The following is a 112,645-nucleotide window of genomic DNA, read 5'->3' as shown; positions in this document are numbered from 1 at the left end:
GACACCACGATGCCGCCCACACTCGCCACGATCACCGCGCACAGACCGGCCATGACGAACTGACTGCCGAACCGCCCGCGCCACTCGGTCCACGCTTCCCGCCGATCGGCTCGGGGCGGCCGCGGTCGCTCGAGCCACGGGGACCGATGGATGGGCTGTTCGACGAGGGCGTACGAGATGAGGGCGAGCGCGAGCGTGGCGGCGAGCAGCACGGCCTGGGGTGCGGGGAGCGTCTCCGGCAGCACGATGGGGAGGAGCACGATGACCGGGAAGTGCCACAGGTAGAGGGCGTACGAGATGTTCCCGATGCCCACGCTCAGCGGGTTGGTCAGTACGACGAGCGAGCGTGACGCGCCGCCCATCCCCCCGGCGATCACGAGCGCCGCTCCGAGCGTCGGGGCGAGCGCCCACGGGCCGGGGAACGCGGAGTCGGCCGTGAGGAGGAGACATGACGCCACGATGACGCCCACTCCGACCCAGCCGGCCAGGCCCCGAACGACAGTCGGCACCCGCACCAGCGCCGGGGCGGCCGCCGCGATCACGGCCCCGAGCGCGAGCTCCCACACCCGCGCTCCCGTGGAGAAGTACGCGACCTCGGCGGACGCTGACGTCTGCAGCAACGCGACCGTGAAGGACCCGGCCACGACGACGCCGGCGAGCACCCCGACGGCGATCCGACCGCGCCTCGCGGAGCGGGCCGCGAGGAGCGAGAGCAGAAGGAGCAGGAGCGCCGGCCAGACGAGCGTGAACTGCTCCTCGACCGAAAGCGACCAGAAGTGCTGGAGCGGCGAGACCGCACCCCCGGCGGAGAAGTAGTCGGTACCGGTCGCGGTGAAGCGCCAGTTGCTCACGACGAGGGCGGACGCGATGGCATCGCCGAGCACCGATTCGGCGCGCGGGCGGTTGAGCAGCAGGAAGGATGCAGCCGTCGTGACGGCGAGCACGAGCACCGCCGCGGGAAGGAGCCGTCGCACGCGTCGCCCGTAGAAACGGGTGAGGGAGACCCGTCCGGTGCGGGCGTGGTCGCGCAGGATCATCTCGGTGATGAGGAACCCGGAGAGCACGAAGAACACGTCGACGCCCACGTAGCCGCCGGCCGGGACACCGAGCGTATGGCTGAGAACCACGGCGATCACAGCGATCGATCGCAGCCCTTGGAGATCGCGGCGGAAGACCGTCGTCGGCTGCTGGTCCTGCGTCACACGATCCTCTCCGACCGTGCTCGACTGCAGGGCCTTCGACACCCTATCGGCGGGAGGAGTCGGGTCGATGGCCACGGAGCGGCGCGAGCCACCCCACATCAGGGGGCGGGGAATCGGCTCTGTCGTTCGGCCGTTCGCGGGCGGAGAATGACGCCATGGACTGGACACTCGAAGTCGTCGTCGTCCCCGTGAGCGACCTGGCCCGTTCGATCGCGTTCTACCGCGACCAGGTGGGCTTGGATCACCCCTCACAACTCGTGACCGCGTCCCGGAACTCTCCCTCCTCCATCCGCCGAACCACAGCCGACGTGAATGAGTCCGTCGGGATGACGGCCACCTCGATGAGATCGGAGTCGGCGAGACGGTCATCAGAACTGCATGCGCTCACAACCGTCCACCCCCCGTCGTCGAGTTCATCCCTGTAGCCCGCCGAAAGTCCGAGGCGCGGCGATGCGTCCTGGATCAGGACCGTCGCGTCGTCCGGGAACGATGGCCGAGCATCCTCGAGCGTCTCACCGAGGAGATCGCGAGGCGACGTGTGCGCCGCGTCGGTTGCGAAGCATGATGAGAAAAGCAGGACGCATGCGACGGCGAAACCCGCGGCTGCACCACGCACGTACGGTCTCACGCGCAGTGGATTCGCGAAGCGCCCGGATTGAAGGCATACAGATAACCACTCGTCTGCGTGTTTACGAGGACTCCGTCGACGTACGTGACCTTCTGAGCTTTGTACTTCCAGTAATGGCCCACCGCCCAGGCACGCCAGACAGAGCCTCGTTTCATCACGGGCGACTGACAGGAGACAGTCGTCGACACAGATTTCGCACTACTGAAACCGAGACTCGACGCGGCGACAGAACGTGTCAATCCGAGAGAAAGACTGATCGTCCGATCTGCCGACTTTCCCCGAGAAATCGTACAGATTCCGCCGTCGGTACCGACCGAGCAGGTGGCGATCGGCTTGGCCGATCGCGCCGATGTACTGAGCCTGAGCTTGTTCGTCAACGTCGTTGCTTCCCACAGTTGCTGCGTGTGCTGTTTGTCGTCGGCGTGTGCCGTCGGCGCGATCGTGGTGGGCACAGCCACACCGATCACGACTGCAAGGAAGAATGCCGTCATTCGTTTCATGGGATTCCCTTCTGGTCGCCCACAGGGACCTCGCAGCATGGACGCGAGACGACCGTAGGAATTACAACCAGGTCGACCGACCGATTATGGATGTACTCAAACCTAACGAAATCGAACACCCGGCACAGTCGGGCATTCGACCGACATCGCCGTTCCGTCACGTGATGACCAACCCCATTGGGGACCTCTCCCCCTGAGCGGTCGACCACCCCACCGGTAGCATCGGGCGGGATGAGCGAGCGCACGACACCCCCGACCCCTCCGGCCGAGACGACAGAGGATGGGGCGCCGATCCGCTCTCACGCCGACCGCATGTACGGCCCGCCGCGCGCTGCACACCTCGCGTTCGGCGCTCCGCAGCCCCTCATCGCGTACGCGGTGCCGTTCGTCGCCGTCGCCATCGTCGCCGCCCTCATCGCCATGACCGCTCTCGCGGGAGTCCTCAGCATCGGGAACGGCGAGATCGTTCCCCTGCGGAACGACTCGGGGTCGACCCTGCTCGTCGGCGCCGGTCTGCTCGCCCTGGCCCTCGTGATCGCCCACGCGTACGGGATCACTGCGGCCACGCTTGTTCTCCTCGCCCGTTCGGACGGTCGCGCCCTGTCCGCGCGCGACGCCTGGGTCGGCGCCGCCCGCCGCCCGTGGAGCGTCGCCCTCGCCGCCGTGGTCTCGGCTGCGATCACCGTGATCGTCGCGGGTATCACGACGGTCCTTCTGCCGGTCTTCCCGCTGGCCGGTGTCGCTGCACTCCTCGTGCTCGTCGTGATCGTCATCGTGACCGCACCCCTCCTGCTCGCGTGGCCGCAGGTCGTCGCCGCACGGAAGCCGCTCGGCGCGGCCCTCGGCTGGGCCTGGCGCTCCACGCACATGATCGTGTCGCCGTCGGCGGAACCCTTCCGCAGCCCGCGCGTCGCGATCGCGTCGACCGTGCTGCTGACCGGCCTCGTGACGGCGGGGCTCACCGCCCTCGGCGGCCTCCTGCCCGTCGGGTGGTGGACGCCGGTGGTGGGAACAGCGCTCTCGCTTGTTCCGACGGCGCTGGCACAGGTGCTGCTCGCCGGCGTGACCGTGCGCGGCGTCGCGCTCCGCGAGGAGGGCGTGGCGATCGCTCCGCTCGTGTCCACCGCGGAACCGACGTCGGCAGCCGCCCGGGCGCCTCGTCATGGCGGCCCGCTGTGGGGCATCGCCGTCCTGCTCGTGCCCGCACTCCTCGCCGGCGTGCTGGTGTGGGCGAACCCCTGGCGCGTGCCGTCGTACGCGGTCACCGACGTCCCGCAGGTGTGGCCGTCGTCGCAGATCGCGCCGTGGGCCGACGGCACCGCCGTGCTCTCGCGGCTCGGCGGCGAGTCGTCGGGAGTGCGACTCTGCTCCGGCGCGACCTGCATCCCTGAAACCGAGATGCGCTCCATCCTCCCGACGGCCATCGCTCCCGCCGGGAACGGCGGGATCCTCTCCGCGAGCTGGTACCCCATCGAGGGCCCGGACGACCGCTCGGGCCGCTTCGAACTGCGGACCACCTATAGCTCGCCCGACGCCCTGCGGGAGTGGGCGCAGCCGCTCCCCTCCGGTCTGACGGACGACGAGGTCGAGGACGTGCTGTGGGACAAGCGCGGGATGCCCGGCGACGAGCGCGTCCTCGGCGGCATCGACTCGGTCTTCGAGCCCGCGGATTCCGTGTTCGCGCGGTCCAACCAGGGTCTCCTGGGCGTCGCGATCGACGCGAGCGGAGAGTTCCCGGTCATCGCCTCGGTCGCGCGTCCGCGCGAGTCGATCGATGCGGTCGTGTCGCTCGACTTCTGCTCCGACGCCGAGTGCACGGAGAGCGTGCAGACGACGATCCCCGTCATGTGGGGGTACGGCGGATCCAACTCGACCTCGATCGACGTGGCGCTCGCGCCCGACGGGCGCACGGCCGTCGTCTCCCTCGCCGACGGCGAGTCGCGGGACGACTTCGTCCCTCTCCGCGTCCTCACCGCCACCGCTGACGGCGAGTCGACGATCGAGACGCCGGACGCCGAGATTCCGGGCGATCCCTCCGACTTCGACTACGCCTACGGCACCCAGGTCGAGATCGGAGCCGACGGCCTGCCGGTCGTGCTCTACCGAGTTCCTGGGCACCCGACGTTGCGACTGTTCTCGTGCACCGATCTCTCGTGCGCGGAGGGCTCGACGACCGACATCGACCCTCCGAGCGATGTGCTGTCCTCTCCCACGCTCGCCATCGACTCCACCGGGCGGCCGCTCGTCGGCGTCATCGACGAGACGGCGAGCGTCGCCCTGCTCTCGTGCGACGACGCGGCATGCACGAGCCAGACGGTCGTTCGTCTCGTGGGCGCCGTACCGACGGACCTCGGCGCCGGTGAGGGATTCGCCCTCTCCCTCGACGCAGAGGACCGCCCCCTCCTCGCGGTCGGCGTGCAGCGCGAGGGCTCGATGAAGAAGGCGACGTGGAGCGGCACGGTGCTCGAGTGCGCCGCTCCCCGCTGCGGCGCCGACTGACGCGACGCTCGGAAACAGGGGCTGTTCTCGATCCCAGCACTCGGGTACGCTGTGGTCAGACCACAGTGGTCGGACCACAGCACCATGCCCACAGCGACAGCCGACGGAGGACGCATGAGCGACGACGCCCGCGCCTGGCAGCTCGTCCTGCGCTCGGTCGAAGCGGATCTCCTGTCGGGCGCCCTCGCTCCGGGTGACCACCTCCCCGGCGAGCGCGCCCTCGCCGCCGACCTCGGCGTCGGCCGGTCGAGCGTGCGTGAGGCGCTGCGGGTGCTGGAGGTGCTGGGTCTCGTCCGCACCGCGACGGGATCGGGGCCCTCTTCCGGCGCGATCATCGTCTCCACTCCCCGCGGAGGCATGTCGGCGCTGCTGCGCCTCCAGGTCGCGGCCTCCGGCTTCGACGTGTCCGACATCGTCGACACACGACTCGTCCTCGAGACCGCGGTCGCCGAGACCCTCGCCGGCCGGGCAGGCGTCGACCTCGGAGCGGCGGAACAGCTCCTCGACGCGATGGACGACGCGTCGCTCACCCCGGCCGAGTTCCTCGCGCTCGATGCCCGCTTCCACGTGAGCCTCGCCGAGGCGGCGGGCAACCAGGTGATCGTCGCGACGATGGCCGGGCTGCGTGACGCGATCGAGGGCTACGTCGTGGCCGGAGCCGCCGCGCTGCCATCGTGGCCCGACACGGCCGCGCGGCTCGCCGCCGAACACCGCGCCATCCTCGACGCGATCCGATCCGGCGACCCCGCCTCGGCTCGCGGCGTCGTGCACGACCACATCACGGGCTACTACGCCGAGACCGGGCTCGCCGGTCCCACAGCGGCGCCCCCTCTCCCCGCACCATCGGAAGGACCGATCGCATGACCACCAGACGCATCCCCACCTGGCACGACTTCGCGCCGCTCATGCAGTTCAAGAAGCCCGAACTCGACGCGAAGAAGCGTCGCCTCGACGCGGCCCTCACGATCGAGGACCTGCGTCGCATCGCGAAGCGACGCACACCGAAGGCCGCGTTCGACTACACCGAGGGCGCGGCGGAGGGCGAGATCAGCCTGGCCCGCGCGCGTCAGGCGTTCAGCGACATCGAGTTCCACCCGTCGATCCTGCGCGACGTGTCGCGTGTCGACACGAGCGTCGAGGTGCTGGGCGGACGCTCCGCGCTCCCCTTCGGCATCGCGCCCACCGGATTCACGCGCATGATGCAGACGGAGGGCGAGCGCGCCGGGGCCGCGGCCGCCGGCGCCGCGGGCATCCCCTTCTCCCTCTCCACGATGGGCACGACGTCGATCGAGGACGTCAAGGCGACCAACCCCCACGGGCGGAACTGGTTCCAGCTCTACATGTGGAAGGACCGCGACCGCTCCATGGCCCTCGTCGATCGGGCCGCGAAGGCGGGCTTCGACACGCTCCTCGTGACGGTCGACGTGCCCGTGGCCGGTGCGCGCCTGCGCGACAAGCGGAACGGCTTCTCGATCCCACCGCAGCTCACCCCCGCCACCGTGATCAACGCGCTGCCGCGGCCGGCGTGGTGGATCGACTTCCTCACGACGGAGGCGCTGTCGTTCGCCACTCTCGACCGCTGGTCGGGAACCGTCGCCGAGTTGCTCGACACGATGTTCGACCCCACGGTCAACTTCGACGACCTCGCGTGGATCAAGCAGCAGTGGCCGGGGAAGCTCGTCGTGAAGGGCGTGCAGAACCTCGCCGACGCGAAGCGGCTCGCCGACATGGGTGTCGACGGGATCGTGCTCTCGAACCACGGAGGGCGTCAGCTCGACCGTGCACCCATCCCGTTCCACCTGCTCCCGAAAGTCGTCGCCGAGGTGGGGAAGGACACCGAGGTCCACATCGACACGGGCATCATGAACGGGGCGGACATCGTGGCCTCGCTCGCGCTGGGCGCCCGCTTCACGCTCATCGGGCGCGCGTACCTCTACGGGCTCATGTCCGGCGGCCGCGAGGGCGTCGACCGCACGATCGCGATCCTCCAGGGTGAGATCGAGCGGACGATGCGCCTCCTCGGCGTCACGACCGTGGCCGAGCTGGAGCCCGGGCACGTGACGCAGCTCGCGCGCCTCGTGCCCCTGTCCGCCGCGGGGACGCACGCAGCGGCGCGCTGACGACCCGTCGTCCACAGGCGGCTGGAGGTCGAGGAACACACGGGGACGGTCGCGGCGGGCGGCGGCGTCGGGGGCGGCTGCGAGGATGGACGCATGACCTCGACCACGACCTCCCTCGACTCCCGCTCGGAGGCGCTCGACGCCCTGCGCGCCCTCACCGGTCGCGACGACGCGCACTTCCACGACGGGCAGCTCGAGGCCATCCTCGCCCTCGTCGACGACCACCGGCGTGCGCTCGTCGTGCAGCGCACCGGGTGGGGCAAGTCCGCGGTCTACTTCATCGCGAGCCTGCTCCTTCGCCGTCGTGGCGCCGGGCCCACGCTGCTCGTGTCGCCCCTGCTCGCCCTCATGCGCGACCAGGTGGCGGCGGCCGAACGCGCCGGCGTCCGCGCTGTGGCCATCAACTCCGCCAACCTCCACGAGTGGGACGACGTGCGCGCCCGGCTCGCCGCCGACGAGGTCGACGTGCTCCTCGTGTCCCCCGAACGGCTCAACAATCCGCGGTTCCGCGACGAACAGCTCCCGGATCTCGTCCGCCGTACGGGGCTCCTCGTGGTGGACGAGGCCCACTGCATCTCCGACTGGGGGCACGACTTCCGGCCCGACTACCGGCGTCTCGCCGAACTGATCACCACGCTGCCCGCCGGCATCCCCATCCTCGCCACCACGGCCACGGCCAATGCGCGCGTGGTCACCGACGTGGTGGAGCAGTTGGGCGGCGGCTCGGACGACTCCGCGGAATCGGGCGTGCTCACCATCCGTGGTTCGCTCGCACGCGAGTCTCTGCGCCTCGGGGTGCTCCAGCTGGGCACGTCGCGCCAGCGACTCGCGTGGCTGCTCAGCCACATCGGCGAGCTGCGGGGCAGCGGCATCGTCTACACGCTCACCGTCTCGGCGGCCGAGGACGCCGCCCGCCTCCTCCGCCAGGCCGGCCACGAGGTGCGCGCCTACACGGGCCGCACCGACCCGGATGAGCGCGAGGAGTCGGAGGGCATGCTCAAGCGCAACGAGCTCAAGGCCCTCGTCGCCACGAGCGCACTCGGCATGGGCTTCGACAAGCCCGACCTCGGCTTCGTCGTGCACCTCGGCGCTCCCTCATCCCCCGTCGCCTACTACCAGCAGGTCGGCCGCGCGGGCCGCGGATCCATCGACGCCGACGTCCTGCTTCTCCCGGGCGAGGAGGACGAGGACATCTGGAGCTACTTCGCCACGGCGTCCATGCCCGACGAGGCGCGCGCCACCGCCGTGCTCGACGCCCTGCGAGACGCGAGCGACGCCAAGCCGCTCTCGACCCCCGCGCTCGAATCCCGCGTGGACATCCGCCGCTCGCCGCTCGAACTCCTCCTCAAGGTCCTCGATGTGGACGGCGCCGTCCGCCGCGTCTCCGGCGGGTGGGTCGCCACCGGCCAGCCGTGGGTCTACGACCGCGAACGCTACGAACGCATCGCGCTCGCCCGGAAGGCCGAGCAGCAGTCGATGCTCGACTACGAGCGCACGGGCGCGTGCCGCATGGAGACACTCCAGCGCGACCTCGACGACCCGTCGGCCGCGCCGTGTGGGCGGTGCGACACGTGCACGAGCGCGTGGTACCCGGCCGCCGTCACGGAGGAGGCAACCTCCTCGGCGAGCGCGTCGCTCGACCGCGTCGGCGTCCCCATCGAGCCGCGGTCCCAGTGGCCCACGGGAGCCGAGCGCCTCGGCGCCCCGGTGAAGGGGCGGCTCTCCCCCGACGAGCGAGTTGAGGAAGGGCGAGCCCTCGCTCGCCTCACCGACCTCGGCTGGGGCGGAGTGCTCCGCACGATCTTCGCGGAGGGCGCCCCCGACGCGCCGATCGCCCCCAACGTCCTCGACGCGTGCGTCCGCGTGCTCGCGGACTGGGGCTGGCAGGAGCGTCCAGCAGCCGTCGTGAGCATCCCCTCCCGCTCACGGCCCCTCCTCGTGGAGTCACTCGCCACCGGTATCGCCTCGATCGGCAAACTCCCATACCTCGGCTCGCTCGAGTTCGCCGGCGGCGGCCCCACCGGCGGCCCGGGCGGTAACAGCGCCTACAGGCTCGCGGGGGTCTGGGATCGCTTCGCCGTGGGGCCCCAACTCGCGGAAGACCTCACTCAGCTCGGCGGCCGCCCCGTGCTGCTCGTCGACGACCGCGCCGACTCCCGCTGGACGCTCACCGTCGCCGGCCGCATCCTCCGTCGGGCCGGCGCCTCCGCCGTCCTGCCGCTCACGCTCGGCCTCGTCGGCTGAGTCGCGTGCCAGCGGGCCGGTCGTGTTCGCAGAGGGCACGTCATGCTCGCGGGCGGCCGGTCGTGTTCGCGGAGGGCCGGTCATGTTCAGTCGCGGGGCTGCGGCTTCCGCGCCGTGAAGAGCTCCTCGCGCACGCGCTTCCGCAGCACCTTGCCCACGAGGGAACGCGGCAGCGAGTCGGCCTCGACGAAACGGCGCGGCACCTTGTAGCGGGCCAGACGCGAGCGACCGAAGTCCTTCAGCGCGTCGGGGTCGAACACGGCCCCGGCGTTCAGCACGACGGCTGCGGCCACGTCCTCGCCACCCGAATCCTTCGCCAGCCCCACCACGGCGACCTCGGCGATGTCGGGGTGAGAGAGGAAGACCTCCTCCACCTCCGACGGCGACACGTTGAAGCCACCCGTGATGATGAGCTCCTTCACCCGGTCGACGACCGTCACGAAACCATCAGCCGACACCGTCACGATGTCGCCCGTGCGCAGCCACCCGTCCGCGAGGAGCGACTCGGCCGTCGCGTCCGGACGGTGCCAGTAGCCCTGGAAGACCTGCGGCCCCTTCACGAGCAGCTCCCCGGGCTCGCCCGGCTCACGCTCGACGGTCGGATCGTTCGGGTCCACCACGCGGATGAAGGTGCTCGGGAACGGGACGCCGACGGCACCCGGTCGACGGGAGTGCCCCATCGGGTTGCCGAGCGAGACGGGGGACGACTCCGTCATGCCGTAACCCTCCACGAGCAGCCCACCCGTGGCCTCCTCCCAGCGCTGCACCGTCGCGACCGGCAGGCTCATCGCTCCCGAGATCGAGAACCGCACGTGGGAGAGGTCGAGCTTCGATCGGCCGGCAGCCGAACGGGTGAGAGCGTCGTAGATCGGCGGCACGGCCGGCAGGAACGTGGGCGGGGACGTCTTCGACGCATCCGTCACGAGCCCCACGTCGAAGCGCGGGAAGAGCACGACCTTCGCGCCGATGCTCATCGCCGTGATGAGGCACACCGTGAGGCCGTAGGCGTGGAACATCGGAAGCACCGCGTAGAACGTCTCGTTCCCCTCACGGAGCCCCGGCACCCACGCGCGGCACTGCATCCCGTTCGCGCGCAGGTTGCGGTGGCTCAGGATCACGCCCTTGGGCGTGCCCGTCGTGCCGCTCGTGTATTGGAGGGCGGCCACCGAGTCGAGCGTGGGACGCACGTGACGCCGACTCAGCCGACGCGACTCCACGAGGGAGGACCACGCGAGGAAGCGTCGACGCGACGGCTTCTTCGTCATGGCCGCACGCAACTCACGCGCCTTCGGGATCGGCAGCCGGAGCGCGGCGCGCTTCGCGAACGGCAGCGCCTCCGTCATGTCCACCGCGATCACGTGCTCCACGCCGATGTCCGCCGGGAAGGCCGCGACGGTGTCGTAGACCGAGTCCCACACGATCGCGACGCGCGCGCCGTGGTCCTCGAACTGGTGGCGGAGTTCGCGATCGGTGTAGAGCGGATTGTGCTCCACCACGATCGCACCCAGGCGCAGCACGGCGTAGAACGCGACGACGTGCTGCGGACAGTTCGGCAGGACGAGGGCGACCCGGTCGCCCTCCTTCACGCCGAGCTTCCGGAGACCCTCGGCCACCCGCGACACCTGCTCGGCGAGCTCGCCGTACGTGGTCTGCGCTCCGAAGAACTCCGTCGCCACTCCCCGGCGATGACGGGCGACCGCGGCGTCGAGCATGTCGACGAGGGTCTCGGTGGGCTCGGAGATGTCGGAGGGGACGCCGTCTGCGTAAGCGCTCAGCCACGGCCTGTCGTCGATGTGGGTCACGGTTCACTCTCGGCTCGGGAGTTCCCAGATTATCCGCACGCCCCTCACCGGAACCGCATGTTGACTGAGCGCTTCAAGAGTGCTTGCTGACCGCCCGACCAGGAGGCGCGGAGGTGCCTGGCGGATAATGGGGCAATGGCGTCTGCTCGGATACGGCTGGTGGCGCGCGGCGCCCTCGCGGCCGCGGTCTCGACCTTCGTCGCGCTCCTCTCGCACGTCGCCGGCGGCGGCACCGTTCCGGCCGTCGCGGGCATCGCCGTGCCGCTCGTTCTCTCGATCGCCGTGTGTACGTTCCTCGGGCGCCTCCGCTTCAGCACCCTGGGACTCGTCCTCTCCGTGGGGGCGAGCCAACTGCTCTTCCATGTGCTCTTCGTCCTGGGGGCATCCACCGGCGTCGCCGTCGGAGGTTCCGGCGCGCACGCCCACGGCATGGCGGACAGCGTCGTGCTCCTCGGCACCGCGTCACCGCTCCACCCCCACGGCGACGGAATCACCATGTGGATCGCCCACGGCCTCGCCGCTGCCCTCACGGTGATCGCGCTTCGTCGCGGCGAGAGGACCATCGCCCACCTCCGGACCGTCGGACGAATCGCGATCACGCGCCTGCTCGGCGCCATCCGGGTGCGACCGATCGCCGCCCCGTGCACGGTCTCCATCGTCGGAGCCACCCGCGTCGTATCGCGTCGCGTGAGACTCGTCCACCTCGGCGCCCTGCCCCGCCGCGGCCCACCGCTCCGCGCCGCCGCCTGACCACGCCCCCTCGACGAGGGCGCGGCCGCGGCACTCCGCGTCCCCCTTCTCGACGCCGCACGGCGACCCCTCCGAAAGACTTCACCATGCCTCGCTCATCCCTGCTCGACTCCACCCCCTCGACCCGGCCGGGCCGGGTCCGACGACCCCGGACGCTGCTCGCCACCGCCACGGCCCTCGGCATCCTGCTCGCCGCGACCACCGCGATCGCGCCGGCCTCCGCCCACGACGAGCTCGTCTCGAGCACCCCCGCGGCGGACGCCGCCCTCGACCCCGCGCCGAGCGAGATCGTCCTCACCTACTCGGACAACATCCTCGAGGTGGGCGTCGAGGTCACCGTGACCGACGCCGACGGGGCCGAATGGGTCGCCGACACCCCCGCCGTCTCGGGCCCCACCGTGACGGTGCCACTGCAGAGCGACATGCCGGGCGGCGCGTACACGGTCGACTGGCGCGTGGTCTCGTCCGACGGACACCCCATCAGCGGCACCATCCCCTTCACCGTCACGACACCGGCGAGCCCGTCGGCGAGCCCGTCGCCCTCCGCGTCGGAGCCCGCCGTGACGACACCCACCGACTCGGTCACGTCCGCCCCATCACCCTCCGCATCGAGCGAGCCGACCGAGGCCGGCCTCTCCGGAGGACACCTCGCGATCATCGCCGGGATCATCCTCGCCGTGATCGTCATCGTGGCCGGCGTGCTGTTCGTCGTCACGCGACGCCGCAACGGCCCTGACGCGGGTGACGACGGAGCGCGACGAGACGACGACAGCCTGTAGCCGCACCCGCGCGGCGCACATCGATCGGCCGGGGGCATCGCCTCCGGCCGATCGGCGTTTCGGCGTCAGCTCAGCGCGGAATGCTCTCGCGCGGCGGCCCGAATGCCGCCCGCGTCGAGATGACGTTCACGATGCGCTCGATCGGGCCACGGCCGAGCGTGAGCCGCCACAGCGGACAGAGTACGAGCGCCGTGAGGGCGAACCAGCCCCAGGCGCAGCCGCTCGGCTCCTCCGGGAACAGCAGCGCATAGGCGACCACGTGGATCGAGTAGGTGCTGAGCGCCGTCGCCCCGATCGACTCCACGGGGAAGAGCACGGGGCGGGCTCGGCGGGCGATCAGCAGGCACACACCGATCACGAGCGCGGCGATACCCGACGACCCCACGATCTCGAACGTCGTCCCGGAGTGCGCCTCCATGCCGAGGAGGAGCGACCAGTCGGGTTCGGCGATCGCCCCGGGCACGCCGGGATAGGAGAAGGTCAGGTCGGCGGCGTCCGGGTCGGTCGTCGCGATGCCGAACCCGTAGCCGGCCACGGCGAGCGCCAGTCCCACGAGGGCGAGGCGCACGGCGACCGCGCGGGAGCCGAGGTCGAGCCGGCCGAGTCCCATCCCGAACCAGAGGAACGACATCCACGCGATCACGGGATAGCCACCCGTGACGAACAGTTCGACGAGCAGGTTGTCGTCCGCCACCCCGTACGCGCCGGCCACGGTCGCGAGGAGCAGCACGATCGGCGGCGCCACGATCGCCCACACCCCGGCGAGGACGAAGAGGGTGCGCGCCCGCAGCCCGAGCATGGGAACGGCGAGGAGGAACATGACGGCGTAGTACTCGAGGATCACGATGATGTTCGTGCCGAGCGCGGTCAGCCCCACGCCGATGAGGAAGATGAGCAGCGCGCGAACGGTGATCCGCACCCGCGCACGGGCCCGCATGTCGTCGGCGTCCTCGCGATCCGCGTAGCGCGTCCGCCCCCCGGAGAGGAGCGAGACCGAGATGCCCGCGAGCACGGCGAACAGGATCGACGAGCGGCCGTGCACGATCGCGCCCCACGTCGACGGATCCGCGAGCACGAGATCGTCGGGAGCCCCCAAGTGGGCGCCGAACATGCCCAGCACGGCGAGTCCGCGGGCGACGTCGAGCCCGAGGACGCGCGATGGGTCCGCGATCGCTCTCACGCACCCACCCTAAAGCCGTGAGGTGTCACGAAAGGTCGTTCGACCTGGGCGTCGACCGACCGATTGCGACACCTCACGGGAGGTGGAGCGTGATCAGGAGTTGGCGGACGCCACGAGCGAGTCGAGGCCGTCGGCGTCCAGGGGGCTGCCCGGGAACGACGCGATGCGCTCGAGCGGCATGGAGCCGAGCATCTTCACGGTCTCGGGATCGGAGAGCATCGAGGACATCACGCTGCCCGGAGCCGAGTCGATCGCCGACTGAAGAAGCTGGCCGCCGCGGGGGTGGTCGAGCCACTCCTGCACCGTCGAGTCCGTGCCGAGCGGGACTCGGAGGTCGTCGCCCGCGAGACCGATCGTGGCACTCCCGCGGATGTCCCGGCTCGACGCACCCACCTCCACGACGTACTCGCCGCCCTCGACGGTCCACTGGCCGACCTGCGGGTGGAAGTACGCGAGGTCGTCGTGCACGATGTCGAGCGTGACGGTCTCCGTCTCACCCGCAGCGATCTCCACGACGGTGAACGCCGACAGCGAGCGGATCGCCCGCGTCACCGCGGAACCGGGGAGCCCCGTGTAGACCTGGACGACCTCACGTCCGTCGCGCGAACCGGTGTTCGTGACCGCGACGCTCACGCGGATCCCGCCCTTGTGCTCTGCGGCCTCGACGGCGCCGTAGGAGAACGTCGTGTACGACAGCCCGTGGCCGAACGGGAACGCCACCTCGGTGCCCTTGGCGTCGAAGCCGCGGTACCCCACGAAGATGTCCTCGCCGTAGCGCACGTGACCGAACTCGCCGGGGAAGGTCAGGTGCGACGGGCTGTCCTCGAGGCGCACGGGCACGGTCTCGGTGAGGCGACCGGACGGGTTCACCGCACCGAAGAGCACGTCGGCCACGGCACCGCCGCCCGCCTGGCCGAGCAGCCAGCCCTCGACGATCGCGGGCACGCGGTCCTGCCAACCGGACGTGCGCACGACGCCGCCGTTCGACAGCACGACGACGACGTTGCGGTTCACGTCGAGCACGGCCTCGAGGAGCGCGGTCTGCTCGGCGGGGAGCTCGATGTGGCTGCGGTCGAAGCCCTCCGATTCCTCCTCCGCGGGAAGGCCGAGGAAGAGGAGTACGACGTCGGCGCCCGTCGCGACGGTGACGGCCTCGTCGCGGAGCGTGTCCGCGTCTGTCGAGGTGCCGTCCGGTGCGCCGGCGAGCGCGAAGCCCGGGGCGAAGGTCACGCGTTCGCCCGCGACCGCTCGGATCTCATCGAGCGCGTTGTCGAGCCGCGTGGGGTTGATGAGGGAGCTGCCGGCACCCTGGAATCGGGGCGTGCGCGCGAACTCGCCGACCACCGCGATGGCCCCGGAGCCCGACGCATCGAGCGGGAGGGCCTCGCCCTCGTTGCGGAGGAGGACGATGCTGCGGCCGGCGGCCTCACGGGCGAGGGCGTGGTGCGCGTCCACGTCGTAGGTCGCGTCGGGGTCGGCTCCGGCCACGATGCGGTCGACGAGCTCGACGGCGCGGCGTGCGGACGTGGTCACGTGGGCCTCGTCGAGGCGTCCGTCACCGACAGCGGCGACGAGCTCGGCGTCGGTACGGCCACCGCTCGACGGCATCTCGAGGTCGAGGCCGGCGGCGACCCCCGCGACCCGGTCGTTCACGGCGCCCCAGTCGGAGACGACGAGGCCGCCGAAGCCCCACTCGTCGCGCAGCACCGTGGTGAGCAGCCACGGGTTCTCCGACGCGTACACGCCGTTGATGCGGTTGTACGAGCACATGACCGTCCAGGGCTGCTGCTCCGTGACCACGCGCTGGAACGCGCGCAGGTAGATCTCGCGGAGGGGGCGCTCGTCCACGTCGGCGCTCACACGGAGGCGGTCGGTCTCCTGGTTGTTGGCGGCGAAGTGCTTGAGGGAGGCGCCCACGCCCTGGCTCTGGATGCCGCCGACGAGAGCCGAGCCCATCACACCGGAGACGAGCGGGTCCTCGGAGAAGTACTCGAAGTTGCGGCCGCACAGCGGCGAGCGCTTGATGTTGATGCCCGGGCCGAGGAGCACGCCGACCTTCTCCGCGCGGGCCTCCTCGCCGAGAGCCACGCCGACGCGGCGGACGAGCTCGCGGTCCCAGCTCGATCCGAGCGCGACGGCCGGCGGGAAGCACGTGGTGGGAACGCTGTCCGCGAGGCCGAGGTGGTCGCCACCCTCGCGCTGTTTGCGGACGCCATGCGGTCCATCCGTGAGCATGACCGACGGGATGCCGACGCGATCCACCGCCTTCGTCGTCCAGAAGTCGGCGCCGCTCGTGAGCGATGCCTTCTCCTCCAGTGTCAGGTCGTCGAGGCGTTCGCTGTGGCTCATGGTTCCCGTCCATTCCCGGCGGCGTCCCTGCCGTCCGTCCAAAAACCATACAACGCTCGGGTTTGGCGGACAAGGCTTCGCGGACCGTGGTCCCTGACAACTCGCTGTGGCCTAGCATCGAGACATGGCTGAGCGGGGGTCGTACGCGAAGGGCGTCGCGCGTCGGGAGGAGATCCTCACGGCGGCGCTCGACGTCTTCTCCCGCGAGGGCTACCGCGGCACCTCCCTCCGCGAGGTGGCGAAGCAGGTGGGCGTGAGCCTCCCCGGACTCATGCACTACTTCGAGTCCAAGGAGCACCTGCTCACGGCGATCCTGCAGAAGCGCGACGAGGTGGACGGCGAATCCCTCCCCTCGACGGGCGACTTCCTGGACACGCTCATCAGGATCATGCGGCACAACCGCGACGTGCCCGGCCTCGTTCAGTTGTTCATCACGCTCGCCGCCGCCGCCGAGGATCCGGCGCACCCGGCGCACCCGTTCTTCGTCGACCGCTACGCGGCCGTCCTCCCGACCCTCGCCGGGTCCATCCGGGACCGCCAGGACGCCGGAACGGCGCGCGCGGACCTCGATCCCGAGCACATCGCGCGAGTGCTGGTCGCCCTCGCGGACGGCATCCAGATCCAGTGGGCGCTCGACCGCTCGGTCGACATGGCCGGTGACATCGAGCGACTCTGGGCCCTCTTCGAGGTCTGACCCTCCGCCGCTACCCCGCGGCGTGCGGACTCCGGTCCCCTCCCGGAACCTGCAGACGACGAAAGCCCGCACGTCCGCCGAGTGGTTCTGCGGATGCGCGGGCTTTCGGAGCCGGCCCTACGGGGCGTCGGTCGGGGCGGGCGACAGGTCGTCGAGGACCGCGGCGAGCTGCTCGACCACCCAGTCGATGTCCTCCTCGGACACGACGATGGGCGGCGCGAAACGGATCGTGGACCCGTGCGTGTCCTTCACGAGCACGCCGCGCGCCATGAGCGCGACGCACACGGCGCGACCCGTCGCGAGCGCCGGATCGATGTCGACGCCGGCCCACAGACCGGCTCCGCGCACCGTGACGACGCCGCGACCGATGAGGCCCTCGAGACCCGCGTGGAGGCGGGCGCCGAGCACGCGTGCGCGCTCCTGCATCTCGCCCGTCGCGAGCATCCGCACGACCGCGAGACCCACGGCCGCCGCGAGCGGGTTGCCGCCGAACGTGGAGCCGTGCTCACCCGGGCGCAGCACACCGACGATGTCGCGGTTGCCGACGACGGCCGACACGGGGACGATGCCGCCGCCGAGCGCCTTGCCGAGTAGGTAGAGGTCGGGCTCCACACCCACGAGGTCGCACGCGAACGTGGCGCCCGTGCGGCCGAGGCCCGACTGGATCTCGTCCGCGATGAAGAGCACGTTGTGCTCCGTGGTGATGCTGCGCACGGCCGGCAGGTAGTCGGCGGGCGGCACGACGATGCCGGCCTCTCCCTGGATCGGCTCGATGAGCACCGCGACGGTGTTCTCGTCGATGGCCGCGGCGAGCGCCTCGGCATCGCCGTAGGGAACGGACCGGAAGCCGGGCGTGAACGGCCCGAAGCCCGCGCGGGCGGTCTCGTCGTCCGAGAAGCTGATGATCGTGGTGGTGCGTCCGTGGAAGTTGCCGTTCGCCACGATGATGTTCGCCTGGCCGTCGGCCACGCCCTTCACGCGGTAGCCCCACGCACGGGCGAGCTTGATGCCCGACTCCACGGCCTCCGCTCCCGTGTTCATCGGGAGGACCATGTCCTTGCCGGCGAGCGCGGCGAGCTCCGTCGCGAACGCACCGAGCTGGTCGTTGTGGAAGGCGCGGCTCGTGAGCGTGACGCGGCCGAGCTGCTCCGTGGCGGCCGCCACGAGCGTCGGGTTCGAGTGCCCGAAGTTCACGGCCGAGTAGGCGGCGAGGCAGTCGAGGTAACGGTTGCCCTCCACGTCGGTGACCCACGCGCCCTCCGCCGTCGCGGCGACGACGGGGAGCGGGTGGTAGTTGTGCGCGACGTGCTCGTCCTCGAGGGCGAGCACGGCCTCCGTGGCCGTGCCGGTGGCCGCGGCCTGGCCGACGGCGCTCATCGGCGGAGCTCCAGCGTGCAGCACTTCACGCCGCCGCCGCCGAGCAGCAGCTCGGAGAGGTCGACGCCGATCGGGTTGTAGCCGCGCTCGCGCAGCTGCTTCTCGAAGCCGACCGCGCGCTTCGCGATGACCACGTTGTAGCCGTCGGAGATGGAGTTGAGGCCGAGGATGGACGCGTCCTCCTCGCTCACGAGGATGGCGTCGGGGTAGCGCTCCTGCAGGATGGCGAGGCTCGGCGCGTCGAAAGCGCTCGGGAGGTACGCGATGTTCGCGTTCGCGTCGCCCGCGAGCGGATCGAGCACGGCGATGGCGGTGTCGAGGTGGTAGAACGACGGGTTCGTGAGCGTGAGCGACACGACCTCGCGGCCGTAGATCGAGGCGACCTCGGCGTGGCTGTTCGAGGCGCTGCGGAAGCCGGTGCCGGCGAGGATCACGTCGCCGACGAGGAGGAAGTCGCCCTCGCCCTCGTTGATCTCCTGGGGCTCGCGCACGTCGAAGTCGTTCTCGCGGAACCAGTCCATGAACGCGGGGCCCTCGGGCTGGCGCTGCGGGTAGGTGAAGCTCGCGCCGTACGCGACGTTGCCGATGACGAATCCGCCGTTGGCCGTGTAGACCATGTCGGGCAGACCGTCGATCGGGTCGATGAGGTGCACGGTGTGGCCGAGCGAGACGTACGTGTCGTAGAGCGTCTGCCACTGGGCGACGGCCTTCGCCGTGTCGGTCGGCTTGGCCGGCTCCATCCACGGGTTGATCTTGTAGACGACCGTGAAGAAGTCCGGCTTGCACATGAGGTAGGTACGCGGAGTGGCCGTGCGCTCCGGCGTCGTGGCGGTGGTCGTGGTGGTGTCGGTCATCGTGTCTCCTGGGCCGGCGCGTCGCGCCGCCGGTGCGTCGTGGCCGCGAGGCCGGTGCGTGGACGGGGGACGGCGGACCAGGTCGCTCTCTCGAACCCCGCGGAGGCGGGACGCCACTTCCAGTGTGGCACAGAGGCTCCCGGAGCCGAGGTGTGCTGGACGCACGAAATCACCGATTCGTGACGTCCGATTGCAACGAATCGCTGCCGTTGCCCGCTAGCCTGATCGGATGGACAACCTGGACCGTGGAATCATCGACCTCCTCCGCCAGAACGCCCGTGCGAGCTACGGCGACATCGGCGGGGTGGTGGGGCTCTCCGCCTCGGCCGTGAAGCGCCGAGTCGACCGCCTCGTGGCCGACGGCGTGATCCGCGGCTTTACCATCCAGGTCGACCCGACGGTCGACGGCTACAACACGGAGGCGTACGTCGAGCTCTTCTGCCGCGGCACCGTGGCGCCCGACGAACTGCTCCGCATCCTCTCCGGCGTTCCCGAGGTGGTCGACGCCGGCACCGTCACGGGCAGCGCCGACGCGATCGTCCACATGCGCGCCCGCAGCATCCCCGCCCTCGAGGACGCCCTCGAGAAGGTGCGCATCGCGCCCAACGTGGACCACACCCGCAGCGCGATCGTGCTGTCGCGGCTCATCCACCGCACGCACGACTGACGGGCAACGTTCGCCGCGCGTCGTCGTTGTGTCGAGTACACGGCCGAGGTACTTTCATTTCATTCCGATTTTCACTTCGCATCGAAAAGAGTCTGATAATGAAATTACGGCTTTATCTTCCGAAGTCTGCGGATCGATATCAAGAGGGCATTCGACGCTTGCCCGAACTGGAGCTTGTGCATGCACCGGCAGATGCATCGATCGAGGTTAGGGGGGACCGCAGGCCTCTCTGGATTCTCGAGAGTACGTCTGCATTGCCGCCGCGTCTTAGCTCAGCGATACCTTCGGGATGGATCGGACTCATAATTGGTCGAGCCATTCCACAAAATCTTCGGGAGCAGCTCGAACTCGAGGGGATCGGCTGGTGGGACTTACGTGGCGGGATTCACGTAGAGATTGGCCAAACCCTCATTCACATCGATCGAACTGCAGTGCGAGGGTCTGCGGCACCCAAATCGCAGGACAGGAAGCTGGGGCCTGCCGGTACCCGCGCGGTACAACTCATGCTCGCCCATCCATCCAGCGAGCTTTGGGGAGTTAGCGAACTCTCGGCCCAGGCAGACCTCTCGATCGGTCAGGCACACAACGTGCTTTCACTTCTCGAGCAACGCGGTTTCGTCAAAGCAATAGGCCGCGGATCGAGCAGGAGACGGCTTCTCGAGGACCGCCCTGGCATGCTCGAATGGCTCAGAGCCGGTGAAAGTCGACTCAGGATCCCCACCCCCGCCCCAACATTCCTTTACGCGCGCAACGACGTGGACCTCGCCACTAAATTCGCCGAGCGTGCCTCAGCCGCCCAAGTTCGGTATGCCGTCACGTCAACTCTTGGAGCTCGTCTTCGCGGTACCCCGGTGACCACCTCGGTCGTCACCCGCATTCGAGTCGATGCGAAAGACCCTCGATCAGTCATGGACCAGTTGGGACTCGAAAAGCTAGGCGGAGATGGGGCAGAAGGAGGCGCAAATCTCGAGTTGTGGGCTGACACGGGGCGAGTAGGCGTTCACGGCTCCTCGCGGATCAATGGCGTCATGGTCGCTCCAGAGGTCCGAATCTGGCTAGATCTTGTCCGACAAGGCGGCCGCTATGAGGACGCCTCGGACCTCCTGAAGGAAAAGATTCTTGACAGAGCCTAATGGAACCGAAATCTCGGCCTACGACCCGGACACAACCGAGCTGATAGTCGCAGAAGCGGCGGATATCCTCCGCTCGGCCGGTTTCACCAGTTCCCACATGGTGATCATCGGAGGTCTTGTCCCAACCCTCCTCGTCCCGGTGCTCGATCCAGACACAGAGCCGCATATCGGAACTGCTGATATCGACATCTGCCTAAGTCTCGCGCTCATCGACGGCCGAACGGAGGAATACGAGCGGCTGGAGACAGTACTTCGACGTCTTGACTTCGAACCAGCGGACAGTTCTTTCCGCTGGGTCCGGGCAAAGTATCCGAGAATAACTCTCGAGTTCTTCTGCCCCGCAGCCGATGGGAGACCAGCCGGACAGATGCACCGGCCCAAGGCTCTCACCAACCCGACCGGTAAACACAATCTTGGCGGCCAGCTCTCTGCCCTGGCATTGGACGCCGGTGCCCTCATGACAACCGACGTCGAGGTCGTCGCCCGGACCATAGAACTTCCCCGAGGTAAGGGGACCATCGAAATGGACCTTCGCGTGACCGGCCCTTTGGCATTCCTAGCGGCGAAGGCGGATGCCATCAGGCAGCGGGACAAGCCTAAAGATGCATACGACATCATTTGGTTACTCGAGAGTTGGCCAGGCGGCGCGGCTGGCGCAGCCCGAAGCTTCGCTGCACGGCCGGCGTACTCCGCTGAGGTGAGGGAAAGTATCAAGCAGCTAGGTGACTTGTTCGCCGATGTCGATTCGGTGGGAGCGCGTAGCTATGCCCAATTCGTCTCGCAACCAGGCGGCCAGGACCGTGCGGCACGCCAAGCCCAGGGGGCGGTCGCAGAATTCTTGAGCGCGTTACCCGAAATTCCTGGCGAGGTAGTGACGCAGTCAGCAGAGTTCCTAGAACCTGACCCACCGAGTGTGATCGAGACAAGTGAACATTGACGCGCCCCTCGGCATGGATTGGCACCGCAAGACCCCTGACGCAGCCATACGGAACACATAGGGAACGCTCACCACCGCTGCGGCTTCCCGCTGCGGGAGGGCTAGGTTCGCTGCGTAGTCCTGGAACATGACCTCCTCGACCCCGTCCCCCGGAACGGATCCGGCCGCACCCGAACCCACCGACGCCGCGGCATCCGGTGTCCGCACGTCTCGTCGTCGACGGCCCCGATCGCGCCGAAGGCGCAACATCCTGATCGGCTCGGCCCTCGTCGTCACGCTCACACTCGGCGGCGGCACTGCCTGGGCGCTCGACCGCTTCGTCATCCCCCACGTGGAGATCTCGGACGTCTCCGCGTACGAGGCCGCGCAGTCCTCGGTCAGCTCGGACTCCGGCTCCGCGAGCGAGACCAATGCCAGCACGACCGACACGAGCTACACCTCCGACGACACGTCGGTCCAGATCTCCACCGTCACGACGGGGAGCGGCGACAGCACCGTCACCTACTACGTGGCGGACGTGACCCTGACCGACGCGACGACCCTCCGGTCGGCGTTCGCGAACGACCAGTTCGGCGAGAACATCACGGAGAACACGTCGGCGATCGCCGAGGACAACGACGCGATCTTCGCCATCAACGGCGACTACTACGGGTTCCGCGACACGGGCATCGTGATCCGCAACGGTGTCGTCTACCGCGACGAGGGCGCCCGCGATGGGCTCGCCTTCTACACGGACGGCACGGTGGAGGTCTACGACGAGACCACGACGACGGCCGACGAGCTCGTCGCCGACGGCGTGTGGAACACGCTCTCCTTCGGTCCCGCGATCGTCGAGGACGGCGAGATCGTCGACGGGATCGAGGACGTCAAGGTCGACACGAACGTCGGCAACCACTCCATCCAGGGCGATCAGCCCCGCACGGCGGTCGGCGTGATCGACGACAACCATCTCGTCTTCGTCGTCGTCGACGGGCGCAGCCCTGGCTACAGCAAGGGCGTCGACCTGACCGAACTCGCGGAGATCATGCAGGGCCTCGGCGCCACCACCGCGTACAACACCGACGGCGGCGGGTCCTCGACCATGTACTTCAACGGCTCGCTCGTGAACGATCCGCTCGGCACCGGGGAGGAACGCGGCACGTCCGACATCCTCTACATCGCGGACGGGAGCTGAGCCGTGATCGTCCTCATCCCCTCGTTCCAGCCGGACCGGCGACTCGTCGGCCTCGTCGACGACCTCCTCGCCGCCGATTGCTCGCTCACGATCCTGATCGTCGACGACGGCAGTGGTCCGGACTACGCATCCGTCTTCGCGGAGGCGCGCGAGCACGGCGCCGAGCTCATCGGCACCACCTCGAACCACGGCAAGGGCCACGCCCTCAAGCTCGGCTTCCGCCACGCGCTCGTGCACCACCGCGGCGAGGACGTCGTGTGCGCCGACAGCGACGGGCAGCACCGCGTGGACGACATCCTCCGGGTCGCGGAGCGGGTCCTCGCCGAGTCGGACGTGCACTAAACGCGTCCCGCGATCGTGCTCGGCGGACGGCGCTTCGTCGGCGACGTGCCGCGACGGAGCCGCTTCGGGAACGCCGTCTCGCGCCACCTCTTCTCCGCGACGACCGGCGGCGACGTGCACGACACGCAGACGGGCCTCCGCGGCTACCCGGCCGAGCTGCTCGGCTGGCTGCTCGAGGTGCCCGGTGAGCGATTCGAGTACGAGCTCACGACGCTCGTGCGGGCGCAGGCGTCCGGACACCGCATCGTGGAGGTGCCGATCGACACGGTGTACCTCGACGAGAACGCATCGTCGCACTTTCGACCCGTCGTCGACTCGGTGCGCGTCATGCTCCCCATCGCGGCGTTCGCACTCGTGGGGCTCCTGTCGTTCGTCATCGATGTGGCTGCCCTGCAGGCGCTCGACACGCTGACCGGTTCGCTCCTCGTGGCCGTCGTGGGCGCCCGCGTGCTCAGCGCGACGATGAACTTCCTGCTCAACCGACGCCTCGTGTTCCGCGCGGGAACGGCCGGCGGGATCCGGCGTCAGGCGCTGCGCTACGGTGCGCTCGCGCTCGTGCTGCTGGGCGCGAGCTATCTCTTGATCGCGGCGCTGACGGGCCTCGGCGTGGGTCTCATTCCGGCGAAGATCGTCGCCGAGGTGACCCTCTTCGCCGTGAGCTACGCGGTGCAGCGGGGGGTCGTGTTCGCGGGCCGCCGCGGGCGGGCGACCGCGCCGGACGTCGCGACGTCGGCGCACGACCGAGCGCCGGCCCCGGCGACCACGACGGGAGGGCGACCGAGGCCGTAGCGTGGTCGCATGGCGGACAGACACGGGGTGCGGACGGAGTGGCGCGGGCGGATCGCGGACGACGAGCTGAACGCGCTGCACGCCGAGGCCTTCGGGCACGAGGTCTAGGGCGCCGACTGGGTCGCTCGACTCGAGCGGTTCAGTGTCGGGTGGGTCGTGGCGCGCGACGAGGGCGGGCTCGTGGGCTTCGTGAACGTCGCGGGCGACGGCGGCGTCCACGCCCTCCTGCTCGACACGTGCGTCGCGACGCGGGCACGGGGACGCGGTATCGGTGCGGAGCTCGTTCGCGCCGCGGTGGACGGCGCTCGCGCGGCGGGGTGCGAATGGCTTCACGTCGACTTCACCGAGGATCTCGCGCCGTTCTACCGCGATGCGTGCGGCTTCCGACCGACGGCGGCGGGGCTGCTGGCGCTCTGAGAGAGAGTCCACTGGCCGTGCGGCTGGCGAGGCCACCGAGGAGCGTCGATCGCCTGGCGGGCCCTCGGCACGGTACGAATATTGTACTGAGGGTTGTGTCACACACTTTGTATTGATACGTTGTTTGTACCAACACAGAATGTCGGCGCCGGCATCACCGCCGCCCGGATCCCCGGGCCGATCGAAGGAGAAGATCCCCATGAACGCTCAAGCGTGGATCTATGTCGTCATCGGGTACGCGCTCGTCCTGGCGGCCGCACCGTACGGCTTCGCCCGCACCGAGACCGCCCGCCGCAAGGCCGTCGACCGTCTCGCCAAACGCATCGACCTCGCCGTCCCCACCTCGCCCATCGAGGACGAACGGATCGGCCTGCGCCTCGCGGTGCGCGAACGCTACATCGCGGTGGGCGGGGGCATCGGACTGATCGTCGCGATCCTCGCCACGCTCTTCCTGCCCGGGTTCGATCAGAACAACTTCTCGCTGCTCGGCATCTTCATCCTCTCGCTCACCGGAATCGGTGTCGGGGCCGGGCTCAGCGCGCTGCGCACCACCCGCGAGCTGCCGAGCGACGTGCCACGCATCGCGCGTCTGTCCTCGCCGACGATGAGCGACTACCTCATCGGCCTCGAGTACCGCGGTGCCATCGTCACCGTGATCGCCGGCGCTCTCGTCACCGCGATCGTGATCCCTCTCGGCTTCGCCTTCGCGGAGCTCACGTGGGACCGTGCGATCCTCCCGATCGTCGTCGCGATCCTCGCGATCGGCGCCCTCATCGGCACGCTCGCCATCTCGCGGTCCATCCTCGACCGCGGTCAGCGCGCCGGCTCGGTCCTCGAGCTCGCCTGGGACGACGCCATCCGCTCGACCGCCCTGCGCGACCTCATCACCGTGCCGCTCGCGTTGGGATTCGCCGCGGCCTTCGTGCCGCTCGTGACGGTCATCACCGGTGCCCGTATCGTGCAGCCCACGACGAGTGCGGACAACCTCCTCACCCTCGTCGCCCTCGGGGCTATCGCCCTCTTCGCTCTGATCGGCGTCATCGTGGCGATCGTGGTACTCGCATCCAGCCCGCAGCGGCACTACCGGCGCCGCCTCTGGCCGACGCCCGCCGGCAACGCGGCGACCACCGCTCCGGCCCCGACCACCGCCGGAACGGAAGGGGACGTCCGATGATGCTCCTCATCGATCCCGCCTCGGCGACGGCGCCGTTCGAGCAGCTGCGCACCCAGATCGTCGATGCCGTCCGGTCCGGCGCGCTCGTCGCCGGCACGAAACTCCCCACGGTGCGCAAGCTGGCCGACGACCTGGGGCTCGCGCCCGGCACCGTCGCCCGCGCCTACCGCGAGCTGGAGCGCGACGAGGTGATCGAGACGCGCGGACGCCACGGCACCTTCGTCGCGGCGACGGGCGACCCCACCCAGCGCCAGGCCCAGGCCGCGGCCACCGCGTTCGCCGATCGGGCCCGTCAGCTGGGCCTCACCCCCGACGACGCGCTCGGCTACGCCCGCGCCGCGCTCGGCCTCCCAGCCCCCTCCTGACCCGCCCTCCCCCTCACACCCCACCCCTCGACATGCAGCTTTCGAGCGTCTTTACGCCGATGTACCGGCGGAAGGACGCTCAAAAGCTGCGTGTGGGCGAGGGGGGAAGCGTGTACGACGCAGATGGGTAGGGCAGAGTGAGGGGATGGAACGGGAGAGGGAGAGCCCCGGGCGCACGTCCACGGACGTGACCGTGCGGCGTGTCCGGGCGGGGAAGACGTTCGTGCGCGTGAACACGATCGGCACGAGCGGCGACCGCCCCTTCCTCCTCGTGCCCGGCATCGGTGTCTCGTCCGACTACTTCGAACGCCTCGCCCCCAACCTCAACCGCTTCGGCCCCGTCCACGCCGTCGACCTCCCCGGGTTCGCGGGCGTCCCTCACCCCGGGCGGGCGATGAGCATCCGGGAGTACGCCAACCTGCTCGGGCGCGTCATCGACGAGCTGGAGCTCGACGACCCCGTGATCGTCGGGCACTCGATGGGAACCCAGGTCGTCACCGACCTCGCCGCACGCCGACCCGGACTCTCGACCATCGTGCTCATCGGCCCCGTCGTGAACCCCGCCGAACGACGCGTCCTCACACAAGCGGCGCGCTTCCTCCAGGCCAGCTGGTTCGAGCCCGGCCGCGTGAAAGCGCTCGCGATCGGTGCATACGCGGTGTGCGGATTCCGGTGGTTCTCGCGGATCCTGCCGCGCATGATGCGATTCCCGATCGAGCAGGCGCTCCCCCACGTGCGCGCCCACACGCTCGTAATCCGTGGAGAGCACGACTACGTCGCCCCGCGCGACTGGGTGGAGCGCATCGGCGAGCTGCTGCCGTCCGCCCGACTCTGGGAGATCCCGGGAGCCGCCCACTCGGTGATGCACGCGCACGCCCCCGAGGTCGCGCGCCTGTGCGTCGAGCACGCGGAGCAGCCCGTGCTCGGCGACGGCGATGTGCGGCTCCGCCATTTCCCCGACGAGGACATCGAGGAGGGCACGGCCCCCAAGCCGTCGTTCTCCGACGCGGTGAAAGCACTGCGCGCGCGGTTCCGGGAGACGATCGCCGTGGCGCAGGACGATGACGCGGCGCTCGCGGCGGCGAAGACCGAGCACGCCGAGGCCATGCAGTCGGCACACGACCGGGCGGTCGCCGATCAGAACGACGCGGAGAAGAACGAGAACGACTGACGGCCACCCGTCGCACCGCGGGCTTGACCCTCACGCCGCGTGAGGGCCGATCGTGGACGCATGAGTGACTACTACGACGCCTTCGAGGTGAGCCCCGTACCCGTTCCCGGTCCCGATGCCGTCGCACCCGAACCCTTCCGCGGCATCTACGGCATGCCCGCATTCGTGACCGTCCCGACCACCGATCTGACTGCATCCGTCGACTTCTGGACGCGAGGGCTCGGATTCTTCGAGCTGTTCGCCGTGCCCGGTCGGCTCGTGCACCTGCGCCGGTGGGCGTTCCAGGACGTCCTGCTCGTTCCCTCCGAGACCGCGACCGACGCCCCTCCGGCGATGAGCGTGAGCTTCGCGTGCGTCCTGGACCAGCTCGATCCGGTCGTCGACGCCTGCCGCTCCCTCGGATCAGGAACGGTCGGCGACGCGCACGACACACCCTGGAACACGCGCGACGTGGAGGTCATCACCCCGGAGCGGACACGGGTCGTCTTCACGGCCGCGAAGCCGTTCGACCCGGCGAGCGCCGCGGCGAGGAACCTCGAGGCCATGGGCATCACCCCGTCGGACTCCGGTGCGGGGGGCAACGGTGTCGAGAACAATGGGGACCATGACTGACGAGACCGACGACGAGGAGCTGACGGTCGGCCGGGCCGCCACGCGCCTCGGTGTGACCGTGCGGGCGCTGCACCACTGGGACGAGATCGGTCTCGCGCAGCCCTCGTCGCGCTCGATCGCGGGCTACCGGCTCTACACGGGTAGCGACATCGAGCGGCTGAGCCGCATCATCGTCTATCGCGAGCTCGGCCTCGACCTCGAGGCGATCGGGAGCGTGCTGGACGACCCTGACACGGACGTCGTCGCCGCCCTCGAGGCCCAACGGGCCGGTCTCGCCGAGAGGATCGAGCACCTCTCCTCCCTGAGCGTGTCGCTCGACCGTATGATCGAGGCGCACACGCGCGGACTCCTCCTCACCGAGGACGAGCAGCGCGCGGCGCTCGGCCCCGGATGGGACCCGCAGTGGCCGGCCGAGGCACGCCGGCGCTACGGCGACACGACCCCGTGGCGCCAATACGCGGAGCGGTCGGCGTCTCGTACACCAGCGGACTGGCAGGCCGTCGCGGAGACGAACGCCGCGTTCGAGCGGGCTCTCGCGGAGGCGATGGAGGCCGGGATCGCTCCCGGCAGCCCCGAGGCGAACGCCCTCGTCGAGCGCCACCGCGAGGTGTTCTCGGCATACTTCCCCGTCTCCCGATCGATGCAGGTGGTTCTCGGCCGGATGTACGAGGCCGATCCCGCCTACGCCGCGCACTACGACGGTGTCCGGCCCGGGCTCGCCTCCTGGCTCCGTCGCGTCATCGACGCCGGTGCCCGCGCTCACGGCATCGACCCCGACACCGCGACCTGGGAGGACGACGCGACGACGGACGACCGGTCGGGATGCGGCCACGCCGCGATCGGCTAGCTCCCGGAGCGCGAGTCCCCCGCGACCTTGCCGAGAGCCTCGATGAGAGCGCTCTTCCCGTCGAGCACCACGGCGAGCATCGCGTCGGCGGCCCCGGACGCGTCTCCGAGGTTGATCGCGTCGTAGACGGCCGCATGCTCGGCCGCGTCCGACCCGAAGTCCACCTCGTCGTCGCCGTGCTCGGCCGCGCGCTGCTGCACGCTGAAGCTCACGTACATGAAGTCGGCCACGAGCCGACCGAACCGCTGCAGGAGCATGTTGTGCGACGCGCCGTACACGGCCATGTGGAACTCGACGTCGCTCGCGGCGTAGCCCGCGTGGTCGTGCGCCGACCGCCCCATCTCCGCCTGTGCCGCCTCGATGCGGTGAAGGTCGGCCATGGTCGCGCGGCCGGCGGCGAGACGCGCGGCCGCCGGCTCGAGGACCTGCCGCAGCTCCACGAGGTCGCGCATGATCGGCTCGCCCATGCCTTGCGCGTAGAACCAGCCGAGCAGGTCGCTGTCGAACGTGTTCCACAGCTCGCGGGGACGCACGCGGGTGCCCACTTTCGGCCGGATCTCGATGAGCCCCTTGGCCGAGAGAACCTTCATGGCCTCCCGCACCGACGTGCGGCTGACGCCGTACTCCTCCACGAGTCGGTCCTCGCGCGGGAGGAGTTCCCCCGGAGCGTAACGCCCGCCCACGATGGACTGTCCGATCGCGTCGATCACGCGCCCCTGCAGACCGCGCATGCGGTAGCCGGAGTTGTTCTCGTTGCTCACAGAGTCGAGGCTACCCGCCGAGGTCGGAGTGCTCACGGTCGCACCATCTCCGGACTCACGAACACGGTGTCGCCGTCGACCGTGATCTCCACATCGCGGAGATAGGGATGCACCGCGGCGAGGTCCACGTCGACGCCGAGGCCGGGTGCATCCGGCACATGGACGAGACCGTCCTGGTCGGGGACGAGGTGCGTCCTCGTGATGTCCTCTGCGAGGCGTTTGGGGTGGGCCGGGTACTCGCAGATGCGATGGTCGGCGAGGCCGGCGTATGGCTGCAGCGACGCCGACAGGGCGAGGTGCGACGTGAAGGTGTGGTTCACATACGTCACGTCGCGGAGCTCGGCGTAGTCGGCGACACGCTTCGCCGCACCGATCCCGCCGATCCGGCCCGTGTCGACCTGGACGAAGCCGACGCCCCCGTAATCGATGAGGTTGCGCGCCATCCGCACGTTGTGGGCGCCCTCTCCTCCCGCGATCCGGAGCGTGGCGGCGAGGGAGGCGAGCTGCGCGTGGGCGGCGTAGGCCTCCGCATGGAACGGCTCTTCGAGCCAGGTGGCCCGGACATCCTGTAGCGCGTCCACGCGCGCCGCCGCCGCATCGACGTCCTCCCCCCAGATCTGACCGGCGTCGACGAGCAGGATGCCGTCGGGACCGACCGCCTCCCGGGCCGCGTGGAGGTGGTCGATGTCGGCGGCCACCGTGCCCGCGCCGAATGCCCCCCACCCGAACTTCACGGCGCGGAAGCCGCGTTCGAGCGCAGACCGGCCCTGCGCGATCGTCTCGTCCGGCGTCCGCCCGAAGAGCATCGACGCATAGGGTGTCTTCGCATGCGCGGCCGTGTAGCCGAGCAGGCGCCACACGGGTTCCTCCCGGATACGACCGAGGAGATCCCAGAGCGCCATCTCGATGCCGGAGAAGGTGTGGGGCGCCTGCAGCAGGTCCATGCTGTTGCGCGCCACGAGCGCGGCGATGCGCGCGATGTCGGCCTGCCCGTCGACGTGCTCCCCGAGCACGGACGCAGACACCGGCTGGCACACGCCGTGGGACGCCGGAGCGACGAAGGCGGCGATGGATGTGAGAGGCGACGCCTCGCACTCGCCCCAGCCCACGTGATCGCCCGCCACGACCCGCACGAGCAGGGCGTCCTGGCTGCCGTCCGCCTCGTCGGTGATCTCGGGCATGCTGGCGTAGAAGAAGTCGACGGCGTCGATCCGGGGCATCATCGTCCTCTCACGGAATTTTCCTCAAACATAGTATGAAAGCGCCGAGTATGGGTATGCTCGGCTCAGATGCAGCGATGGCGATCCCATCTCGGCAGGCTCACATCAGACCAAAGGTGTTCATTCGCGAAGGAGCGAGGATGTCCATCCCGTCCAGGACCGCACTCGTCACGGGTGCCGCCAGCGGCATCGGTGCGGCGATCGCCGCCCGTCTGACGCGATCGGGCCACTCCGTGGTGCTCCTCGACATCGACGCGCAGGGCCTCGAGCGACGGATCTCCGAACTCGCCGCCGCCGGCGGCAGGGCCAGCGGCATCGTCGCCGACCTCGCCGACGTCGGACGGCCGGACGTCGCGGCCGCGCTCGTCTCCCGCATCCGGGAACACGTCTCGACCCTCGACGTGCTCGTGAACGCCGCCGGCATCGCCGAGACCGGCTCCACCGCCGACCTCGACATGGCGTCGTACCGCCGCGTGCTCGACGTGAACCTCGACGGCATGGTGGCCCTCACCGTCGCCCTCCTGCCGCTCCTCCGTGACTCGTCGTCGGCCCGCGTGCTCAACATCGGGTCGGTCCAGGGCCAGACGAGCGCGGTCGACACCCTCGCCTACGCCACGAGCAAGGGAGGCGTCCACGCCTTCACTCGCAGCCTCGCCGTCGATCTCGCGGCCGACGGGATCCTCGTGAACGCGCTCGCTCCCGGGTTCGTCGACACCCCGATGGCCCGACTCGCCGACGGGTCCACCGAGTTCGAGACCGGCTGGTTCCAGGACGTCTACGTGCGTCACGGTCGCATCCCCCTGCGCCGGCCGGCGCAGCCCGACGAGATCGCAGCGGCCGCCGAGTTCTTCGTCTCCCCGGACAACACGTACGTCACCGGTCAGGTCGTCGCGGTCGACGGTGGCCTGGGGGCGACGTTCTGATGGGGACAGCGCAGCCTTCGTCCGAATTTGATCGATCAATTCCCCGTCCACCCTCACGACCCGCCCCCACACCCGACCCTCAGACGATCATCGTCACCCTGAAAGGACACAGCACATGACCATGAGACGAGCCGCGGCCGCCATCGCCGCGACGGGCCTCGTCGTGGCCGGCCTCGCCGGCTGCGCACCCTCCTCCGAGAGCGCCGACGGCGATGTCACGCTCACGATCTGGGACAACGGACTGCTCTCGAAGAAGGCGGAGGACGGCAGTGTCGACGAGGACAACTCCTTCCTCCATCGCGTCGCCGCCGACTACGAGGACGACAACCCCGGCGTCTCGATCGACATCGTGCAGCTCTCCGGCGACATCTCGCAGGACGCCGCACAGTTCCAGGCCGCATCGATCGCGAAGAACGGCCCGGACATCCGCGTCGGCTACACGGGCGGCAACACGATCGACTACGCCGATTTCCTCCTCCCGCTCAACGACACCTTCTCCGACGAGACCGTCGCCGACCTGAGTGGATGGAACACCGTGCGGGCCGGCTACCAGGAGGACGGCGACCTGCTCGGGCTGCCCTACGGCGGCGGTTCCTACTTCTACGTCTTCTACAACAAGGCGATGGTCGAGGAGGCCGGCCTCGACCTGTCGACACCGCCCGCCACCTGGGAGGAGCTGCTCGACGACGGCCAGCAGGTGCTCGACGAGACCGACTACACGCCGTTCTGGACCACGAACCAGGAGGGCTACAGCGGCGCCTGGATCGTCGCGGCGCTCGCCGGCGGCCTGCTCGGCCCCACCGCGTTCACCGACATGTTCAACGGCGACATCCCGATCGACGACCCCGCGATGGTCGAGGCCTACGAAGCGTACGCCGACCTCTTCTCGCGCGGCCTCACGAACCCCGACGCCGGCAGCCTCGGCAACTCGGAGCTCCTCACGGGCTTCCTGCAGGGCAACGGGGCGTTCATGGTCTCGGGCTCGTGGGAGAACAGCGCGATGTTCGACGCCGTCGGCGACGACATGGGCGTGTTCCCCATCCCGATGCTCGAAGACGCGGAGTACCCGAGCACAATCGCGGGTGGCCCGAACGTGTCCCTCTCGATCACGAACTACTCGGAACACCAAGAGGAGGCGCAGGACTTCCTGAACTACCTCGCCGAGCCGTCGACGATCGACCTGTACGTGGAACTCAACCAGACGGAGGCGTCGAACTCGGCGCAAGCCGACCCGTCGGTCATCACCAACCCGTACCTGCAGTCGCAGGCCGAGCAGCTCGTGAACGTCGAAGACGTGGTCTACCCGTTCGACAACGTCATGCCGCAGCTCGTCATCGACCTCTTCTACCGGGTGAACGCCACCGTCTTCACAGGCCAGACCACCGCGGAGGACGCGGTCTCGCAGCTGCAGGACGCGTACGAGAGCGAGCAGACGCAGTAATGACCGCCCCCACCCAGCTCGCTCCGGGCGCCGCGCTCACCGCGGCGTCCGGGGCGGCACCCCCACCCCGGCGGCCCGCAGCCGGTTGGCGGCGGCGCGAGCGGATCATCGCGTCCCTCGCCGTGGCCCCGGCGCTCCTGCTCGTGCTCGCATTCATGGCGTACCCCGTGGGCTACGCCCTCTGGATCTCTCTGCATCGCTCGAACGGAGTCCGCTACGAGTGGCTCGGGCTCGGCAACTACATCGACCTCCTCGGGGACCCGCTCCTCCACCAGGTCTTCGTCACGAACCTCCTGTTCCTCGTGGCCGTCCCCCTCGTGATCTTCACGGCCGTGATCTGCGCCGTGCTGCTGCACGAGCGGATCCGCGGGTGGAAGTTCTTCCGCGTTCTCTTCTTCGTGCCGAACGTGCTGTCGACGGCGGTCGTCGGCCTCATGTTCAAGACGCTCTTCTCCTACCGCGGTCCGATCAACGCCGCGATCGTCGCCACGGGCGGACAACCCATCGACTTCTTCAGCCAGGCGGGCACGTCGATCTTCGTGATCGTCATGGCTCTCGTCTGGTCCGGTTTCGGCTACCAGACGCTCATCCTGCTGTCGGGACTCAGCTCGATCAACCCGGAGATGCTCGAGGCGGCGACGATGGACGGCGCCGGGTGGTGGAAGCGGCTCTGGTACATCACGCTGCCGAGCATCCGCGGCGTCCTCGCCCTCGTGACGATCCTCAACGTGCTCTACACGTTCACCTCTCTCTTCGGGTTCATCTTCGTGATGACGGCCGGCGGCCCGGGCTACGACACCACGACCCTCGACTACCTCATCTACACCCTCGCCTTCTCCTCGTCGAACCTCGGCCAGGGAGCGGCGCTTGCCGTGCTCGTGTTCCTCCTCATCGGTGGACTGACGCTCGTGCAGCTCAAGGTGTTCCGGCTCTCGGACGGAGAAGAATCGTGAGCGAGACCAGCTCGACCCTCTCGAAGCGGTCGCGAACGCCGATCTTCCTGGCCCTGTGCCTCGTGGCCGTGTCGATCGCGTTCCCCGTGGTCTTCATCGGGTCGTCGGCCTTCCGCAGCAAGGCCGACTACCTCCTCAACCCGTTCGGTCTGCCGGAGTCGCTCACGCTCGAGAACTTCGTCGCCCTCTGGAACAACTACGGGATCGGCCGGGCACTCGGGAACAGCCTGACCGTCATCGCCGTGGCTCTCACGCTGCAGCTGCTCATCGCCGGGCTCGCGGGCTTCGCGATGGCGAAGCTCCCCGTCCCCGGGGTGAAGTACATCCGTGCCGGCTTCGTCCTCGTCATGCTCGTGCCCGGGCAGGTGCTCATCATCCCGACGTACCTGCTCCTGTCGAACCTCGGACTCGTGGGCAGCCTCCAGGGCCTCATGCTCGTGTACATCGCGACGGGCATGCCGTTCGCGGTGTTCTTCCTCTCCGTCACGTTCCGCACTCTCGATGCGAACGTCCTGGAGGCTGCGCGCATCGACGGCGCCGGATTCTGGCGCACGTTCCTGTCGGTCGCCGTGCCGATGGGCATCCCCGGCATCGCGACACTCGCGGTGCTGCAGTTCCTCGCGATGTGGAACGAGCTCCTGTTCGCCTACATCCTCCTGCCGAACGACCAGTTGCGCCTCCTCACCCCGGCGCTCGCGCAGATCGGCGGTCGGTTCACGAGCGACCAGACCCTCGTCTCGGCCGGACTGATCATCAGCTCCCTCCCGCCGCTCATCCTGCTCGCTCTCGCCTCGCGCTACGTGATGAGCGGGCTCGGCGCGAGCCTCGGACGATGACGCCGCGTCCCGCAGAGCCGATCCTGCTCGACGGGCGTCCGCTCCTCCACCCACTCGCCTCGATCGCGGCCGCCGGCGTGGACCACCACCGCCGCATGATCGAGAGGGGTCCGGACGGCCGGGTGTGGGAGTTCGCGCTCGAGCTGCGCTCCACGGGCTCCGTCGAGCTCTCCGGTCTCGACGCCGTGCGCGCCCGCCTCGACATCGACGACGCGGCTCCGTGGCGCACCCTGTGGTTCACGTCGTCGTGGGGCGCGGAGTTCGCACCGATCGAGGGAGAGCTCGACCTCCCCCTCCGCCTCGGCGTCTCCTCCGGCCGGTCGTCACACGGCATGCACCCGTGGCTCGGACTCACGCGCGCAGGGGCCGCGATGATCGTCTCGCCGGCGTGGAGCGGGAACTGGCACATCTCCATCGACGCCCACGGCCTGCTGACGGCCGGCATCTCTCCGGACGGATTCCGGACCGTCGTCACCCCGGAGGCGCCCGTCGTGGCGCCGCCGGTGTTCGTCGCCGTCGGTTCCGATCTCGATGCCGCCGCCGCCGCGCTCGCTCGCGCCGTCGCCCGTGACGTCGTGCCGCGCTCTCCGGCGAGCGAGGCGATCCCCGTGGAATGGAACCACTGGTGGCCGTACGAGGACGCGGACATCAGCGCAGACGTCTTCCGGCGGAACGCGGTGGTGGCGGCCTCGGTCGGCATCGAGACGGTCACGCTCGACGCCGGCTGGTTCGGGAGGGCGGACGCGGCGAGCGATTGGCAGCGCGAGCGCGGTGACTGGGACGCCGTCAACGGCGCACGCTTCCCGCAGGGTCTGCCGGCGCTCGCAGACGACGTGCGCGCGCTCGGTCTCGACTTCGGCGTGTGGTTGGAGCCGGAGGCCGTCGGGGCCGATGCGCGACTGCGTCGGGAGCGGCCCGAACTCATCGCGGCGCGGCGCTCCCCTGCCCCGGCCTCCCCCTCGATCACGGTGTCGCTCGACCCGCGCGATCCGACCTTCCTCGGCTACGTGTGCCTCGGGTCGCCGCAGGGACGGGACTTCGTGCGCGACACGATCTCCCGCGTGATCACCGATACCGGAGCCCGCTGGCTCAAGCTCGACTTCAACGTGGACCCCGGCGCCGGCTGCGATCGCACCGATCACGGCCACGGCGCGTACGACGGGCTGTACCGCCACTACCGCGGGCTCTACGCGGTCCTCGACGACGTTCGCGCGAGCCATCCGGAGGTGGTCCTCGAGGCGTGCTCCTCCGGCGGGCTGCGCATCGACCTCGGGCTCGCCGCGCACACGCATTGCGCCTTCCTGTCGGACCCCGACTGGACGGAGCACCACCTGCAGGCGCTCTGGGGAGCGAGCCTCATGCTCCCTCCCGTCGCGATGCTGCACTGGTCGTGGTCGCAGTGGCGCGGGGACAACCCGGACCAGGAACGGGACTGGAGCGGCCTGTCGACGTCGGCCTTCGCCGCGATGCTGCGACCGGCCATGCTGCAGCGCTTCGGGGTGTCGATGCGCCTCGAGGATCTGAGCCCCGAGCTGCGCGACTGCCTGCGCGAGCACCTTCGGCTGTACCGCGAGGAGATCGCGCCGCTCGTGCGTGCAGGAGAGCTGAGGCGGCTCACCCCGCCACCGCTCCGTGGAGGCGGGGGCGAGAGGGTCCCCGCGTTCCAGCTGAGCGACGGTGACCACCACGTCGTCGTCGGCACCGTGCTGCCAGGTGGCACGACGCCTCGCCGTCAGCGCGTCGATGGCCTGGACCTCGACCGCGACTATCGCATACGGAACATCGACGCCGGCAGCGAGGCGGTCGTCTCGGGTGCACGTCTCGGCCGCGAAGGCGTCGCCGTCGACCCCGGTGCGGAGTCGTGGGTCCTGCTGGTGGAGGCCGTCCGATCGCCCGTAGCCAGCGGGGACGCACCTGATACACCCGAACTGGGGGCGCTTGTCCCCCCTTCGCCCGACAGAATTTAAGGTGAGTCCCCAGTAACGTTCAAGCAGATGGTATTTCCCAAGTAGCGGGATGCGCCGGGCGAGTTGCAAATCGCCGCGCGACCGCCCCCGCCATCTATAGGGAACAGAAGGGGATCAGCGTTCGGGTCGCTGATCCCCTTTTCCCTGCCTGGGCCGGGTTCAGTGTCGATCCCAGGCCCGCCCCACACTCTCCGTCGACCGTGCGCGCGACGGGATCTCCGCCAGCCGCGCGGCCCGGCGGGCTCGACGCGGCGCCGAACGCGTCACGCGCTCGGCATCTCGCGCCGCGATCCCCTCGATACGCGCGAGCCACGCCTCACGCCTTTCCTGATCCGCCCCGCGGACCGGACCGATGCGCGTCACGGCGGCGGGCGCGATGCCGCAGTACCGCATCGTCCCGTCACGGACTGCGCGCACGGTGGGGTCGCCTTGACGAGCGAGGAAGAGACGCGGCGAGTCGGTCGTGACGACGAGCCGCCCGGAGCGCCCGGCGAGGAGCCCGACGGGGAGGCCGAGTCGCGAGAAGCGGAACGCCCTCCGCGGGAGGAGGACGCGATCGAAGAATCCGCTCAGGAGCGCCGGCGTCGCTCCCCACCAGATCGGCGTGACGATGACGATGTGGTCCGCACGCACCATCTCGAGCCAGACACGCTCGAGGTCGGGTTCGAGGGGCTGCTCCGCCCGGTACCCGGCGCGGAGGTGCACGTCGAAGTCGAGATCGCGCAGGGCCACGAGCGTCGCATCGCCGAAGGACGCGGCGTAGCGGCGGGCGATCGCCGCCGAGAGCGATTCGGCGTTCGGGTGGCCGTCGATGATGAGGGCGGGCATGGGTCTCCTGTCGTGGGCGTGGACGCAATCTGGACACTGTCTAGATCCGCGAACCCCCACCGTAGGGATAGAATCTTGCTTGTGTCAAGATCGGATCGCGGATACCACCACGGCGACCTCGCCGCCGCCCTCGAGGCGGCCGCGTTCGAACTCGTCGACGAGTCCGGTCACTCCGGGCTGAGCCTCCGCGAGGTCGCCAGACGCGCGGACGTGAGCCACAACGCGCCGTACCACCACTACGGCGACAGGGCCTCTCTGCTCGCCCACCTCGGAGCCGTGAGCATGGGCCACCTGATCGACTCCCTCGAGGCGGCCAGGCGCGACGCGTCCGATGCCGCGCCGGGCGAGCGTGCCGCTCTGGTCGCCGGAGCCTACATCCACTACGCGGCACTCCACAGTGCGCGCTTCCGGCTCATGAACGATCCGGAGATCTGCGACCCCCGTCAGCCGTCACCCACGATGGCTCCGCTCCTCGAACGCGTGCACGGCATCCTCGCCGACCTCGTCGACGAGTTGGAACCGGACGCCCCCGAGGCGCGGCGCGCGTCCCTCTGCACGGCGATCTGGGGTGCGGTCCACGGACTGGCGGAACTCGTCCTCACGGGACAGGTCCCCGAGTCCGAGGCGGGGCCGGCGCTCACGACGCTCCTCGACCCGAATCGCGGCTAGCGGCCCCCGCCGCCACCGCCGCCCGACCCCATGCCGGAGAAGCCGCCGCCCATCGACCCACCCGTGTAGCTGCCGCTCCCCGAGCCCGTCCAGGCCCCGGCCGACGTGCCCGCGAGGGACCCGGAGCGGAGCGCACCGAACGTCGTGAGGAAGTGCACGGACGAGAACGACGAACCGCCGCCGTACCAGTCGAGTCGGGTCCCGGCCTCCTGGACGCGCAGTTCGAGCACCTCCGACCACTCCTTCTCCACCCCCCAGATCACGGCGTAGGGCAGCAGCTCCTCGTACAGGTGCACGACCTGAAGCGGGTCGCCCGTGTCGACGCGCTCAGCGCCCTCGGGGCTCTGAAGCACGCGCAGCCGGTCCTTCTCAGCGAGCGCCAGGTAGTCGCGCAGGCCCACGAGGTGGTCGCGTGCGGACGCCCCGGTGTCGGTGATGCGGTCACGGTATCGCCAGAGGGATATCGCCAGGACGACCGCGAGCACACTGGCGAGGAGCGCCACCCCGCCGAACCAGGTGCCCGTGCGCCCGAGCACGCCGAGGATCAGGCAGACGAAGGCGAGGACGAAGACGCCGATGCTGCCGTAGATCGCGAGCGACGCGGCGCGGTGGTCGGGGGTCTCGGTGAGTCCGGCGTCGCGGAGCGAGTCCCTGGCCACATCGGAGAGCGCGGAGAGGCGGGCAGCGAGCGCCTGCGCGTCGGGCGCGATCTTCTTCCGGGCACCCGCCTCTGCACCCTCCCCGAAGAGGGCGACGAGGACGTCCTGCCTCTCGGCGTCCTCGCTCGGCCGCACGTACTCGAGCACGACGCCGTCGGACGTCTCCTCCCCCTCGGTCGCGAGGAGCCGGACGTTGCCGGCGACCGCGAGATCAACGAGCGCTGCAGGCACCGCCTGATTCTTGCGCCCGGCGAGGTGCGCCGCCTGCATGACCGTGACGTCGCGCGGGGGCTCGTACTGCGGCACGATCACGCCGCGACCGGGCGCATCACGGCTGCGGCGCCGGCCGACGAGGGCTCCGATCGCCGCGACGACGCTCAGGGCGATCGCCGCGATGGAACCGCCCTGCACGGCCGGCGTCGCGTCGAACGCGAACTGCTCGAGTCCGTTGCGTTCGACCTCGCCTGGCACGAAAGTCCCCGCGTCGAAGCCGACCGCGATGGAGACGTTCTCACCCGGGTCGAGGTCCGAGGCGGACGTGCGGAACACGACGGAGCCGTCCTCCTCGGCGGATTCGATGTCGCAGAGATCCGTCGAGCCCTGCTCGCCGAGGTAACACGCGGCGTTGCCCGTGAGGGCCTCCGCGAGTTCGGCATCCATGGTGAGGGTCGAGGTCACCTCGCCGAACGGCTGCTCCCATCCGGTGCCGTTGAGGTCGCGCTGGAACTCGTCGGCCTCCGTGTCCGCGAAGGCTCGGATCGTGTCGCGCTGCGTGTACGAGATCACGTAGGTCTGCTCACCGAACACGTAGGAGTCGTCGCCGGTCGCGACCTCGAGGAAGCCGCCGTCCTCCGAGACCTCGTACGGCACCGGTTCGCCGTCCTCATCGGTGACGCTCGCGATCTCGGTGCGGAGCGGCACGCCGTCGTAGTCGTCGGGGATCGCGCGGATGATGCCGCGGTTCTGTTCCTCGTCCTCGGGGAAGCGCGCCACGAGCGTCTCGGTGACGAGGAGCTCGGCGTGCCGGTCGGCCGACCGCACGAGGGTCATGTCGGCGTGGAACGAGTCGAACGTGAAGTCGTCGGTGTCGGCGTGAGCGGGCGACGCCGTGGCCGTGACGGCGGCGGCGAGGAGCGCGGTGGCCGCGATGCCGAGGAGGATCGTCGGGCGCGATCGAGCAGATGTCCGGGGGGCCATCCCGCGAGCCTAACGAGGTCAGCCGCCCCGCTTCATCCCCCGTCCGGAGGATGTCGCGTCAGCGCGCGGGATCTCATCCGAGCTATCCGCTGTCAAGCCCGCGAGCTGTCGCGTGCTCCTCCGTAGCGTCGAGGAGGAACACCGCACACGATCGAGGAGGACGCATGACCGCCGAGAACGACCCCCGCACCGCGCACCACGAGGACGGCTTCAAGGAGCAGGAGCAGACCCAGCCGGGCCTCACGAGCGAGATGACGCCGAGGCCCGACCACGGCGAGGACACCTACCGCGGCTCCGGCCGGCTCGAGGGCCTCGTGGCGCTCATCACCGGTGGTGACTCGGGGATCGGCCGGGCAGCGGCCATCGCCTACGCTCGCGAGGGCGCCGACGTCGCGATCGTGTGCCTGCCGGAGGAGCAGGCCGACGGCGACGACACCGGTCGCCTCATCGAGGAGGCCGGGCACCGTTCCCTCGTCATCGCTGCGGACATCCGCGACGAGCAGACGAACGCCGACATCGTCGAGCGTGTGGTCGCCGAGCTCGGTTCGCTCGACATCCTCGTTCTGAACGCGGCGTTCCAGGACGTCGCCGACGGAATCACCGAGCTCGCGACGGCGAAGCTCCAGCGCACCTTCGAGACGAACATCTACGCCCAGCTGTGGATGACCCGATCGGCCGTGCCGCACCTGAAGCCGGGGTCGTCGATCATCGTGACATCGTCCGTGCAGGCCGCGAGCCCGTCCCCCCAGCTCATCGACTACGCCATGACGAAGGCCGCCCAGCTCGCGTTTGTGAAGGCTCTCGCGCAGGAGCTCGGTGAGAAGGGCATCCGCGTGAACGCCGTGGCACCCGGGCCGGTGTGGACTCCGCTCATCCCCGGCACGTCGTGGCCGGAGAAGCTGCCGGACTTCGGGCAGGACACTCCCCTGGGTCGCGCGGGTCAGCCCGCGGAGCTCGCGAGCACGTACGTGTTCCTCGCGGACCCGGCGTCGTCGTACGTCTCGGGCGCCGTCGTCTCGGTCACGGGCGGCACCACCTTCTAGCACCGCCGCCGGGTCTCCTGACGAGCGGGATCCGTCAGGGGCGGGTGGAGACCGGGGCCGTGTGGGTCGGGACGGTTCCAGGTGGGGCCGGGTTGCGGATGCCGAACCACGAGACGATGCCGCCCAGGATGAGCAGGGCCGCCGTGACAGCGAGGGCGCGGTGCAGCCCGTTCACGTCGAGTTCGGCGCCCACGATGAAGCCGACGCACGCGATCGCGACGAGTCCGGCCACACGCGAGACGGCGTTGTTGACGGCCGACGCGATGCCCGCCTGCGCCGCCGGCGGCGCCCCGAGGATCGCGCTCGTGAGCGGCGCGACGGTGATCGCCATTCCGAGACCGAAGACGACGATGCCCGGCAGGACCTGCCAGGCGTACTGGACGGGCTCCGACACCGTGAGCATGAGGAGGAAGCCGGCACCGGCGACGAGCGGACCCACCGTCATGAAGAGGCGCGGACCGATGCGCGCGGCGAGCGCCCCGACGCGGCTCGCGAGCAGCAGCATCACGAGCGTCGGCGGCAGCGTGGCGAAGCCCGCGAGGGTCGCGGAGAACCCGGCCACCTGCTGCAGGTAGATCGCGAGCACGAAGAAGCCGAGCGAGAGCGCGCCGTAGATCAGCGCGGTGGCCACATTACCCGTCGAGAAGTTGCGGTAGCGGAACACGCTCGGCGGCAGCATCGGGTGCGGCACGCGACGCTCCCACCAGAGGAACGCGACGAAGCTGATCACACCCACGACGAGGCTCAGCCACACGGCGGGGTGGGTGAACCCGAGTCGCGGCTGCTCGATGAGTGCGAAGACCGGGCCCCCGAGCCCCACGGCTCCGAGAACGGCGCCGACGACATCGATTCGCGACCGCTCCGCCGGCACCACGCTCGCCGGGATGCGGCGGAGGAGGAACATCGTGACGAGGATCGGCACGACGTTGATCGCGAAGATGAATCGCCACGACGACGCGTCGACGAGGATGCCGCCGAGCAGCGGGCCGATGATCGTGGCCGTTCCCGTCCACGCCGTCCACGTGCCGATCGCGCGGCCCTGCGCCTGCCCGGAGTAGGTGGAGATGATGATCGCGAGGGACGACGGAACGAGAAGGGCCCCGGCCGCGCCCTGCAGTGCGCGGGCGAGGATGAGCAGCTCGCCCGTCGGCGCGATCGCGCACGCGAGGCTCGTGATGCCGAACCAGATGAGCCCGATCGTGAGGATGCGTGTGCGCCCGAGCGCGTCGGAGAGCGACCCCGCGAGGAGGATGAGCGCGCCGAGGGTGAGCAGGTAGGCGTCCACGACCCACTGCTGCAGTGCGATGCCGCCGCCGAGCTCGTCGACGATCGAGGGCAGGGCGACGTTCACGATCGATCCGTCGAGGAACGCGACGAACGACGCGAGGATCGCGATCACGAGGACGTGCCGCTGGGCGGCCGGGTCGACCGTGACGGCTCGCGCTTCGCTCATCCCCTCAGTATGACGCCGCGGAAGGCTCGACGGTTCAGCTCGCGGGTGCCCGCCAGAGCTCGGTGTTCGACGCGTCGGCGACGGTGAGGATCTCCCCGCCCTTCACCACGACGAGCGACCCCGTCGGGAGGGCGAGGGCGCCGAAGACGCGTGGCAGTTCGAGCAGCAGCTGCCACACGTGACGGATGACGAGGTCGTCGGCCGTGGGCTGCTCGCGTGCGTCGTTGGGGCCGAGGTACCAGCCGGAGTCGCCGAGGCGCGTGGGTTCGAGCCGCTCGAGGTAGACGTCCTCCGACCCGAGGGCGTCGCGGTGCGCGAGGACCGTGTGGTCGAAGCGCACCTCGCCCGGGGTCAGCCCGGTGCGCTGCGCGAAGCCGACGAGCTCCGTGAGCCCGAGGAGCGGGAGGGAGACGTCGGAGGTCCGCTCGGTGAGGGCGTCGCCGCGCAGGTCGGGGGCGTCGAGCGTGACCCAGCCGCCCGGTCCGTCGACCACGTCGAACACGACCCACCCGAACTGCACCGTCGCACCCGGGAGGGCGGTCTCGGGTGGGAGCGAGCCCACGTACGAGAGGAGCGACTGCGCTGCTGGACCGAGCACGTCGTGCGCCTGCACCGCGAGGTGTCGTCCGCCGTGGTCCGCTTCATGCCATACGACTGCCATCCGTCCACGCTACCCGGGGCGCCCGACGGTCACCCTGCTCACATGCAGCTTTTGAGCGTGTATCCACCGTTGCAACAGCGTAAACACGCTCAAAAGCTGGTCTCGGACGCCTCGGGGCTGGGATTGACCTCATCGAGCGACGGGTCCAGCTGTTCCCAGTGGCCCTCGGAGACGACGCGCGCCGTCCCGTTGACGACGGCGATCGCGGTGTCGTCGTCGATCGCGTACGCCGGCCCGTCGATGCCCGTCGCCCACCGTCGGGCGCTCTCGGTCGTGTTCTCCGACCACCCCGGGTAGTCGAGGTGGGGGAAGATCGAGAAGTCGACGAGTCCGAGCGCGCGGTCGTCCCCATCGGGCCTCCAATCGAGGAAGGCGCTGCCGACGCGCGGCGTCAACGCCATGCTGCCGGCGCTCACCCCCACCCACACCGTGTCGGTCAGCGAGGGCAGCACGTCCCCGAGGCCCGAGCGCCGGATCCACTCGACGAGGTAGATCGCCTCCCCGCCGTCGACGAGGAGCACGTCGGCATTCCGCACCCAGTCGCGCCAGCGGGCCTCGTCGATGGTCGGCAGCGCGGTGAGCTCGAGGATGCCGACGGACCTCCAGCCGAGCCCGACGAGACCCGTCTCCGAGGGATCACCGTCGGCGCTCGACCGCCACACCGATTGCGGGGAGCACATCGGCTGACCCCACTGCGCCGTCGGGATGAAGAGAGCGTCGCACTCCTCGATCGGCCGGCCGAGGAGGTCGATCAGGGCCTCGCGGATCGCGGGATTCGTCACTCCCCCGGACGTCAGCAGCAGTTTCATCCCGGACCTCCGTCACCTGGGTGGTGTGCGCCGAGGCGCGGTCCCATTCCACTCGGACGACCGGCCCGCGGCAAGACCCCACCTCCCCCACGACACATCTCCCCCGCCAGGGAGAGCGTTCGAAAGGGGGAGGGGGTCAGATGACCTCGGCGCTCCAGGCGTCGGGGTTGCCGAAGCGGTGGGCCGTGATGGAGATGGCCTGCTCGTGGAGGAACGGGAGCAGCTCGATGCGCCCGGACTGCGTGACCTCGCCCGCGTAGATCGCGAGGTCGGGGTCGCCGTCCACCGCCCAGGCCAGGGCCGAGTGCAGCGCCTTGCGCGACTCCGGCCTGCCGATGATGCGGGCACGCGGAACCCGCACGATGCGGCCGTCCTCGCCCGCGCCGGAGCCGGACGCCATCCGTGCGATCCACTCGTCGTCGGTCTCGACCGTCACGAACACGTCGAGGCCGTCGAGGGCGCGCAGGAGCGGCGTGGGCAGTCCGCGGGCGACACTCACCGAGAACGCCGAGCGCGAGCGGACCGCGGCGACGAGCACGCGCACGAGCTCGCCGAGGGTCGCGTCGGGCGTCGCACGAACCGCGACGGGGACGGGGCGGTAGCGCAGGATGTTGCGCTCGAGGCCCAGGCCGGACACGTCCTTCACCTCGCCGTACTCGGTGCCCCACGCGACCGCGTCGGAGAGGGCCGAGCGGCGCAGCACGTCGAAGTCCTCGTACGCGAGCGACGGCTGGGCCGCCTCGATGATGCCGGTGATGCGCGGGTCGAGGCCGCGGAGGTGCAGCGTCGAGCTCGCGGAGCCGACGGCGGAGCGCCACGAGCCGAGGCCGAGCAGGTAGTTGGGCCCACCCGCCTTCGTGCCGGCTCCGACGGACGACCGCTTCCACCCGCCGAACGGCTGCCGCTGCACGATGGCACCCGTCGTTCCGCGGTTCACGTAGAGGTTGCCGGCCTGGATGCTGCCGAGCCACTCCTCGAGGTCCATGGGGTCGAGCGTGTGGAGGCCCGATGTGAGTCCGTAGTCCACGGCGTTCGCCATGCGGATCGCGTCCTCGAGCGTGCGGGCGTGCATGATGCCGAGCACGGGACCGAAGAACTCGGTGAGGTGGAAGTACGACCCGGGCGAGACGCCGGCGCGGATGCCGGGAGACCAGAGCGTGCCCGTGTGGTCGAGCTGCTTCGGCTCGACGAGCCACTCCTCGCCGACACCGAGCTCGGTGAGGGCGTGCAGGAGCTTGCCGGACGCGGGCTCCACGATCGGGCCCATCTGGCTCGTCGGGTCCTCGGGGTAGCCGATGCGCAGCGACATCGCGGCGTCCACGAGCTGCCGACGGAACCGCTCGGAGCGCGCCACGGAGCCGACGAGGATCACGAGGCTCGCGGCCGAGCACTTCTGGCCGGCGTGGCCGAAGGCGCTCTTGATCACGTCGGAGGCCGCGAGGTCGAGGTCGGCGCTCGGCATGACGATCACGGCGTTCTTGCCGCTCGTCTCGGCGAGGAGCGGCAGCTCGGGCTTCCAGGAGCGGAACAGCTTCGCGGTCTCCCACGCTCCCGTGAGGATCACGCGGTCCACGGCGTCGGCGGCGATGAGGCGCTGGCCGAGCTCGCCCTCCTCGATGTCGACGAGCACGAGGAGGTCGCGCGGGATGCCCGCCTCCCACAGCGCCTCGCACATCACGGCGGCGGCGCGACGCGCCTGCGGGGCCGGCTTGATGATGACGGCCGCTCCGGCGGCGAGGCCGGCGAGCACACCACCGGCGGGGATCGCGACGGGGAAGTTCCACGGCGGCGTCACGACGATGAGCTTCGGCGGCACGAACACGGCGCCCTGCACGCGGTCGAGCTGACGCGCCTGCGCGGCGTAGTAGTGGGCGAAGTCGATCGCCTCGCTGATCTCCGGGTCGGACTCGGCGATCGTCTTGCCGGTCTCCGCGGCGGACACCTCGATGAGACGGTCGCGGTGCGCGGCGAGCGAGAGCCCGGCGCGGTCGATCACCTCGGCGCGATCCGCTGCCGGGGTGCGGCCCCACTCGGTGCCGCGCTCGACGGCGGCGGCGATGAGGGCGTCGAGCGTGGCCGCATCGGTGACGCGAGCGTCGAGGATCGTGTCGAGGCCCTCGGTCGAGCCCGGCACGCGGTCGAGGATCGCCCGGCCCCACGACCGGTTCGCGGGGAGCGACGGGTCGGTGTCCGGGGTGTTGTGGAAGCCGGGGGCGCCGAGTCCCGTGCGCTCCACCTTCTCGAAGCTCGCCGTGAACACGCGGGTCGTCTCGAACGGGTTGTCGCTGCGGCGACCGCGACCGAGGGTCTCCACCTGGCGTGTGAGCCCGTCGTCCGGGCTGCCGCCGTCGAGCGCGGTCTCCGGCGCCGCCGCGGCGAGCTCGGCGGCCGACGGCGCTGCACCGGGCGCGAGAAGGGCGCGGAAACCCGACGACGCCGGAGCGTCGTCGCTGCCCGGGAGGGAAGGCATGGGCGGTGCGGCCACCCATTCCGCAGAGCGGTCCTGCGTCCGATTCGGCGTGGGCACCTGGCCGCGCGTCTCGACGAGGCGGTCGACGGACGCGAGGAAACGGCGCTTCTCGCGCGACAGGAGCGACGCGTTCCGGTGCAGCTCGAACACGGCGGACATGAAGTTGTCCTCCGACGCGTTCTCCTCGAGCCGGCGGATCAGGTACGAGATCGCGAACTCGAACTCGCGCGGGCTCACGACGGGCGTGTAGAGGAGGAGCTCGCCGACGGTGCGGCGAACGGCGTCGGCCTGACCCGTCGCCATACCGAGCAGCATCTCGAACTCGACGGCCGAGGTGACGCCGCGGCGCTCGCCGAGCAGCCACGCGAACGCGATGTCGAAGAGGTTGTGGCCGGCCACACCCACACGCACGGCGTCGGTGTGCTCGGGCGTGAGCGACCAGTCGAGCACGCGCTTGTAGTTCGTGTCGGCTTCGAGCTTGCTCGGCACGGTGGCCTGCTGCCAGCCGTGCACGACGGCGTCGACCGTCTCCATCGCGAGGTTCGCGCCCTTCACGAGCCGCACCTTGATGGGGGCCCCGCCCTGCGCGCGACGGTTCTTCGACCAGGCCGTGAGCTCCTGCATCGCGGAGAGCGCGTCGGGCAGGTAGGCCTGGATGACGATGCCCGCCTCGAGGTCGCGCAGCTCCGGGTGCTCGAGCACGCGCGTGAACACCGCGATCGTGAGGTCGAGGTCGCGGTACTCCTCCATGTCGAGGTTGATGAACTTACGTCCGCCGGCCTTCTCGGCGTCCGCCGCCATCCGGTAGAGGGGCAGCACGCGCTCGACGACACGGTCGACGGCCTCGTCGAACGACCACATCGACAGCTGCGCGGCGATCGCCGACACCTTGATCGAGACGTAGTCGACGTCCTCACGGGCGAGCAGGTCGCGCGTGCCTTCGTAGCGCTTCGCCGCCTCCTGCTCGCCGAGCACGGCCTCGCCGAGGAGGTTGAGGTTGAGGCGGGTGCCGTCCTGGCGCAGCTTCGTGATGGCCGGACCCAGTCGTGCTGGCGTCGCGTCGACGACGAGGTGCCCCACCATGGCGCGCAGCACGCGACGGGCGATGGGGATGACGACGCCCGGCACGATCGGGGCGAAGAAGCCGCCGCACGCGATCGCGGCCTTGAGGTACCAGGGGAGGAAGCCGGGGGTGAGCTTCGCGACCTTCTGGAGGTTGTAGCCGGCGACGAAGAGCGACTCCGGGCGCATGACACCGTCGACGAAACCGACGGTGAAGGCGAGTCCGTTCGGGTCCTTCAGCACGCCCGCGAGCCGCTGGGCCGAGGGGTCGACGGGCGCGTCGGCGCTCTCCGTCACCCACCGCTCGGCGAGGATGGCCGCCTCGGTCGCGAGGGCGGCGAGGTCCTCACCGCGGGCGTCGGGGGACGGGGCGTCCGTCTGCTGCGGGAACGACGTCGACATCGTGGCTGCTACCTCCAGGGGGCGAACGGCTCGGCGGCCGCGTGAGTCCAGTGTGCGTCTCGCCACGTTTAAGGAAAAGCGCACGTTTCCGAACGGTTCTCGTCAGTTTCGCCGAACTATAGGATGACCGCATGCTCGACATGCGGAGGTTGCGACTTCTCCACGAACTCCACCTCCGGGGAACGCTGTCCGCCGTCGCCGAGGCGCTCAGCTACAGCCCGTCCTCCGTGTCGCAGCAGCTCGCCATCCTGGAGCGCGAGACCGGGGTGGAGCTGCTGCAGAAGAGCGGTCGCCGCGTCCTCCTCACGCCGCAGGGCGAGGTGCTCGCCCTGCGGGCCGCGCGGCTGCTCGACGAGATGGAGCTGGCCGAGAGCGAGCTCGCCGCGAGCCTCGACGAGGTCACCGGCACCGTGCGGGTCGCCGTGTTCCAGTCGGCCGCGCACGCCGTGATCCCCCCGGCTCTCGCGCGCGTGGCGCGTGACTTCCCGGAGCTCCGCGTCGAGATCGTCGAGCGCGAACCCGACATCGGCATGTTCGAGGTGTCGGCGCGCGACTTCGACCTCGTGATCGCCGAGCAGTACCCGGGTCACACGCGCGTGTTCCGTCCGGAGCTCGATCGCGAGCACCTCCTCACCGACGTCATCCGCTTCGCCGCACCGCCGGAGGGGTCGTGGAGCGGTGTCTCCCTCACCGACGCGGCAACGCTGCCGTGGGTCCTCGAGCCGAAGGGCACGGCGTCCCGCACCTGGGCGTTGCAGACGTGCCGCGCCGCGGGCTTCGAGCCCGACGTGCGCTTCGAGACGGCCGACCTCGTGGCGCACATGCGGCTCATCCGCTCGGGCGCCGCCGTCGGCTTCCTGCCCGACCTCGTGTGGGCCGGCGGTTCCGCCGACGTCACCCTCATGGAGCTCGAGGGGTCGCCGCACCGGGAGGTGTTCTCGAGCGCACGCCGGTCGAGCGCCGGCCGTCCCGGCGTACTCGCGGTGCGCGGCGCGCTCCGTGACACGGTCGCGTCGTTCGGCCCCTCACCCCTCGTCTAGCTCTGTCGCGGACGAGGGGCGTAGAAAGGGAGCATGGTCTTCACGGGGAACACGGACGTCGCCTCTGCCCTCGCACGCTGGGCCGAGGAGAAGAACGCGCACACGTTCTACGACGTGCTGCGCCGGTGCTCCCGGGGGCAATTGCTCTACGACGTGACGGGATCCGACATCCGGATGGAGGGGACCACGGTGGCTGCAGGTTCCCGCATCGGTCTGCGGACCCACGCCATGGAGGACGGGTCGCAGTACCTCCTCGTCTTCACCTCTGACGCGGAGATCAAACGCACCCACCCGGCGGGCACGAACACATCGTCGATCGTGCAGTCGGCCCTCGATGCCGTGCGCTTCGGCGCGAGCGAATCCTTCGCCGGGATCATCCTCGATGCCGGGGCCGGACCCGCGAGCTGCATCATCACAGCCGACGAGATCCGTCGCGCGCTCCCCGCCGATCCGGGCGTCGCGGTGGAACTCAAGGAAGCACTCGCCGGGCCGAGCCTCCCCGGTCGTCGGCAGGAGACGCTCGAGGCCCTCTCGCGGGCGGCGATCGTCTACGTCCCCGTCGCGCAGGCGGCGCCGGGCAACGGATCGGCGCAGACCGACGGCGAGCCCCGGGTCTCGGTCCCGACCGTCGCCGGGCCCGGAGGACGGACGTTCTCGGCCGCGTTCACGTCGCCGGCCGAGGTGTGGTCGTGGCTACCCGGTGTGCAGGCCTATCCGACCTCGGTCGCTCACGTCGTGCGCGACGCGCTGGCGCGCCCCGACCGCGACGGGCTCATGGTCAACCCCGGCGGACCGCCGCTCATCGTCACCCGCCCAGAACTGGAGGCGCTCGCATCGCGTCTCCCGGCGCCACCGTCCTGACCGACGAACGCGATCGACGGGTGGCCCCGGCGACGGGATCCGGTCTTCTTTCGACGAACTTCCCACTTTCGCGTCATGATGGGACGGGATCGTCCTCTCTCCGTGTGGATACCCACACACCCGGAGGACCCACTGTGGCCGTCATACCCGATACCCCCTTGCCCGGAACTCCGGACTCACCCGACCCGGAGACGCCGGAATCGAACGTCCCCGAAACGGGCGCCGTCAGCTCTCTCACGAGCCGCCGTTTCCGTTTCGCCCGTTCTCGGCGCCACCGCCGGATCGGCCGGCCGGCCGCGATCGGATTCGCGACAGCCGGAGTCCTGCTGCTCGTCGCCATCGTGCTGATCGGGGAGACAGCGGCCTCGCCTCACCCCGTCATCTCGCAGTCGGCCACCGCCGGCGCTCCGTCGGTCAACAGCGTGATCGGCGCCATCGCGGTGGCCATCACCGTCGCCATCGTCGCGACCGCGGCCGTCATCGCGCTGCGCCTGGTGCTCGCCGAACCGGACGAGCCGAGCGAGGGCGCCTCACGGGACGACCGGCTCCCGGGCACCGACGCCGACCTCTGAGATCCACCGGCCCCTCGCGGCGGCTCCTCGCGACCGGGCTGTCAGCGACCGGCCTTCCAGCGACCAACCTGTCAGCGCGCGCCCACTCATTGACCGCCCCCTCAGCGACCGCCTGCTCAGCGGCCGAGGGGCGTCATGTCCGCGTAGCGGTCCCCCACGGGCGCGGGGAGGGACGACAGGCGCTCGAGCTGGGCGGCGCTGAGCTCGATCGACACCGCACCCACGTTCTCTTTCAGTCGTGAGACGCGCTTGGTGCCCGGGATCGGCACCACATCGTCGCCCTGCGCGAGCAACCAGGCGAGCGCCACCTGGGCGGCCGTGCCGCCCACCTCGGCGGCCACGGCGTCGACCTCTTCGACGATGCGGATGTTCGCCTCGAGGTTGCCCTCCGCGAAGCGCGGGTTGTTGCGTCGGAAGTCGGAGGCGTCGAGCGCGTCGACGGAGCGGATGTCGCCCGTGAGGAACCCGCGGCCGAGCGGCGAGTACGGCACGAAACCGATGCCGAGCTCGCGGAGCACGGGCAGCAGCGCCGTCTCGGGATCGCGCGTCCACAGCGAGTACTCCGTCTGGATCGCGGTGATCGGGTGCACGGCGTGCGCGCGACGGATCGTGTCGACCGACGCCTCGGACAGTCCGATGTGCAACACCTTGCCCTCTTCCACGAGCTCGGCGAGCGCTCCGACCGTCTCCTCAATGGGAGTGTTCGGGTCGATGCGGTGCTGATAGTAGAGGTCGACGTGGTCGGTGCCGAGTCGTTCGAGCGAGCCCTCGATGGAGCGACGCACGTTCTCGGGAGAGCCGTCGACGACCCGGCCGCCCTCGGGTGTGGCCCGGTTGCCGAACTTCGTCGCGATGACGACCTCGTCTCGCCGATCGGCGAAGGCACGGCCGAGCAGCGACTCGTTGAGGTACGGCCCGTAGATCTCCGCCGTGTCGAAGAGCGTCACGCCGAGGTCGATCGCGCGGTGCAGGGTGCGGATCGAGGCCTCGTCGTCCACGGCCGCGCCCGTGTAGTACGCCGACATGCCCATGCAGCCGAGCCCGAGCCGCGACACCTCGAGGGGCACCTGCCCGCGTTGCTCCGTGCCGAGTTCGGTGGTGGACAGGCGGTGGTCGGAGGAGAAGGAATCGCTCATGCGAGGAAGCCTAGGCCGCACCCCTGACATCCACCCCGGCGCCCGCCCCTGGAACGGGAGAACGAAAAGGGGGGAGGCGGAATCCGCCTCCCCCCTTCCCTCGGCATTACGCGGAGGGGTCGCGGCGCGGTGCGTCCGGTCCCTCGCGCACCGGGTTGGAACCCGGACCGGCACCAGGGGTCTCGCCGCCGATGCCGGGAGGAGCCCACGTGGAGCGGTCGGGGATGCTCTCGTCGGACGTCTCCCCCTGCGCCCTCTGCGCCGCCTCGTCCGTGATGATCGGCATCATGCCGGTCTCGGACGTCTCGTAGACCTTCGCGAACTCCTCGTCCACGTTCGGCTCGACCCACGCCAGGTCGTCCTTCGAGTGGTCGTACTCGGTGGGCACGAGGGCGAAGTCGTCGCCGTACTCCTCGAGGCCGGCGCGGACGCTGTGGCGCACGGCCCGCTCGGCGTACGCGTCACGCAGGATGAGCGGATCTCGGCGCAGGTCCTTCAGGAAGGCCACCATCATGGCCGCCATGATGACACCGAACGGCAGCGCGGCCACGATCGTGGCGTTCTGCAACGCGGTCAGGCCGTCGCCCGAGCCGTCGCCGGTGGCGAGCAACACGGCGGCGATCGCGCCGACGAGCGTTCCCCACACGACGGTGATCCAGCGCGACGGATCCGGGCGCCCCTGCTGGGAGAGCGTGCCCATGACGAGCGAGGCGGAGTCGGCTCCCGTCACGAAGAAGATCGCGACGAGGATGCCGAGGAGGACGGTCGTGAAGCCGGCGAAGGGCAGGTTGCCGAGCACGCCGAAGAGCACGTTCTCGGGCGGGTCCACCTCGAGGCCGGCACCGTTCATCTGCTGGTCGATCGCGGTCGTGCCGAAGATGGCGAACCAGATGAACGACACGGCCGACGGCACGAGCACGACGACGGCGACGAACTGGCGCAGCGTGCGTCCGCGCGAGATCTTGGCGATGAACATCCCGACGAACGGGGACCACGAGATCCACCACGCCCAGTAGAAGATCGTCCACGCCGACAGGAAGGACTGCGTCTCCTCGCCCTGCGCACCGGAGCGGCCGATGAGGTCGGGGAGGTCGCCGATGAAGTGCGCGGCGACCGACGGGATCACGTTGAGGATCAGCATCGACGGGCCCACGAAGAACACGAAGAAGGCGAGCAGGATCGCCATGACCGAGTTGATGTTCGACAGGGCCTTGATGCCCTTCGAGACACCCGAGACAGCCGAGGCGATGAACGCGGCCGTGAGGATGGCGATGACACCGATGAGCAGACCGTTGCCGAGCTCACCGAGACCCGTCACGAGCTCGACGCCGCGACCGATCTGCAGGGCGCCGAGGCCGAGCGACGCGGCCGTGCCGAACAGGGTCACGATGATCGCGAAGATGTCGATGACGCGGCCGATGGGGCCGGTCGTGCGCTGCTCGCCGAGCAGCGGCGCGAAGATCGAGGAGATGAGCGGGGTACGCCCCTTGCGGTAGGCGCCGTACGCGATCGCGCCGCCGACGAGGGCGTAGAACGACCACGCCTGCGGACCCCAGTGGTACAGCACCTGCACCTGGGCGGTCTCCATCGCCTCGAGCGTGTTCGCCTCGACGGTGCCGGGCGGCGGGGTCTCGAAGAACGTCAACGGCTCGGCAGCCCCCCAGAACACGAGTCCGATGCCCATGCCGGCGGCGAAGAGCATCGAGATCCACGAGAACACCTTGTACTCGGGCTCCTCGTCATCACGTCCGAGGCGGATGCGGCCGTACCGGCCGAAGCCGACGTAGAGCATGAAGATGAGGACGACGGTCGCGAGCGTCGTGAAGAAGAAGCCCATGTACTCCACGACCCAGGCGAGCGCCCCGCTCGCGGTGGCGGAGAGGCTGTCGCCCGCGAGCACGCCCCAGGCGATGAACGCCACGGCGAAACCGAGTGCCACACCGAACACCACGCGGTCCGTGCGGAAGGCTCGGCCGGTCTGCTCGACCCCGAGTCCGGGGATGAGGGCAGGGTGGATGCTGTCGGCCGAGGGGTCGGTCGTGGCGTCGGGAGGGGGTGCGCCGTGCGATGGTTGCTGCGTCGTCCGAGCCTCCGGTGAGGGAGAATCGCTGGGCCTGGTCGTCTCGTTCGAATCGTCCACGGGAGTCGATCCTCCCAAGCTCTGGGCCGTATGGCTAATCGGTCCCCCGCGAAACCGCGCCTCGGGAGCGGTTCGATACCCTGTCGGATCGCGAACTCCCAGCGCCTCCGTCGGCGGTCGGCCCTAGGCTGAAGCCGTGGCTGACGACGACCGTTCCCCGGCATTCCGAGACCCCTCCGAGCGCACCCGAGCGGGGGCGACAGTCGCGCCCGTCGGCGTGACATACGACTACGACGTGGTCATCGTCGGAGGTGGTCACAACGCCCTCGTCGCCGCCGCGTACCTCGGGCGGGCCGGCAAGAGCGTCCTCATCCTCGAACGCCTGTCGCAGGTGGGCGGCGCTGCCGTCTCGGCCGAGGCGTTCTCCGGAGTGGACGCGAAGCTCTCGCGCTACTCGTACCTCGTGAGCCTCCTGCCGCCGCGCGTCATCGAGGAGCTCGGCCTCCACCTCACCCTGGCGCCGCGCACGATCGCGTCCTACACGCCCGATCCGGCGACGAACGGCGAGACGGGCCTCCTCGTGGCGAACGACGATGCCGAGCGCACGGGTGCCTCGTTCGCCCGCATCGGTGCGGCGGCCGACGCTGCGCGGTTCGACCTCTTCTCCGAGCACTGTCGCGTGCTCACGGAAGCGCTCTGGCCCACGATGCTCGCGCCGCTGCCCACCCGCAGCGAGGCACGCGCGCGCGTGATCGCCACCGGCGACAGCCGTGCGGCCGACGTGTGGGACGCCATGATCGAGAAGCCCATCGGCCACGTGATCGAGCAGAACCACGAGAGCGATCTCGTCCGCGGCGTCCTCTTCACCGACGCCCTCATCGGCACTTTCGCGGGGCCGTACGACGAGGACCTCGAGCAGAACCGCTGCTTCCTCTACCACCTCATCGGGCAGGGCGACGGCCGCTGGGACGTGCCCGTCGGCGGCATGGGTGCCGTCACCGGCGAACTCGCGCTCGCGGCGCGGCGGGAAGGTGCGGACATCCGCACCGACGCCGAGGTCGTCGCGGTCACGCCGGACGGCCGAGTCCGCTTCGTCGACGGGAGCGAGCGCCGCGAGGAGCGTTCCGTCACGGGTCGGTGGATCCTGTCGGGGGTCGCCCGCAGCACGCTCGACGGGCTCGTCGAAGCAGCCGGATTCGATGCGACGCCGGCTGCTCACGCCGAACCGGGTCACGCGAACCCCGGCGGACACCCGCGCGAGGGGGCGCAGGTGAAGGTCAACCTGCTGCTCTCCCGCCTCCCGCGCCTCAACGACCCGGACGTCTCGCCGGAGGAGGCCTTCGCCGGCACCTTCCACATCAACGAGTCGTGGTCGCAGCTCGAGAGCGCGCGCCAGCAGGCGCTGTCCGGCCGGATTCCATCACCGCTGCCGTGCGAGATCTACTGCCACACCCTCACGGACCCGAGCATCCTCTCGGACGAGCTCCGTGCATCCGGCGCCCACACTCTCACGGTGTTCGGCCTGCACGTCCCCGATCGCCTGCTCGACGGGATGGACGACGGCGAGGCGCGGGCCGCGCTCACCCGCGCCGTCCTCGAATCGCTCGACAGCGTCCTCGCCGAACCGATCGAGGACGTGATCCTGCGCGACCCGTCCGGCGCCCTCTGCATCGAGACCAAGACGACACGCGACCTCGAGCACGTGCTCGGGCTGCCGAAGGGCAACATCTTCCACGGCGGTCTCGATTGGCCCTTCCTGGAGGACGACGCTCCGCGCGATACACCGGCCCGACGCTGGGGTGTCGACACCGCCCACGAACGCATCCTCGTGTGCGGCTCGAGCGCTCGCCGCGGCGGAGCCGTGAGCGGTTTCGGCGGGCACAGCGCCGCGATGGCCGTGATCGAGGCCGACGGCACGGGCACCCGCTAGCGCCTACGTCCTAGCGGATGCCGCTGCGCGCGAAGCCCTGGATGAAGTAGCGCTGGAACGCGAGGAACAGGATCACCATCGGCAGAACCGAGACGAGCGCGAGCGCCATGCTCGCGCTGTAGTCGGGCGTCGACTGGCCCTTCAGGAACAGCAACCCGATCGGGAGCGTGAAGAGCGCGTTGTCCTTGAGCGCGATGAGTGGCCACGCGAAGTCGTTCCAGCTGCCGAGCAGCGTGAGGAGGGTGAGTACAGCGATGAGGGGCTTGCTCAGGGGGAGCACGATGCGCACGAACGTGCGCACCGGTCCGGCTCCGTCGATCTGCGCCGCCTCGATGAGCTCCTGCGGGATGGCCAGGAAGAACTGGCGTGCCAGGAAGATGCCGAACGCCGCCGCCGCTCCCGGGAGGATGACGGACCAGTAGGTCCCGTAGATCTGCAGATCGACGACGAGGCGGAACTGCGCCACCATGATGGCCTGCACCGGGATCATCATCGTCGACAGGGCGAGGAGGAAGAGGATGTTGCGACCGGCGAACGGGATGCGCGCGAACGCATAACCCGCGAGGAGATTGACCGCCACGGTGAGCACCGTGACGAAGATCCCGATGACGACCGAGTTCACGAACCACTCCGCCACGGGGAACCTCGCGAACACCGACTCGAAATTCTCGACGCTGAACGTGCTCGGCCAGAGTCGCACGCCTCCCGGCTGGAACACCTCCCCACGTGGTGAGAAGGCGATCACCACCATCCAATAGAGCGGGAAGAAGACGATCGCGGAGACGATGATCGCGAGAACGAGCCTTACGGTACGACCCGCACGGGAGCCGTTCCGGCCGCCGCGACGTCGTTTCAAGGGTGATGCGGCGGGAGGGGCGAGGGCGTCGCCCGAGGTGACGGTCGATGTCATTGTCCGGTCCTATTCGACGAGGTCGCGCGTGCGGCTGGCCCGCCACTGCACATAAGTGAAGATCAGAGTGATGACGAGGATGACGACACCGATGGCGGCGCCGTATCCCTGCTCGCGGATCTGGAACCCGTTCCGGTACGCATACGTGCCGAGAACGGACGTGGCGTAGCCCGGCCCGCCGCCCGTCATGACGAACACCACATCGAACACCTGGAACGACGCGATCACGTTCATGATCAGGAGGAAGAACGTCGACGGCCCTACGAGCGGCACCGTGATGTAGCGGAACAGCTGCCACCGGTTCGCGTTGTCGATGCGGGCCGCCTCGTACAGCTCGGGCGAGATCGACTGGAGTCCGGCGAGGTAGATCACCATGTTGAAGCCGATCCGCAGCCAGATCGCCGTGATCATCACTGACACGAAGGCGGCGGTGCCGTCCGACTGCCACGCCACGGGCGAGAGCCCGAGCGAGACGAGCGCCTTGTTGATGATCCCGGAGCCCTGGCTGAAGATCGTCACCGCGATCATTCCCGACGCGACCCCCGAGATCACGAGCGGCAGCACGATGAGCGTCCGGAAGACGCCGCTCGCGGGAAGGCCGGAGTTCAGGAGCACGGCGAGTGCGAGCCCGCCCGCGAGTTCGATCGGCACCGTGATCGCCGTGAAGACGAGGGTGTTCCCGAGGCTCTGCCAGAAGATCGGGTCGGCGGCCATTCGGGCGTAGTTGCCGAGACCGATCCATTCCGGGTCCCCGAAGCCCTGGGTGTCCTGGAGCGACAACTGGATCGCGAACGCGATCGGCACGAACAGGAACAACCCCATGAGGAGCATGTTCGGCGCGACGAACGCGTACCCCGTGAGCGTGTCACGACGGCGCGCCGCGCGCCGCCGCCCCGACGCGGGAACGCCGGCGCGGTCGCGCACGGCCGCCGTCGTCATCAGTCGGTCGCCTGTTCGATCGCCGAGCTGAGGTTCGCGAGCGTGTCCTCGGTGCTCTGCCCGCTCACGAAAGCGGCCTCGAGCTGATCCTGCATCGCCACAGCGATCTCGGCGAGGTACGGCGAGGTCAGTTGCTTCACGTCCTCCGGCTCGATCGTCGTGGCCTGCTCGACGAACACGGGCATCACATCGGGCCGCACCGCGAACTCGATCGCCGACGGGTCGATGTCGGTGCGGGTCGGGAGTTCGTTCGTGGCCGCGCAGAACTCGGACATCGTGTCCGCCTGGACCATGAACTCGAGGAATTGCGCCGCCAGCTCGGGGTTCGAGGTGTCCTTCGTGGCGACGAGGGCGTTGCCACCGAGGTCGGTCGCGCCGCGGTCGTTCACGGGCATGGGCGTCGCGGCCCATTCGAAGCCCGCGAGGTTGTCGATGTCCGGCACGAGGAAGGACCCGGCAAAGGCCATCGCCACGGATTCCTCGGTGAAGAAGGCATCGGCGTACGTGGAAGCCTTCACCGAGCTCGTGGGCGGCACCCAGCCGTTGTCGTAGAAGCTCTTCGTGAAGTCGAGGGCCTCGGCGCCGGCGGCCGAGTCGACGGCCGGGGTCGTGCCGTCCTCCTCGAGGAGCGCGCCGTCGGCCTGGAAGAGCCAACTGAGCCATCGGGGCGTGCCGCCGAGCTGCCAGTTGTAGACGAAGGGGTACTTGTCCTCGGGGAGGGAGGCACGGAGGGTCGTGGCGACGTCGGCGAACTCGTCCCACGTCCACGCATCCTCCTGCGTGGTCGGGATGTCGGTGATCCCGGCCGCCTCGAGCATCGGGATGTTGAGGAGGAGCGCCGAGACGTCGGTCTGGTGGGGCACCCCGTAGGGAACGCCGTCGTAGGAGACCGCCTCCCACATGGCCGGTGTGAACAGGCTCGACTCCTCGTCGGTGACGTAGCCGCTCAGGTCGAGCAGCTGGTCCTGGCTCGAGTAGACGCCGAGGTTGCCGTAGTCCACGCGGAAGACGTCGGGCGCCTCCCCCGTGCTCAACTGAGCGTCGATGTTCGTGAACATCTGGTCGTACGGGACGACATTGAGGTCGATGTCCACCCCCTCGTTCTCGGACTCGAAGCGCTCGACGAGGGAGGTGAAGGCGGCCTCCTCCGATTCGCTCGCCCAGGTGGTGAAGGTGAGCGAGCCGTCGGCGGCGTCGCCTCCGGCCCCTCCGCCCGTGAAGCCGGTGCAGCCGGTCAGCGCGACGGCGCTGGCGACACCCAGGCCCGCGAGGGCCATTCGTCGTGTGGTCATCGTTGTTCCTTACTCGTGGTGCGGGGAGGGATCGTGTCGAGCCGCTCGAGCGCCCGCTCGACGGCCGCCATCTGACCGGCCGGCCCGAGCATGCCGTCGAGGGTCTCGTCATAGCCGGCGGGCGCGCGCGGGTCGTCATCGAGGGCGCGGTGGAGGGTCCAGACGAGGTCTTCAATCGCGCGCACGGCGCCGAAGCGGGCGAGCCGCTCCTCGTCGACCGGGGCGTCGCTCCCATAGCCGGTGCGGAACCGACAGCGCTGCTCGTCCGAGATGGGGAGCGAGAAGAGCACGCCGAGCTCGATGAGCATGAGGTCGACTTCACGCGGCGCCACGGTCGACTCGTCGAAGTCGATGAGCCACGGCCCGCCGGCGGAGTCGAGGACGACGTTGCCGAGGTGCGGGTCACCGTGGAGGGTCACGCGGGAAACGGCGGTTCGCCGACGCTTGAGCAGCCGTTCCGCTGCAGCCAGGGCGTCGACCCTTCCCCGCGCGGACCGCCATGTCGCGCGCAGGGCGTCGCCGCCGGGTACCGAGATCGTCTCGACGTCGAAGCGCCGGTCGAGGCCGTCGATGAGAGCGGCCATCGAGCGTCGGGATCGTCGGATGCCCCTCCGAACCGGGCGCGGTCGAGGAGGCGCCGGGTGGTCGTGGATCGCCCGCAGGGTACCGCCGAACCGTTCCCAGTCGACGTCTTCGGTTCCGAGATCGCTCGCGTCGAGGCCGTCGACCCACGGAGCGACCGTCACGATCGCACCGCCGGACTCGGCCCACGGACGGCCGTCACAGGCGCGCAGCGGCGCCACGATCCCGAGCGTCCCCTCCTCGGCGAGCGAGGAGGCCACCGCCAAGCCGAAGGTGATGTCACGACGCGAGGTCTTGACGGCCCACCGTCGACCGTTCTCGTCGAGGCCGTCCCACACCGCCGCGTCTTCGTCCCATCCTCCGATGACCGGCGCGAGCGACACGATCGGCACGTCGAATTGCGACCGGACCACCGGGGCGACCTCGCCCGAATCGGGCAGCCGGAGCAACATCGTCCGAGCATAAGTTTTGCGTGGTGGCGGTCTCGGCCCGTTGACAATGCAGAGTTTCTACTCGCTGTCGAAGACGTGGTGTGAGAGTTGCTCACATTTTTGCCGCAAGGGGCGGTTTTCGTCGACGACTCGGTCTACGTTGGCATAATGCCCTCCCCTGCTTCCGGTCTCCCGGTCCGTCGGAGGACGCTCATCGTCGGCGGGGCCACCGCTTTCGGTGCCGGCGCCCTCCTGGCTCTCGTCGGATGCGCGCCGGAGGACTCGGCCGTCGCGCCGACACAGACTCCAACGCCCACTCCGCTCACCTGGGAGCAGTTCGCCGAATCGGTCGACGGCTCGGTCCTCCGCTATGCCGATCCCGGCTATGACACGGCTCGGCTCGTGCAGAATCCCCGCTACGACACCGCGCGACCCGACGGCATCCTTCTGGCCGCTTCGGTGGACGACGTCGTAGCCGGTCTCGCCTTCGCGCGTGCCGCCGGCGTGCCCGTGGCGCTCCGCTCCGGTGGCCACAGCTACCCCGGATGGTCTGCCGGTGGCGCGGACGGCACCGATGTGCCCTCGTCCCTCGTCATCGACACGTCCGGGCTCGATGCGGCGACCGTCTCCGGCGAGAGCCTCACCGTGGGACCGGGGGCGCGTCTCGCCGCCGTGTACGCGGCCCTCGGCGAGGCGGGTCGAGCCATCGGGTCCGGGTCGTGCGGAACCGTCGGCATCGGGGGGATCACGTTGGGCGGCGGCGTCGGTGTGCTGTCGCGCTCGTTCGGGCTCACGTCCGATCAGCTCACGGAGGTCGAGATCGTCACGGCCGACGGCCGCGTCGTCCGCGCGAACGCCGACACGGAGAGCGACATCTTCTGGGCGTGCCGCGGTGGCGGTGGCGGGTCGATCGGGGTCGTCACCTCACTCACGTTCACCACCCGGGCGGCACCGGAGGTCTCATCCTTCTCGTTCGCCTTCCCGTGGGAGGACGCCGTCTCGGTGCTCGGAGCGTGGGAGGAGTGGGCCCCCGCAGCCGACGACCGGCTCTGGTCCACGCTGAAGATGCTCGGCGGGGGACGTCACGCGTCCGGACCGTCCATCACCGTGTCGGGTACGTGGACCGGGCCGGCAGAGGAACTCCAGCCTCTCCTCGACGAGTTCACGGACCCGCTCGTGTGGCGCTTCGGGATCCGGGCCACGTCGACGGATCCGGTTCGCCGGTCGTACTCCGACGCGATGCTCCACTACGCCGGATGCTCCACCGCGGAGGAATGCACCACGGGTTCGGGCGGCGTGCTCACGCGGGTGTCGGCGAGCGCCACCTCGAGCATCGGCAGCCGCGCACTCACCGTGGCCGAGGCGACCCAGCTCGTCGACGCCGTCACCGCGGCGGCGGCCATGGCGGGCCTCGTCGAGGGAGGTGTCGCCTTGGACGCCCTCGGCGGCGCGGTCGCCCGAGTCGCCGCCGACGCGACACCCGTGCCGTTCCGGAATGCTCTCTACACGGTGCAGTACACGGCGACCTTCGCCGACGGCACGGACCCGGCGCCGTTCGACGCGTTCGTGCGCGGCACGAGGTTCTCCATGATTCCCGCGTGGGGTACGTCCGCATATGTGAACTATGCGGATGCGGCCGTCGAGGACCCGGCGCGCGACTACTTCGGAGCCAACGCGGATCGACTCGCCGCGATCAAGAAGGCCGTCGACCCCGACCGCGTCTTCGCCCAGCCCCACTTCATCTGACCGCGACAACCCATCCACACACGCACGCACACGGTCGCTGAGCCCGTCGAAACGCGCCACGACAGACCACGGCGCGGTCAGTGGCTGCGATGGTCCTGGATCGTGATGCGCGGGCCGCGACGCGGCTTCCGGATGCCGCTCAGCTCGATGAGGCGGAGCACGCGCTGACGCTGCCCGGCCCATGGCGCGAGGAGCTCGAGCATGCCGTCGTCGTCCACCGGCTGCCCCGTGAGCGCCGTGCCCACGGTGGCCGCCAGATGGTAGTCGCCGACGCTCACAGCGTCGGCGTCGCCATGGGCGCGCAGCGTGACCTCGGCCGACGTCCACACGCCGATGCCCGGGAGGCTCTGCAGCCGACGACCGGCCTCGAGCGGGTGGGCGTCGGCCGCGCGGTCGATCGCCTCGGCCACACGGCTGGCGCGCACGACGGTCTGCGAGCGACGCGGATCCACTCCTGCCGCATGCCACTCCCAACTGGGGATGAAACGCCAGGCTTCGGCGCTCGGCACGACGAACATGCCCTCGGGGGCGGGGCCGGGCGCCGCCTCGCCGTGGCGCCGAACGAGTCGCCGCCATGCCCCCCACGCCTCCACGACCGTGACCTTCTGCTCGATGATGGCCGGTACGAGCATCTCGAAGACGAGTCCGCCGGACGCCAGTCGGATGCCGGGATTGCGTCGCAGCACCTCAGACAGGAGCGGACTCGAAGACACGTCGAGCGCCGACCAGTCGTCGTCCGCACCGAGGAGATGCGGCACGCGCGCGATCGCCCACTCGCGGCCGGGGCCCCAGGCACGCGCATCGATCTCGCCGCCGTCCCCCGAACCGCGCCGCTGACGCAACCACAGGGTGGCGCCGCCGAGGGGCGTGCGCATCGTGAGCCACACGCCGGACGAGTCGCGGCGGAAGCACGGCCCGTCTCCCCCGCGGGAGAACACCGTGACGGTGGCGGCGAGGTCGATGTGTCCGGTGGGTCGGTAGACCGTGGACACATGCGGGTCCGGAGCCGGGCGGGACGATGCGGTCGACCGCGAACGAGGTGACGGCGCCGCGTCGGTCAGCGCAGCGACGGTCTGGCCGGCGAGCGATCGGGATCCCACCGCCCGCGCCTCGGCTGCTCGCCCCTCGACCGCATGACTGTCGACGGCATAACTGTCGACAGCATGACGCTCGACAGCACCGAACTCGAGCAGGGGCTCGATCGGCGCGGTGATGTCGGCGAGCTGCGGAAGCTCGGCGAGGGTGACGGGATCGGACATTGCGGCAACCCTAACCCGACCCCACGACATCGGTCCCCCACCGCGCGGGGTCAGCGCCCCGCGACCGCGGACGGACCCGTTCCTGCCGGGCGGAATCCCGTCAATCCCACTCCGACGGCGCCGGCTGGCGCGTGGACGGGAGCAGCACGTCGTCCGCCCAGCGTTCGATCCACTCCTCCTTGTGCAGGGTTCGCGGTGGCACTCCCACCGCGGCGAGCACGTCGGCCATCGGCACGGGACCGCTGCTCTTGCTGAGGATCCGCGCCCGGATGATGGCGCGAGCGTAGACCTCGCCGCGCACGACGATGCGCTGGTCCATGATCACGGCGCGCTCGTCGTACCCGACGATGCGCGACTCGATCGTGAACCGCTGCCACAGCTTAAGCGACTTGCGGAAGGTGATCGTCTCCGACGCCACCACCGGGTACCACCCGTGCTTCTGGAAGATCGTGTAGATGCCGCTGCGAATCGTGAGCTCGAACCGGCCGAGGTCGAGCATCGAGAAGTACACGCCGTTGTTCATGTGACCGTTGAGGTCGAGATCCGTCGGCAGGGTGGTGAGGCGGATGCGCCCCACGTCGTAGTGCCCAATGGTGCGGCCGCGGCGGAATCTCGCCTGCGCGCGAGCGATCACGAGCAGTGTCCGGAGGATGAGGTGCATGCGGTCGACGGTACCCGTCCCCGGCTCGGTCTCGCGGTCGCGACGCCGCGCTCGCCCTCGCCTCTCGTGTGAGCGACGCCCTCATCGCGACGGTTCGGTCACCGCTCGTCGCGCTCGGCCGCGGGATGCGCCGTGCCCGGCCGCGCGCGTGCGATGGCCCGGTTCAACTGCCTCGCCGAGGTGAAGCCGACGGCCTCGGCGGTCTGCGACGACGACCGTCGGGCGTCGTCCGTCAGGCGGTCGATCTCGCTGACGCGCCGGCGCTCGACTTCGCGGCGCGGCGTCGTTCCGAACCTGCTGAACGCATCGTGCACGGTACGAACGCTCACCGACAGCTCCCTCGCGAGCCGTCCGACGGTGAGGCCGGGGTCACGGAAGTGCGTCTCGATGGCGAGTTGGGCGGCCATGAACAGGCCGTCGCGGTGCATCGCGTCGTCGTCGCCGCCGCTCGCCCTCTCCTCGTCGAGAGCCCCGGCGACGAGATGCTCGACCGCGATGCCGAGGTGCGCCCTCGCCGACCCCGTGGCGGGCAGCGGGGAGTTGAGGACGGTGTTGGTCAGGGCGAGGAGGGCACGGAGCGACGCGTTCCGCATGGGGATGGGCTCGTGGAACCGGAACCGCCCTCGCCCCGACGCGAGGATCGTCGGCTTGACGTACCAGACGAAGCGGGCGGTCTCGCTGAGGGTCCGTGCGGTGGTCGGCGCGGCACCGTCGAGGAGGATGAGCGAGCTCGCCGCCGTCTCGACACTCTCGCCGTCGACGGTGAAATCGAACCCGCCCTCGACCGTGTACACGAGGTACGCGAGGTTCTCCCCGGCAGCCAGGCTGTAGCCTGCCGAGTTCGACCAGGCACGTCCGAGACCGACATACGGATTCTGCATCGTGTCGGCGACGAGGCCGGGGTCGATCGCGCCACGGGGCTGCCAACCGAAATCGTCGCACTTCTCGGCGGCTACCGTACCCATCGTCATCGCAGCCCGATGCCCTCTCGTCGGCGTCACGGCACCCCCGATGGATACGGTTCGCCAGGCGTGGTGCCATTTTGCCAGAGTGTGGACAAATCCTGCAGGCGGAAAGGACAATTCCGGCGGACTTGCCGGCGAAGCAGACCCCCTACACCCGGACGGCGTCCGCATCTGTGACCCTGGGGATGCTCTCTCCGGGACACGCCGCCCGGACCTCGACGAAAGGACGCATATGGTGATCGCGCACGCTCGGCCCGCACATGCCGAGGACCCGACGACGGTCGCACTCACACCCGGAGTCGAGAGGGCCCTGTCGGCGCTGCTCCAGCGGGCCCGACGTGCGGAGGACGAGACCTCCGGCCCGAACCGCCGCCGCGCATTCCGGAACACCCGGCACCTGCTCGGTGGGATGCGGGCGCTCGGCATCCCCCTCCACGTGCTCGCCGATGCTCTCGACGTGACGGTCCAATCGGCCCGGGCGCGCGCGGGAACCGACGGTCCGATTCGGCTCGACGACTTCCGTCGGCTCATCGGCCCCTCGGTCGCACGGACCGACGGGCGCGGCGCGTCACACGGCCAAACCCTCCACCCGGCGAGCACGCTGATCGTCGCGTTCCTCGAGAGCATTACGCCATCAGAGGGCGGCGGCACGCTTCCGCGCTAGTCCCGCCCGACGCTCGTCCCGCCCGACGCCCGGTCCGCCGCCCCTAGAACAAGCCGCGGGGCGAGACCTCGAGGGAACCGGCACCGCGCTGGATCGTGAGGCCGCGCAGCTCCTGTGCATCGAGCTCCGGCAGGCGCTCGGCGAGGCCGAGGAAGCGCTCGATCTCCGGCTCCTCGAGCACGCCGCGCGCGAGGGTGCGGAACTTCTGCACGTACTGCTCGCGACCGAACGGACGGGCGCCGAGCGGATGCGCGTCCGCCACGGCGATCTCCTCGACGATCGTCGAGCCGTCCGTGAGCGTCGCCACGAGGCGACCGCCGAAGGCCTTCTCCGCCGGGTCGGTCGAGTGGTAGCGGCGCGTCCACTCCTCGTCCTCCGCGGTGGTGATCTTGCGCCACAGCTCCACGGTGTCGGGACGACCGGCCCGCTCGGGCGTGTACGAGTCGGCGTGGTGCCAGCCGCCGTCCTGCAGCGCCACAGCGACGATGTACGGGATGGAGTGGTCGAGCGTCTCGCGCGAGGCCGTGGGGTCGTACTTCTGAGGGTCGCCCGAACCCGAGCCGATCACGTAGTGCGTGTGGTGCGACGAGTGCAGCACGATCGACTCGACGCGAGCCGGGTCGGTGAGTTCGGGGTGCTCGGCGTGCACGCGGCGCGCGAGGTCGATCCACGCTTGCGCCTGGTACTCCGCCGAGTGCTCCTTCGTGTACGTGTCGAGGATGGCGCGCTTCGCCTCGCCGGCCTCGGGCAGCGGCACGTCGTACGTGGCCTCCGGCCCGCCGAGCAGCCAGGCGATGACGCCGTCCTCGCCCTCCCAGATGGGCTCGGGCGAGGTCTGCCCGCGCATGGCGCGATCGATCGCCTCGACCGCCATCTTCCCCGCGAAGGCCGGCGCGTGGGCCTTCCACGTGGAGATCTGGCCCTTCCGCGACTGGCGGGTGGCGGTGGTCGTGTGGAGCGCCTGGCCCACGGCCTGGAAGATCGTCTCGACGGGGAGGCCGAGGAGCGTGCCGATGCCCGCGGCGGCCGACGGGCCGAGGTGCGCGACATGGTCGATCTTGTGGGCGTGCAGGCTGATGGCCTTCACGAGGTCCACCTGGATCTCGTAGCCCGTGGCGATGCCGCGGACGACGTCGTGGCCCGTGGCGCCGACGTGCTGCGCGACGGCGACGATCGGCGGGATGTTGTCACCGGGGTGCGAGTACTCCGCGGCGAGGAACGTGTCGTGGAAGTCGAGCTCACGCACGGCGACGCCGTTGGCCCAGGCCGCCCACTCCGGGGACACGCGCCTGGCCTGGTCGGGACCGAAGACGGTGGCTCCGTCGCCGCCCGTCGTCACGGGGTGCGCGAGGGCCTGCGAGCGGGCGGACACGACCGGTGCACGGTTCAGCGAGGCCGTCGCGACCGCCGCGTTGTCGATGACCCTGTTGACCACCATGTCGGCGACCTCCGGCGTGACCTCCACCGGATCCGCCGCGACCTCGGCGACGGCCCAGGCCAGCTGGCCCTCCCGCTGCAGGTTCTCTGAACTCCGGTGTGTGCGGAGGAAATGGGTCTTCACGGGTGGTCCTTTCGACGCCTGGTCAGTCTATTCGTCGCCGTGCGCCCATCCGGACGGGTCAGAGGAGCGCGTCGGTGGCCACCGGCTGCTTCACACCGAAGACGAGACCGTCGGGATCGGTGATGTAGGTCACGAGCCCCTCGCCGGGGAGGTCGTGCACCTCACCGTCCGCGATGCCGCCGGCCTTCACGACGTCACGGATGGTCTCGTGGATGTCCTGCACCTCGATCCACACGATCACGGGCTGCTTCTGATGCCGCGCGGTCATGAGTGCGCCGTCGATCCCGCCCCCGGCCCCGGTATCGGCCGTGAGGTAGTCCTCGACGAACTCCGACGGCGTCAGCTGCCACCCGAACGCGTGGGAGAAGAAGTCGGAGGCGCCGTGCAGGTCGTCGGTCGTGAGTTCCACGTGGATGATGCGTCCCATGGCCGCAGCCTAGGGGACCGGACGGGCCGCGGGAGAGGGGTGGCGCGGCGGCTCTCCACAGGCATCGGCCTCCCCCGAGGCGTTCGTGCGGTTCGGGTAGCCTGATCGGGCGACGCCGGCGCCGCGTCCTTCCCGCCATCGAACCGAGGGGTCAGCCATCTCCCGCATCCGACGCCTCGCCGCGTACGTCTGGGAGCGCATCCTGCGCTACGCGGTCAAGTTCGGCATCGTGGGCGGCATCGGATTCGTGATCGACGTCGGACTGTTCAACCTCCTGCGCACAGGCGCGTTCGGCGACGACCACTTCTTCCAGGGCGCGATCGGCGCGAAGATCGTGAGCACGTCCGTGGCGATCGTGTTCAACTGGGTCGGCAATCGGTACTGGACCTTCCGGGAGCACCGGCGCCACGACCTCGTCCGCGAGTTCGCCGAGTACGCGGTGGTCGCGATCGGCGGCCTCCTCATCGGCCTCCTGTGCCTTTGGGTGAGCCACCACCTGCTCGGGTTCACGAGCCTCCTCGCCGACAACATCTCGGCGAACGTCGTGGGCCTCGCCCTCGGCACGGCCTTCCGGTTCCTCCTCTACCGGTTCTGGGTGTGGGGCCACCACCGCACGGGCACCGGGCCGCGACCCGAGCACGTCATCGAGGAACGCGTCGCGGCCGCCGCGCTCGCGTCGGCGCCCCTCGAGGACGTGACGATCGAGATGGACAGGGACACCGCTCCCTCGGAGGCCACCCACGGCGAGCAGAAGCAGGTCGACCGGTGACGGCGCGACGGATCCTCGTCATGATCCCCACCTACCAGGAGCGCGAGAACATCGACCGCGTCCTGGACCGGCTCTTCACCGCGGTCCCCTACGCGCACGCCCTCGTCGTGGACGACGGCAGCCCCGATGGCACGGGCGATCTCGTGGCGGACCGGGCCGTGGGCGACGCCCGCGTGCACCTCCTGCGACGCAGCCACAAGGCGGGCCTCGGTCCGGCCTACCTCGCGGCCATGGCCTGGGGGCTCGAGCGCGACTACGACCTGCTCGTCGAGCTCGATGCGGACGGATCCCACCCGCCGGAGGTGCTGCCCGCCATGATCTCGGCGCTCGACGGCCCCTCGCGGCCGGGGCTCGTCATCGGATCGCGGTGGGTCGACGGCGGCAGCGTCGTCAACTGGCCCAAGAGCCGGGAGGTCCTCAGTCGCGCGGGCAACGGCTACGCCCGGCTCGCGCTCGGCATCCCTGTGCGCGACGCGACGGCCGGCTTCCGCGTCTACCGGTCCGAGCTGCTCCGGCGCCTGGCCCTCTCGACCGTCGACTCCCACGGCTACTGCTTCCAGGTGGACATGACGCTGCGCACGCTCGACGCGGGAGCCGGCGTCGTCGAAGTGCCCATCGAGTTCCGCGAGCGGGAGTTCGGGGAGTCGAAGATGGACCGCGGAATCGTGGTCGAGGCGATGCGACGCGTCACCCGGTGGGGGATCGAACGGCGCATCCTGCGACGTCACCGCCGGGCCTAGCGGTCCGCTGCGTCCGGGCGCTCGGTCACTCCCAGCGGTCGAAGTCCTCGATCTCGCCCCAGCTCCTCTGCGACTTGCGCAGCAGGTCGAGGTCGACCTCGGCGACGAGGCGCATGCGGTCGGAGCGGTCCTCCTCGTAGCGGGGATCGCGCGCCGCGGACTGCTGCTGGTTGGCGAGACGCGCCTCGAGCGTCGTCGACACCTCGCGCCATGCACCCTCGCGAGCGCTCTCCGCGACGGACGCGATGAACTCGTCGTCGTTCCCCGCCTCGTCGAGGGCGTCGGCGAGCAGGACGTACCCGTCGCGCCGCAGCTCGAGCGTGGCCCGGTCGCGCGTGCGGTAGTCGTGCTGGTGCAGGGAGCGTCCCGGCCGCGACGCGACGCGGGAGAGCTCCTCGGTCATGCGGGCGGCGTAGGTGCGCTGCTCCGAAGCAAAGCGCTCCAGCTCGTCGCGGATGATGCCCGTGTAGGCGTCGGCCACGAACACGCCGTCCTGCCGGAGGATGTCGACGAGCACCTGGTTCTTCACGCGCATCGCGATGGCGTGCCGCGCGATCGCGAGACCCTCCTCCACGAGCTTCTCGACGGGGGCGGGCTCCCGCGGCTCGAGGGGGACGTACGGGCGGATCTTGCGCCGCTTCATCCGGCGGAACGAGCGGGTCACTTCGGGCCCATCCGGATCGCGCCGTCGAGACGGATGGTCTCGCCGTTGAGGTAGGCGTTCTCGGCGATGTGGAGCACGAGCGACGCGTACTCGTCCGGCCGGCCGAGCCGAGCGGGGAACGGCACCTGGGATCCGAGCGAGACGCGCGCGTCCTCCGGAAGACCCGCCATCATCGGTGTCTCCATGATTCCCGGAGCGATCGTGACGACGCGGATGCCCACGCGTGCGAATTCACGGGCGAGGGGCAGCGTCATGGCGGCGACCCCGCCCTTCGACGCGGAGTAGGCGGCCTGCCCGATCTGCCCGTCGAACGCCGCGACGGACGCCGTCTGCACGATCACGCCGCGCTCCCCGTCGGCGTCCGCTTCGGTGTGAGCCATGGCCTCCGCACCGAGCCGTGCGAGGTTGAAGGTACCGAGGAGGTTGACGCGCACGACACGGTCGAACGCGTCGAGGGGCAGGACTCCGTCGCGCCCGAGCACACGGCCGGGCGTGGCGATCCCGGCGCACGACACGACCACGCCGAGCGGACGATCCGCGGGCACGGCGGCGAGCGCCGCCCGCACGTCGGCCTCGTTCGTGACGTCTCCGGGCACGAAGGCGGCGCGGACGCCGAGTTCCGCAGCGACCTCCGACCCGCGCGACGACGGCAGGTCGAGGAGGACGACCGACGCCCCGCGATCGAGCAGTGCCCGCGCGGTGGCCAGACCCAGTCCGGAGGCACCGCCCGAGACGAGCGCAGACCGACCAGTCACGTCCATGAGCCACCCTCCCCCTCGAGGTTACCGGCCGGCCGCTCCCACGGGAACCGGTGGAGCTCACGGGTGTGCGGAGTAGCGTGGCCCACACCCCCGCACGGACAGGAGACCGACGTGAAGACCCCGAGCGAACGCGCGCGGGCCGCGGCCCGCGCCAACCGGGGATCCTGGGTGTACGAACTCGACCCCACCGTCGCCGAACCGCACGACGAGGTGCCACCGCACCTGATCGTCGGCGCCTGGCAGTCGGACGCACGCGGCGAGATCGTGGGCGAGTTCCGGCCGAATCCCGACTACCGCCCGGCCGGGTCGATGCCCGACGACGCGAGTGAGATCCTCGACCAGTCCGTCGGTCCCGCGCCGCTCGACGTGGGCGGGGAGGTGCCGCTCACCCCGGCGGAGGACGTCATCCGGCGCGGCATGATGGGGCTCGTGCCCGTCGCCGAGGTGCTCGCGGCGCTGTGGGCGAGCAACGCGATCATCCTCTCCGGCACCGTCACGACGGGGACGATGGCCGAGCTGCAGCCGCTCTACATCCCGAAGGGTCGGCTGCGCATGCTCGCCATGTTCACGGACGGACGCCGCATCCCCGCCGAGGCGAGCGACACCGCGCCCTATGCGCTCTCCATCCCCGTCTCGGCGCTCTTCCCCACACTCGGTCCGCTCATCGGCGTGGTCGTGAACCCGGGATCACGGCTCGGCCTCGAGATCACCCCTGAGGGCATCGCCGATGCGATCGCGGCCCACACCCCCTCCTCCTGATCCCGGGCCAGGGATCAGGAGGTCGTGGGGCCGGCGCGGACGTGGAGGCGCTCGCCCTGCGGACCGAAGAGGTTGAGGACCTCCGCGGTCTCCGTCCCGGGGTTGCCGATCCAGTGCGGCACGCGTGTGTCGAACTCCGCGACCTCGCCGGGGCCGAGCTCGATGTCGTGCTCGCCGAGCACGAGACGGATCCGTCCGGAGAGCACGTACAGCCACTCGTAGCCCTCGTGCGTCTTCGGCTCCGGCTCTCCCGGGGTCGGCGGCACGAGCTGCTTGTACGACTGCACGCCGCCCGGCCGTCGGGTGAGGGGCACGAACGTGCGTCCGTGCCGACGGATCGGCTTCATGTGGATGCGCGGATCGCCCGTCGCGGGCGCCGCGACGAGTTCGTCGAGCGGCACGTGATGCGCCCGCGCGAGCGGCAGGAGCAGCTCGAGGGTGGGCTTCCTCTGCCCTGATTCGAGGCGCGAGAGCGTGCTCACCGAGATGCCCGTCACCGTCGACAGCTCACCCAGCGTGATGTCGCGGCGTGTCCGCAACGAGCGGAGACGCGGACCGACCCCCTCGAGCACCGCGTCCGTCGTGACGGGCGGATCCACCGCCTGCTGGTGGAGGGGCTGACGAGCCCGACCTCGCGCCGCTCGACCGGTCTCGCCCTCGTGGTGATGTTCGTTCCGCTCCATGCCGACAGTCTGCGGTGCAGTTGCCAAAACGGCAAGAAAAATTGTCGATCCGGCACGCTCGGCGCATGCTCGATGAGCGTGATCAGCGTCGCTGATGTGACGGAACGGACAGAAGGAGCGGACACATGAACGAGGCATACGACGTGGTCGTCATCGGCGGAAGCGCCGCCGGACTGAGCGGGGCACTCGCGCTGGGACGCTCCCGGCGCTCCGTTCTCGTGATCGACTCGGGCGAGCCACGGAACGCCCCGGCAGCCGCGGTGCACAACTACCTCGGTCGGGAGTCGACGCCCCCGCGCGAGCTCTTCGCCATCGGTCGGAGCGAGGTGGCGACGTACGGCGTGGAGACGCTCGATGGCACAGCGACAGCCGTGGAGCGCGACGGAGAGCGCTTCGTCGTCACGGTGGAGGCCATGGACGACGGCGGTGGGCCGCTCACGGTGCTCGCGCGTCGGATCCTCCTGGCCACCGGGTCGTGGGACGAGCTGCCGGACGTACCCGGCATCCGCGAGCAGTGGGGCCGCGGCGTCGTCCACTGTCCCTACTGCCACGGCTGGGAGGTGCGCGACCGCGCGATCGGTGTGCTCGCGACGAGTCCGCTCGCCGCGCATCAGGTGGGGATGTTCCGCCAGCTGAGCGACCGCGTGACGCTCTTCCTCAACGACTCCTTCGAGCCGAGCGACGAGCAGTGGGAGCAGTTCGCGGCTCGCGGCGTGCAGGTCGTGGCTGGTCGGGTGACGGAGCTCGTCTCCACCGCGGGTGACGTGACGTCCGCGCGACTCGCGAGCGGCGCCGAGGTGCCGATCGACGCACTCGCGGTGGCGACGCGGGTGTGGGCGCGGGCGGACGCGCTCGCGGGGCTCGGCGTGGAGACGCAGCAGGTGGAGATGTCGGGCGTCGTCTTCGGCTCCATCGTCCCGGTCGACGAGGTGGGACGCACGAGCGCGGCCGGGGTGTTCGCCGCGGGCAACGTCACGGACATGAAGACACAGGTGGTCACCGCGGCGGCCGCCGGCCTCCAGACGGGCGCCTTCATCAACGCCGATCTCATCGAGGAGGACACGCGCGCGGCGGTGGACGCCCGCCGCTGAGCGCGCCGGCGAAACGTACACTGGGCGCGTGGCCGTTCCCAAGATCCTGCTCTTCTACGCGTTCACACCCCTCTCCGACCCGGAGGCCGTGCGCCTGTGGCAGCGCGAGCTCTGCGAGGCCAACGGCCTGCGCGGTCGCATCCTCCTCTCCCGCGACGGAATCAACGGCACCGTCGGCGGGGACATCGACGGCGTCAAGCGCTACCTCCGCCGCACCAAGGAGTACCCGGCGTTCCGCGACCTCGACGTGAAGTGGTCGGAGGGCACCGGCCTCGATGCCGGCGGCGCGAGCATCGACTTCCCGAAGCTCAGCGTGAAGGTGCGCGACGAGATCGTTTCGTTCGGAGCGCCCGACGAGCTCCGGGTGACGGAGGACGGCGTGGTCGGCGGGGGCGCCCGCCTCAGCCCCGAGGGCCTCAACGCCCTCGCCGCTGAGCGCGACGATCTCGTCCTGTTCGACGGACGGAACGCCTTCGAGGCGCAGATCGGACGCTTCGAGGGGGCGGTCGTGCCCGACGTCTCGACCACGCGCGACTTCGTCGAGGTCCTCGACTCGGGCGCGTACGACCACCTCAAGGACAAGCCCGTGGTCACCTACTGCACGGGCGGCGTGCGCTGCGAGGTGCTCTCGAGCCTGATGATCGCTCGCGGGTTCTCCGAGGTGTACCAGCTCGACGGCGGCGTCGTCCGCTACGGCGAGCGCTTCGGCGACGACGGGCTCTGGAACGGCTCCTTGTACGTCTTCGACAAGCGCGGCTCGCTCGACTTCAGCGACCACACCGCTGTCATCGGCGCGTGCGTCGTGTGCGACGGCGCGACGAAGGAGATGCGCAATTGCGCCGATCCCTCGTGCCGCACCCAGCTCGTGGTGTGCGCCGAGCACGATGACGTTCGCTGCGACGTCCACGCCGGATCGACCACCTCGGACTGACGTCCCACCGGCCCGACGCCCCCGCGTCCGCGCGGTGCGGGATCCGCCTCTCGAAATCCCCCCTCCGACGGACGCGGCAGCAGGGCCGCTCTCGGCAGACTGGGAGCAGCCGAGCCGAGGGAGGCCCATGACGGACGCACGCACCATCGAGATCGAGGCGGTGACGAAGCGCTTCGGCGCCGTCGCCGCTGTGAACGCCCTGTCGTTCCAGGTCGAGCCGGGCCGGGTCACCGGGTTCCTCGGCCCGAACGGAGCCGGGAAGACGACGACGCTCCGGATGCTCCTCGGCCTCGTCCGACCCACAGAGGGTCGCGCCACGTTCGGCGGCGTCGCCTACGCCGACCTGCCGTCGCCGCTGCGCACGGTGGGCGCCGCGCTGGAAGCCGCGAGCTTCCATCCGGGCCGTTCGGCCCGCAACCACCTCACGATCTCCGCGACGGCGTCCGGCATCCCGCGCTCGCGGGTCGACGAGACGCTCGAACTCGTGGGACTGTCGGAGTTCGCCGATCGCCGCGTCGGCGGCTACTCGCTCGGCATGCGCCAGCGCCTCGGCCTCGCCTCCGCCCTCCTCGGCGACCCGGGTGTGCTTGTGCTCGACGAACCCATCAATGGCCTCGACCCCGAGGGCATCAAGTGGATCCGCTCCCTCCTCGGCGCACTCGCGGCCGAGGGACGCACGGTCCTCGTGTCGTCGCACCTCCTGAGCGAGGTGCAGCAGAGCGTCGACGACGTCGTCATCATCGCGCGCGGAGAACTCGTGCACTCCGGCACGCTCTCGAGCCTCTCGGCCGGCGACAGCCTCAGCGTCCTCGTCGACGCCACCGACCGCTCCGCCCTCGCCACCGCGCTCGAAGCCGCCGGCTTCGACGTGGCACCCGCCCGCTCCGGACTCATGGTGTCGGGCGTCGAGGCCGAGGAGGTAGGCAGGGCAGCATTCGCCGCGGGGATCCCCCTCAGCGCCCTCCACCGGCAGTCCTCAGGACTCGAAGAGACGTTCCTGCACCTCGTGGGAGGAGACCGATGAACACGTTCCTTCCGGCCGTCCGGGCCGAGATCACCAAGATCACGAGCACACGCATGTGGTGGGTGCTCGCCCTCGTGATGTTCCTCTACGTCCTCACCATGGCCGGGGGCCTCGCGGCCCTCATCGGTGCGGGAACCGACGGCTCCCTGACGGGTATGACGGGCGACGGCTCGACCGGCTTCGCCCCGCTCATCTACTCTTTCGCGAGCTCGATCGGCTACGTCTTCCCCGTGCTCCTCGGAGCCCTCGCCGTCACGGGCGAGGTACGCCATCAGACGCTCACGCCCACCTTCCTGGCCACGCCGAAGCGCAGCGTGGTGCTGTCGGCGAAGCTCCTCGTCCTCTTCGTCTTCGGAGCGCTGTTCGGCCTCATCGGGCTGCTCGCATCGGTCGGCGGCGGGGCGGCGGTCCTCGCCGGCTTCGGTATCGACACCGAGCTCGGCTCGACCGACACGTGGGCGATGTTCGCGCGGCTCGTGCTGGCGATGGCCCTGTGGGCGGCCGTGGGGATCGGCCTCGGGTCGGTCGTCACGAACCAGGTCGCCGTGATCGTGATCGTCATCGCCTTCACCCAGTTCGTCGAACCCGTGCTGCGTTCCGTCGGCGCCCTCGCCGACTGGCTGGCGAACGTCGTGCAGTTCCTGCCCGGTGCCGCGAGCGACACGCTCGTGGGCACGAGCATCTTCGGACTCGTCAGCGCGGGACAGGATCAGCTCGAGTGGTGGGTCGGCGGACTCGTCCTCGCGGGGATCGCCGGGGTGCTCACGGTGATCGGTGCTCTCACGACCTGGCGTCGCGACATCACGTGACGTCCGACCCGGACCACCGTCGCGAGCACGGAGGGGGCGCTCGCGACGGTGCGTGCGTAGGCTGACGACATGCAGAGCTTTCCCGCCTGGGTCGTGCGGCGTGCCGAGTCGGACGGCGGTCGCGGGGCGGCCACCGCGTCACTCGAGACCCTCGACTCCGATTTCCTCGACGGCCTGTCCTCCGATGATGACGCGGGCTCCGGGCCGATGATCGACACGGTCGTGCGCGTCGAGTATTCGAGCGTCAACTACAAGGACGCGCTCGCGCTGACCGGCCGACCGGGCGTGGTGCGGCGTTGGCCACTCGTCCCGGGCATCGACGCGACCGGCGTGGTGATCGAGAGCCACGGCCCATGGCGCCCCGGCGACGTCGTGACGCTGAACGGTGCGGGCCTCGGCGAGAGTCTGCACGGCGGGCTCGCCGGCCGAGCGCACGTGGAGGGTTCGCGACTCGTCGCCGTCCCTCCCACGATGTCGGCGCGTCAGGCCGCGGCGATCGGCACGGCCGGATTCACCGCGATGCTCTCGGTGCTCGCGATCGAGCGACACGGCGTGACCCCGCAGGACGGACCCGTCCTCGTCACGGGTGCCTCCGGCGGCGTGGGTTCGATCGCCGTCTCCCTTCTGGCGCACGCGGGCTTCGAGGTGACGGCGTCGACGGGGCGGGTGGCCACGCAGTCCGCCTTCCTCACCGAGCTCGGGGCCACCGATGTGATCGACCGTGCCGAGCTCGCCGAAGCGGGCAAGCCGATGCAGACCCAGCGGTGGGCCGCCGTGGTCGACGCCGTCGGAGGCCCGACCCTCGTCAACGCGGTGGCGCAGCTGCGCCACGGAGGCGTGGCGGCAGCGTGCGGCCTCGCGCAGAGCGCCGATTACGTCGGAACGGTGCTCCCCTACATCCTCCGCGGCGTCACGCTCGCGGGCATCAACTCCGTCGAGGCGTCCGGTGAGGAGCGTCGCGCGGCATGGGACCGCCTCGAGAGCGACGTGGACCTGCGCCTCCTCGACGGGCTGACGTCGGTCGTTCCGCTCAGCGCGGCGCGCGAGGTCGCCGACCGGGTGCTCGCCGGCGGTGTGCGCGGCCGTACCGTGGTGGAGATCGGCGGCTGATCCGCAGCCGTCAGGTGGCGGGCGGCGTCTCCTGATCCTGGCTCTCGGCGTCGTCGGTGCGGGTCTCCTCCGCCTCGCCGTCCACCGGTGTCGGCTCCGGCGCGACCGTGCGGGGGGCGCGCGAGCGCGTCGGCTTCTTCTGCTCCGACGTACCGTCCGTCTTCGCGGGATCGGCCGCGTCGGCTGCTGCCTTCGACCGCGTGGTCTTCCCGCCCGCTGCCTTCGACGAGGTCGCCTTCGTGGACGCCGCCTTCGACGGTGTCGCAGTCGTCGACGTCGACCCCTCGTCCTTCTTCGCCGCAGCGCGCGTGGACGCCTTCTTCGCCGCTGCCGGCTTCGCCGTCTTCTCGGTCGAGCTCGCCGCAGCGGCATCGGCTGCGGCCTTCTTCTTCGCGACCCCGGCACGACCGCCGCTCTTCGACGCGGCTTCCGCCTTCGCGTCGGCCTTCACTTTGGCGGCCTCGATCTTGGCCGCCTCGGCCTTCGCGCGGACGGCGATCGGGCGCGGGCTCACGGTGCGCACGCGCGTGGCACGCACCTTCTTCGCCCGCACGTCTTCCTCGTCGATCCGCAACGCGGCCACGAGCTCGGCGCCGTGGTTCGTCGAGACGATCACGCGCGAGAACTCCGAGTCCTCGACATCGAGGACGACAGCGGGTCGCGATCCCTTCTTGATCACGAGGAAGTCGGCGCCTCCGTGTGACTTCCACTGACCCACGGCGAGGGTCAGCGGGATGGCCGACCCCTTGCCGCGCACGCCCCGCACCCAGATCCACGGGTCGTCCGTGAGGGTCGCGGAACGGATGCTCGACCGGGGGATCTCCACGTTGTCACGCCGCAGCGACAAGGCCTTCTCCGCAGCCGTCAGTCGGATCTCGAGTCGATCGGAGTGAAGGTGGATGCTGGCCATGTTCCTAGTCTGCCGTGGCGCCGTCTCTGCGTCCGCTGTGAAAGCTCACAAACGCATAACGACGGCCCTGTATGCATCACACGGAATGCTCGCGACCGGTCAGCTCGGCGTCGCCTCCGCGGCAGCTCGGGCTGCCGCCGGCAGCGCCTCGAGGATGCGCGAGACGGCGGCATCGTCGTGGGCGGCCGTGACGAACCACGCCTCGTACACGCTCGGGGGCAGCGACACACCCTGATCGAGCATGCTGTGGAAGAAGGCGGGGTAGCGCCAGCCCTCCTGCGCCTGGACCGCCGCGTAATCACGGGCCGGTTCGGACGCGAAGACGAAGCTGAAGAGATTGCCGGCACGCTGGACCACATGGGCCACTCCCGCGGCGGAGAGCGCATCCGACGTCGCCGTCGAGAGGGTGTGCGCCGCCGTGTCGAGGCGCTCGTACACCTCGTCCGTGGCGAGGCGCAGCGTCGTGAGTCCGGCGGCCACGGCGACGGGGTTCCCCGAGAGCGTGCCCGCCTGATACACCGGGCCGAGGGGCGCGAGGAGGTCCATGATCTCGGCGCGGCCACCCAATGCCGCCAGAGGCATACCTCCGCCGACGACCTTCCCGAACGTGAAGAGGTCGGGCTGGTACACGTCTCCGGCACGGCTCGAGAGCCCCCAGTACCCCGCAGCGTCGACGCGGAACCCGGTGAGGACCTCGTCGATGATCACGAGGGCGCCGTGACGGTGTGCGAGCTCCACGAGGAACGCGTTGAAGCCGGGATCCGGCGGCACGACGCCCATGTTGGCCGGCGAGGCCTCCGTGATGATGGCGGCGATCTGATCGCTGCGCTCGGCGAAGACCGCCTCGAGCGCCGCCTCGTCGTTGTAGGGGACCACGAGGGTCTGGCTCGCGACCGCTTCCGTCACGCCGGCGGACCCGGGCAGAGAGAGCGTCGCGAGTCCGGACCCGGCCGCGGCGAGAAGGCCGTCCGAGTGCCCGTGGTAGTGACCGGCGAACTTCACGAGCAGGTCGCGGCCCGTGGCACCACGGGCCAGGCGGATCGCGGTCATCGTCGCCTCGGTGCCTGTCGAGACGAGTCGCACCTTCTCGAGCGGGGAGTCGCCCGCGGCCCGCAGGCGGCCGACGATCTCCTCGGCGAGCTCCGTCTCCGACGGCGTGGATGCACCGAAGGAGAGGCCCCGAGCGGCGGCGGCCTGCACGGCCGCGACGACCTCGGGATGCGCGTGGCCGAGGATCGCCGGCCCCCAGGACGCGACGAGGTCGACGTACTCGCGTCCCTCGGCGTCGACGACATGCGGGCCGCGCGCCTCGACGAGGAAGCGCGGCGTTCCACCGACCGAGCCGAAGGCGCGCACCGGCGAGTTCACCCCACCGGGGATCACGGTGCGGGCCCGATCGAACAGGTCCTCGTTGATGTGCGTCACTTCAGCCATCCCGCCACCTCCACGGCCCAGTAGGTCAGGATCGCGTCGGCGCCCGCCCGCTTGATTCCCACGAGGGACTCCTCCACGGCACGACGCCGGTCGATCCAGCCGTGAGCCGCCGCGGCCTCGATCATCGAGTACTCGCCGGACACCTGGTACGCCCACACGGGAACCTCGCTCGCTGCGGCGACGTCGGCGAGCACGTCGAGGTAGCTCATCGCGGGCTTCACCATGACGATGTCGGCACCCTCCTCGATATCGGTGAGCGCCTCGCGGAGTCCCTCGCGCCGGTTGCCGGGGTCGAGCTGGTAGGTGCGGCGGTCGCCCGAGAGCTGGGAGTCGACGGCCTCGCGGAACGGACCGTAGAACGCCGAAGCGTACTTCGCCGAGTAGGCCATGATGACGGTGTCGTGGAAGCCCTCGCCGTCGAGCGCGTCGCGTACGGCCGCGACCTGGCCGTCCATCATGCCGCTGAGGCCGAGCAGCTGCGAGCCCGCCCGCGCCTGGGCGAGCGCCATCTCGCGGTAGACCGCGAGGGTCGCATCGTTGTCGACGGAGCCGTCGGCCGCGAGCACACCGCAGTGCCCGTGATCCGTGAACTCGTCGAGGCAGAGATCGGTCTGCACGACGATCGCATCGCCGACCTCGGCGGCCACGGCTTCGGTCGCCACGTTGAGGATGCCGTCGGCCCGGCACGACGCCGATCCGGTCGCGTCGCGCTCCACGGGGACGCCGAACAGCATGACGCCGCCGAGCCCGGCCTCCGCGGCCTCCGCGGCCGCCCGGCGCAGCGAGTCGAGCGAGTGCTGCTGGATCCCCGGCATCGAACCGAGCGGGATCGCGTTGTCGATCCCCTCCCGCACGAACATCGGGAGCACGAGCTCCGAGGCGTGCAGACGCGTCTCGGAGACGAGGCGCCGGAGGGCTGGGGTGGTGCGCAGACGGCGCAGGCGGGTGTCCGGGAAAGTCACGTCTCAAGCCTACGGCGACAGGCTGGGCGCGCGGTCGGAGCGGCTCGCCATCGCGCGACGGATGTCTCCCGTGGCGAAAGGCAGCGGAACGCCGGGGCGGCGCCTAGGAGACGGTGGGGGCCTCGCGGTCGGCGACGGCGTCCACGACGCTGTCGATGAGGTCCGTGACGGTCTGCTGCCGGGAGACGACGGCGACGTCGAGGCCCGCGGCACGCGCGTCCTTCGCCGTGCGGGGTCCGATGGCGGCCACGAGTGTGGACGACGGCAGGGCGCCGAACTGGCTCGCGACCTGGTCGGCGACGCTTCCCGACGTCACGAGGATCACGCTGATGCGACCGGACTGCACGTCGGCGACGACGCGCTCGTCCACCGGCTCGCCGATGGTGCGATACGCCACGACGGAGGACACGTCGTGGCCCGCCTCGGCGAGACCCACGGAGAGGAGCGGCTTCGCGATCTCGGAGCGCAGCGCGAGGAACCGCTTCGGCCGCGGCTCGAGTGCCGTGAGCTCCTCGAGCATGCCGCGCGCGGAGTTGTCCTTCGCGGGCACGAGGTCGACCGAGTACCCGACGGCCTGCAGGGCCGCAGCCGTCGTCTCGCCGACGGCCGCGATCTTCGTCGTCGACGGAACGCGCACGCGCTCCGAGTAGAGCACGTCGACCGTGGTCGCACTCGTGACCGTCAGCCAGTCGAACTCGCCGGCGGCGAGCGCGGTGAGCGCGGCACGCAATGCGTCGGGGTCGTCCGTCGGTGCGAAGTTGATCATGGGGGCGACGACCGGCGTCGCGCCGCGGGACCGCAGATCCGCGGCCACGCCGTCGCCCCACGGACCGCCCCGTGGGACGAGCACCCGCCAGCCCTTGAGGGGCTTGGCTGCGTGCGCGTGTGCCGTCATTCGATGATCCTCTACGGTCGATCGGCGAGGCCGGGGGCGCCGGCGGAAAGCAGGGACGCGGCGAGGTCGAATCCGATTCGGCCCGCCACGGCGATACGCGCGTCGAGACCGGGTCCGTCGAGGGCGGTCGGGTCGCTCGGATCGATGGGGTTCGACAACATCGTCACCGCGTCGTCGGACACGGAGGACGATCCGTCACCAGCGTACACGCTGGCCGTGAGGCTCAACGAGCCGCCCGAGATGCGTGCATAAGCGCCGACGGGGGCCGAGCAGCCGGCCTCGAGTCCGGCGAGCACCGAGCGCTCCGCGTGGGCTGCCACGAACGCGTCGGCATCGTTGATCGCGCGGATCGCGCGCGCCACGTCGTCGTCACCGGTCAGGTCGAGGGTCTCGAGCGTCTCCACTGCGAGTGCACCCTGCGCCGGCGCGGTCGGCCACACATCGAGCTCGAAGACCTCGGTGATCGCCTCGGTGCGGCCGAGCCGTGTGAGGCCGGCGACGGCGAGCACGACAGCGTCGAGCTCGCCGCTCGACACGAAACCGAGACGCGTGTCGACGTTGCCGCGGATGTCCACGACCACGAGATCCGGGCGGCTCGCGAGGAGCTGCGCCGCGCGGCGCGGGGAGCCCGTGCCCACGCGGGCGTCGGACGGGAGGTCGGCGAGCGTCAGGCCGTCGCGCGCGCACAGCGCGTCGCGCGCGTCCTCGCGCTCTGGCACAGCCGCCACCACGAGGCCGGGGTAGGCGGCCGTCGGGAGGTCCTTCATCGAGTGCACAACCACGTCGCACATGCCGGCGCGCAGCGCCTCACGCAGCGCGGACGCGAAGACGCCCGTGCCGCCGAGGCTCGAGAGCGACGCCTGGGAGACGTCGCCGTGCGTCGTGACCGGGACGAGTTCCGTCGCGATGCCCGTGCGCTCCGTGATGAGCTCGGCGACGTCACCGCACTGCGCGAGCGCGAGCGCGCTCCCGCGAGTGCCGATCCGGAGGGTCACGGTGCGAGCCCGGACACCGCCGGCCGGAAGCCGAGCCGCGCGTTCTCGCAGCAACCAGGGCGGCACACGTCGAACCACGGGCCGAGGTCCGTCTCCGCCGGACGTTCCGCGGCGGGCGTGCCCTCGATGCGCTCCACGACGAGGTCGACGAGTCCGCTCACGTAGGCGTCGTGGGTGCCAGGGGTGGCGACGCGCACGGACGCGAGCCCGAGCCGCTTCGCCGTGTCCGTCGCCTCGTTGTCGAGGTCCCACAGGACCTCCATGTGGTCGCTCACGAAGCCGATCGGCACGATGACGACGGCGCGGCGGCCGGCGGCGGGCAGCTGCTCCATGGCGTCGTTGATGTCGGGGTCGAGCCACGGCTGGGTGGGCGGCCCGGAACGCGACTGGAAGACGAGCTGCCACGGGGGCGTGCCCTCCTCGCCGCGCTCGACACGGACGGACTCCATGATGACGCCCGCCACGGCGCGGTGCTGAGCGCCGTACGCTCCCCCGTCGCCGAAGTCGCGGTCGCGCGGGCCCGAGCGGTCGGCGTCGCCAGTGGGGATCGAGTGCGTCGTGAACAGCACCTCGACCTCGGAGGCGACGTCGAGGCCGTCGACCTCGCGTTCGAGCTGCGCGAGCCCGTCCTTCACGCCCTCGATGAACGGGGTGATGAAGCCCGGGTGGTCGAAGAACTGGCGCACCTTGTCGATGCGCACCGTGCCGTCGAGCTTCGTCTCGTCGAGGACGCGGGCGAAGTCCTCCCGGTACTGGCGGCAGCCGGAGTACGACGAGTAGGCGCTCGTGGCGATCGCCAGCAGTTGGGTGAAGCCGCGCTCATTGGCCTCGGTCACGGCGTCCTCGAGGTACGGCGTCCAGTTGCGATTGCCCCACAGCACGGGAAGGTCGATGCCCCGGCGGTCGAGTTCGGCCTGCAGCGCCGTGCGGAGAGCGCGGTTCTGGTCGTTGATGGGGCTCACTCCGCCGTAGTGGCGGTAGTGGTGGGCGACCTCTTCGAGTCGCTCGTCCGGGATACCGCGACCACGCGTGACGTTGCGGAGGAACGGGATGACGTCGTCCTGGCCCTCCGGTCCACCGAAGCCCGCGAGCAGGATCGCGTCGTAGCGCGTGGGCTCGCTCACGTGCGGGGCGCCGGACGCGGCAGCCGGGGAGGCGGCGCGCACGGCGGGAGCCGCGGTCTCGGCCGCATCGTCCGTCACGAGTCTCTCCGTGAACGCGTCGAAGCTGCCATCGGTGGAACTCAGGTTGCGGGCGGCCATCAGGACAGCACCTCGGCGACCTCGGCGGCAGCGATGCGCCGTCCCGTGAAGAACGGCACCTCCTCGCGCACGTGGCGACGGGCGTCCGTGGCGCGCAGGTCGCGCATGAGGTCGACGAGCTCCACGACGTCGTCGGCCTCGAGCGGGAGCATCCACTCGTAGTCGCCGAGCGCGAAGGACGCCACCGTGTTGGCGAGGACGCCGCGGAACGCCGCGCCCTTCCGTCCGTGCTCCGCGAGCATCGCGCGACGCTCCTCCTCCGGCAGCAGGTACCACTCGAAGCTGCGCACGAAGGGGTAGAGGCAGAGCCATGCGAGGGGCTCCTTCCCGCGCAGGAAGCCGGGGACGTGCTGGCGGTTGAACTCCGCGTCGCGGTGCACGCCCATCGCGTTCCACGTGGGCAGGAGGTCCGTGAGCATGCTCGTGCGACGCAGCGAGCGCAGCCCGGCCTGGAGCATCTCGGCGGTGTCGCCGTGGATCCAGATCATCACGTCGGCGTCGGCGCGCATGCCGGAGACGTCGTAGAAGCCGCGTACGGTCACGCCGTCCGCCTCGAGCGCCGCGACGACCGACTCGAGCTCTTCGACAGCCGGTGCCGACACGTCGGACGGGCGGTCGGGGTTGCGGCGGAGGATCGCCCACAGGGTGAAGCCCGAGGGGCCGGGCTCCGAGGCTTCCGTGGTGTGGTGCTCTGAGGCGTGGGGAGAGGGGCGGACTGCCTCGTCGGAGGCCGGGTGAGTCATGCCTCCATCCTCCCTCTTAATGCTGAAAGAACTCAAAGTCGCACGGCCCGTGCACGTGCGCCTGTCGCTCCCTCGACACAGAAGGACTCTTCCGCCACCGGTCTGTCGACCCGCTCTGGTCTGACACCACGAAGTAGTGCGTTTGCGCGGTTTCGCGACGGTCTATCGCCGCAATCCTGCGCAAACGCACTACGTGGTGGGGGTGGGGCGCTCCGCCCGGGGCTGGTGCGCGCCCGGGCGGAGCGGGTCGCTACTCCTTGACCGGGATCGCCTGCGCCTTGAGCGCGTCGATCGTGGACGTCTGGCCCTTCTCGAGGGCGTCGAAGAGGGTGCCGTCGCCGGAGACGGCCGACTTGAAGCCGTCCGAGACGTCGTTGTACGTCTGCGTCATCGTGGGGCCCCACGCGAAGTCGGACGAGACCTCGGCGGACGCTTCGGCGAAGACGTCGTAGATGCTCTGGCCGCCGTAGAACTCGACGCCCTCGGACAGTACCGGCAGCTCGAGGCCGGCGGTCGTGGCCGGGTAGATGTTCGCCGACTCGTTGAGCATCGTGAGGGCTTCCTCCGACGTGTTCAGCCACAGAGCGAACTTCGCGGCCTCGTAGGGGTGCTCGGAACCGGTGAACACCGCGGTGGACGAGCCACCCCAGTTACCGGCGGCGGAGCCGCCCTCGTTCCACTGCGGCAGCGGCGCGACGGACCACTTGCCGGCCGTGTCGGGAGCACCCGACGCGATCGAGTTCGCGCCCCAGACGGCGGAGTTCCAGGTCCACGCCGCGCCCGTGTTGTAGGCGTTGTCCCACTCGGTCGTCCACGCGGGGACGGTCGAGACGAGGTCCTCGTCGATGAGCTCCTGCCAGTAGTCCGCCACGGTCTTCGAGGCGTCGTCGGTCAGGTCGACGGTCCAGTCGGAACCGTCGTTCTGGAACCAGCTGCCGCCGGCCTGCCACACGAATCCGGCGAACTGGTTGATGTCGCCCTGCGAGAAGTTGGTGATGTAGCCGCCGGCCTCACGGACCTGCTTCGCGGCCTCCTTGTACTCCGCCCACGTGGTGGGGATCTCGATGCCGTTCTCCTCGAACAGGTCGGCGCGATAGAACATGCCCATGGGGCCGGAGTCCTGCGGGATCGCGTAGACCGAGTCGGTCTCGCCGAGCTGCACCTGGCTCCAGGTCCAGTCGACGAAGTCGTCCTGCGCGACCACGACGTCTTCGCAGCCTCCGAGGTCCATGAGGCCGTTCTGCACGCGGAAGTTGGGGAGCGCGTCGTACTCGATCTGGCCCAGGTCGGGGGCGTTGCCGGCCTCGAGCTGGTTGAAGAAGTTCTGGTAGGTGCCGCCGTTGCCGTTCGGGCCGGTCTGCACCGCCACCTGGATGTCGGGGTTCGCCTCGTTCCAGACGTCGACGACCTCTTCGATGCCGGGGATCCACGACGTGAAGCTCAGCTCGACGTTGCCGTCGGACGGGGCGCACGATGCGGCGGCGTCGTCGCCACCGCCCGTCGATCCGGCGGACGAGCAGCCGCTCAGGACGACGGCCGACAGGACCGCTCCTGCGACCAGGGTTCTCTTGACGTTCATGCTGTTCCGTTTCTCTTCATTGTGATGCGGGGGTGTAGGGGGCAAGGGGCAAGCGGACGGTGCTACTTCACGGACCCGGCGCCGAGACCGGAACGCCAGAACCGCTGCAGCAGCAGGAAGGTGATGATGAGGGGGATGATCGACAGGAACGCCCCGACGAGCACGTAGAGCCGCAGCTCGGGGATCTGGTTCACCTGCGAGTTCCAGGCGTACAGGCCGAGCGTCACCGGGAAGAGCGTCTCGTCGCGCAGCATGATGAGCGGCAGGAAGAAGTTGTTCCAGATCGCGACGAACTGGAACAGGAACACCGTCACGAGCGCCGGCAGCATGAGCTTGACCGAGATGGTGAAGAACGTGCGCACCTCGCCGGAGCCGTCGAGCCGAGCGGCCTCGAGCAGCTCGTCCGGCACACTCGCAGCGGCGAAGATCCGCGTGAGGTAGACGCCGAACGGGCTCACCAGCGACGGGAGGAACACCGACCAGAACGTGTTCGTGAGTCCCACCTGGCTGAACAGGAGGAAGAGCGGAAGCGCGAGGGCCGTCGCCGGAACGAGCACGCCGCCGAGCACGACGTTGAAGATCGCGTCGCGGCCGGGGAAGGAGTACTTCGCGAGGGCGTAGCCGCACATCGCGGCGAAGAGGGTGCCGAGGAGCGCCCCCAGCCCGGCGTAGAGCACCGAGTTCAGCATCCACTTCAGGTACACGCCGTCGCGGTACGCGATGAGGGACGAGACGTTCTCGATGAGGTTGAAATCGGCGAACCACAGCGCGGCCGTCGACGTGAGCTGGGCCGTCGACTTCGTGGAGGCGATGAACAGCCACCAGATGGGGATGAGGAAGTACAGCGTGAAGACGAGCATCACGATGAGGGCGCTCGCGCGGGAGAGCGGGCTCTCGCGTGCGACGCGCGGCGCGCTCGCCCGGCGCCGCGACGGCGACGCCGCGGTCGTCGTGTCGGACGGGGTGGGGAGGGTGGCGGTCATTTCGCTTCCTTCCGCTGCGTCAGCTTGAGGAAGCCGAACGACAGGACGAACGTCGTGAGGGCGAGCACCACCGAGAAGGCGGCCGCGAGGTTCACGTTCGGGATCGACGACGTGGTGTAGACCGTGAGGTTCGGCGTGAACGTCGACGAGACGGCCGAGCTGAACGTGCGGAAGACCTGCGGCTCCGCGAGCAGCTGCAGCGTTCCGATGATCGAGAAGATCGCCGTGAGGGAGATCGCGGGCAGGACGAGCGGGATCTTGATCGACCACGCCATGCGGAACTGACCGGCCCCGTCGAGCCGCGCGGCTTCGTAGATCTCCGAGGGGATCGCGAGGAGCGACGAGTAGATGATGAGCATGTTGTAGCCCACGTAGACCCACGTGACCACGTTGGCGATCGCCCACAGCACGAGGTCGGCCGAGAGGAAATCGACGTTCTTCGTGATGGCGGTGAACGGCGAGAGGTTCGGGGAGTAGAGGAAGCCCCACATGATCGCGGCGATCACGCCGGGCACGGCGTACGGCACGAAGAACGCGAGGCGGAAGAACCGCTTGCCGCGCAGGAGCGGCGAGTCGAGCAGGAGTGCGAAGAGGAGCGCGAGGCCGAGCATGACCGGCACCTGCACGATGCCGAAGAGGAACACGCGCGTGACCGACTGCCAGAACGGCCCGTTCTGGAACACGAGGGCGTACTGCGCGAGCCCGCCGAACACCTCCTTCGCCTCGCCGAAGGTGCCCTCGCGCTCGATCACGAGGAGCGACTGGTACACGGCGTAGCCGATGGGGATGAGGTAGAAGAGAGCGAACAGCACGGCGAAGGGTGCGATGAAGATCGCGATCGCCTTCTTGTGCTGCACGAGCACCTTGGTGGGGCGCGAGCGCAGCCGTGGCGTGCGCACCACCCCTGATCCGACGTCGACACTCATGCCGCTGACTCCTCTCTGATGACGCTGACGAAACCCGCCGGCACGTGCGCTGCGCCCTCGACGGGGTCGCCGCTGACGATGTCGATCCCCGTCGCGGGGTGATCGATCGCGTGGTCCGTGTGGTTGATGAGGAACAGGTAGCTGCGCTCCTCGTTCGCACGCCGCACCACCTCGAGGCCGGGCTCGCGCGGATCGCCGATGGGCACGACGCCCGCGCCGGCCGCGGCCTCGCGCAGGACCCCGTCCAGGTCGGCGGCGTCGAGGTGGGTCGCGATGTACCAGGCCGCTCCCCCGCCCGGAAGCGCCCGGCGCGTTATCGCCGGACGACCGGCCGACGGGCCGTCGGCGAACGAGTCGAGCACCTCGGCGCCGCGAGCGCGCGTGCGCTCCGACCAGAGGCTCGCCGATCGACCGGAGGCGAGGGTGAGCACCTGACCGGGCAGCACGGGGGCGAACTCCTCGACGCTCACGCCGAGCAGGTCGCGGAAGGCGCCGGGGTAGCCGCCGGGACGCACGCGGTCCTCCTCGTCGACGATCCCGCTGAAGAACGTGACGACGACGTGGCCGCCCGCCTCCGCGAAGTCGGAGAGGACGCGGGCCTCTTCGTCGCGGACGAGGTAGAGGGAGGGGACGACCACGAGGCCGTAGCCCTCGAGGCTCGCGCCCGGTCGGACGACGTCCACCGTGTGGCCCGAGCGCGTGAGCGATGCGTGCATCGCGTGCACCTGTGAGAGGTAGTCGACGGCGTGGGTCGGGCGGCTCTCGCCGTCGGCCGCCCACCAGTTCTCCCAGGAGAAGAGGAGCGCGACGTCGGCCTGCACCCGCGTTCCGGCGAGCTCGTCCAGCCGATCGAGGGTGCGGCTGAGGTCGACGACCTCCCGCCACAGGTCGCTGTCGGTGCCGGCGTGGGGGACGAGGGCCGAGTGGAACTTCTCGGAACCCTGCAGCGAGGCGCGCCACTGGAAGAAGCAGATCGCGTCCGCACCGCGAGCCACATGGGAGAGCGAGTTCCGCGTGAGTTGACCGGGGGCCTTCGCGAGGTTGTGCGGCTGCCAGTTGACGGATCCGGTGGACTGCTCCATGAGGAGCCAGGGCTCCCCGCCCGCAAGCCCCCGGGTGAGGTCGCTCGCGAACGACAGCTCGGCCGCGGGCTCCGCGAGACGGTGGTCGAGGTAGTGGTCGTTCGCGACCACGTCCATCTCGGGCGCCCACGTCCAGTAGTCGAGGTTCCGGATGTGCGCCGTCACCATGAAGTTCGTGGTCACGGGGACGTCGCTGTGCCGGCGCAGCACAGCCGTCTCGGCGCGGTAGTGGTCGAGGAGCGCGTCGGAGGAGAAGCGGTGGAAATCGAGCACTTGGCCGGGGTTCCGGCTCGACAGCGTGAGACGGGGAGGGAGGATCTCCTCGAAAGCACTGTAGGTCTGGCTCCAGAACGACGTGCCCCACGCGCTGTTGAGGCGCTCGATCGTGCCGTAGCGCGCGCGGAGCCAGCCGCGGAACGCCTCGGCGCTCTCGTCGTCGTAGCAGAGCGCGTTGTGGCAGCCGAGCTCGTTCGAGACGTGCCAGAGCGCGACGGCGGGGTGCTGGCCGTACCGTTCCGCGACCTTCTCGACGAGGGCGAGGGCGTAGCGTCGGAACACCGCCGACGAGGGGCACCAGGCCTGGCGGCCGCCGGGGAAGCGGGTCGTGCCGTCGGCGGCCTCCGGGAGGATCTCGGGGTGGCGGTGGGTGAGCCACGGCGGCGCCGACGACGTGCCGGTGCCGAGGTTGATGCGGATCCCTGCCTCGTGAAGGAGGCCGATGATCTCGTCGAGCCCGTCGAAGTCGTACTCCCCGGGGCGCGGCTCGATGTGCGACCAGCCGAAGATGTTGAGCGCGACGAGGTCGACTCCGGCCTCGCGCATGAGGGCGACGTCCTCGCGCCAGACCGCCCGGTCCCACTGCTCGGGGTTGTAGTCGCAGCCGAACGCGATGCCTTCGCGCAGGGAGGGCTGCGTGGTCGCAGAGGGGCGCTCGTCGGTCACGACGATCGCTCGCGCCTCCTGGTCCAGAGTCTCCACGGTGTCCTCTCGCTCCGGCCGTCCGGCCGATCTGTGAACGTGCACAGATTGCGAGATGACAACTCACCTTCGAGAGTCTGTGAACGTACACAGAGTAGGACGACGATCGCGCGGATGTCAACCGAATCGTCTCCGGGCAACCCGCTCGAGCCCCCGGAGAGGTCGATCGGAGGCGGTCGGATCCACCCCGTCCGACGGCGCGATCCGCCGCGCTAGGGTGGAGCCGTGTCCACCCCGCCCACCCGTCGCGCACGCGCCACGATCCACGATGTGGCCGTGGAAGCCGGGGTGTCGCGCGGCACCGTGAGCCGGGTCGTGAACGGCGAGCGCTACGTGTCGGCCGAGGCCCGCACGGCCATCGAGGCGGCCATCAAGCGCGTCGGATACGTGCCCAACACCGCCGCGCGGAACCTCGTGATGCAGCGCACGCAGGCCGTGGGCTTCGTCGTGCACGAACCGCACAGCCTCTTCGTCGACGACCCCAACATCGGCAACATCCTGCTCGGCGCGAACGAGTCGCTCTCCCTCGCGGACTACCAGCTCGTGTGCCTCATCGTGGACTCGGGTCGCGACACCGACCGGATCACCCGGTATCTGTCCGGGGGCTTCGTCGACGGGGTCATCATGGTCTCGGCGCGCGACAACGACCCGATCACGCGCCTGATCGAGCGGCTCGCGCTCCCCGCCGCCTTCGTCGGCCACCCTCCCGATCTCCGCGAGCTCCCGTTCGTCGGGATCGACAACCGGACGGCCGCGCGCGACATCACGATGGAGCTCCTCGGCGCGGGGCGGACGCACGTCGGCATGGTCGCCGCAGCCCTCGACCGCGACTCGGGCGCCGACCGCTTCCGGGGCTTCCACGACGCACTCGGCGAGCGCTTCGATCCCTCCCTCGTCGCAGAGGTACCGCTCTACTCCTACGACGACGGCTACCGCGGCATGCGATCGCTCCTCGAGCGACGGCCCGAGATCGACGGGGTGTTCGCCGCGTCCGACGCCGTCGCCGCCGGCGCTCTCGAGGCGCTGCGGGAGGCCGGACGTCGGGTGCCCGAGGACGTCTCCATCGTCGGCTTCGACGACTCCGCGTGGGCACTGCGCTGCAGTCCGGCGCTCACCACGGTGCACCAGCCGGCAGCGGCCGTCGGCCAGCGCGCCGCCGAGATCCTCCTCGCGCAACTCCGCGGCGAGGAGGCCGACCTCGCGGGCTCCTTCGTCGAGACCTCGATCGTCCGCCGCGACTCCGTCTGACCCGCGCTCCCTCTCCCTCTCCCTCTCCCCTCCCCTCCGCCCCGCCCCCATCTCGCCAAATGCAGCTTTTGAGCGCATTCGCACCGCTGTATCGGTGCAATCACGCTCAAACGCTGGATCTGGCGACCCCGGGGGTGGCACGGGGAGTGGCGGGGTGGCGGGGTGGACGAGTGGACGCAGCGGAGCCCGGCCGCTGGGTGCGGACGGGCTCCGGGTGGCGCGTGAAGCGCAGTGGTGCGATGCGCGCGGTGGTGCGATGCGCGCGGTGGTGCGGGTGCCGGCGGGGGCGACCCAGCGGATCAGCCCTGGGTGGGGGCGGCGTCCGGGGTCGCGTCGGGCGCGGCGTGGGAGGCCGGTTGGGCGCCTCGGCCCTGAGCGAGCAGATCGCTCAGGCTCTCGCCCGCCGACTCGCCGTGCGGACGCTTCGAGCCGGTGAAGAGCTTCTGCAGGTCGATGCCCGTGGCGTCCTTCAGCATGGTGGTCACCTGGGTGACGTTGCTGACGACGTCGTTCGAGAGCTTCGACGCACCGTCGGTCGACAGCACCGTGAGGTTGTCGATCGATGCGTACGGCGCGGCGAGCTCGCGAGCGATCTGGGGAAGGATCTCGATGGCGCGCTGCTGGAGGAGCGCCTCGGATTCGTTGCGGAGGGCCGCGACACGGAGTTCCGTGGAGCGCGCCTCCGCCTCACCCTTGGCGAGGATCGCGGCGGCCTCGGCCTCACCCTCGGCACGCAGGGCCTCGGCTTCGGCGATACGACGGTCGCGATCGGCCTTCGCCTCCGCGACGACCTTGGCGGCATCCGCCTCGGCGATCTGACGGATGCGGTACGACTCGGCATCGGCGACCTTGCGGACGTCGGCGTTGAGCTGCTGTTCGCGGAGCGCGGCCTCGCGGACGGCCGTGATCTCGCGCTGCTGGAGGATGCCCTGCTGCGCGGTCGCCTCGGCGAGCGGCTTGGCGGCCTCGGCGCGAGCGATGGCCTCGTCGGTCTCGGTCTTGATGGACGCGTTCTTGAGCGAGAGTTCACGGTTCGCATCGGCGATGGCCTCGGCGGCCTCGATGCGCGCCTGCTCAGAAGCACGGGCCGACTGCGACTCGGCGATCTCGGCGGCCTGACGGACGCGCGCCTGCTCGGGTCGACCGAGGTCGGTGATGTAGCCCTTGTCGTCCGCGATCTCCTTGATCTGGAACGTGTCGACGTCGAGACCCTGGTTGAGGAGCGATGTGCGTGCAGCCTCGAGCACCTGCTCGGCCAGACCGGCGCGGTCGCGGATGATCTCCTCGACCGTGAGATTACCGATCGACGACCGCAGCGATCCCGACAGGACCTCCTGCGTGAACGGCTCGATGTGCTGGTCCTGGCCGAGGAAGCGCTGTGCGGCTGAGCGGATGGCCCCGTCGCTGTCGCCGACCTTCACGACGGCGACGGCCTCGACGCGGATCGTGACGCCGTTGCGGGTCTGCGCGACGCCCTGGATGCCGATGGCACGTGACCGCAGGGAGAGCGAGAAGTGACGCTGCAGGAACGGGACGACGAAGACGCCACCGCCCTGGACGACCTTCTGGCCGGAAAGGTCCGTGATCGTGCGACCGTCCGCCCCGAGGGTCTTCTTCGCCTTGCGACCGGTGACGATGATCGCCTCGTCCGGCTTGGCGATCTTGTACCGGCTCTTCGTGAAGAGAGCCAGGATGATGAGAAGGACGACCACCGCGATGATGATCGGGACCGACGCGAGGGCAACGATGTCCATGACACTCCAGAGTGTGTAGTGGGCGGTCCTCCAACCCTATCGGGAGGCCAGGTTCCGGTACACGGGGAGGAGTCCCCCCATGCGCGGCTCACTTTCCACAGGTCGTCGGAGGACAGGTCATCGACGACGACGGGCTCCGACCGCGTGGACGACGGCAGCGATCGCGAGAAGGAGGACGACGAGTCCCACGATGGCCGGAAACGCACCGAAATCGTTCACGCTCGTGTCGTCGCACACGACGACGTCCACCGCGCAGGATGCCTGCACGATGGACGCTGTCATGGTCTCGGGTGGGGCGACTACCGCTTGAGGACGGAGCGGGCCACGGCCCACACCCCGGCACCCACGGCGAGGGCGACGGCGGCCGCCCCGCCCACGAGGGCCTGCGGGTTCTCCTCGCGGAGCTCCGCGATCTTCGCCTTGGCGCGATCGGTGGCCTTGCCGACCTGCTTCGGGACGTTGAGCTTGTCCTCGATCGCGTTGAGCGTCTCGACGAGCTCGCGACGCGCCTGCTCGGCGTTCGGGTTGTCAGTGCCGGTCATACTCGCCCGTCCCTTTCACAGCTCTGATGTCTTTCTGGAGTTCCTCCGCCGGGCTCGGGCCCTCGGAGATCTTGCGGAAGTACCGCAGCGCGATGAGCACGAGGATGCCCGCGATGAGCAGGAACACCACGAACACGATCAGCGCCGAGAGCCACGCCGGCAGCACGAGCGACAGCGCGAGGATACCCACGGCCACGAGGGTGCCGAGCGCGAAGAAGAGGAACATGAGCGCGACGACGACGAGTCCCGCGCCGATGCCGGCGTACTTGCCGATGTGGGTCGCCTTGACCTTGAGGCCGTCGAGCTCCGCCGTGACGAGGCTCTTGAGGAGGCCCGGGAGCGACTTCACGAGCTCGATCAGCGACAGCGACTCCTTCGAGCCGCGAGGCGGCGTCTCCGTCGTGTATCGGGTCATCGGTCGTCCCCTCAGCGGGTCGTCGACGAGCGTCCGTCGGCGATGTCGCCGAGCTCGTCCTTGACGTCGTCGACCTCGCTGAGCGTGGCGTCGAGCTTCTGACCGGCTGAGCGGTTGCTCTTCGCGATCTTCACGATGGTCTTCGCGCCGGAGAACAGGGTGCTCGGCACGGCCGAGACGCGGGCCTTCGCGAAGCCCTGCGCCTTGCGCACCTGCTTCTGCACCGGCTCGGTCTCGTAGAGCTTCAGCCACCCGGTCTTGATCTGTTCGTAGCGCTCGCGCCCGGCGCGTGACCCGAGGACGTACCCCGCGGCCAGCCCCGTCACGAGGAGGATCTTGCCCTTCATAGCGTCTCCGTCCGATCGGTGTCTGTGGACCGGTCCCGTGCCGCGCGGAGGCGCAGCCGCACGTGACCAGGTCACCAGCGTATCCGTATCGCCCGTTCCGTGCGCCCCCCTGCATTCCGTCCGGGGAATGCTGTAGATGCCCGTCAGACCGAGCTGCCGAGCGACGGAACCCGACGATCGGTCAGGCCGTCGCCCCGAACACGTCCCTGTCGGGGTGAGGCTCGATGTCGAGCGGAGTCGCCGCTGCGACGGCCGGGGCCGACTCGTCGATCGTCGCCGCGCGGAATCGCCCGATGTGACGAGAGGCGATGCGTGTGATCCACCTCGACGCCGGCTCGGCGGCCGGTTCGTAGTGGCCGGCGCGGCGCCAGATGTCGACGAACGTCTCGAGCAGGCACTCGTCCGCACCGCGCGCGTGACCGATGGCCGTGCGCATCATGGCGTGCATGCGGCCGCCGACCCGCTCGTACAGGGCGGCCATGGCTGTGCGGTCGCCCGAGGCGATACGGGTGAGGAGCTGTTCGAGCGGGATGTCCGGCACGGTCCCCTCCTCTCGTCGGTCTGGGCCTGCGGTCTCGACGTCGTGCGTCGACGACGAGGTCTCAGCTTCACACGGGACAGGCCGGTGGAAAACGCTCGCCAATCCGACGGAATCTGTGGCATCATGCTCGGCCCTCCACACAGCGATAGCCTCGACGGATGGACAGCACCGCAGGAGATCCCACCGACGACCGCCTCGCCGCCCTCCCGAACCTCCCCGCGAGCGTTCTCGCCGAGCGGCTCGATTCCGTCGCCGCCGACCTCGCCGCGCGCGCGGCCGACGACGAGTTCTCGGGGGTGGTCCTCGTGACGGAAGGCGATCTGCCCCTGCTCGAGAAGGCCTACGGCGTCGCGTCCCGCCGGTGGAACACGCCCGTCACGACCGACATGCGGTTCGATGTCGCGTCGATCACGAAGCTGTTCACGTCCGTCGCCGTCCTGCAGCAGGTGGCCGCCGGCACGTTGCGCCTCGATTCCTCCATCCACGACTACGTCGATCTCGAGGGCACGACGATCTCGCGCGACGTCACGCTCCGGCATCTGCTCACCCACACGTCGGGGATCGCCGACGACGCGGACGAGGAGGACGGCGAGTCGTACGAGGCGCTGTGGGCGGAGCGCCCGAACTACTCCGTGACCGAGACCGCCGACTTCCTCCCCCAGTTCGCGCACAAGCCACCACGGGCCGAGCCGGGGGCCGACTGCCGCTACTGCAACGTCGGGTACGTCCTCGCGGGGCTCGCTCTCGAGCGGGCGACGGGTCGCGCCTACCGCGACGTCGTGCGGACCGATGTCTTCGAGAAGGCCGGGATGACGTCGTCCGGCTTCTTCGACATGCGCGAGGCCGCTCCGAACGTGGCCGAGGGCTGGGATCCCGTGCGCGAGGGCGCGTCCGACGACGAGCCCCACGCCGACGGGCCCGACGAGGACGCTCCCGCCGGCCCGATCATCGGCTGGCGGCAGAACATCTACTCGTACCCGCCGATCGGTTCGCCCGACGGCGGTGCGCACTCGACCGCAGCCGACCTGGTGCGCTTCGTCGACGCCCTCCGCGGGGGCGAACTCCTCCCGAAGAAGTGGACCACCGAGTTCCTGAGCCCACAGGTGCTGCACCACGCCGACGAGGACGCGGGGGCGGGCGAGACCGCGGAGCTCGCCTACGGATTCGGCCTCGAGTTCGAGGTGACGCCGGCCGGCGAGCTGCGCTCCTTCTACAAGGACGGCATCAACGCGGGGGCGAGTGCGATCGTGCGCTACTACCCGGCGACGAACCTCACGGTCGCCGTGCTCTCGAACAGCGAGGACGGTGCGTGGGACCCGATCACGGCGATCGACGACGCGATCACGCTCCCGGAGTGAGCGGACCGACGTCCTGCAGCGCCGACGTGTAACGATGCGGCCTCGGCGAACATGTCCTGAGTATGAGCCCACCCACCACGGATCAGGATCGCGCTTCCCGCTTCTCCGCACTGTACGACGACGCCTACCTCGACGTCCTGCGCTTCGTCAGCCGTCGTTCGCCGCCCGACGTCGCCGAAGACGTCGTCCACGAGGCCTTCCTCGTAGCCTGGCGACGCTTCGACGACCTGCCATCCACTCACGACGGTGCACGAGCCTGGCTCTTCGGCGTCGCCCGGCACTGCCTCCTCAACGATCGACGGACACGCGACCGATTCCAACGCCTCGGCATCGCGATAGCGGAGGCCTCGACGACGTCCGACAGCGGGAGCGATACGACAGACCTCCAGCTCGACATCGCGAGAGCCTGGCGCGCACTCTCGCCTGACCACCAGGAGGTGCTCTCGCTCGCCACGTGGGAGGCCCTCCCGGCGAGTGAGGCGTGCCGGGTGCTCGGCATCTCCACCACCGCCTACCGCGTCCGGCTCCATCGGGCCCGGACCGCCCTGCGCCGGCATCTCGATTCCCCCGACCCCGCCTCCGGTACACCCGTCGAGGCCAGCAGAACGGAAATCACCGCATGAACAACGACCTCATCACCCGCACCCTCGCGTCGCTCGACGCCGCGCCCGTCCGAGCGCTCGACGACGCCACCCGCCGCCGGGCCGATGCCCGACTCCACCAGATCCTCACCTCCGATCCGGTCACACCCACCACCCCCGTCCTTGCGTCGCGGCGCCGTGCGTGGATCACCGTGACGGCCGGTGCAGCTGCGGTAGTCGCCATCGGTGGCGCCCTCACGGTCGGGGCCCTCGCCCCGTCGGATGCGGCATTCGCCTCGTGGACGGCGACGCCCGATTCGCTCACCTCCTCGGAACAGGGGCTCGCCGGCACGGCCTGCCTCGACGCGGCCGGGCGGCCGGGCGCGGATGTGATCCTGGCGGAGCGTCGTGGCGAGTGGATCGCCGTGGCGGCTGTCTCGGACGCGTCCACCCACGTCACGTGTCTCGTCCACCTGCCGTCGGGCTCGACCGACGCAGACACCGTACTGTCCGCTCAGAGCGGCGGCCAGGGCGCGATACCCGTCGGTGGGGAGATCAACGAGGGCTCCCTCTCGGAGTTCGCCGAATGGACGTTCCCAGGCACCCCGGCCTCTCCGACCGCGTCGTTCACGATCGGCGATGCCGGCCCTGATGTGGCAGCCGTCGACATCATCACACCCGACGGCGACGTCGTGAGCGCGACCGTCGAAGACGGACGCTATCTGGCGTGGTGGCCCGGGAAGGTGTTCGTGTCGACGGACGAGGACGTGACGGTGCTCGACCTCGCCTACCGCGTCACCTTGGAGGACGGGACCGTGATCGAGGACGCCCAGCCGATCTCGCCCGAATAGGCGTCCGACCGATCGTCGGGGACCCCTCTATCGCTCGTCGGCGGCGGGGTCCCCGTCGATGACAGCACGTCCGGTGACGTCGGCCAGCAGTCGCTGGGCGACGAGGTGGCGGATGCGACCAGAGGCGGCGAGCGCATCGGGCACGACGGCCGCGAGGCCGGTGCCGGCGAGCCAGCCACCCGTGACGTCGAGTCCACCGATCGCGAGGATCCGTTCGCGGACGCTCGTGGAACGGGCGCGCTGGCCGGTGACCGCTCCGGGCACCGATCCGGCCCACGTGGTGCGGCGGGCCTCGACCACGGTCGTCGGATCGAGGGAGACACCGAGCATGGTCGAAAGGTCGCGGATCGCGAGCTCCACGAGGGCGTCGTCGTCGAGGTCGGCGACGGTGTTCTCGCCCGCCTTGCCGAACGAGACCCGGAGGACGTGACGGTGCGGGGCGACCGCTCGCGCCTCGTCCGCGAGCCACGACCACTTCGCGGTCGCGTGCGTCATCGCCTTCGCGGTGAGGCCGGCGCCGGGTGCCACGAGCATGCCGGTGCCGCGAGGGTGCGCGTCGAGCCGCGGATCGTCGAGGACGAGGGTCACGAGGTCGACCCGGGGGGCGTCGACGGGCGCGATGTCCGCGAGCTCGGGTTCGAGCGCGGCGAGGAGGGCGAGGGCCGGAGCCTCGGGGGTCGCGACGATGACGTAGTCGGCGTGGAGCGTCTCGAGACCCGATTCGGGGAGGGCCGAGTCGGGAGCGACGTCGTCTCTCACGGGGAGCGCGACGTCCCAGCCGCCTCCCGCACGGGCGAGCGCCTCGACGGGTGTGTTGCGCCGGATCTCGACACCCCAGGAGTGCTCGAGCTCATGGACGATCCCGTCGACGAGCGCGGACATCCCGCCGACGATTCCCTCGACGTTCGAACCGGCGCGCGACGCGGCCCGCATGGTCGCGACGGCGCCGGAGAGCGAGCCGGCCGTCGTGAGCGCCTTGTTGAGGCCCGGGGCCGCGAAGGCCACGTCGAGCGCCTCGGGGTCGGACGAGTAGACGCCCATCGTCACCGGTGCCACGAGGTTGTCGCGCACCGCACGCCCCATGCGACGCGTGACGAGTGCGCCGAGATCGTGCACGCGACCGACGGCGAGCACGGGCATGAGGCGGTCGAGGTAGGCGCGCAGGGCGCCTCCCCAGCCGATCACCGCGCGGACGTCGTCGGCGAGGGGGTTCGACGGGATGCCGAGGATGCCGGCCTTCGGGAGTGGCGCGAACACCCCGGAGGATGCCGCCACCCACGCCCCCTCGGGGTTCGGCGCGACGATGCGGTCACCGAGGCCGACGCTCTCGGCGAGCACACGCACGTTCCCCCCACGGGTCGCATAGCTCTCGGCCCCGACCTCCACCGAGATTCCACCGATCTCCTCCGAGCGGAGCGCCCCGCCGACGCGGTCCGACGCCTCGAGCACCGTGACGCGGATACCGACGCGGGCGCAGTCGAGAGCGGCGACGAGCCCGGCCATCCCGCCGCCGATCACGACGACGTGGAGGGGCTCGAAGGGCGCGGACGCCGCCGAGGCCGCGTCGCTCATCAGGCCGACCGCTCCCCGGTGTAGTCGTGGACGAACGCGACCAGGCGCGTGATCACGTCGGGATCCGTTTCGGGCGGCACGCCGTGGCCGAGGTTGAGCACGTGGGATGGCGCGGCCTTCCCGCGCTCGAGAACGTCCACGACGTGCGCCTCGAGCACACTCCACGGAGCAGAGAGGAGCGCGGGGTCCACGTTGCCCTGCAGCGGCACGACGCCGCCGAGCCGTCGGTTGGCCTCGTCGAGCGGGATCCGGTAGTCGACGCCCACGACGTCCGCGCCGATGTCGTGCATGGCCTTGAGGAGTTCGCCCGTCCCAACGCCGAAGTGCACGAGCGGCACCGACTGGGTCGGCCCGCCGTCACTCGGCTCGATGTGGAGCGAGCGCACCCGCTCGAGGGCCGTGGCCGAGGCGGGCGCCACGAAACGCGCGTAGTCGGCGAGTGAGAGCGCGCCGGCCCAGGAGTCGAAGAGCTGTGCGGCGGATGCGCCCGACAGCACTTGCGCCTCGAGGAACCGCCCGGTGACGTCGGCCGTCCAGGCCATGAGCTTCGCCCAGGCGTCGGGATCGGCGTGCATGAGCGTGCGAGCGTGGATGTGGTCCTTCGACGGGCCGCCCTCCACGAGGTACGCCGCGAGGGTGAACGGCGCCCCGGCGAAGCCGATGAGCGGGGTGTCGCCGTGGTCGCTCCCGAGCCCGGCGACGGTGAGGCGCACGGCCTCGCGCACGGGTTCGAGCGCCTCGTCGAGCACGGCGGGGTCGAGAGCGATGAGCTCGTCGACGTCTGCCGCGGTGCGGACGGCCTTGCCGAGCACCGGGCCCTTTCCGGGCACGATCTCCACGTCCACTCCGGCGAGCTTGAGCGGAACGACGATATCGGAGAAGAAGATGCCGGCGTCCATGTGGTGGCGGCGGATGGGCTGGAGCGTGATCTCGCTCGCGAGACCGGGAGTGAGGCACGCGTCGAGCATGCGCGTGCCCACCCGCAGCTCGCGGTACTCGGGGAGGGAACGGCCCGCCTGCCGCATGAACCACACCGGGGTCACGTCGGGACGCCGTCCGCGGTAGGCACGGACGAGCCGGGACTCGCTCGTGCGACCGGAGGCGAGGGGGTGGGTCTGGTCGAGCTTCACCCCTCCATCCTCCCATCTCGCACGGAGAGCAGGATCGCTCGGAATCCCCGGACCATACCGCTTTCGACGCCGCGTAGAATGGACGGGTGCTGATCTGTCTGACGGCGAATCACAAGAACGCCAGCTTCGACCTCCTCGAGAGGCTCGCCGTCGACCCGGGCACCATCGCGCAGCGCATCACCGGTCACGACGAGAGCCTCGCCGGAGCGGTCGTCGTCGCCACCTGCAATCGCTTCGAGGCGTACATCGACGTGGACGAGCCCGCGGCCGGATTCGAGCAGCGCGCCCTCGAGGCCACCGTCGACGCCATCCGTCGCTCCACCGATCTGGAGAGCGCCGAGCTCACCGGGACGCTCGACATGCACGTCGGCCGCGGGGCGGCCGAGCACCTCTTCGCCGTCGCCGCGGGCCTCGAGTCCGTCGTCGTGGGCGAGGGCGAGATCGCCGGTCAGGTGCGCAGAGCGCTCGAGCGGGCGCGGGCCGCGGGCACCACCTCCTCCGACCTCGAGCGCGCGTTCCAGCGGGCCTCGCAGACGTCGCGCGGCGTGAAGAACAGCACCCCGATCGGTCGCGCCGGTCGCTCGCTCGTCCGCCTCGCGCTCGACCTCGCGGAGTCTCGCGTGGAGGACTGGAGCGGCGTGCGCGTCCTGCTCGTGGGCACCGGGGCGTACGCGGGGGCGAGCCTCGCGGCCATCGCGGACCGCGGAGCGACCGACATCGGCGTCTACTCCCCCTCCGGCCGCGGCGAGCGCTTCGCGGCACGCCACGGCATCCGCCTCGTGGAGCACGCCGACTTCGCTCGTGAGGCCGCGACGGCAGGCCTCGTCGTCACCTGCACGACGGCGTCCGGTTCCGTTCTCGACGCCGACATCCTCGAGGCCGGCCGGCGCGAGATGGGCGCAGTCCACCCGCACGCGAGCACCGCGACCGCGGCCGTCACGATCGTCGACGAGAACACCGACGAGACCCTCGCCGCCGTGGTCGTCGACGCCGAGGCCGCCGCAGCACCCCGCCACCTCGCCCCGAGTCACGAGGCCGCCCACGCCCTCCCGGCCGCGCGCCTCGATGCCGAGGAGTGCCCCGTCCCCACGGGACGCAAGCTCGTCATCGACCTCGGCCTGCCCCGCAACGTCGACCCGTCGGTCGCCACCGTGCACGGCGTCGAGCTGCTCGACCTCGAGACCATCCGCATCCACGCTCCGCTCGAGGAGCTGCAGGCCACGGACGACGCCCGCCGCATCGTCAGCCGCGCGGCCGAGAAGTACACCACCGTGTCGGACGAGATCACGCTCACGCCGGCCGTCGTGGCGCTGCGCCAGCACGTGTTCGGCATCCTCGACGCGGAGATCGATCGCGCACGCTCGCGTGGAGACGACGACGGACGGACGGAGCAGGCGCTGCGCCACCTGGCCGGCGTCCTCCTCCACACCCCCATGGTGCGTGCGCGCGACGCCGCCCACGCGGGCGACCACGAGCGCTACGTCGACGCGCTCGACGCCCTGTTCGGGATCGACGCGAGCCTCTCCCTCGAGAACCGTCCGGCCTCGGCGACGGACACGGCGGACGAGACCGCCTGAGCTTCCCGCGGGAACGACGAAGCGCCCCCGGCCAGAGTTCGCGAGGGGCGCTTCGAGTTCCGTGACGGAACGATCACATGTTGTAGCTGCTCACGCCGGCCGAGCCGATGATGACGACGACGACGATCACGTAGATGATCACGAGCACGATCGAGATCGAGCTGATGATGATGCCGGCGAGGGCGAGGCCGCGGCCCTGCTCACCCGTCTGCTTGATCTGCTTGAGGGCGATGATGCCGAGGATGAGGCCAGCGAGCGAGAAGACGAAAGCGCCCACGAGCGACAGGATCGCCAGGAGGTTGGTCTTCTGCGACTGGGGCGCCTGGCCGTAGCCCTGCGTGGAGCCACCGTTCTGGTAGGGCTGAGCGGGCTGGTACGACGGGGGGTTCGACGCGTTGGGGTCGGACATGGTGTCTCTCCTTCGATGGGGGGATTCCGGTCAAGCGTGGCATTCCTCAGGAAATGCTGTCAACGCGTCCGAATGGGTGGTAGTCCCCATGGTAGGGGGCTACGGTGCCGCCTCCTTGCCGCGAGCCCTCCCCCGTCCGGGGTGAGGCGGCGCTTCAGGGTGGCTTCAGTTCCCGTCGTCCACAATGACGTCATGACCAACAACTACGGTGACATCGGCAGCAACGGCACGACCCCGGCAAAGCGCTCGACGACGAAGCGGACGGCCCTCCTCATCGGCGGCGGAGTGCTCGCGGCCGCCGTCCTGGTGGGAGGCGGGGTCGCTCTCGGCGCGAGTCTGTCGGACGACGACGACGATCGTCGCGTCTCCGACACCGCCGACCTGGGCGACCAGGTGACCGGCCAGGACGACGCCTCCACGGACGGAGGGACGACCCCGAGCGGTGCCCCCACCACCTTGACCCATGTGGGCACCGCCGACGCCGACGAGATCAATGACGTCATCGCGACAGCCGCGGACGTCGCTGCGTCCGACGGTCTCGGCGGCGTCGCGACCGACGTCGATGCGACGAACGTCGGCGGATGGGACGTGCAGTTCGAGGCGACGAACGGTGACGAGACGACCGTCTCCGTGGACGCCGACGGAACCGCTCGGGTCTCGGACACGGACGTCGCCGACGACGACCAGGGCCCGACCGGCGAACTCGACGTTCAGACCGTCGAGGCGATCGTCGCAGCCGCCCTCGCCGAGAGCGACGGCGTCATCACGGACATCAGCATCGACGACGACGGGCGCTCACCCTACGACGTCACCGTGCTCCGGGCGGACCGGACGACCGTCGAGATCGATCTCGGAGCGGACTTCTCCGTCCTCTCGAGCGATGTCGACACCGAGGACTGACGACGGACCACCGACGATACGGATCGGGCCCGGCAGCATCGCCGCCGGGCCCGATCGTCGCGTGGTCGCTGCGTCAGGCGCCGCGGAGGCGCTGCGCGAGGTAGCCGAAGAGGGTGTCGATCGGCACACGCTCCTGCTGCATCGTGTCGCGGTCGCGCACGGTGACGGCGTTGTCCTCGAGGGAGTCGAAGTCGACCGTGACGCAGAAGGGCGTGCCGATCTCGTCCTGGCGGCGGTAGCGGCGGCCGATCGCGCCGGAATCGTCGAAGTCCACGTTCCACTGGTCGCGCAGCTCGGCCGCGACCTGGCGCGCGAGGGGCGAGAGCGCCTCGTTGCGGCTGAGCGGAAGCACGGCCACCTTCACGGGGGCGAGGCGCGGGTCGAGCTTCAGGACGGTGCGCTTGTCGGTGCCGCCCTTGGCGTTCGGCACCTCCTCCTCCACGTAGGCGTCGACGAGGAACGCCATGAGTGAGCGCGTGAGGCCCGCCGCCGGCTCGATGACGTAGGGCACCCAGCGCTCGTTCTTCGTCTGGTCGAAGTAGGAGAGGTCCTTGCCCGAGTGCTTCGCGTGCGTCGTGAGGTCGAAGTCGGTGCGGTTCGCGACGCCCTCGAGCTCACCCCACTCGCTGCCCGTGAAGCCGAACTTGTACTCGATGTCGACGGTGCGCTTCGAGTAGTGGGACAGCTTCTCCTGCGGGTGCTCGAAGAGGCGCAGGTTCTCGGGGTCGATGCCGAGGTCGGTGTACCAGTTCATCCGGTAGTCGATCCAGTGCTGGTGCCATTCCTCGTCCGTGCCGGGCTCGACGAAGAACTCGAGCTCCATCTGCTCGAACTCACGCGTGCGGAAGATGAAGTTTCCGGGCGTGATCTCGTTGCGGAACGACTTGCCGATCTGGCCGACGCCGAACGGCGGCTTCACGCGCGCCGACTGGAGCACGTTCGCGAAGTTCACGAAGATGCCCTGCGCCGTCTCGGGCCGGAGGTAGTGGAGGCCGGACTCGTCCTCCACGGGGCCGAGGTGGGTCTTCAGCATCATGTTGAAGTCGCGCGGGGGCGTCCACTCGCCGCGGGTTCCGCAGTTGGGGCAGGCGATGTCGAGCATGCCGTTCTCCGGGGCTCGACCCTTCTTCTCCTCGAAGGCCTCGATGAGGTGGTCCTCGCGGAAGCGCTTGTGGCAGTGGAGGCACTCGACGAGCGGGTCGGTGAAGACGCCGACGTGGCCGGAGGCGACCCACACCTGGCGGGGCAGGATGACGGAGGAGTCGAGACCCACGACGTCGTCGCGACGCGTGACCATGTACTTCCACCACTGCTTCTTGATGTTCTCCTTCAGCTCCACGCCGAGGGGCCCGTAGTCCCACGCGGAGCGCGAACCGCCGTAGATCTCTCCCGCCTGGAAGACGAACCCGCGGTGGCGGGCGAGGGCGATGACCGAATCGAGGCGGCTGGCTGAGGCCACGGGAGAACTCCTGATGTGTGTGGTCGTGCCGCGGCCGGATCGCCGGGCAGTCTTACCGTCCAGTTTAGGCGTAGTGCGGTTGCGGAATTCGTGGAGCGGTTGTCGAAACCGTGCCCGGCTCGCGCGAGGGGCGTCACGGGAATGCGCGACTCTCTCGAAGCGCGGTCGATAGCCTGGGCGGATGCCCGAACCCGAGCCGGCCCTCCCCGACATCCTCGTGGCGGCCCTCGCCCTCGTGCGGGACCGGCGGGTGCTCATGGTGACGGCGCGGGCGCGCGACGTGCTCTACATGCCGGGAGGGAAGATCGATGACGGCGAGTCCGCCGCCGACGCCGCGGTCCGCGAGAGCCTCGAAGAGGTCGCCGTACGGCTGCGCCCGGAGAGCGTGCGCGAGCTCTTCACGGTGGTGACGCAGGCGCACGGCGAGCCGGACGGGCGGCTCGTGCGCATGGCCGTCTTCGCCGGCGACACGGACGACGACCCTCGCCCGTCGTCCGAGATCGACGCCATCCACTGGGTCGACTCACGCGCGCACGACCGCTGCCCGCCGGCCGGCCGCGAGGTCCTCACCCGCCTCGTCGCCCTCGACTTCATCGACTAACGAAAGGGCTACTCCCGAGCGAGGGCGCTACCTGCACCTATAGCCCTCGACACCGATCTGCCGCCCTCGACCGCGACGACGACGGCCCACCGCCCGGTCAGCCGTCGGGCAGCACGACCTTGTTCTGGTACGCCCACACAACGGCCTGGAGTCGCGAGCGCACACCGAGCTTCGGCAGGATCCGGACGAGGTGCGACTTCACGGTCGTGACCTCGACCGTGAGCGCGGCGGCGATCTCGTCGTTCGACATGCCCTGCGCGAGCAGCCGGAGGATCTCCTGCTCTCGCGGCGTAAGCAGGCTCGCCGCCTCGCTCGTGGTCGAGACGGCCTGGAGCGTGCGGCGCCGGGTGAACTCCCGCAGCACCCGCCGCGTCACGGCCAGATCGAGCGTGCCGTTGCCTCCGGCGACGTGACGCACGGCCCGCACGATCTCCTCCGGCTCGGCGTCCTTGAGGAGGAAGCCGGAGGCGCCGGCCTCGAGGGCGTTGAAGACGTAGTCGTCGATGTCGAACGTGGTGAGGATGAGCACGGGGACCGGGCGATCGGCGGTGAGCGCCGTGAGCTCGCGGGTCACCTCGATCCCCGTGCGGCCGGGCATCCGGATGTCGAGACACGCCACGTCGGGGCGCAGCGAGAGGGCGAGCTCGAGGGCCTCGTCGCCGTCCGCCGCCGCGCCGACGACCTCGATGTCGGGCTCGGCGGCGAGGAGCGCGGAGAGGCCGGCCCGGGCGAGCGGCTGGTCGTCTGCGACGAGGACGCGGATCATTCTGACTCCCTTCGAGCCGACGTCGGGGGTTCCGAGGGGAGAGCGAGTCGGACCGTCCACCCACCGTCCGGATCGGGGCCGGCATCGAGGTGACCGCCGACCAGGCCGGCCCGCTCCCGCATGCCCAGGAGACCGAAGCCGTCGCGCGACGGCGAGGGTGACGGTACGCCCGCCGACGGGCCGTTGCGGACCGTCGCGACGAAAACGTCGGTCGCCGTACCGTCGAGGTCGATCACGCACGCCGTGTCCGGCGCGTGCCGTGCCGCGTTGGCGAGCGCCTCCTGCACCATCCGGTAGACGACGAGCTGTCCGAGAGGGCCGACCTCGCCGCCCCCTGAGCGGACGCGCACCTCGACGTCGCGTCCCGTCGCCCGGGCGGCCGCGACGAGCGCCGGAACGGTCTCGAGGGTCTCGATCGCCTCGGGGTCGTCCCCGTCGCGGCGCAGGAGCCCGACGAGCCGTCGGAGGTCGTCGAGCAGCGCCCGGCTCTGCTCTCTCACCTGGCGGACGGAGCGCGTGGCGGCATCGGGGTCGGTGGGGATCTGACGCTCGATGGCCGCCGACATGAGCGCGATGCTCGAGACGTGGTGGGCGGCGATGTCGTGGAGCTCCCTCGCCATCGCGGTGCGCTCGTGCGCCACAGCGGCCTGCACGAGTGCGTCGCGTTCCCGCTGCACGGCCTCGGATTCGCCGTGGCGAGCGCGCCGCGCGTCGCGTCGCGCCGTCACCGCAAGGACCCCGGCCGCCGGCAGGCCCACGATCACGAGGGCCTGCAGGACGGCCGCGCCGATCACCGCCGGCACGGCGAGGTCGCTCGAACCGAGGACGTCGGCCGCCTGCCCGACCGCGACGAGCACCCCGGCCACGGGCAGGAGCACCCACAACCGCCGGGGAGGCACGAGCAGGGTTGCACGCAGCACCGCGACGAGGACGGCCGCGTGGGCGAGGTTTGCGACCCCCGTCGGGCTGACCACGCCGACGAGCATCGCGGCCACCGAGGTGAGGAGGAGCACCACCTGCGGAGCACTGCGCACGACGCACAGGGCCACGGCCTGCACCACGAGCACGATGGCCGTCACCCGTACCGACGCCGGGTCGATGAGCGATGCCTCCTGCGGACCGAGGATCTGGGGTGCCGCGAGGAGTGCGATCACCGTGGTGGCCCCGACGCCGAGCGCCACGGCGAGATCCGTGACGCTCGGCCTGCGCAGCGTCGGGGTCATACGGTCATCTTCTCGGATTCCGTGGACGACCGCTCGGACGCGGGAACCACGCGCGGAAGCCCGAGGCGACCGCGAGTGAGCACGATGGTGACCGTCGCGGCCACGGCCGCTCCGGCGAGGAGCACGTGCTGGAGCATGTCGGCCGGGACTGTCGGGAACATCTCGAGCCAGAAGATCGACACCGTGTTGTTGAGGCTCACGTGGAACAGCATCACGATCGGGAGGCTCTGTCCCGTGCGGTTGAACAGCCACATGATGACCACGTTGAAGAGGGCGCTGAAGGCGATGAACTCGACGACGTGCAGCACCGTCACGTTCGGCCACGATCCCCACTCCGTGAAGAAGAGCGGCACGTGCCACAGCCCCCACAGGGGTCCGAGAACGGCGGCGGCGCCGAGCGGGCCGAACCGGTCCTGCAGGAGGGGGAGGGCGAAGTCGCGCCAACCCGGCTCCTCCGCGAGGCCCGTGGTGAGCATCTGCAGCAGGAGGGCAGGCACGTAGAGACTCACGGCGAACATGCTCGGCGCGTGCACCTGACCTCCCGACGCGAGGGCGCCCAGCAGGAGAACAGCGGCGGGTACGGCGAAGAGGGCCACGAGGTACCAGCGCGGCGCGACGCGCCAGCGCAGCAGCCGACCGACCCAGACCCGCAGTCCCGCTCGACCTCCCGTGACGGCCGTGACGACGAAGGCCGCGCCGAGCGGGCCGAGGTAGGCGCCGAACAGCATGCCGGTGAGCTGCGACGTTCCGAGCACCTCGGGGAAGGAGAAGTCGAGCACCCCGAGTCCGTTGTCCGACAGGATCCAGGGCGTCCACGCCACCCAGCTGAGGCCGAGTGCCAGGACGAAGAACGACACGAGGGGCCGTCGCCGGATGAGAGCGGCGATCCCGCCCTCCCGGCCGGTTCCGGTGTGGTCTGAGGCAGTCATGCGCAGGTCCTTCCGAGGTCGAGATCCCCGCGGTCCGGGGTCGTCCTCGACTGTAGGAACGGGCGGGTCCACGCCTCGACGTCCGAACGAGGGCACTTCGAACCCTCCTCCGAAAGTCGCAACCCGAAAGGGCTACTCCCGAGCGAGGGCGCCACCTCCACCTGCCGCCCTCGATATCGATCTGCAGCCCTCGCGGAGGACTGTCCACCCCGAGCCCCGTCGGAAACGCGCGGCCTAGACTCGGGCCATGGGGAGCAGGGGACCGAGACGCACGATGAGCACGAGCGGCAACCGTCTCGTCCGATACCTCGCCCTCCTCGGATGGTTCGCCGTCGACTACGCGATCGCCGGGGTCATCCACGTGCGCGCGCTCTTCTCCCGCTCCGCCCCCACCCGCTACCGACGCGGCGACGCCGACAAGCCCACGATCGTCCTCATCCCCGGCGTCTACGAGACATGGCTCTTCATGAAGCCCGTCGCCGACCTGCTCAACGCGCGCGGCTACCCCGTCGCCGTCGTGAGCGGGCTCGGCTACAACCGCCGCCCCGTCGTCGACACCTCCACACGGCTCGCCGCGGCCCTCGCCCGACGCACCGTGCGCGACCCCGGACGCATCGTCGTGGCGCACAGCAAGGGCGGGCTCGTGGGCAAGCACCTCATGCTCACCGCCGGGGCCGAACTCGACGTGCGCGGAATGGTCGCCGTCTGCACGCCGTTCGCCGGCTCACGCTGGGCGCGCTGGCTGCTCGACCCGAGCCTGCGCGCGTTCCTCCCCACGAATTCGACCATCGTCGAGCTCTCGAAGCAGGCCGAGGTGAACTCCCGCATCGTCTCCATCTACCCACCCGTGGACCAGCACGTGCCCGACGGGAGCCAGCTGGCCGGAGCCACGAACGTGGAGATCCCGGTGCCCGGCCACTTCCGCGTCCTGAGCCACCCGCTGGGGCTCGAGGCGATCCTCGCCGGTGTGGAGCAGTTGCAGGCCCCCGATTCGAGCGATGCCCCCGACGTGCCCTCCCCCGACGGGCCCGCGCCGGATGCGAGCGAGATCGACATCTCGGACGAACCGGCCAGCTGAGACCGCATCCACCGATCGGTGGATGGAGAAGACCACCGGTGCACGGCTGCCGCTCGGCGCCCGTCCGGAGGAGAGTGTGAGCATGACATCTCCCGAACACGCGGTCAGCGTCCGCGACCTGCGGAAGTCCTACGGTTCCGTCGATGCGTTGCACGGCGTGAGCTTCGACATCGCGCACGGTGAGACCTTCGCCCTGCTCGGCCCGAACGGCGCGGGCAAGAGCACGACGATCGAGATCCTCGAGGGCTACCGCGACCGCTCGGGCGGCACGGCCGAGGTCCTCGGCGTGGACCCCGGCACGGGCGGCACCGCCTGGAAGGCGCGCCTCGGCATCGTCCTGCAGTCCACGGGCGAGAGCGGCAGCGCGACGGTGCGCGAGCAGCTCACGCACTTCGCCGGCTTCTACCCGAACCCGCGGAACGTCGACGAGGTCATCGACGCCGTCGGTCTCCGCGAGAAGGAGAAGACGCTCATCCGGAAGCTGTCCGGCGGCCAGCGCCGCCGCGTCGACGTGGCACTCGGCATCATCGGCAACCCGGAGCTGCTCTTCCTCGACGAACCGACCACGGGCTTCGACCCCGAGGCGCGCCGCCAGTTCTGGCAGCTCATCCTGGGCCTCAAGGAGGAGGGGACGACGATCCTCCTCACCACGCACTACCTCGACGAGGCCGCACGCTTGAGCGACCGCGCGGGCGTGATCGCCGGCGGCGCGCTCGTCGAGGTGGGTGCGATCGACGAGATCGGCGGGATCGAGGCCCGCACGCCGATCGTGCGCTGGCGCGAGGACGACCGCCTCCACGAACGGAGGACGACGGAACCCGGCCGGCTCGTCGCGGAGATCGTCGCACGGAACGACGGCGCCGAGGTGCCCGATCTCGAGATCGTCCGGCCGAGCCTCGAGGACGTGTACCTCGACCTCGTCGACCGCGCCTCGACCGCCACCACCGAGGAGGTGGCCCGATGATCGCGACGACGCTCCGCCTCGGCATGAGCCGAATCGGGAACGAGGTGCGCTCCTACTTCCGGCAGGGCGACTCGGTCTTCTTCACCTTCCTCTTCCCGCTCCTCATGCTCACGATCTTCTCCACCGCGTTCAGCACGCAGAGCTTCGGCGTCGACGACGACGGGAACAGCGTGAGCGCCGCCGCCTTCTACCTCCCGGCCATGCTCGCGGCCGGTCTGCTCCTGAGCGGCGTTCAGAACCTCGCGATCGACATCGCGACGGAACGCAGCGACGGTACCCTGAAGCGCCTCGCCGGCACACCCCTCCCCGTCGTGAGCTACTTCATCGGCAAGATCGGGCAGGTGCTCGTGACCGGGGCGGCGCAGGCGCTCCTGCTCATCGTCGTCGCTCGTTTCGTGTTCGGGGTCGACCTGCCGACGACGGTGGAGGCGTGGTCCACCTTCGCGTGGGTCTTCATCCTCGGCGTCACGACGTCGGCGATCCTCGGGATCGCGCTCAGCCGCATCCCGCGGACGGGGAAGAGCGCCACGGCCGTGATCATCCCGATCACGCTCGTGCTGCAGTTCATCTCGGGCGTCTACCTCTCGTTCAACGACCTGCCCGACTGGCTGCAGTTCGTCGCCAGCCAGTTCCCCCTCAAGTGGCTGGCACAGGGCATGCGCGCCGTCTTCCTCCCCGGGACCTTCGAGTCGCTCGAGGCCGGTGGTGATTGGAACCTGAGCGGTGTCGCGCTCGTGACGGGGATCTGGCTCGTCCTCGGACTCGTGCTCTGCCGACTCACCTTCCGCTGGATCCGCAAGGATGGCTGAATGAGGAACGTGCGCGGGTGGGATGTCGCCGTCCTCGTCGCCGTCGTCGTCCTGAGCGCGCTCCTCGTGGCGAACCGAGTGGACGGTGGCGAGCTCGCGGGCGGCCTCGGCGCGATCTCCGCACTCGTCGTGGTCTGGTTCACGGTGGGCCGTCGCGGCGACGAGAGCAGGGCTGCTCCCCTCGCGATGGCTCTGCTCATCGCGCTCGGCGGTGTCGCCACGGCGATCACCCCCTCGCTCGCCACGATGCAGGCGATCCTCTTCCCCCTGCTCTGGATGCTCGCGCGCTCCGTCCGCGAGGCCGTCCTGGTCAACGTCCTCCTCGCCGTGAGCGTCGGCGTCGGCTACGTCCTCGGGCTGGGCTGGTCGGCCGGTCTGCTCCTCGAGATCGTCGTGATCGAGACGATCTCGCTCAGCGGGAGCTTCGCGATCGGCTTCTGGGTCAGCCGCATCGAACGGGAGAACAGCGACAAGGAGCGGCTGCTCGCCGAGCTGCGCGAGACCCAGGACCGCCTCGCCGCCGCGAGCCGAGAAGCCGGCATGCTCGGCGAGCGCGAGCGGCTGGCGCGCGAGCTGCACGACACGATCGCGCAGGACCTCACCGGACTCGTCCTCCTCACCCAGCGTGTCAGGAGAGAGGTGACGGCCGCCGAACCCACGGTGGGCGAGACGATCGACCTGCTGGAGGACAGTGCGCGGGCGACCCTCGCCGAGACGCGTGGGCTCGTGGCGGCGAGCGCACTCGTCGCCCTCGACGACGGCGGGATCACCGCAGCCCTGAGGCGGCTCGCTGCGCGCATCGAACGGGAGACCGGCATCGCCGTCGCGGTCGACGTGGCCGCTGGACTCGCCCTCGAACGGGACGAGGAGGTCGTGCTGCTCCGATGTGCGCAAGAGGGCCTCGCCAACGTGCGCCGCCACTCGGGGGCGGCGAGCGCCGCGCTCTCCCTCCGCGTCGACGGCGAGGAGGCCACGCTCGAGGTCCGGGACGACGGGCGCGGCTTCGACGCGCGCCAGGAGCGCACGGGTTTCGGCCTCGACGGTCTCACGGACCGCCTCACCCTGAGCGGTGGCACCCTCGCGATCGACACCGCCCCGGGGCGGGGCACCGTGCTGTCCGCATCGCTCCCCCGAACGCGAGCGACGCGATGATCCGGGTCCTCGTGGTCGACGACCACCCCATCGTGCGCGGCGGCATCGTCGCCCTCCTCGGCGCTGCCGACGACATCGAGGTCGTCGGCGAGGGCACGGACGGGCCGTCGGCGGTCGCGCAGGCGGCGCTGCTCCTCCCCGACCTCGTCCTCATGGACCTGCGCATGCCCGGCATCAACGGGGACGAGGCGACGGCCCGGATCCTCGCGGCGCATCCGGGGATCCGAGTCGTCATCCTCACCACGTACGAGACGGACACGAGCATCCTCACGGCGATGGAGGCGGGGGCGAGCGGCTACCTCCTTAAGGCGGCACCACAGGAGGAGATCCTGGCGGGCGTGCGGGCGGTGGCCCGCGGTGAGGTGGCACTCTCGCCGTCGATCGCTGCGACGCTCGTGCGTCGGGTCGGCCGGCCGGCGGTGGCGCTCAGCGCGCGCGAGACCGAGGTGCTCGGTCTCGTGGCCGAGGGTCTCAGTAATCCGGAGATCGCGAAACGCCTGTTCCTCGGAGAGGCGACGGTGAAGACGCACTTGCTGCACGTCTTCGAGAAGCTCGAGGTGAGCGACCGCACGCGTGCCGTGACGCGCGCGATGGAACTCGGGCTGCTCGGCGATTGACCGGCTGCGCTCGGGGCGGTCAGCGCGAGTCGGCGTCGTCCCGGACGGCGCTGATCAGGTTGGTGAGGAACCGCGCGACGACGTCCATCTCGTGCTGCGACATGTCGTCGGCGACGCGCGCGATGCTCGCCTGACCGCGACCGAGCGCCTCTCGCACGTCCTTCTCGCTCCGCACCGTCGGAACGACGACGGTGGAACGGCGGTCGGTCTCGTGCGGCTTCCGCACGACGAATCGCGCGGTCGAGAGGCGGTCGATGAGGGCTGTGGTCGACGCCGTGGAGATCCCCAGCGCGGCGGCGATCGCACCGGGCGTGAGGAGCCGTCCCTCCGCGTGGGCCTCGACGAGCAACCTCATGGCGAGCAGGTCGGTCTCACCCATGGCGGACTCGCGGCGCGCCCCGCGGCGTGAGGTGGTCTCCGCGGCTCGGTACTCGCGGAGGAGATTGAGGATGTCGCCGCTCGTCGTGGAGACACCCGGTTCGGCGACGTCGGGATCGGTCGCATAGGTCTCTTCACGCGTCATCGCGGGACGAGAGCCGTCCGGGCGCGCGCGAATAGAGGTCACCGTCGCCTGAGGTGCCGCGTACGATGCCGCAGTCTCGCCGACCTGCATATCCGTGTCCTCACGACGATCGCGAGTACGCGATCGGTCGTTCGGGAGAGTGCGGTCGGTGGACTCGGTCGACGGGTACTCCTGGACGGAGACTTCCGAATCC

The 112,645-nt window shown here is 70.2% G+C and carries 104 protein-coding genes and 1 pseudogene (1 of these 105 only partly in view); 51 read left to right on the top strand and 54 right to left on the bottom strand.

Annotated features, from left to right (window positions below; translation table 11 throughout):
• Together CLV49_RS08820 and CLV49_RS18175 are read right to left on the bottom strand one after the other, a co-directional pair.
• On the bottom strand, positions 1–1,277 hold the 5' portion of the coding sequence (locus CLV49_RS08820; RefSeq protein ID WP_243696633.1) for an acyltransferase family protein. It extends 898 nt beyond the left edge of the window; 1,277 of the gene's 2,175 nt are visible here — the first part of the coding sequence; it begins with the start codon at positions 1,275–1,277; its stop codon lies beyond the left edge, outside the window.
• A gap of 549 nt (positions 1,278–1,826) precedes the next feature.
• A complete protein-coding gene (locus CLV49_RS18175; RefSeq protein WP_127054368.1) occupies positions 1,827–2,330 on the bottom strand; it encodes a hypothetical protein in 504 nt (167 codons plus the stop codon).
• Positions 2,331–2,561: 231 nt separating this feature from the next.
• Here CLV49_RS18175 and CLV49_RS08810 point away from each other — a divergent pair, with 231 nt between their 5' ends.
• From CLV49_RS08810 to CLV49_RS08795, 4 genes are all read left to right on the top strand, one after another.
• The gene (locus tag CLV49_RS08810) at positions 2,562–4,829 is read left to right on the top strand and encodes a hypothetical protein (RefSeq protein WP_106563212.1); all 2,268 of its coding nucleotides are present in this window, start codon (positions 2,562–2,564) and stop codon (positions 4,827–4,829) included.
• A gap of 114 nt (positions 4,830–4,943) precedes the next feature.
• Positions 4,944–5,693 (top strand): FadR/GntR family transcriptional regulator, encoded by a 750-nt coding sequence (locus tag CLV49_RS08805; RefSeq protein ID WP_106563211.1) that lies wholly within the window; start codon positions 4,944–4,946, stop codon positions 5,691–5,693.
• On the top strand, positions 5,690–6,949 hold the full coding sequence (locus tag CLV49_RS08800) for an alpha-hydroxy acid oxidase (protein ID WP_106563210.1): 1,260 nt from the start codon (positions 5,690–5,692) through the stop codon (positions 6,947–6,949). Before CLV49_RS08805 ends, CLV49_RS08800 begins: the two co-directional genes overlap by 4 nt.
• A 93-nt stretch (positions 6,950–7,042) precedes the next feature.
• On the top strand, positions 7,043–9,193 hold the full coding sequence (locus CLV49_RS08795) for a RecQ family ATP-dependent DNA helicase (protein ID WP_106563209.1): 2,151 nt from the start codon (positions 7,043–7,045) through the stop codon (positions 9,191–9,193).
• A gap of 86 nt (positions 9,194–9,279) precedes the next feature.
• Here CLV49_RS08795 and CLV49_RS08790 read toward each other — a convergent pair whose 3' ends face one another.
• Complete coding sequence (locus tag CLV49_RS08790; RefSeq protein ID WP_106563208.1) at positions 9,280–10,995, bottom strand: long-chain-fatty-acid--CoA ligase; 1,716 nt, start codon at positions 10,993–10,995, stop codon at positions 9,280–9,282.
• A gap of 135 nt (positions 10,996–11,130) precedes the next feature.
• On the opposite strand from CLV49_RS08790, the gene CLV49_RS08785 reads away from it, so the two are divergent.
• Complete coding sequence (locus CLV49_RS08785) at positions 11,131–11,745, top strand: hypothetical protein (RefSeq protein WP_127054370.1); 615 nt, start codon at positions 11,131–11,133, stop codon at positions 11,743–11,745.
• 86 nt (positions 11,746–11,831) lie between these two features.
• Positions 11,832–12,524: a copper resistance CopC family protein gene (locus CLV49_RS08780; RefSeq protein WP_106563206.1), complete on the top strand. Its 693-nt coding sequence runs from the start codon at positions 11,832–11,834 to the stop codon at positions 12,522–12,524.
• A gap of 70 nt (positions 12,525–12,594) precedes the next feature.
• On the opposite strand, the gene CLV49_RS08775 is transcribed toward CLV49_RS08780, so the two are convergent.
• The gene (locus tag CLV49_RS08775; RefSeq protein ID WP_106563205.1) at positions 12,595–13,704 is read right to left on the bottom strand and encodes a heparan-alpha-glucosaminide N-acetyltransferase domain-containing protein; all 1,110 of its coding nucleotides are present in this window, start codon (positions 13,702–13,704) and stop codon (positions 12,595–12,597) included.
• A gap of 93 nt (positions 13,705–13,797) precedes the next feature.
• Positions 13,798–16,053 carry a glycoside hydrolase family 3 C-terminal domain-containing protein gene (locus CLV49_RS08770; RefSeq protein ID WP_106563204.1) on the bottom strand — a complete coding sequence of 752 codons (2,256 nt, stop codon included), beginning with the start codon at positions 16,051–16,053 and terminating at the stop codon, positions 13,798–13,800.
• Positions 16,054–16,177: 124 nt separating this feature from the next.
• Here CLV49_RS08770 and CLV49_RS08765 point away from each other — a divergent pair, with 124 nt between their 5' ends.
• A complete protein-coding gene (locus tag CLV49_RS08765; protein WP_106563203.1) occupies positions 16,178–16,747 on the top strand; it encodes a TetR/AcrR family transcriptional regulator in 570 nt (189 codons plus the stop codon).
• Between the two features lie 117 nt (positions 16,748–16,864).
• Here CLV49_RS08765 and rocD read toward each other — a convergent pair whose 3' ends face one another.
• On the bottom strand, positions 16,865–18,124 hold the full coding sequence (gene rocD, locus CLV49_RS08760; protein ID WP_106563202.1) for an ornithine--oxo-acid transaminase: 1,260 nt from the start codon (positions 18,122–18,124) through the stop codon (positions 16,865–16,867).
• The gene (ddaH, locus tag CLV49_RS08755) at positions 18,121–18,978 is read right to left on the bottom strand and encodes a dimethylargininase (protein ID WP_106563201.1); all 858 of its coding nucleotides are present in this window, start codon (positions 18,976–18,978) and stop codon (positions 18,121–18,123) included. Before ddaH ends, rocD begins: the two co-directional genes overlap by 4 nt.
• A 229-nt stretch (positions 18,979–19,207) precedes the next feature.
• Between ddaH and CLV49_RS08750 the strand changes: the two genes are divergently transcribed.
• The 11 genes and pseudogenes from CLV49_RS08750 to CLV49_RS08705 all read left to right on the top strand — a co-directional run bounded on the left by CLV49_RS08750 (position 19,208) and on the right by CLV49_RS08705 (position 28,606).
• The gene (locus CLV49_RS08750) at positions 19,208–19,645 is read left to right on the top strand and encodes an Lrp/AsnC family transcriptional regulator (RefSeq protein WP_106563200.1); all 438 of its coding nucleotides are present in this window, start codon (positions 19,208–19,210) and stop codon (positions 19,643–19,645) included.
• 1,119 nt (positions 19,646–20,764) lie between these two features.
• Positions 20,765–21,715, top strand: a complete 951-nt coding sequence (locus CLV49_RS18170) for a hypothetical protein (protein WP_127054372.1) — start codon at positions 20,765–20,767, stop codon at positions 21,713–21,715.
• A 127-nt stretch (positions 21,716–21,842) separates the two neighbouring features.
• The gene (locus CLV49_RS08745; RefSeq protein WP_106563199.1) at positions 21,843–22,889 is read left to right on the top strand and encodes a phosphodiester glycosidase family protein; all 1,047 of its coding nucleotides are present in this window, start codon (positions 21,843–21,845) and stop codon (positions 22,887–22,889) included.
• Between the two features lie 3 nt (positions 22,890–22,892).
• Positions 22,893–23,231, top strand: coding sequence for a glycosyltransferase (locus CLV49_RS08740; protein WP_106563198.1), 339 nt, complete (start codon positions 22,893–22,895; stop codon positions 23,229–23,231).
• A 15-nt stretch (positions 23,232–23,246) separates the two neighbouring features.
• Complete coding sequence (locus tag CLV49_RS08735) at positions 23,247–24,020, top strand: GtrA family protein (RefSeq protein ID WP_106563197.1); 774 nt, start codon at positions 23,247–23,249, stop codon at positions 24,018–24,020.
• A gap of 153 nt (positions 24,021–24,173) precedes the next feature.
• Positions 24,174–24,437, top strand: a pseudogene (locus CLV49_RS18565) (GNAT family N-acetyltransferase); the annotation flags it as partial.
• Between the two features lie 199 nt (positions 24,438–24,636).
• Positions 24,637–25,611, top strand: a complete 975-nt coding sequence (locus CLV49_RS08725; RefSeq protein WP_106563196.1) for a hypothetical protein — start codon at positions 24,637–24,639, stop codon at positions 25,609–25,611.
• The gene (locus CLV49_RS08720; protein ID WP_424978567.1) at positions 25,608–25,976 is read left to right on the top strand and encodes a GntR family transcriptional regulator; all 369 of its coding nucleotides are present in this window, start codon (positions 25,608–25,610) and stop codon (positions 25,974–25,976) included. The genes CLV49_RS08725 and CLV49_RS08720 overlap by 4 nt, the downstream gene beginning before the upstream one ends.
• A 145-nt stretch (positions 25,977–26,121) precedes the next feature.
• On the top strand, positions 26,122–27,147 hold the full coding sequence (locus CLV49_RS08715; protein WP_106563195.1) for an alpha/beta fold hydrolase: 1,026 nt from the start codon (positions 26,122–26,124) through the stop codon (positions 27,145–27,147).
• A gap of 60 nt (positions 27,148–27,207) precedes the next feature.
• The gene (locus tag CLV49_RS08710; RefSeq protein WP_106563194.1) at positions 27,208–27,759 is read left to right on the top strand and encodes a VOC family protein; all 552 of its coding nucleotides are present in this window, start codon (positions 27,208–27,210) and stop codon (positions 27,757–27,759) included.
• Positions 27,752–28,606: a MerR family transcriptional regulator gene (locus CLV49_RS08705; protein WP_106563193.1), complete on the top strand. Its 855-nt coding sequence runs from the start codon at positions 27,752–27,754 to the stop codon at positions 28,604–28,606. Before CLV49_RS08710 ends, CLV49_RS08705 begins: the two co-directional genes overlap by 8 nt.
• Here the strand turns inward: CLV49_RS08705 and CLV49_RS18615 are convergent.
• Both CLV49_RS18615 and CLV49_RS08695 read right to left on the bottom strand, forming a co-directional pair.
• Positions 28,603–29,367 carry a FadR/GntR family transcriptional regulator gene (locus tag CLV49_RS18615; RefSeq protein ID WP_106563192.1) on the bottom strand — a complete coding sequence of 255 codons (765 nt, stop codon included), beginning with the start codon at positions 29,365–29,367 and terminating at the stop codon, positions 28,603–28,605. The genes CLV49_RS08705 and CLV49_RS18615 overlap by 4 nt on opposite strands.
• 32 nt (positions 29,368–29,399) lie before the next feature.
• Positions 29,400–30,587: a mandelate racemase/muconate lactonizing enzyme family protein gene (locus CLV49_RS08695; protein WP_208019806.1), complete on the bottom strand. Its 1,188-nt coding sequence runs from the start codon at positions 30,585–30,587 to the stop codon at positions 29,400–29,402.
• A gap of 140 nt (positions 30,588–30,727) precedes the next feature.
• Here CLV49_RS08695 and CLV49_RS08690 point away from each other — a divergent pair, with 140 nt between their 5' ends.
• The 5 genes from CLV49_RS08690 to CLV49_RS08670 all read left to right on the top strand — a co-directional run bounded on the left by CLV49_RS08690 (position 30,728) and on the right by CLV49_RS08670 (position 36,707).
• Complete coding sequence (locus CLV49_RS08690) at positions 30,728–31,510, top strand: SDR family NAD(P)-dependent oxidoreductase (RefSeq protein ID WP_106563190.1); 783 nt, start codon at positions 30,728–30,730, stop codon at positions 31,508–31,510.
• Between the two features lie 115 nt (positions 31,511–31,625).
• Entirely contained in the window at positions 31,626–32,951 is a 1,326-nt protein-coding gene (locus CLV49_RS08685; RefSeq protein WP_106563189.1) for an ABC transporter substrate-binding protein, read from the top strand.
• Positions 32,951–33,904: a carbohydrate ABC transporter permease gene (locus tag CLV49_RS08680; RefSeq protein WP_106563188.1), complete on the top strand. Its 954-nt coding sequence runs from the start codon at positions 32,951–32,953 to the stop codon at positions 33,902–33,904. Before CLV49_RS08685 ends, CLV49_RS08680 begins: the two co-directional genes overlap by 1 nt.
• Positions 33,901–34,740 carry a carbohydrate ABC transporter permease gene (locus tag CLV49_RS08675; protein WP_106563187.1) on the top strand — a complete coding sequence of 280 codons (840 nt, stop codon included), beginning with the start codon at positions 33,901–33,903 and terminating at the stop codon, positions 34,738–34,740. The genes CLV49_RS08680 and CLV49_RS08675 overlap by 4 nt, the downstream gene beginning before the upstream one ends.
• A complete protein-coding gene (locus CLV49_RS08670; RefSeq protein WP_106563186.1) occupies positions 34,737–36,707 on the top strand; it encodes an alpha-galactosidase in 1,971 nt (656 codons plus the stop codon). The genes CLV49_RS08675 and CLV49_RS08670 overlap by 4 nt, the downstream gene beginning before the upstream one ends.
• Positions 36,708–36,866: 159 nt before the next feature.
• Here the strand turns inward: CLV49_RS08670 and CLV49_RS08665 are convergent, their stop codons facing one another.
• Positions 36,867–37,535, bottom strand: a complete 669-nt coding sequence (locus CLV49_RS08665; protein WP_106563185.1) for an NAD(P)H-dependent oxidoreductase — start codon at positions 37,533–37,535, stop codon at positions 36,867–36,869.
• A gap of 81 nt (positions 37,536–37,616) precedes the next feature.
• Here CLV49_RS08665 and CLV49_RS18165 point away from each other — a divergent pair, with 81 nt between their 5' ends.
• The gene (locus tag CLV49_RS18165) at positions 37,617–38,204 is read left to right on the top strand and encodes a TetR/AcrR family transcriptional regulator (protein ID WP_158261936.1); all 588 of its coding nucleotides are present in this window, start codon (positions 37,617–37,619) and stop codon (positions 38,202–38,204) included.
• Here the strand turns inward: CLV49_RS18165 and CLV49_RS08650 are convergent.
• On the bottom strand, positions 38,201–40,060 hold the full coding sequence (locus CLV49_RS08650) for a DUF2207 domain-containing protein (protein ID WP_106563184.1): 1,860 nt from the start codon (positions 40,058–40,060) through the stop codon (positions 38,201–38,203). The genes CLV49_RS18165 and CLV49_RS08650 overlap by 4 nt on opposite strands.
• Positions 40,061–40,224: 164 nt before the next feature.
• On the opposite strand from CLV49_RS08650, the gene CLV49_RS08645 reads away from it, so the two are divergent.
• Positions 40,225–41,103: an SDR family oxidoreductase gene (locus CLV49_RS08645; protein WP_106563183.1), complete on the top strand. Its 879-nt coding sequence runs from the start codon at positions 40,225–40,227 to the stop codon at positions 41,101–41,103.
• Between the two features lie 34 nt (positions 41,104–41,137).
• Here CLV49_RS08645 and CLV49_RS08640 read toward each other — a convergent pair whose 3' ends face one another.
• The 4 genes from CLV49_RS08640 to CLV49_RS08625 form a co-directional block, all read right to left on the bottom strand.
• Positions 41,138–42,556 (bottom strand): DHA2 family efflux MFS transporter permease subunit, encoded by a 1,419-nt coding sequence (locus tag CLV49_RS08640; RefSeq protein ID WP_106563182.1) that lies wholly within the window; start codon positions 42,554–42,556, stop codon positions 41,138–41,140.
• Positions 42,557–42,590: 34 nt separating this feature from the next.
• Complete coding sequence (locus tag CLV49_RS08635; protein ID WP_106563181.1) at positions 42,591–43,217, bottom strand: immunity protein Imm33 domain-containing protein; 627 nt, start codon at positions 43,215–43,217, stop codon at positions 42,591–42,593.
• Positions 43,218–43,306: 89 nt separating this feature from the next.
• Positions 43,307–44,026 (bottom strand): Type 1 glutamine amidotransferase-like domain-containing protein, encoded by a 720-nt coding sequence (locus CLV49_RS08630; protein WP_106563180.1) that lies wholly within the window; start codon positions 44,024–44,026, stop codon positions 43,307–43,309.
• A 136-nt stretch (positions 44,027–44,162) separates the two neighbouring features.
• Positions 44,163–47,960, bottom strand: coding sequence for a proline dehydrogenase family protein (locus CLV49_RS08625; protein ID WP_106563179.1), 3,798 nt, complete (start codon positions 47,958–47,960; stop codon positions 44,163–44,165).
• Between the two features lie 131 nt (positions 47,961–48,091).
• Here CLV49_RS08625 and CLV49_RS08620 point away from each other — a divergent pair, with 131 nt between their 5' ends.
• From CLV49_RS08620 to CLV49_RS08610, 3 genes are all read left to right on the top strand, one after another.
• Complete coding sequence (locus CLV49_RS08620) at positions 48,092–49,000, top strand: LysR family transcriptional regulator (RefSeq protein WP_106563178.1); 909 nt, start codon at positions 48,092–48,094, stop codon at positions 48,998–49,000.
• 33 nt (positions 49,001–49,033) lie between these two features.
• Positions 49,034–49,861: an SseB family protein gene (locus CLV49_RS08615; protein ID WP_106563177.1), complete on the top strand. Its 828-nt coding sequence runs from the start codon at positions 49,034–49,036 to the stop codon at positions 49,859–49,861.
• Between the two features lie 158 nt (positions 49,862–50,019).
• Positions 50,020–50,433 carry a hypothetical protein gene (locus CLV49_RS08610; protein ID WP_106563176.1) on the top strand — a complete coding sequence of 138 codons (414 nt, stop codon included), beginning with the start codon at positions 50,020–50,022 and terminating at the stop codon, positions 50,431–50,433.
• 116 nt (positions 50,434–50,549) lie between these two features.
• Here the strand turns inward: CLV49_RS08610 and CLV49_RS08605 are convergent, their stop codons facing one another.
• Both CLV49_RS08605 and CLV49_RS08600 read right to left on the bottom strand, forming a co-directional pair.
• Positions 50,550–51,539 carry an aldo/keto reductase gene (locus tag CLV49_RS08605; protein ID WP_424978758.1) on the bottom strand — a complete coding sequence of 330 codons (990 nt, stop codon included), beginning with the start codon at positions 51,537–51,539 and terminating at the stop codon, positions 50,550–50,552.
• 136 nt (positions 51,540–51,675) lie between these two features.
• On the bottom strand, positions 51,676–53,709 hold the full coding sequence (locus CLV49_RS08600; RefSeq protein WP_243696635.1) for a BCCT family transporter: 2,034 nt from the start codon (positions 53,707–53,709) through the stop codon (positions 51,676–51,678).
• Positions 53,710–53,926: 217 nt separating this feature from the next.
• Here CLV49_RS08600 and CLV49_RS08595 point away from each other — a divergent pair, with 217 nt between their 5' ends.
• The gene (locus CLV49_RS08595; RefSeq protein ID WP_106564976.1) at positions 53,927–55,579 is read left to right on the top strand and encodes a phytoene desaturase family protein; all 1,653 of its coding nucleotides are present in this window, start codon (positions 53,927–53,929) and stop codon (positions 55,577–55,579) included.
• Between the two features lie 10 nt (positions 55,580–55,589).
• On the opposite strand, the gene CLV49_RS08590 is transcribed toward CLV49_RS08595, so the two are convergent.
• The 4 genes from CLV49_RS08590 to CLV49_RS08575 are packed head-to-tail and all read right to left on the bottom strand — an operon-like array spanning position 55,590 to position 59,754.
• Positions 55,590–56,489, bottom strand: a complete 900-nt coding sequence (locus tag CLV49_RS08590) for a carbohydrate ABC transporter permease (protein ID WP_106563173.1) — start codon at positions 56,487–56,489, stop codon at positions 55,590–55,592.
• A gap of 9 nt (positions 56,490–56,498) precedes the next feature.
• Positions 56,499–57,428, bottom strand: a complete 930-nt coding sequence (locus tag CLV49_RS08585; RefSeq protein ID WP_106563172.1) for a carbohydrate ABC transporter permease — start codon at positions 57,426–57,428, stop codon at positions 56,499–56,501.
• Positions 57,428–58,720 (bottom strand): ABC transporter substrate-binding protein, encoded by a 1,293-nt coding sequence (locus CLV49_RS08580; RefSeq protein WP_106563171.1) that lies wholly within the window; start codon positions 58,718–58,720, stop codon positions 57,428–57,430. The genes CLV49_RS08585 and CLV49_RS08580 overlap by 1 nt, the downstream gene beginning before the upstream one ends.
• A complete protein-coding gene (locus tag CLV49_RS08575; protein WP_106563170.1) occupies positions 58,717–59,754 on the bottom strand; it encodes a phosphotransferase enzyme family protein in 1,038 nt (345 codons plus the stop codon). The genes CLV49_RS08580 and CLV49_RS08575 overlap by 4 nt, the downstream gene beginning before the upstream one ends.
• 147 nt (positions 59,755–59,901) lie before the next feature.
• On the opposite strand from CLV49_RS08575, the gene CLV49_RS08570 reads away from it, so the two are divergent.
• Complete coding sequence (locus CLV49_RS08570; RefSeq protein WP_106563169.1) at positions 59,902–61,479, top strand: FAD-binding oxidoreductase; 1,578 nt, start codon at positions 59,902–59,904, stop codon at positions 61,477–61,479.
• 77 nt (positions 61,480–61,556) lie between these two features.
• Here CLV49_RS08570 and CLV49_RS08565 read toward each other — a convergent pair whose 3' ends face one another.
• The 3 genes from CLV49_RS08565 to CLV49_RS18330 form a co-directional block, all read right to left on the bottom strand.
• Entirely contained in the window at positions 61,557–62,738 is a 1,182-nt protein-coding gene (locus CLV49_RS08565) for a DNA-3-methyladenine glycosylase family protein (RefSeq protein WP_243696636.1), read from the bottom strand.
• A 100-nt stretch (positions 62,739–62,838) separates the two neighbouring features.
• Positions 62,839–63,399, bottom strand: coding sequence for an acyl-CoA thioesterase (locus tag CLV49_RS08560; RefSeq protein ID WP_106563168.1), 561 nt, complete (start codon positions 63,397–63,399; stop codon positions 62,839–62,841).
• A gap of 98 nt (positions 63,400–63,497) precedes the next feature.
• Positions 63,498–64,370, bottom strand: a complete 873-nt coding sequence (locus CLV49_RS18330; protein ID WP_158261935.1) for a helix-turn-helix domain-containing protein — start codon at positions 64,368–64,370, stop codon at positions 63,498–63,500.
• A 226-nt stretch (positions 64,371–64,596) separates the two neighbouring features.
• Between CLV49_RS18330 and CLV49_RS18325 the strand changes: the two genes are divergently transcribed.
• Positions 64,597–65,028, top strand: a complete 432-nt coding sequence (locus CLV49_RS18325) for a hypothetical protein (RefSeq protein WP_158261934.1) — start codon at positions 64,597–64,599, stop codon at positions 65,026–65,028.
• Positions 65,029–65,071: 43 nt separating this feature from the next.
• Here CLV49_RS18325 and CLV49_RS08545 read toward each other — a convergent pair whose 3' ends face one another.
• Positions 65,072–66,589: an MmgE/PrpD family protein gene (locus tag CLV49_RS08545; protein ID WP_106563165.1), complete on the bottom strand. Its 1,518-nt coding sequence runs from the start codon at positions 66,587–66,589 to the stop codon at positions 65,072–65,074.
• A gap of 58 nt (positions 66,590–66,647) precedes the next feature.
• Positions 66,648–67,016 (bottom strand): VOC family protein, encoded by a 369-nt coding sequence (locus tag CLV49_RS08540; RefSeq protein WP_106563164.1) that lies wholly within the window; start codon positions 67,014–67,016, stop codon positions 66,648–66,650.
• Positions 67,017–67,245: 229 nt separating this feature from the next.
• Here CLV49_RS08540 and CLV49_RS08535 point away from each other — a divergent pair, with 229 nt between their 5' ends.
• Together CLV49_RS08535 and CLV49_RS08530 are read left to right on the top strand one after the other, a co-directional pair.
• Positions 67,246–67,785, top strand: a complete 540-nt coding sequence (locus tag CLV49_RS08535) for a GtrA family protein (RefSeq protein ID WP_243696637.1) — start codon at positions 67,246–67,248, stop codon at positions 67,783–67,785.
• Positions 67,782–68,525, top strand: a complete 744-nt coding sequence (locus CLV49_RS08530; RefSeq protein WP_341810739.1) for a polyprenol monophosphomannose synthase — start codon at positions 67,782–67,784, stop codon at positions 68,523–68,525. The genes CLV49_RS08535 and CLV49_RS08530 overlap by 4 nt, the downstream gene beginning before the upstream one ends.
• Positions 68,526–68,550: 25 nt before the next feature.
• Here CLV49_RS08530 and CLV49_RS08525 read toward each other — a convergent pair whose 3' ends face one another.
• Together CLV49_RS08525 and CLV49_RS08520 are read right to left on the bottom strand one after the other, a co-directional pair.
• Positions 68,551–69,189 carry a hypothetical protein gene (locus CLV49_RS08525; RefSeq protein ID WP_106563162.1) on the bottom strand — a complete coding sequence of 213 codons (639 nt, stop codon included), beginning with the start codon at positions 69,187–69,189 and terminating at the stop codon, positions 68,551–68,553.
• On the bottom strand, positions 69,186–69,950 hold the full coding sequence (locus CLV49_RS08520; protein ID WP_106563161.1) for a 3-hydroxyacyl-CoA dehydrogenase: 765 nt from the start codon (positions 69,948–69,950) through the stop codon (positions 69,186–69,188). The genes CLV49_RS08525 and CLV49_RS08520 overlap by 4 nt, the downstream gene beginning before the upstream one ends.
• A gap of 111 nt (positions 69,951–70,061) precedes the next feature.
• Here CLV49_RS08520 and CLV49_RS08515 point away from each other — a divergent pair, with 111 nt between their 5' ends.
• Positions 70,062–70,709, top strand: a complete 648-nt coding sequence (locus CLV49_RS08515; RefSeq protein WP_106563160.1) for an SseB family protein — start codon at positions 70,062–70,064, stop codon at positions 70,707–70,709.
• 14 nt (positions 70,710–70,723) lie between these two features.
• Here the strand turns inward: CLV49_RS08515 and CLV49_RS08510 are convergent, their stop codons facing one another.
• A complete protein-coding gene (locus CLV49_RS08510; RefSeq protein ID WP_106563159.1) occupies positions 70,724–71,392 on the bottom strand; it encodes a helix-turn-helix domain-containing protein in 669 nt (222 codons plus the stop codon).
• A 125-nt stretch (positions 71,393–71,517) separates the two neighbouring features.
• Here CLV49_RS08510 and CLV49_RS08505 point away from each other — a divergent pair, with 125 nt between their 5' ends.
• The 5 genes from CLV49_RS08505 to CLV49_RS08485 all read left to right on the top strand — a co-directional run bounded on the left by CLV49_RS08505 (position 71,518) and on the right by CLV49_RS08485 (position 76,357).
• The gene (locus CLV49_RS08505) at positions 71,518–72,483 is read left to right on the top strand and encodes an NAD(P)/FAD-dependent oxidoreductase (protein ID WP_106563158.1); all 966 of its coding nucleotides are present in this window, start codon (positions 71,518–71,520) and stop codon (positions 72,481–72,483) included.
• 28 nt (positions 72,484–72,511) lie between these two features.
• On the top strand, positions 72,512–73,414 hold the full coding sequence (gene trhO / locus CLV49_RS08500; RefSeq protein ID WP_106563157.1) for an oxygen-dependent tRNA uridine(34) hydroxylase TrhO: 903 nt from the start codon (positions 72,512–72,514) through the stop codon (positions 73,412–73,414).
• Between the two features lie 127 nt (positions 73,415–73,541).
• Positions 73,542–74,438, top strand: a complete 897-nt coding sequence (locus CLV49_RS08495) for an ABC transporter ATP-binding protein (RefSeq protein WP_106563156.1) — start codon at positions 73,542–73,544, stop codon at positions 74,436–74,438.
• Complete coding sequence (locus tag CLV49_RS08490; protein WP_106563155.1) at positions 74,435–75,247, top strand: ABC transporter permease; 813 nt, start codon at positions 74,435–74,437, stop codon at positions 75,245–75,247. Before CLV49_RS08495 ends, CLV49_RS08490 begins: the two co-directional genes overlap by 4 nt.
• A 69-nt stretch (positions 75,248–75,316) precedes the next feature.
• Positions 75,317–76,357, top strand: a complete 1,041-nt coding sequence (locus CLV49_RS08485; protein WP_106563154.1) for an MDR family oxidoreductase — start codon at positions 75,317–75,319, stop codon at positions 76,355–76,357.
• Positions 76,358–76,367: 10 nt separating this feature from the next.
• Here CLV49_RS08485 and CLV49_RS18475 read toward each other — a convergent pair whose 3' ends face one another.
• From CLV49_RS18475 to CLV49_RS08430, 11 genes are all read right to left on the bottom strand, one after another.
• Positions 76,368–77,267 (bottom strand): hypothetical protein, encoded by a 900-nt coding sequence (locus tag CLV49_RS18475; protein WP_208019807.1) that lies wholly within the window; start codon positions 77,265–77,267, stop codon positions 76,368–76,370.
• Between the two features lie 99 nt (positions 77,268–77,366).
• Positions 77,367–78,701 (bottom strand): glutamate-1-semialdehyde 2,1-aminomutase, encoded by a 1,335-nt coding sequence (gene hemL / locus CLV49_RS08475; RefSeq protein ID WP_208019808.1) that lies wholly within the window; start codon positions 78,699–78,701, stop codon positions 77,367–77,369.
• A complete protein-coding gene (gene hemB / locus CLV49_RS08470; RefSeq protein ID WP_106563152.1) occupies positions 78,689–79,663 on the bottom strand; it encodes a porphobilinogen synthase in 975 nt (324 codons plus the stop codon). Before hemB ends, hemL begins: the two co-directional genes overlap by 13 nt.
• Positions 79,664–79,766: 103 nt before the next feature.
• Positions 79,767–80,558: a uroporphyrinogen-III synthase gene (locus tag CLV49_RS08465; protein WP_106563151.1), complete on the bottom strand. Its 792-nt coding sequence runs from the start codon at positions 80,556–80,558 to the stop codon at positions 79,767–79,769.
• An 11-nt stretch (positions 80,559–80,569) separates the two neighbouring features.
• Entirely contained in the window at positions 80,570–81,553 is a 984-nt protein-coding gene (hemC, locus tag CLV49_RS08460) for a hydroxymethylbilane synthase (RefSeq protein WP_243696638.1), read from the bottom strand.
• On the bottom strand, positions 81,550–82,815 hold the full coding sequence (locus tag CLV49_RS08455) for a ferrochelatase (protein WP_106563150.1): 1,266 nt from the start codon (positions 82,813–82,815) through the stop codon (positions 81,550–81,552). Before CLV49_RS08455 ends, hemC begins: the two co-directional genes overlap by 4 nt.
• Entirely contained in the window at positions 82,815–83,558 is a 744-nt protein-coding gene (hemQ, locus tag CLV49_RS08450) for a hydrogen peroxide-dependent heme synthase (protein ID WP_106563149.1), read from the bottom strand. Before hemQ ends, CLV49_RS08455 begins: the two co-directional genes overlap by 1 nt.
• Before the next feature lie 250 nt (positions 83,559–83,808).
• Positions 83,809–85,137: an ABC transporter substrate-binding protein gene (locus tag CLV49_RS08445; RefSeq protein WP_106563148.1), complete on the bottom strand. Its 1,329-nt coding sequence runs from the start codon at positions 85,135–85,137 to the stop codon at positions 83,809–83,811.
• A gap of 62 nt (positions 85,138–85,199) precedes the next feature.
• The gene (locus CLV49_RS08440; RefSeq protein WP_106563147.1) at positions 85,200–86,120 is read right to left on the bottom strand and encodes a carbohydrate ABC transporter permease; all 921 of its coding nucleotides are present in this window, start codon (positions 86,118–86,120) and stop codon (positions 85,200–85,202) included.
• Positions 86,117–87,046 (bottom strand): carbohydrate ABC transporter permease, encoded by a 930-nt coding sequence (locus CLV49_RS08435; protein ID WP_106563146.1) that lies wholly within the window; start codon positions 87,044–87,046, stop codon positions 86,117–86,119. The genes CLV49_RS08440 and CLV49_RS08435 overlap by 4 nt, the downstream gene beginning before the upstream one ends.
• Positions 87,043–89,106: a beta-galactosidase gene (locus tag CLV49_RS08430; protein WP_424978581.1), complete on the bottom strand. Its 2,064-nt coding sequence runs from the start codon at positions 89,104–89,106 to the stop codon at positions 87,043–87,045. The genes CLV49_RS08435 and CLV49_RS08430 overlap by 4 nt, the downstream gene beginning before the upstream one ends.
• Before the next feature lie 225 nt (positions 89,107–89,331).
• Here CLV49_RS08430 and CLV49_RS08425 point away from each other — a divergent pair, with 225 nt between their 5' ends.
• Entirely contained in the window at positions 89,332–90,354 is a 1,023-nt protein-coding gene (locus CLV49_RS08425) for a LacI family DNA-binding transcriptional regulator (protein WP_106563145.1), read from the top strand.
• Between the two features lie 299 nt (positions 90,355–90,653).
• On the opposite strand, the gene CLV49_RS08420 is transcribed toward CLV49_RS08425, so the two are convergent.
• The 6 genes from CLV49_RS08420 to CLV49_RS08400 form a co-directional block, all read right to left on the bottom strand.
• A complete protein-coding gene (locus CLV49_RS08420) occupies positions 90,654–92,108 on the bottom strand; it encodes a flotillin family protein (RefSeq protein WP_106563144.1) in 1,455 nt (484 codons plus the stop codon).
• Between the two features lie 117 nt (positions 92,109–92,225).
• Complete coding sequence (locus tag CLV49_RS18320; protein WP_158261933.1) at positions 92,226–92,390, bottom strand: hypothetical protein; 165 nt, start codon at positions 92,388–92,390, stop codon at positions 92,226–92,228.
• 17 nt (positions 92,391–92,407) lie between these two features.
• Positions 92,408–92,650: a DUF3618 domain-containing protein gene (locus tag CLV49_RS08415; RefSeq protein ID WP_106563143.1), complete on the bottom strand. Its 243-nt coding sequence runs from the start codon at positions 92,648–92,650 to the stop codon at positions 92,408–92,410.
• Positions 92,637–93,065, bottom strand: coding sequence for a phage holin family protein (locus CLV49_RS08410; RefSeq protein WP_106563142.1), 429 nt, complete (start codon positions 93,063–93,065; stop codon positions 92,637–92,639). Before CLV49_RS08410 ends, CLV49_RS08415 begins: the two co-directional genes overlap by 14 nt.
• An 11-nt stretch (positions 93,066–93,076) precedes the next feature.
• Positions 93,077–93,412, bottom strand: a complete 336-nt coding sequence (locus tag CLV49_RS08405) for a hypothetical protein (RefSeq protein ID WP_106563141.1) — start codon at positions 93,410–93,412, stop codon at positions 93,077–93,079.
• Positions 93,413–93,593: 181 nt separating this feature from the next.
• Positions 93,594–93,953 (bottom strand): RNA polymerase sigma factor, encoded by a 360-nt coding sequence (locus CLV49_RS08400; protein ID WP_106563140.1) that lies wholly within the window; start codon positions 93,951–93,953, stop codon positions 93,594–93,596.
• Positions 93,954–94,111: 158 nt separating this feature from the next.
• On the opposite strand from CLV49_RS08400, the gene CLV49_RS08395 reads away from it, so the two are divergent.
• The 3 genes from CLV49_RS08395 to CLV49_RS08385 all read left to right on the top strand — a co-directional run bounded on the left by CLV49_RS08395 (position 94,112) and on the right by CLV49_RS08385 (position 96,743).
• Positions 94,112–95,311, top strand: a complete 1,200-nt coding sequence (locus CLV49_RS08395) for a serine hydrolase domain-containing protein (protein ID WP_106563139.1) — start codon at positions 94,112–94,114, stop codon at positions 95,309–95,311.
• Between the two features lie 62 nt (positions 95,312–95,373).
• Entirely contained in the window at positions 95,374–95,934 is a 561-nt protein-coding gene (locus tag CLV49_RS08390; RefSeq protein WP_106563138.1) for an RNA polymerase sigma factor, read from the top strand.
• The gene (locus tag CLV49_RS08385) at positions 95,931–96,743 is read left to right on the top strand and encodes a hypothetical protein (RefSeq protein ID WP_106563137.1); all 813 of its coding nucleotides are present in this window, start codon (positions 95,931–95,933) and stop codon (positions 96,741–96,743) included. The genes CLV49_RS08390 and CLV49_RS08385 overlap by 4 nt, the downstream gene beginning before the upstream one ends.
• A gap of 27 nt (positions 96,744–96,770) precedes the next feature.
• On the opposite strand, the gene hemG is transcribed toward CLV49_RS08385, so the two are convergent.
• Complete coding sequence (hemG, locus tag CLV49_RS08380) at positions 96,771–98,315, bottom strand: protoporphyrinogen oxidase (protein ID WP_106563136.1); 1,545 nt, start codon at positions 98,313–98,315, stop codon at positions 96,771–96,773.
• On the bottom strand, positions 98,315–99,445 hold the full coding sequence (gene hemE / locus CLV49_RS08375; RefSeq protein ID WP_106563135.1) for a uroporphyrinogen decarboxylase: 1,131 nt from the start codon (positions 99,443–99,445) through the stop codon (positions 98,315–98,317). Before hemE ends, hemG begins: the two co-directional genes overlap by 1 nt.
• An 86-nt stretch (positions 99,446–99,531) precedes the next feature.
• Here hemE and CLV49_RS08370 point away from each other — a divergent pair, with 86 nt between their 5' ends.
• Complete coding sequence (locus CLV49_RS08370; RefSeq protein WP_106563134.1) at positions 99,532–101,022, top strand: glutamyl-tRNA reductase; 1,491 nt, start codon at positions 99,532–99,534, stop codon at positions 101,020–101,022.
• A 73-nt stretch (positions 101,023–101,095) separates the two neighbouring features.
• On the opposite strand, the gene CLV49_RS08365 is transcribed toward CLV49_RS08370, so the two are convergent.
• Entirely contained in the window at positions 101,096–101,431 is a 336-nt protein-coding gene (locus CLV49_RS08365) for a DUF4190 domain-containing protein (RefSeq protein WP_106563133.1), read from the bottom strand.
• A 192-nt stretch (positions 101,432–101,623) separates the two neighbouring features.
• Between CLV49_RS08365 and CLV49_RS08360 the strand changes: the two genes are divergently transcribed.
• Positions 101,624–102,331 carry a hypothetical protein gene (locus tag CLV49_RS08360; protein ID WP_106563132.1) on the top strand — a complete coding sequence of 236 codons (708 nt, stop codon included), beginning with the start codon at positions 101,624–101,626 and terminating at the stop codon, positions 102,329–102,331.
• Positions 102,332–102,404: 73 nt separating this feature from the next.
• On the opposite strand, the gene CLV49_RS08355 is transcribed toward CLV49_RS08360, so the two are convergent.
• Complete coding sequence (locus CLV49_RS08355) at positions 102,405–103,790, bottom strand: glycine--tRNA ligase (RefSeq protein ID WP_106563131.1); 1,386 nt, start codon at positions 103,788–103,790, stop codon at positions 102,405–102,407.
• Between the two features lie 181 nt (positions 103,791–103,971).
• Between CLV49_RS08355 and CLV49_RS08350 the strand changes: the two genes are divergently transcribed.
• On the top strand, positions 103,972–104,391 hold the full coding sequence (locus CLV49_RS08350; RefSeq protein ID WP_106563130.1) for an NUDIX hydrolase: 420 nt from the start codon (positions 103,972–103,974) through the stop codon (positions 104,389–104,391).
• A 97-nt stretch (positions 104,392–104,488) separates the two neighbouring features.
• On the opposite strand, the gene CLV49_RS08345 is transcribed toward CLV49_RS08350, so the two are convergent.
• The 3 genes from CLV49_RS08345 to CLV49_RS08335 are packed head-to-tail and all read right to left on the bottom strand — an operon-like array spanning position 104,489 to position 107,309.
• Complete coding sequence (locus CLV49_RS08345; protein ID WP_106563129.1) at positions 104,489–105,157, bottom strand: response regulator; 669 nt, start codon at positions 105,155–105,157, stop codon at positions 104,489–104,491.
• Positions 105,154–106,380 carry a sensor histidine kinase gene (locus tag CLV49_RS08340; RefSeq protein WP_106563128.1) on the bottom strand — a complete coding sequence of 409 codons (1,227 nt, stop codon included), beginning with the start codon at positions 106,378–106,380 and terminating at the stop codon, positions 105,154–105,156. The genes CLV49_RS08345 and CLV49_RS08340 overlap by 4 nt, the downstream gene beginning before the upstream one ends.
• Positions 106,377–107,309, bottom strand: a complete 933-nt coding sequence (locus CLV49_RS08335) for a CPBP family intramembrane glutamic endopeptidase (protein WP_106563127.1) — start codon at positions 107,307–107,309, stop codon at positions 106,377–106,379. The genes CLV49_RS08340 and CLV49_RS08335 overlap by 4 nt, the downstream gene beginning before the upstream one ends.
• 247 nt (positions 107,310–107,556) lie before the next feature.
• Between CLV49_RS08335 and CLV49_RS08330 the strand changes: the two genes are divergently transcribed.
• The 5 genes from CLV49_RS08330 to CLV49_RS08310 all read left to right on the top strand — a co-directional run bounded on the left by CLV49_RS08330 (position 107,557) and on the right by CLV49_RS08310 (position 111,929).
• Complete coding sequence (locus tag CLV49_RS08330; protein ID WP_127054376.1) at positions 107,557–108,387, top strand: esterase/lipase family protein; 831 nt, start codon at positions 107,557–107,559, stop codon at positions 108,385–108,387.
• Positions 108,388–108,469: 82 nt separating this feature from the next.
• A complete protein-coding gene (locus CLV49_RS08325; protein WP_106564972.1) occupies positions 108,470–109,351 on the top strand; it encodes an ABC transporter ATP-binding protein in 882 nt (293 codons plus the stop codon).
• A complete protein-coding gene (locus tag CLV49_RS08320; protein ID WP_106563125.1) occupies positions 109,348–110,160 on the top strand; it encodes an ABC transporter permease in 813 nt (270 codons plus the stop codon). The genes CLV49_RS08325 and CLV49_RS08320 overlap by 4 nt, the downstream gene beginning before the upstream one ends.
• Positions 110,161–111,312: a sensor histidine kinase gene (locus CLV49_RS08315; protein ID WP_106563124.1), complete on the top strand. Its 1,152-nt coding sequence runs from the start codon at positions 110,161–110,163 to the stop codon at positions 111,310–111,312. It begins immediately after the preceding gene.
• The gene (locus CLV49_RS08310) at positions 111,309–111,929 is read left to right on the top strand and encodes a response regulator (protein ID WP_106563123.1); all 621 of its coding nucleotides are present in this window, start codon (positions 111,309–111,311) and stop codon (positions 111,927–111,929) included. The genes CLV49_RS08315 and CLV49_RS08310 overlap by 4 nt, the downstream gene beginning before the upstream one ends.
• A 19-nt stretch (positions 111,930–111,948) precedes the next feature.
• Here CLV49_RS08310 and CLV49_RS08305 read toward each other — a convergent pair whose 3' ends face one another.
• Positions 111,949–112,452 (bottom strand): MarR family winged helix-turn-helix transcriptional regulator, encoded by a 504-nt coding sequence (locus CLV49_RS08305; protein ID WP_158261932.1) that lies wholly within the window; start codon positions 112,450–112,452, stop codon positions 111,949–111,951.
• Positions 112,453–112,645 lie beyond the last annotated feature (193 nt).

The organism is Labedella gwakjiensis (assembly GCF_003014675.1).
Taxonomy (GTDB): domain Bacteria; phylum Actinomycetota; class Actinomycetes; order Actinomycetales; family Microbacteriaceae; genus Labedella; species Labedella gwakjiensis.
This window is presented reverse-complemented; position numbering and strand designations above follow the sequence as displayed.

What these genes read in the sequence shown, in the direction of transcription:
- CLV49_RS08350 (WP_106563130.1), top strand. Translation starts at nt 103,972, where the DNA reads ATGCCCGAACCCGAGCCGGCCCTCCCCGACATCCTCGTGGCGGCCCTC.
- CLV49_RS08765 (WP_106563203.1), top strand. Translation starts at nt 16,178, where the DNA reads ATGGCTGAGCGGGGGTCGTACGCGAAGGGCGTCGCGCGTCGGGAGGAG.
- CLV49_RS18475 (WP_208019807.1), bottom strand. Translation starts at nt 77,267, where the DNA reads ATGGCCAGCATCCACCTTCACTCCGATCGACTCGAGATCCGACTGACG.
- CLV49_RS08385 (WP_106563137.1), top strand. Translation starts at nt 95,931, where the DNA reads ATGAACAACGACCTCATCACCCGCACCCTCGCGTCGCTCGACGCCGCG.
- CLV49_RS08520 (WP_106563161.1), bottom strand. Translation starts at nt 69,950, where the DNA reads ATGGACGTGACTGGTCGGTCTGCGCTCGTCTCGGGCGGTGCCTCCGGA.
- hemG (WP_106563136.1), bottom strand. Translation starts at nt 98,315, where the DNA reads ATGAGCGACGCGGCCTCGGCGGCGTCCGCGCCCTTCGAGCCCCTCCAC.
- CLV49_RS08485 (WP_106563154.1), top strand. Translation starts at nt 75,317, where the DNA reads ATGCAGAGCTTTCCCGCCTGGGTCGTGCGGCGTGCCGAGTCGGACGGC.
- CLV49_RS08620 (WP_106563178.1), top strand. Translation starts at nt 48,092, where the DNA reads ATGCTCGACATGCGGAGGTTGCGACTTCTCCACGAACTCCACCTCCGG.
- CLV49_RS08440 (WP_106563147.1), bottom strand. Translation starts at nt 86,120, where the DNA reads ATGACCGCCACCCTCCCCACCCCGTCCGACACGACGACCGCGGCGTCG.
- CLV49_RS18330 (WP_158261935.1), bottom strand. Translation starts at nt 64,370, where the DNA reads ATGACGATGGGTACGGTAGCCGCCGAGAAGTGCGACGATTTCGGTTGG.
- hemL (WP_208019808.1), bottom strand. Translation starts at nt 78,701, where the DNA reads ATGGCTGAAGTGACGCACATCAACGAGGACCTGTTCGATCGGGCCCGC.
- CLV49_RS08510 (WP_106563159.1), bottom strand. Translation starts at nt 71,392, where the DNA reads ATGGAGCGGAACGAACATCACCACGAGGGCGAGACCGGTCGAGCGGCG.
- CLV49_RS08625 (WP_106563179.1), bottom strand. Translation starts at nt 47,960, where the DNA reads ATGTCGACGTCGTTCCCGCAGCAGACGGACGCCCCGTCCCCCGACGCC.
- CLV49_RS08320 (WP_106563125.1), top strand. Translation starts at nt 109,348, where the DNA reads ATGATCGCGACGACGCTCCGCCTCGGCATGAGCCGAATCGGGAACGAG.
- CLV49_RS08310 (WP_106563123.1), top strand. Translation starts at nt 111,309, where the DNA reads ATGATCCGGGTCCTCGTGGTCGACGACCACCCCATCGTGCGCGGCGGC.
- CLV49_RS08490 (WP_106563155.1), top strand. Translation starts at nt 74,435, where the DNA reads ATGAACACGTTCCTTCCGGCCGTCCGGGCCGAGATCACCAAGATCACG.
- CLV49_RS08465 (WP_106563151.1), bottom strand. Translation starts at nt 80,558, where the DNA reads ATGACGGCACACGCGCACGCAGCCAAGCCCCTCAAGGGCTGGCGGGTG.
- CLV49_RS08690 (WP_106563190.1), top strand. Translation starts at nt 30,728, where the DNA reads ATGTCCATCCCGTCCAGGACCGCACTCGTCACGGGTGCCGCCAGCGGC.
- CLV49_RS08365 (WP_106563133.1), bottom strand. Translation starts at nt 101,431, where the DNA reads ATGTCCGACCCCAACGCGTCGAACCCCCCGTCGTACCAGCCCGCTCAG.
- CLV49_RS08800 (WP_106563210.1), top strand. Translation starts at nt 5,690, where the DNA reads ATGACCACCAGACGCATCCCCACCTGGCACGACTTCGCGCCGCTCATG.
- CLV49_RS08710 (WP_106563194.1), top strand. Translation starts at nt 27,208, where the DNA reads ATGAGTGACTACTACGACGCCTTCGAGGTGAGCCCCGTACCCGTTCCC.
- CLV49_RS08560 (WP_106563168.1), bottom strand. Translation starts at nt 63,399, where the DNA reads ATGCACCTCATCCTCCGGACACTGCTCGTGATCGCTCGCGCGCAGGCG.
- CLV49_RS08495 (WP_106563156.1), top strand. Translation starts at nt 73,542, where the DNA reads ATGACGGACGCACGCACCATCGAGATCGAGGCGGTGACGAAGCGCTTC.
- CLV49_RS08635 (WP_106563181.1), bottom strand. Translation starts at nt 43,217, where the DNA reads ATGGCAGTCGTATGGCATGAAGCGGACCACGGCGGACGACACCTCGCG.
- CLV49_RS18175 (WP_127054368.1), bottom strand. Translation starts at nt 2,330, where the DNA reads ATGAAACGAATGACGGCATTCTTCCTTGCAGTCGTGATCGGTGTGGCT.
- CLV49_RS18325 (WP_158261934.1), top strand. Translation starts at nt 64,597, where the DNA reads ATGGTGATCGCGCACGCTCGGCCCGCACATGCCGAGGACCCGACGACG.
- CLV49_RS08590 (WP_106563173.1), bottom strand. Translation starts at nt 56,489, where the DNA reads ATGACATCGACCGTCACCTCGGGCGACGCCCTCGCCCCTCCCGCCGCA.
- CLV49_RS18320 (WP_158261933.1), bottom strand. Translation starts at nt 92,390, where the DNA reads ATGACAGCGTCCATCGTGCAGGCATCCTGCGCGGTGGACGTCGTCGTG.
- CLV49_RS08670 (WP_106563186.1), top strand. Translation starts at nt 34,737, where the DNA reads ATGACGCCGCGTCCCGCAGAGCCGATCCTGCTCGACGGGCGTCCGCTC.
- CLV49_RS08665 (WP_106563185.1), bottom strand. Translation starts at nt 37,535, where the DNA reads ATGCCCGCCCTCATCATCGACGGCCACCCGAACGCCGAATCGCTCTCG.
- CLV49_RS08410 (WP_106563142.1), bottom strand. Translation starts at nt 93,065, where the DNA reads ATGACCCGATACACGACGGAGACGCCGCCTCGCGGCTCGAAGGAGTCG.
- CLV49_RS08705 (WP_106563193.1), top strand. Translation starts at nt 27,752, where the DNA reads ATGACTGACGAGACCGACGACGAGGAGCTGACGGTCGGCCGGGCCGCC.
- CLV49_RS08415 (WP_106563143.1), bottom strand. Translation starts at nt 92,650, where the DNA reads ATGACCGGCACTGACAACCCGAACGCCGAGCAGGCGCGTCGCGAGCTC.
- CLV49_RS08630 (WP_106563180.1), bottom strand. Translation starts at nt 44,026, where the DNA reads ATGAAACTGCTGCTGACGTCCGGGGGAGTGACGAATCCCGCGATCCGC.
- CLV49_RS08585 (WP_106563172.1), bottom strand. Translation starts at nt 57,428, where the DNA reads ATGACGACGGCGGCCGTGCGCGACCGCGCCGGCGTTCCCGCGTCGGGG.
- CLV49_RS08715 (WP_106563195.1), top strand. Translation starts at nt 26,122, where the DNA reads ATGGAACGGGAGAGGGAGAGCCCCGGGCGCACGTCCACGGACGTGACC.
- ddaH (WP_106563201.1), bottom strand. Translation starts at nt 18,978, where the DNA reads ATGACCGACACCACCACGACCACCGCCACGACGCCGGAGCGCACGGCC.
- rocD (WP_106563202.1), bottom strand. Translation starts at nt 18,124, where the DNA reads ATGAGCGCCGTCGGCCAGGCCGCGGCCACCGGCACGGCCACGGAGGCC.
- CLV49_RS08340 (WP_106563128.1), bottom strand. Translation starts at nt 106,380, where the DNA reads ATGACCCCGACGCTGCGCAGGCCGAGCGTCACGGATCTCGCCGTGGCG.
- CLV49_RS08540 (WP_106563164.1), bottom strand. Translation starts at nt 67,016, where the DNA reads ATGGGACGCATCATCCACGTGGAACTCACGACCGACGACCTGCACGGC.
- CLV49_RS08680 (WP_106563188.1), top strand. Translation starts at nt 32,951, where the DNA reads ATGACCGCCCCCACCCAGCTCGCTCCGGGCGCCGCGCTCACCGCGGCG.
- CLV49_RS08650 (WP_106563184.1), bottom strand. Translation starts at nt 40,060, where the DNA reads ATGGCCCCCCGGACATCTGCTCGATCGCGCCCGACGATCCTCCTCGGC.
- CLV49_RS08785 (WP_127054370.1), top strand. Translation starts at nt 11,131, where the DNA reads ATGGCGTCTGCTCGGATACGGCTGGTGGCGCGCGGCGCCCTCGCGGCC.
- CLV49_RS08615 (WP_106563177.1), top strand. Translation starts at nt 49,034, where the DNA reads ATGGTCTTCACGGGGAACACGGACGTCGCCTCTGCCCTCGCACGCTGG.
- CLV49_RS08565 (WP_243696636.1), bottom strand. Translation starts at nt 62,738, where the DNA reads ATGTCCGATCCCGTCACCCTCGCCGAGCTTCCGCAGCTCGCCGACATC.
- hemQ (WP_106563149.1), bottom strand. Translation starts at nt 83,558, where the DNA reads ATGACTCACCCGGCCTCCGACGAGGCAGTCCGCCCCTCTCCCCACGCC.
- CLV49_RS08575 (WP_106563170.1), bottom strand. Translation starts at nt 59,754, where the DNA reads ATGTTGCTCCGGCTGCCCGATTCGGGCGAGGTCGCCCCGGTGGTCCGG.
- CLV49_RS08505 (WP_106563158.1), top strand. Translation starts at nt 71,518, where the DNA reads ATGAACGAGGCATACGACGTGGTCGTCATCGGCGGAAGCGCCGCCGGA.
- CLV49_RS08725 (WP_106563196.1), top strand. Translation starts at nt 24,637, where the DNA reads ATGAACGCTCAAGCGTGGATCTATGTCGTCATCGGGTACGCGCTCGTC.
- CLV49_RS08330 (WP_127054376.1), top strand. Translation starts at nt 107,557, where the DNA reads ATGGGGAGCAGGGGACCGAGACGCACGATGAGCACGAGCGGCAACCGT.
- CLV49_RS08345 (WP_106563129.1), bottom strand. Translation starts at nt 105,157, where the DNA reads ATGATCCGCGTCCTCGTCGCAGACGACCAGCCGCTCGCCCGGGCCGGC.
- CLV49_RS08405 (WP_106563141.1), bottom strand. Translation starts at nt 93,412, where the DNA reads ATGAAGGGCAAGATCCTCCTCGTGACGGGGCTGGCCGCGGGGTACGTC.
- CLV49_RS08420 (WP_106563144.1), bottom strand. Translation starts at nt 92,108, where the DNA reads ATGGACATCGTTGCCCTCGCGTCGGTCCCGATCATCATCGCGGTGGTC.
- CLV49_RS08435 (WP_106563146.1), bottom strand. Translation starts at nt 87,046, where the DNA reads ATGAGTGTCGACGTCGGATCAGGGGTGGTGCGCACGCCACGGCTGCGC.
- CLV49_RS08570 (WP_106563169.1), top strand. Translation starts at nt 59,902, where the DNA reads ATGCCCTCCCCTGCTTCCGGTCTCCCGGTCCGTCGGAGGACGCTCATC.
- CLV49_RS08455 (WP_106563150.1), bottom strand. Translation starts at nt 82,815, where the DNA reads ATGGCCGCCCGCAACCTGAGTTCCACCGATGGCAGCTTCGACGCGTTC.
- CLV49_RS08395 (WP_106563139.1), top strand. Translation starts at nt 94,112, where the DNA reads ATGGACAGCACCGCAGGAGATCCCACCGACGACCGCCTCGCCGCCCTC.
- CLV49_RS08390 (WP_106563138.1), top strand. Translation starts at nt 95,374, where the DNA reads ATGAGCCCACCCACCACGGATCAGGATCGCGCTTCCCGCTTCTCCGCA.
- CLV49_RS08810 (WP_106563212.1), top strand. Translation starts at nt 2,562, where the DNA reads ATGAGCGAGCGCACGACACCCCCGACCCCTCCGGCCGAGACGACAGAG.
- CLV49_RS08770 (WP_106563204.1), bottom strand. Translation starts at nt 16,053, where the DNA reads ATGAGCCACAGCGAACGCCTCGACGACCTGACACTGGAGGAGAAGGCA.
- CLV49_RS08445 (WP_106563148.1), bottom strand. Translation starts at nt 85,137, where the DNA reads ATGAACGTCAAGAGAACCCTGGTCGCAGGAGCGGTCCTGTCGGCCGTC.
- CLV49_RS08305 (WP_158261932.1), bottom strand. Translation starts at nt 112,452, where the DNA reads ATGACGCGTGAAGAGACCTATGCGACCGATCCCGACGTCGCCGAACCG.
- CLV49_RS08750 (WP_106563200.1), top strand. Translation starts at nt 19,208, where the DNA reads ATGGACAACCTGGACCGTGGAATCATCGACCTCCTCCGCCAGAACGCC.
- CLV49_RS08745 (WP_106563199.1), top strand. Translation starts at nt 21,843, where the DNA reads ATGACCTCCTCGACCCCGTCCCCCGGAACGGATCCGGCCGCACCCGAA.
- CLV49_RS08720 (WP_424978567.1), top strand. Translation starts at nt 25,608, where the DNA reads ATGATGCTCCTCATCGATCCCGCCTCGGCGACGGCGCCGTTCGAGCAG.
- CLV49_RS08325 (WP_106564972.1), top strand. Translation starts at nt 108,470, where the DNA reads ATGACATCTCCCGAACACGCGGTCAGCGTCCGCGACCTGCGGAAGTCC.
- CLV49_RS08315 (WP_106563124.1), top strand. Translation starts at nt 110,161, where the DNA reads ATGAGGAACGTGCGCGGGTGGGATGTCGCCGTCCTCGTCGCCGTCGTC.
- CLV49_RS08780 (WP_106563206.1), top strand. Translation starts at nt 11,832, where the DNA reads ATGCCTCGCTCATCCCTGCTCGACTCCACCCCCTCGACCCGGCCGGGC.
- CLV49_RS08695 (WP_208019806.1), bottom strand. Translation starts at nt 30,587, where the DNA reads ATGCCCCGGATCGACGCCGTCGACTTCTTCTACGCCAGCATGCCCGAG.
- CLV49_RS08640 (WP_106563182.1), bottom strand. Translation starts at nt 42,556, where the DNA reads ATGAGCGAAGCGCGAGCCGTCACGGTCGACCCGGCCGCCCAGCGGCAC.
- CLV49_RS08805 (WP_106563211.1), top strand. Translation starts at nt 4,944, where the DNA reads ATGAGCGACGACGCCCGCGCCTGGCAGCTCGTCCTGCGCTCGGTCGAA.
- CLV49_RS08335 (WP_106563127.1), bottom strand. Translation starts at nt 107,309, where the DNA reads ATGACTGCCTCAGACCACACCGGAACCGGCCGGGAGGGCGGGATCGCC.
- CLV49_RS08360 (WP_106563132.1), top strand. Translation starts at nt 101,624, where the DNA reads ATGACCAACAACTACGGTGACATCGGCAGCAACGGCACGACCCCGGCA.
- CLV49_RS08580 (WP_106563171.1), bottom strand. Translation starts at nt 58,720, where the DNA reads ATGACCACACGACGAATGGCCCTCGCGGGCCTGGGTGTCGCCAGCGCC.
- CLV49_RS08645 (WP_106563183.1), top strand. Translation starts at nt 40,225, where the DNA reads ATGACCGCCGAGAACGACCCCCGCACCGCGCACCACGAGGACGGCTTC.
- CLV49_RS08685 (WP_106563189.1), top strand. Translation starts at nt 31,626, where the DNA reads ATGACCATGAGACGAGCCGCGGCCGCCATCGCCGCGACGGGCCTCGTC.
- CLV49_RS08795 (WP_106563209.1), top strand. Translation starts at nt 7,043, where the DNA reads ATGACCTCGACCACGACCTCCCTCGACTCCCGCTCGGAGGCGCTCGAC.